The organism is Rhodococcoides sp. S146-33 (assembly GCF_059489205.1).
On sequence record NZ_JCAJWY010000002.1, the window covers coordinates 342,679 to 458,021 of the forward strand.

The 115,343-nt window shown below is 64.7% G+C and carries 63 protein-coding genes (2 of these 63 only partly in view); 49 read left to right on the plus strand and 14 right to left on the minus strand.

Going from position 1 to position 115,343, the window contains the following annotated elements:
- Positions 1-101: the 3' end of a thiamine pyrophosphate-dependent enzyme gene (locus AC5WEY_RS10300; protein WP_495645838.1), read on the plus strand. Its footprint begins 2,047 nt before the window's first position; 101 of the gene's 2,148 nt are visible here — the last part of the coding sequence; its start codon lies beyond the left edge, outside the window; it ends in the stop codon at positions 99-101.
- Position 102: 1 nt separating this feature from the next.
- On the opposite strand, the gene AC5WEY_RS10305 is transcribed toward AC5WEY_RS10300, so the two are convergent.
- Positions 103-1,572, minus strand: a complete 1,470-nt coding sequence (locus AC5WEY_RS10305) for an MDR family MFS transporter (protein ID WP_495645839.1) — start codon at positions 1,570-1,572, stop codon at positions 103-105.
- A 145-nt stretch (positions 1,573-1,717) separates the two neighbouring features.
- On the opposite strand from AC5WEY_RS10305, the gene AC5WEY_RS10310 reads away from it, so the two are divergent.
- Positions 1,718-2,335 carry a TetR/AcrR family transcriptional regulator gene (locus tag AC5WEY_RS10310; RefSeq protein WP_495645840.1) on the plus strand — a complete coding sequence of 206 codons (618 nt, stop codon included), beginning with the start codon at positions 1,718-1,720 and terminating at the stop codon, positions 2,333-2,335.
- Between the two features lie 67 nt (positions 2,336-2,402).
- On the opposite strand, the gene AC5WEY_RS10315 is transcribed toward AC5WEY_RS10310, so the two are convergent.
- Both AC5WEY_RS10315 and AC5WEY_RS10320 read right to left on the minus strand, forming a co-directional pair.
- Positions 2,403-3,548: an NAD(P)/FAD-dependent oxidoreductase gene (locus AC5WEY_RS10315; protein ID WP_495645841.1), complete on the minus strand. Its 1,146-nt coding sequence runs from the start codon at positions 3,546-3,548 to the stop codon at positions 2,403-2,405.
- A complete protein-coding gene (locus tag AC5WEY_RS10320; protein WP_057475730.1) occupies positions 3,545-4,051 on the minus strand; it encodes an Lrp/AsnC family transcriptional regulator in 507 nt (168 codons plus the stop codon). Before AC5WEY_RS10320 ends, AC5WEY_RS10315 begins: the two co-directional genes overlap by 4 nt.
- 170 nt (positions 4,052-4,221) lie before the next feature.
- On the opposite strand from AC5WEY_RS10320, the gene AC5WEY_RS10325 reads away from it, so the two are divergent.
- The 3 genes from AC5WEY_RS10325 to AC5WEY_RS10335 are packed head-to-tail and all read left to right on the plus strand — an operon-like array spanning position 4,222 to position 6,150.
- A complete protein-coding gene (locus AC5WEY_RS10325) occupies positions 4,222-4,794 on the plus strand; it encodes an antibiotic biosynthesis monooxygenase (RefSeq protein WP_495645842.1) in 573 nt (190 codons plus the stop codon).
- 46 nt (positions 4,795-4,840) lie between these two features.
- The gene (locus tag AC5WEY_RS10330; protein ID WP_495645843.1) at positions 4,841-5,608 is read left to right on the plus strand and encodes a tyrosine-protein phosphatase; all 768 of its coding nucleotides are present in this window, start codon (positions 4,841-4,843) and stop codon (positions 5,606-5,608) included.
- Between the two features lie 17 nt (positions 5,609-5,625).
- A complete protein-coding gene (locus tag AC5WEY_RS10335) occupies positions 5,626-6,150 on the plus strand; it encodes a peroxiredoxin (protein WP_057475727.1) in 525 nt (174 codons plus the stop codon).
- 15 nt (positions 6,151-6,165) lie between these two features.
- On the opposite strand, the gene AC5WEY_RS10340 is transcribed toward AC5WEY_RS10335, so the two are convergent.
- On the minus strand, positions 6,166-6,288 hold the full coding sequence (locus AC5WEY_RS10340; RefSeq protein ID WP_495645844.1) for a hypothetical protein: 123 nt from the start codon (positions 6,286-6,288) through the stop codon (positions 6,166-6,168).
- Positions 6,289-6,429: 141 nt separating this feature from the next.
- Here AC5WEY_RS10340 and AC5WEY_RS10345 point away from each other — a divergent pair, with 141 nt between their 5' ends.
- Entirely contained in the window at positions 6,430-7,557 is a 1,128-nt protein-coding gene (locus AC5WEY_RS10345; protein ID WP_495645845.1) for a class I SAM-dependent methyltransferase, read from the plus strand.
- Between the two features lie 3 nt (positions 7,558-7,560).
- Here AC5WEY_RS10345 and AC5WEY_RS10350 read toward each other — a convergent pair whose 3' ends face one another.
- Positions 7,561-7,986 (minus strand): hypothetical protein, encoded by a 426-nt coding sequence (locus AC5WEY_RS10350; RefSeq protein ID WP_057475725.1) that lies wholly within the window; start codon positions 7,984-7,986, stop codon positions 7,561-7,563.
- A gap of 198 nt (positions 7,987-8,184) precedes the next feature.
- Between AC5WEY_RS10350 and AC5WEY_RS10355 the strand changes: the two genes are divergently transcribed.
- The gene (locus tag AC5WEY_RS10355) at positions 8,185-9,033 is read left to right on the plus strand and encodes a Bax inhibitor-1/YccA family protein (protein WP_495645846.1); all 849 of its coding nucleotides are present in this window, start codon (positions 8,185-8,187) and stop codon (positions 9,031-9,033) included.
- Positions 9,034-9,094: 61 nt separating this feature from the next.
- Here AC5WEY_RS10355 and AC5WEY_RS10360 read toward each other — a convergent pair whose 3' ends face one another.
- Both AC5WEY_RS10360 and AC5WEY_RS10365 read right to left on the minus strand, forming a co-directional pair.
- Positions 9,095-10,315 carry an acetyl-CoA C-acetyltransferase gene (locus AC5WEY_RS10360; RefSeq protein ID WP_032376585.1) on the minus strand — a complete coding sequence of 407 codons (1,221 nt, stop codon included), beginning with the start codon at positions 10,313-10,315 and terminating at the stop codon, positions 9,095-9,097.
- A 70-nt stretch (positions 10,316-10,385) separates the two neighbouring features.
- On the minus strand, positions 10,386-11,399 hold the full coding sequence (locus tag AC5WEY_RS10365; protein WP_495645847.1) for an SGNH/GDSL hydrolase family protein: 1,014 nt from the start codon (positions 11,397-11,399) through the stop codon (positions 10,386-10,388).
- A 95-nt stretch (positions 11,400-11,494) separates the two neighbouring features.
- On the opposite strand from AC5WEY_RS10365, the gene AC5WEY_RS10370 reads away from it, so the two are divergent.
- Positions 11,495-12,880: a cystathionine beta-synthase gene (locus tag AC5WEY_RS10370; RefSeq protein WP_495645848.1), complete on the plus strand. Its 1,386-nt coding sequence runs from the start codon at positions 11,495-11,497 to the stop codon at positions 12,878-12,880.
- A gap of 57 nt (positions 12,881-12,937) precedes the next feature.
- Here AC5WEY_RS10370 and AC5WEY_RS10375 read toward each other — a convergent pair whose 3' ends face one another.
- Complete coding sequence (locus AC5WEY_RS10375; RefSeq protein WP_495645849.1) at positions 12,938-14,110, minus strand: acyl-CoA dehydrogenase family protein; 1,173 nt, start codon at positions 14,108-14,110, stop codon at positions 12,938-12,940.
- 81 nt (positions 14,111-14,191) lie between these two features.
- On the opposite strand from AC5WEY_RS10375, the gene AC5WEY_RS10380 reads away from it, so the two are divergent.
- The 10 genes from AC5WEY_RS10380 to AC5WEY_RS10425 all read left to right on the plus strand — a co-directional run bounded on the left by AC5WEY_RS10380 (position 14,192) and on the right by AC5WEY_RS10425 (position 27,835).
- Complete coding sequence (locus tag AC5WEY_RS10380) at positions 14,192-15,364, plus strand: cystathionine gamma-synthase (protein ID WP_495645850.1); 1,173 nt, start codon at positions 14,192-14,194, stop codon at positions 15,362-15,364.
- Positions 15,361-16,137, plus strand: coding sequence for a glutamate racemase (locus tag AC5WEY_RS10385; protein WP_495645851.1), 777 nt, complete (start codon positions 15,361-15,363; stop codon positions 16,135-16,137). Before AC5WEY_RS10380 ends, AC5WEY_RS10385 begins: the two co-directional genes overlap by 4 nt.
- A gap of 75 nt (positions 16,138-16,212) precedes the next feature.
- The gene (locus AC5WEY_RS10390; protein ID WP_495645852.1) at positions 16,213-17,445 is read left to right on the plus strand and encodes an MFS transporter; all 1,233 of its coding nucleotides are present in this window, start codon (positions 16,213-16,215) and stop codon (positions 17,443-17,445) included.
- Positions 17,446-17,642: 197 nt separating this feature from the next.
- A complete protein-coding gene (gene mdo / locus AC5WEY_RS10395) occupies positions 17,643-18,914 on the plus strand; it encodes an NDMA-dependent methanol dehydrogenase (RefSeq protein ID WP_032376592.1) in 1,272 nt (423 codons plus the stop codon).
- 83 nt (positions 18,915-18,997) lie between these two features.
- Positions 18,998-20,035, plus strand: coding sequence for a MadB family AAA-type ATPase (locus AC5WEY_RS10400; RefSeq protein ID WP_495645853.1), 1,038 nt, complete (start codon positions 18,998-19,000; stop codon positions 20,033-20,035).
- A complete protein-coding gene (gene madC / locus AC5WEY_RS10405) occupies positions 20,032-21,549 on the plus strand; it encodes a MadC family VWA domain-containing protein (RefSeq protein ID WP_495645854.1) in 1,518 nt (505 codons plus the stop codon). Before AC5WEY_RS10400 ends, madC begins: the two co-directional genes overlap by 4 nt.
- Before the next feature lie 179 nt (positions 21,550-21,728).
- Positions 21,729-22,916 (plus strand): iron-containing alcohol dehydrogenase, encoded by a 1,188-nt coding sequence (locus AC5WEY_RS10410; RefSeq protein WP_495646528.1) that lies wholly within the window; start codon positions 21,729-21,731, stop codon positions 22,914-22,916.
- Complete coding sequence (locus AC5WEY_RS10415; protein WP_495645855.1) at positions 22,913-24,268, plus strand: MadS family sensor histidine kinase; 1,356 nt, start codon at positions 22,913-22,915, stop codon at positions 24,266-24,268. The genes AC5WEY_RS10410 and AC5WEY_RS10415 overlap by 4 nt, the downstream gene beginning before the upstream one ends.
- The gene (locus AC5WEY_RS10420) at positions 24,265-24,945 is read left to right on the plus strand and encodes a MadR family response regulator transcription factor (RefSeq protein ID WP_495645856.1); all 681 of its coding nucleotides are present in this window, start codon (positions 24,265-24,267) and stop codon (positions 24,943-24,945) included. Before AC5WEY_RS10415 ends, AC5WEY_RS10420 begins: the two co-directional genes overlap by 4 nt.
- Positions 24,946-25,423: 478 nt before the next feature.
- The gene (locus AC5WEY_RS10425) at positions 25,424-27,835 is read left to right on the plus strand and encodes an HNH endonuclease signature motif containing protein (RefSeq protein ID WP_495645857.1); all 2,412 of its coding nucleotides are present in this window, start codon (positions 25,424-25,426) and stop codon (positions 27,833-27,835) included.
- A 35-nt stretch (positions 27,836-27,870) separates the two neighbouring features.
- Here AC5WEY_RS10425 and mftM read toward each other — a convergent pair whose 3' ends face one another.
- Positions 27,871-28,698, minus strand: a complete 828-nt coding sequence (gene mftM / locus AC5WEY_RS10430; protein WP_495645858.1) for a mycofactocin oligosaccharide methyltransferase MftM — start codon at positions 28,696-28,698, stop codon at positions 27,871-27,873.
- 294 nt (positions 28,699-28,992) lie between these two features.
- Here mftM and mftA point away from each other — a divergent pair, with 294 nt between their 5' ends.
- From mftA to mftD (AC5WEY_RS10455), 5 genes are read left to right on the plus strand one after another with little or no spacing between them, the layout of a single operon-like run.
- The gene (gene mftA / locus AC5WEY_RS10435) at positions 28,993-29,106 is read left to right on the plus strand and encodes a mycofactocin precursor MftA (protein ID WP_082520764.1); all 114 of its coding nucleotides are present in this window, start codon (positions 28,993-28,995) and stop codon (positions 29,104-29,106) included.
- Between the two features lie 2 nt (positions 29,107-29,108).
- A complete protein-coding gene (gene mftB / locus AC5WEY_RS10440) occupies positions 29,109-29,393 on the plus strand; it encodes a mycofactocin biosynthesis chaperone MftB (protein ID WP_057475711.1) in 285 nt (94 codons plus the stop codon).
- 34 nt (positions 29,394-29,427) lie between these two features.
- Entirely contained in the window at positions 29,428-30,660 is a 1,233-nt protein-coding gene (gene mftC, locus AC5WEY_RS10445; RefSeq protein ID WP_495645859.1) for a mycofactocin radical SAM maturase, read from the plus strand.
- Positions 30,660-31,838, plus strand: coding sequence for a pre-mycofactocin synthase MftD (mftD, locus tag AC5WEY_RS10450; protein ID WP_495645860.1), 1,179 nt, complete (start codon positions 30,660-30,662; stop codon positions 31,836-31,838). The genes mftC and mftD (AC5WEY_RS10450) overlap by 1 nt, the downstream gene beginning before the upstream one ends.
- A gap of 7 nt (positions 31,839-31,845) precedes the next feature.
- Positions 31,846-33,036, plus strand: a complete 1,191-nt coding sequence (gene mftD, locus AC5WEY_RS10455; RefSeq protein WP_495645861.1) for a pre-mycofactocin synthase MftD — start codon at positions 31,846-31,848, stop codon at positions 33,034-33,036.
- A 13-nt stretch (positions 33,037-33,049) separates the two neighbouring features.
- Here mftD (AC5WEY_RS10455) and AC5WEY_RS10460 read toward each other — a convergent pair whose 3' ends face one another.
- Complete coding sequence (locus AC5WEY_RS10460; protein WP_495645862.1) at positions 33,050-33,376, minus strand: LuxR C-terminal-related transcriptional regulator; 327 nt, start codon at positions 33,374-33,376, stop codon at positions 33,050-33,052.
- A gap of 220 nt (positions 33,377-33,596) precedes the next feature.
- Here AC5WEY_RS10460 and AC5WEY_RS10465 point away from each other — a divergent pair, with 220 nt between their 5' ends.
- Positions 33,597-37,370 (plus strand): nSTAND1 domain-containing NTPase, encoded by a 3,774-nt coding sequence (locus tag AC5WEY_RS10465; RefSeq protein ID WP_495645863.1) that lies wholly within the window; start codon positions 33,597-33,599, stop codon positions 37,368-37,370.
- A gap of 26 nt (positions 37,371-37,396) precedes the next feature.
- Positions 37,397-37,591, plus strand: a complete 195-nt coding sequence (locus AC5WEY_RS10470; RefSeq protein ID WP_495645864.1) for a hypothetical protein — start codon at positions 37,397-37,399, stop codon at positions 37,589-37,591.
- Positions 37,592-37,594: 3 nt separating this feature from the next.
- On the opposite strand, the gene AC5WEY_RS10475 is transcribed toward AC5WEY_RS10470, so the two are convergent.
- The 3 genes from AC5WEY_RS10475 to AC5WEY_RS10485 form a co-directional block, all read right to left on the minus strand.
- Positions 37,595-38,326 (minus strand): aspartate/glutamate racemase family protein, encoded by a 732-nt coding sequence (locus AC5WEY_RS10475; protein ID WP_495645865.1) that lies wholly within the window; start codon positions 38,324-38,326, stop codon positions 37,595-37,597.
- Positions 38,327-38,336: 10 nt separating this feature from the next.
- Positions 38,337-39,890, minus strand: a complete 1,554-nt coding sequence (locus AC5WEY_RS10480) for an NCS1 family nucleobase:cation symporter-1 (RefSeq protein ID WP_094608118.1) — start codon at positions 39,888-39,890, stop codon at positions 38,337-38,339.
- A gap of 103 nt (positions 39,891-39,993) precedes the next feature.
- Positions 39,994-40,719, minus strand: coding sequence for a GntR family transcriptional regulator (locus tag AC5WEY_RS10485; protein WP_495645866.1), 726 nt, complete (start codon positions 40,717-40,719; stop codon positions 39,994-39,996).
- 71 nt (positions 40,720-40,790) lie between these two features.
- Between AC5WEY_RS10485 and mftE the strand changes: the two genes are divergently transcribed.
- From mftE to AC5WEY_RS10550, 13 genes are all read left to right on the plus strand, one after another.
- Positions 40,791-41,477, plus strand: coding sequence for a mycofactocin biosynthesis peptidyl-dipeptidase MftE (gene mftE, locus AC5WEY_RS10490; RefSeq protein WP_495645867.1), 687 nt, complete (start codon positions 40,791-40,793; stop codon positions 41,475-41,477).
- Positions 41,478-41,602: 125 nt separating this feature from the next.
- A complete protein-coding gene (gene mftF, locus AC5WEY_RS10495; RefSeq protein WP_057475803.1) occupies positions 41,603-43,000 on the plus strand; it encodes a mycofactocin biosynthesis glycosyltransferase MftF in 1,398 nt (465 codons plus the stop codon).
- A 32-nt stretch (positions 43,001-43,032) separates the two neighbouring features.
- Positions 43,033-44,526, plus strand: a complete 1,494-nt coding sequence (gene mftG, locus AC5WEY_RS10500) for a mycofactocin dehydrogenase MftG (protein ID WP_495645868.1) — start codon at positions 43,033-43,035, stop codon at positions 44,524-44,526.
- Positions 44,527-44,576: 50 nt separating this feature from the next.
- Positions 44,577-44,714, plus strand: a complete 138-nt coding sequence (locus AC5WEY_RS10505) for a hypothetical protein (protein ID WP_495645869.1) — start codon at positions 44,577-44,579, stop codon at positions 44,712-44,714.
- Positions 44,715-44,822: 108 nt separating this feature from the next.
- A complete protein-coding gene (locus AC5WEY_RS10510; RefSeq protein ID WP_495645870.1) occupies positions 44,823-46,118 on the plus strand; it encodes a sigma-54-dependent transcriptional regulator family protein in 1,296 nt (431 codons plus the stop codon).
- 122 nt (positions 46,119-46,240) lie between these two features.
- Positions 46,241-47,764 carry an acetaldehyde dehydrogenase ExaC gene (exaC, locus tag AC5WEY_RS10515; protein WP_057475701.1) on the plus strand — a complete coding sequence of 508 codons (1,524 nt, stop codon included), beginning with the start codon at positions 46,241-46,243 and terminating at the stop codon, positions 47,762-47,764.
- Positions 47,764-48,303, plus strand: a complete 540-nt coding sequence (locus tag AC5WEY_RS10520; RefSeq protein ID WP_495645871.1) for a DUF779 domain-containing protein — start codon at positions 47,764-47,766, stop codon at positions 48,301-48,303. The genes exaC and AC5WEY_RS10520 overlap by 1 nt, the downstream gene beginning before the upstream one ends.
- A 33-nt stretch (positions 48,304-48,336) precedes the next feature.
- Entirely contained in the window at positions 48,337-49,320 is a 984-nt protein-coding gene (locus AC5WEY_RS10525) for a cation diffusion facilitator family transporter (protein WP_495645872.1), read from the plus strand.
- A 119-nt stretch (positions 49,321-49,439) separates the two neighbouring features.
- A complete protein-coding gene (eat, locus tag AC5WEY_RS10530) occupies positions 49,440-50,894 on the plus strand; it encodes an ethanolamine permease (protein WP_057475699.1) in 1,455 nt (484 codons plus the stop codon).
- Positions 50,891-52,303, plus strand: coding sequence for an ethanolamine ammonia-lyase subunit EutB (locus AC5WEY_RS10535; protein ID WP_495645873.1), 1,413 nt, complete (start codon positions 50,891-50,893; stop codon positions 52,301-52,303). The genes eat and AC5WEY_RS10535 overlap by 4 nt, the downstream gene beginning before the upstream one ends.
- Complete coding sequence (eutC, locus tag AC5WEY_RS10540; RefSeq protein ID WP_495645874.1) at positions 52,300-53,124, plus strand: ethanolamine ammonia-lyase subunit EutC; 825 nt, start codon at positions 52,300-52,302, stop codon at positions 53,122-53,124. Before AC5WEY_RS10535 ends, eutC begins: the two co-directional genes overlap by 4 nt.
- A gap of 54 nt (positions 53,125-53,178) precedes the next feature.
- Complete coding sequence (locus AC5WEY_RS10545; protein WP_495645875.1) at positions 53,179-54,795, plus strand: AMP-binding protein; 1,617 nt, start codon at positions 53,179-53,181, stop codon at positions 54,793-54,795.
- A 31-nt stretch (positions 54,796-54,826) separates the two neighbouring features.
- The gene (locus AC5WEY_RS10550; protein WP_495645876.1) at positions 54,827-56,773 is read left to right on the plus strand and encodes an acetoacetate--CoA ligase; all 1,947 of its coding nucleotides are present in this window, start codon (positions 54,827-54,829) and stop codon (positions 56,771-56,773) included.
- Here AC5WEY_RS10550 and AC5WEY_RS10555 read toward each other — a convergent pair.
- The gene (locus AC5WEY_RS10555) at positions 56,749-57,183 is read right to left on the minus strand and encodes an acyl-CoA thioesterase (RefSeq protein WP_495645877.1); all 435 of its coding nucleotides are present in this window, start codon (positions 57,181-57,183) and stop codon (positions 56,749-56,751) included. The two genes, AC5WEY_RS10550 and AC5WEY_RS10555, sit on opposite strands and share 25 nt — an antisense overlap.
- Before the next feature lie 52 nt (positions 57,184-57,235).
- Between AC5WEY_RS10555 and AC5WEY_RS10560 the strand changes: the two genes are divergently transcribed.
- The 11 genes from AC5WEY_RS10560 to AC5WEY_RS10610 form a co-directional block, all read left to right on the plus strand.
- The gene (locus AC5WEY_RS10560; RefSeq protein ID WP_495645878.1) at positions 57,236-58,690 is read left to right on the plus strand and encodes an amidohydrolase; all 1,455 of its coding nucleotides are present in this window, start codon (positions 57,236-57,238) and stop codon (positions 58,688-58,690) included.
- Between the two features lie 103 nt (positions 58,691-58,793).
- Complete coding sequence (locus AC5WEY_RS10565; RefSeq protein WP_495645879.1) at positions 58,794-59,222, plus strand: hypothetical protein; 429 nt, start codon at positions 58,794-58,796, stop codon at positions 59,220-59,222.
- Positions 59,219-60,709 carry a sensor histidine kinase gene (locus AC5WEY_RS10570; protein ID WP_495645880.1) on the plus strand — a complete coding sequence of 497 codons (1,491 nt, stop codon included), beginning with the start codon at positions 59,219-59,221 and terminating at the stop codon, positions 60,707-60,709. Before AC5WEY_RS10565 ends, AC5WEY_RS10570 begins: the two co-directional genes overlap by 4 nt.
- Before the next feature lie 10 nt (positions 60,710-60,719).
- Complete coding sequence (locus tag AC5WEY_RS10575) at positions 60,720-61,379, plus strand: response regulator transcription factor (RefSeq protein WP_057475691.1); 660 nt, start codon at positions 60,720-60,722, stop codon at positions 61,377-61,379.
- Positions 61,380-61,452: 73 nt separating this feature from the next.
- Positions 61,453-62,952 (plus strand): SLC13 family permease, encoded by a 1,500-nt coding sequence (locus AC5WEY_RS10580; RefSeq protein WP_495645881.1) that lies wholly within the window; start codon positions 61,453-61,455, stop codon positions 62,950-62,952.
- A 30-nt stretch (positions 62,953-62,982) separates the two neighbouring features.
- Positions 62,983-64,176: a glycerate kinase family protein gene (locus tag AC5WEY_RS10585; protein WP_495645882.1), complete on the plus strand. Its 1,194-nt coding sequence runs from the start codon at positions 62,983-62,985 to the stop codon at positions 64,174-64,176.
- Positions 64,177-64,249: 73 nt separating this feature from the next.
- A complete protein-coding gene (locus tag AC5WEY_RS10590) occupies positions 64,250-64,675 on the plus strand; it encodes a PPOX class F420-dependent oxidoreductase (RefSeq protein ID WP_495645883.1) in 426 nt (141 codons plus the stop codon).
- A 283-nt stretch (positions 64,676-64,958) separates the two neighbouring features.
- Entirely contained in the window at positions 64,959-85,868 is a 20,910-nt protein-coding gene (locus tag AC5WEY_RS10595; protein WP_495645884.1) for a non-ribosomal peptide synthase/polyketide synthase, read from the plus strand.
- A gap of 92 nt (positions 85,869-85,960) precedes the next feature.
- Positions 85,961-107,725 (plus strand): non-ribosomal peptide synthase/polyketide synthase, encoded by a 21,765-nt coding sequence (locus AC5WEY_RS10600; protein ID WP_495645885.1) that lies wholly within the window; start codon positions 85,961-85,963, stop codon positions 107,723-107,725.
- 235 nt (positions 107,726-107,960) lie between these two features.
- Positions 107,961-113,705, plus strand: a complete 5,745-nt coding sequence (locus tag AC5WEY_RS10605) for an amino acid adenylation domain-containing protein (protein WP_495645886.1) — start codon at positions 107,961-107,963, stop codon at positions 113,703-113,705.
- Positions 113,706-113,919: 214 nt separating this feature from the next.
- Positions 113,920-115,343: the 5' portion of a non-ribosomal peptide synthetase gene (locus AC5WEY_RS10610; protein WP_495645887.1), read on the plus strand. 12,295 nt of this gene lie beyond the right edge of the window; 1,424 of the gene's 13,719 nt are visible here — the first part of the coding sequence; its start codon is at positions 113,920-113,922; the stop codon falls past the right edge of the window.

Below are 115,343 nucleotides of genomic sequence, written 5' to 3' on the forward strand. Positions count from 1 at the left end.
GCGCGAATTCGTTCGTCCCTCTCGGCGGCGCGGCCGATCTCGTCCTCCTGTCGGAGGACGACATCGTCGCGGCGGCCGTGCGGATGATGGACGTCGGTTGACCTAGTGAACCGATTGTGCGGCGGTGGGCGCATCGCTGTCGCTGCGTGCCGGTGCCCGGATGAAGAACGACGCGGCGACTGCCACCAGTGATACGGCCCCGCCGTAGAGGAATGCGGTGTGGATACCGGCCTCCGAGCCGCCCGCAGTGTTTGCGCCGTCGGCGATTTCGGCTGCCGCCGTGTTGGACATCACGGTGACGAACAGTGCGGTACCGGCAGCACCGGCCAGCTGCTGAACCGTGCTGAAGATGGCACTGCCGTGCGAGTACAGCTGGGTGGGTAGCGATCCCAGCGACGAGGTCATGAGCGGCGTCATGATGAGAGCCAGACCCGCCGAGAGCAACATGTGGATACCGATCACGAGCGGCAATGCAGTCTGCGCGTCCAGGACGGTCATCGACCAGAGCGCGCCGCTCACCACCACTGCACCGGGAATGACCAAGGGACGCGGCCCGATTCGATCGAAGATGCGCCCGACGAACGGTGCGAGCAGCCCCATCAGCAGTCCGCCGGGTAGCAGCATCAGTCCGGTGTCGAGAGTGTCGAGTCCGCGGACGTTCTGCAGATACATCGGTAGCAGGATCAGTGCTCCGAACAAGGCCATCATCGAAATCGCGATCATGCCGAGTCCGATGCTGAAGGTGGGAGTGCGAAATGGTCGCATGTCCAGCAACGCGCCGCCCTGCTCCTGACGCGAGACCTGCCGGAGAACGAACACCACCAGTGCGACGATGCCGACGATCAGCGGCAGCCATACCGGCACCACGGACTCCTCGGCCGAGTGGCCCAGGCTGCTCAACCCGTAGACGATGCCGCCGAAAGCCAACGCGGACAACACGACCGAGGCTGGATCGAACGACGGCCGACTGGTCTCGGTCACGTTTTTCACCAGAGTGGTCCCGATGGCGAACGCGATGAGTGCGATCGGAAGTACGAGCCAGAACATCCAACGCCAGTCCAGCGAATCGAGGATGACTCCCGAGATCGTCGGACCGATCGCGGGTGCCACAGCGATGACGATGGAGATCACGCCCATCATCGCGCCGCGCTTGTGCGCTGGAACCACAGTGAGGACGGTGGTCATCAACAGCGGCAACATGATCGCCGTGCCGCTGGCCTGAGTGATGCGTCCGAGCAGGAGCATTTCGAAGCCCGGCGCTGAAGCAGCGAGCAGAGTGCCGACGGTGAACAGCGTCATTGCCGCTACGAACACCTGACGCAGAGTGAAGCGCTGGAACAGGAAGCCGGTGACGGGGATGACGACCGCCATCGTCAGCAGAAATCCGGTGGTGAGCCACTGCGCCGTCGTCGCTGAGATAGTCAGGTCGACCATCAGGGTGGGCAGCGCCACGCTCATGATCGTTTCGTTGAGGATCATGACGAACGCCGCGATGACAAGGATGCCGATCAGTAACTTGCTGCCCGGAGCGAGTTGCGCGTCGGGTGTCCGGTCGATGTCAGATGTGGTCATGTGGCGAGAACTTTCGGGTTATGGGTGCTAATTGTGGAGCTGACTCTTACCAAGACAGCTTGAACCATTCTGACAGTCACTGTCAACTTGAAAATCACTGGTATGTTGACAGCAGAATGGGCGAGTGACCGATGAACGGAGGACGATGAGCGATCGAGTACCGGATCTGCGAGAGCGACGTCGTCGCGAAACCCTTCTCGAGATCACCCGTGCCGCGCTCGATCTGTTCGAGACGCAGGGCTGCGCTGCGACGACAGTCGACCAGATCGCACGCCGGGCCGGTGTATCGCCGAGCACGTTCTTTCGTAGTTTTGCGTCCAAGGAGGAATCCGTTCTCGGCCTCGCCCCGGAGTTCGAGCTCGACTTCGACGCCTGGCTGGCGTCGACGGCACCGGAAGGCGTCACCCTCACAGCGATCGAAGCACTCTACGAGCGATCCGTCGAACAATTTTCCGCTGCACCCTACGAGGCGAGGGATCGTCTTCTGCGTACTCGGCGGTTGATCGGTCGTGACGACCATCTGCGGGCCGCCGCTTTCGCGGCCGACGCCATGACGCTGTGCCGCGTCACCGATTCTGTGGCCGCCAAGATCGGTGGCCACGAATCACGTTCCTACGCAAGGCTACTGGTCGAGGGGTCCGGGATGGCCATGCGAATCGCATTCGACGACTGGGCCGAGCGCGTCGACGGCGGGCAGGACGCCGACCTGGTGGACATCTATCGAACCACGGTGAACGATCTACGCCGCGTCGTGGCCGGCTGAGCGTGTCGTTGTGAATGGAACTTCGTAGCAGGGGTCGAGTTTTCGTGCACGTGGCGCGCAGCGCCTCTCACCGGAAGCGCTGCGGATCCAGGTCGGCTGCCCGTAGTCCGCGCTCGGTCACATCGACAGGCAGAGGTTCTCGACGAAGCAGTGCAGCCCCCACTCGGGCCAGTGCCGCGCACGTCTGAATTCCGTACCCACCCTGACCGGCACACCAGAAGAAACCCTCGATGTTCGGATCGAATCCGACGACCGGCGTTCGGTCGGGCACGAAGCTGCGCAAGCCGGCCCAGGACGACCGCACGTGCCGCGCCGTCAACGTGGTCGCCTCGGCAATGTCGTCGAACGCCCGGGCGATCTCCAACTCGTCCGGGCGTGCATCGCTCGGTTCGGTGGGCGTCTCGTCCGCAGGCGAGCACAGTAGTTGTGCGCCTTCAGGTTTGATGTAGAACTTCTCGTCGATGTCGCTCAAGGTCGCCAGGTGTGCGGTATCGAGACCGTCCGGTGCAGCCACCATGAACACCGAACGACGCATCGGCACGAGTCCGATGGGCTCGGCACCCGCCATCGCTCCGAGGACATCCGCCCATGCGCCCGCGGCGTCGACGACGAGTGGAGCAGTGTGGACAGACCCGTCGGTGGTGTGCGCGTGCCACAGGCCGTCGATGCGCCTCAGCGACCTCACCTCGGTCCCGGTGTGGACACGCCCACCTCGATCGCGGAGTCCCCGCACGTAGCCCTGATGCAGTGCATGCACGTCGACTTCCATCGAATGCGGCTCGTACAGAGCGCAATCGATCAGTTCGGGGCGCAGCGGCGGAAAGAACGTGCGCGCGTCAGTAGGTGAGACCAGTTGTGCGTCGGGTGTCAATCGGCTGACGTCGGCGTACATCGCCTCGAGCGCGTCGCCTCGTCCGGTGGACGCGAACTGCAGCAGGGGGCGCGGGGCGAGCAGTTCGGATCGAAAGTGCTCCGGCGGATTCTCCAGGAAGTCACGGCTGGCCGTCGTGAGAGCGCGAATCGTGTTGTTGCCGTAGGTTTCCAGAAACAGAGCAGCCGAGCGTCCGGTGGTATGGAAGGCCAGAGTGTCCTCGCGCTCGAGCAGGGTGACTCGGTGATCGATCGCGAGTTCGTATCCGAGCGAGACACCCCCGATTCCGCCGCCGACAACCAGTACATCGGTGGTAGGCGTGTCGTGAGCAGACGTGCTCATCGAGTTCTCCCGTTCTTCGGCTGGTTGATTTTCGGCTCGGAGGTCCATTGAGCGCCGGGGCCGACCGCCTCGTCGAAGATCAGCCAGGTTCGCGTCGACAGTATGCCGTCCAGTCCCTGCAACTTGTCGAGCACCAAATGTCGGAGCGCCGATGTGTCGGGAGCGCGGACCAGAACGAGCGCATCGAAATCACCACCCATCAAGCTGACGTGCTCGACGAACGGATAGGTACTCAGGTCGTCGGCCACGGCACGCCACGAATCCTGCCGAATGGACAGAGCCACATAGGCGGATGCGCCGACTCCGGCCTTCTCGTAGTCGATGCGTGCGGTGAACCCCTCGATGACGCCCTCGTCGAGGAGGCGGTCGACGCGCACATAGGCGTGGGCACGGGAGATGTGGGTTGCCTCGGCCAAGGCGCGCATGGACATTCGGCCGTCGCGGCTCAGTTCGGTGACGATGCGCCGATCCACGTCGTCGAGCTCGTACTCGGTCTCTGCCATCCGTCCACTCCAGGTCGTCCATGGGAGGTCTTCATGGACAGAATGCCATAGGAGGCATGTATATGAGCCATACATCTACATTTGTGTCTCTGATTTGAAAGCTGGTCCACTGACCCGCACTCTGTGTAGAACAGACAAGCCGAGACTAACACGTGCAGAAGGGGTACCGTATGACCACGACGGACACGCTCGATCACGTCACCACCTCGGTCGCGCGGCGCGTTCGCGAGGGATACGAAGCAGATTTCGTCGAATGGACCGATCGCGGTATCGATCTCGTCCGAACTTTCCCCGGCTTCCTCGGTGGTGGCTGGCTGCGCAGTTCCGGCGGATCCAACGACTACCACGTGGTGTACCGGTTCGAGACCCACGACCACCTCGACGTTTGGCTGCACTCGGACTCTCGACGCCGTTGGCTCAGCAGCGGTCGCCCTATCGCCGACGACGTTGCAACACATCGGCTTTCCGGCGTGGAGGGATGGTTCGAGCCGCAGTCCAATCTGACCGACGCAGTTCGAGTGATCGGTGGTCCGCCGCCCCGCTGGAAGCAGGCGATCTCGATCGGTGTGGCGTTCTATGCCGTCAGCTTGTTGGTCAACATCGTCCTGACCCCGCATTTGACGGGGTTGAACGTGGCCCTGCGAACGGCGGTCGTGGTGATGATGTGCACACCGTTGATGGTGTACGTGGTGATGCCGTTCGTCACCTCCCGGCTGCGGAAGTGGCTGGTTCCCCGCGCCTGAGCCCAGCTGCGTTTGTTCGCAGCCTCGGTTCTATACAGTCGAGATCATGCCCGACGCCCGTGTGCACAACCAGTTCGCGCTCGACGGGGCCTGGAACTTTCGAGACCTCGGCGGTGTCCGCACTGTCGACGGCTCGAAGATCCGGCCCGGAAAGTTCTATCGCGCATCGGAATTGAGTGCTCTCACCGAGAGTGGACAACGAGCCGTCCTCGATCTGGGCATACGCACCGTGTTCGACCTTCGCGGTAATTCCGAGATCGTACGAAGTGGTGTCGACAGAGTTCCGGACGGTGTGCAGTCGATCTCGATGCCGTTCCGCGACGACACCGGTGACCGCGCTCCGCACCAGGCCCCTATCCACGACGAACAGAGTCAGGTCGACTACCTGCACCGCTCGTACGCAACGTATCCGGTGTTACCCGGGGCAGCGCACGCGATCAAGCATGTGGTCGAGGCTGTTGCCGCCGGACGGGGCGGGGTTCTGGTGCACTGCGCCGCAGGTAAGGATCGGGGCGGGTGGACGGTCGCGACTGTGCTGCGGGCCGTCGGAGTGAGCGAGGACGAGATCCTCAACGATTACCTCGCCAGCAATGCTGCAGTGGAGCCGTTGCTCGCCCATGTGCGGCGGACGTGGGCGGGTATCGATGACGCCGACGTGCCCGGGACGGCGTTGCTGGGAGTCCGAGCGTCCTACCTGGAGCGCGGAATGCAGGCTGTGACGTCCAATCACGGGTCTTTCGAGGGGTATCTGAGTCACCTGGGTATCGACGAACACCTGCGAGGACGACTTGTCGCCGAATTGGTACAGGACTGAGCGGTACCCTCTGCGTCATGCGAATCGGACAGACGGCACCGGATTTCGAGCTTCCGGATCATTCGGGTGAACACCGTGCTCTCTCCGAGCTGACGGCATCGGGCCCGGTGGTGCTGTTCTTCTATCCGGCGGCCAACAGTCCGATCTGCACCGCCGAGGCCTGCCATTTCCGGGACCTCGGAACAGAATTCAGCAGATTCGGTGCGCAGCGAGTCGGGATCAGCACCGACACCCGCGACAAGAATCAGCATTTCGCTCTGCAGAGATCGTTCGACTTTCCATTGCTGTCCGATTCCGACGGCGGGGTTGCCGAACAGTTCGGAGTGCGGCGAGGTGGGTGGTTCACCCGGCGGCGTCGGCTTCGTGAGCTCGAACGCGGCCGGGCTCATGCGGCCGACCGTGGGTATCTGCGGCAGTTACTGTCCGTGAAGCGGACGACATTCGTCATCGATCGGCACCGTGTGGTGCGGATGGTCGTGCAGAGCGAACGTGGTCACGTGCATGCGACCAAGGCCCTGGAATACCTGCGTTATCTGTCGTGACGCCGAAGGGCGTCGTTACTCGTTGGCACCGCTGAACAGGGCGGTGTAGACGGCAGGCTTGGACGATTCGGCGTGCGCGTCGGTCGAGGCATCGTCGGGATGGCTGAAGAGTGCCTCGTTCTTGTCCTTGTGTTCCATTCCCCGAGCATGCCCCTAGTCGACCGCAATAGCCACTCGCCGCGCGGACAGGGCCGGTCGTGCGCGTTTTGCGTAGCTGTAGGTACGCAAAACGCGCACAAGGAATCAGGGCGCGCCTACGCCGGGTGGGATACTGCTCGGGTGCCCGATGAAACTCTGTTCGACGCCTTGCGCCGTGAGCCCGACGCCGAGGCACCCAACCTCCATGCCGTCGATGCCGCGGACCGCCTTGTACTCGACACCGTCGACGAGCGTGCGGGAGTCGACAGAACGGCACCGATCGCGGTGATCGGCGATCGTTACGGTGCACTCACGTTGGGTGCCGTGGCGCTTGGCTTCACTGATGTGCGGGTCCATCAGGACGCCGTCACCGGCGTTCGGGCGCTCGAACTCAACGCTGCGCGAGTTGCCCTGAGCGGCTCGTACACCCAGCACGAACTCGGTGCCGAACTGCTCGACGGCGTTGGCACAGTGCTGATGCAGCTGCCGCGAGGGCTGGCCGAGCTCACCGAGATCGCCGAGCACATCGCCGCGCACGCCACCACGGACGTGGTGGTGTTGGCAGGTGGGCGAGACAAACACATGACCCCCGCCATGAACGACGTGCTGCGACGGTCCTTCGCGACCGTCACGGCCGGCCGCGGACGGCAGAAAGCGCGAGTGCTCACCGCGACCGGGGCGGTGGCGTCGGGCATGACGTACCCGGTGAGCAAACGTCTCGCGGATATCGACATGACGGTCGTGGCTCATGGCGCTGTGTTTGCGGGGGCGGGCCTGGACATCGGTACCCGGTTTCTGCTCGAGTTCGTCCCGAAGATGCTGCCGCGAGCTCGTACTGCCGTCGATTTGGGTTGCGGCACTGGAATTCTCGCAGCAGAGCTGGCTCGGACGAGGCCCGATCTCGAGGTGATCGCCACCGACCGTTCGGCGGCAGCGATCGCGTCGGCAGCGGCAACGGCGGAGGCGAACGGGACGCAGGTGGCGGTGATCGCGGACGATGCGATGTCCACCTTCGAACCTGATTCGGTCGATCTGGTGGTGTGCAATCCGCCGTTTCACGAGGGTGCCGCGGTGCACACGGGCGGAGCGAGCAAGCTCTTCGCAGCAGCCGGGCGGGTACTCCGGCCGGGCGGGCAGATGTGGACGGTGTTCAACACCCACCTGAACTATCGGCGTGAACTGGCCGATGCGGTGGGGCCGACCGATCTGATGGGACGCAACGGAAAATTCACCGTTGCCCGCTCGGTACGGCCGAGCGAGCAACGGTAGCGATCAGGTGACCGGGCCGCCGTCTTCGGGGGTTCCGTCGATCTGGCCGCGGTTGCGTCCGCGGTCCTCGACGAGAGTGCCTTCGACGATCTCGGCCTGACGCTGGCCTTCCGCATAGTCGATGTCGGGATCCTCGTCGGATTCCTCGATCACGTGATCGACCAGTTCCTCGGTCAACTCGTCGTCGGGGGTCTCGGTGATGGGGCGGTCGAGTTCCTCTTCGACCGCGATGTCGGGTTCTTCCTCGCTGAGCTTGAGGTCCAGGCTCTCGCCCTCGGCGGCCTCACGGGCTGTGGTGCCGAAGCTGTTGGCCTCGCTCCAGTGGTCCGGGGGATCGACCACGGTGTCGCCGTCGTCGTTGCGCACCTCGTCGGAGTCGACGCTTTCACTGGGGTCCAAGGTCTGGTCGGGTCCGTCTTCGATTGCCATTTCCTCATAGTGCCCGTTTCGATTCGGTGTCACACACGCGGTCGTCGCCGCGTGTCGAGGGTGTAGCCGGTAGAGTCCGTTTTGTCCGTCGTAGATGTTCCCCGCTCGGGAACTTTTGTCCGGATGTCAGACGTTCTACTGATGACCGACGGGGAGATCCCCGGATGGGGATCAGAACTTACGAAGGGAAGAGACACGGTGCGCACCTCCAGCAACCCGGTGTTCCGCAACTTGCCCAAGCAGCAGGGCGGCGGCTACGCCACATTCGGATCTGCGACGGCTGGAGCCTCGCAGGCCGCGACCTTCGGCCAGCATCCCGGAACGCAGGCCGATCCGTACACCACGCAGCCCGCACAGCGGGCCATGACGATCGACGACGTCGTCACCAAGACCGGCATCACCCTCGGTGTGCTGAGCGTGACGGCGATCATCTCGTACCTGTACGCATCCGCCAATCCTTCGGCCGCACCGGCTCTGCTGATTGCCGGCGGGCTGATCGGCTTCGGCCTGGTCATGTTCGCCACCTTCGGGCGGAAGATGGACAACAAGTTCATCGTTCTTGCTTACGCCGCCGCCGAAGGTGTGTTCCTCGGTGCGCTGTCGCTGGTGTTCACCGGCGACATCTTCGGTATGAGTGGTGGATCGGGCCTCATCGGCCAGGCCATTCTCGGAACCTTCGGTGTGTTCTTCGGCATGCTGATCGTGTACAAGACCGGCGCGATCCGCGTCACCCCGCGTCTGACCCGCATGATCGTCGGTGCGCTCATCGGTGTCGTCGTTCTCATGCTCGGTAACTTGGTGGCCAGTTTCTTCATGGACGGTGGCTTCGGACTGCGTGACGGTGGACCCATCGCCATCATCTTCAGCCTCGTCTGCATCGGCATCGCGGCATTCAGCTTCCTGCTGGACTTCGACCAGGCCGATCAGCTGATCCGTGCGCAGGCACCGGAGAAGGCAGCGTGGGGCGTCGCCCTGGGTCTGACCATCACCCTGGTCTGGCTGTACGTCGAGATCCTGCGTCTGCTGAGCTACTTCCAGAACGACTAGTACCTACGCGAAAAGCCCCGCCACTCCTTCGAGGAGGGCGGGGCTTTTGCGTTGCCAGGGGTCAGCTCAGGCGTTCCAGCACCATGGCCATGCCCATGCCGCCGCCGACGCACATGGTCTCGACGCCGAACGTCTTGTCCTGTGTGGTCAAGTTGTTCAGCAGCGTGGTGGTGATGCGGGCCCCGGTCATACCGAACGGGTGGCCGATCGCGATGGCACCGCCGGAGACGTTGAGCTTGTCCTCCTCGATGCCGAGGTCGCGGGCCGAGCCGAGGACCTGAACAGCGAAGGCCTCGTTGATCTCGAACAGGTCGATGTCGGAGATCGACATGCCCGCGATCTTCAGCGCCTTGCGGGTGGCCTCGATCGGGCCGAGGCCCATGATCTCGGGGGACGTGCCGGTGACGCCGGTGGAGACGATGCGAGCCAACGGGGTCAGACCCAGCTCCTTGGCCTTGGTATCACTCATGATGACGAGCGCTGCTGCGCCGTCGTTGAGCGGGCACGCGTTACCGGCGGTGATGGTGCCGTTCGGCCGGAATACCGGCTTGAGCTGGCTGATCTTTTCGTAGGTGGTACCGGCGCGAGGGCCGTCGTCGGTGTTGACGACGGTGCCGTCGGGCAGGGTCACCGGGGTGATCTCCCGCTCGAAGAAGCCGGCGTTGATGGCCTCTTCGGCGCGGTTCTGGCTGCGGACGCCCCAGTGGTCCTGATCCTCGCGGGTGATGCCCGTGAGTAGGGCGACGTTCTCGGCGGTCTGTCCCATCGCGATGTATGCGTCGGGGAGTTCGCCGTTCTCACGGGGGTCGGTCCAGCTGTCGGCACCCTCTTCCTGTGCCTTCTTGGTGCGCGCTTCGGCGTCGGCGAAGATCGGGTTGTGGCTCTCGGGCAGCGAGTCGGAGCTGCCGTGGATGAAGCTGGACACGCTCTCGACACCGGCGGAGATGAACACGTCACCCTCGCCTGCCTTGATCGCGTGCAGGGCCATCCGGGTGGTCTGCAGCGAGGAAGAGCAGTAACGCGTGATCGTCGTTCCGGGGAGCGAGTCGTAGCCGAGCTGAACCGCGACGATGCGCGCAAGGTTGTTGCCCTGCATGCCACCGGGCAGACCGCAGCCCAGGAGCAGGTCGTCGATGTCCTTCGGGTCGAGCGAGGGCACCTTGGCCAGCGCAGCGGCGACCATCTGTGCGGTGAGGTCGTCGGGACGAATGTCCTTGAGCGACCCCTTCATCGCCCTGCCGATCGGTGAGCGCGCGGTGGCGACGATGACTGCCTCTGGCATGTGATCTCCTTCTGATCGATACTGCGGAACTACCGTGTACCGCCGGGTAGGCGATGTCTCCCGATCGAACTTACAACCCCGCCGATCCACCGCCGGCACGACGTACGAGATCGTCCGACGCAGTACTGATCTCGGCGTCGAGCTCAGCGGTTCTTCTCCGCAGGAATCGGTCGAGTGCGGCCGTGGCGCGGGGGATGGCCTTACGTGACTCGGCGGCGGCCGAGACCGTCGGAAGCTCGGGCAGAGGACCGCCATGCCACACGCCCAACGCGGACGCGAGTACCGGCAGAATCTGCTGGGCGGCGAGTTCGTAGCCCGCGGCCGAGGGGTGAAAGCGGTCCGCCGAGAACATCGTGTCGGGGGCGGCGAGAAATTCCGGCGCGAGCAGGTCTGCCAGCGCGACGGGATGCCCACCGGCACCGAGCGTCCTGGCCGTCTGGGCGTGTGCCAGGCGGCGACCCCAATTGCGGACGACGGTGCGCAGCGGCTGCGGAATGGCCGTCACGACACCGAGATCGGGGCACGTGCCCACTGCCACCACACAGCCCTTGGCCGTCAACCGCTCGACCGCGTCGCCCAGTCTGGCCGCCGATGCGGGAACGGAGAATTTCTTGGTCACGTCGTTCGCGCCGATGAAGATCACTGCGGCATCGGGCGGTGGGCCTGCCACGAACATGGCGTCGACCTGACCTTCGAGCCCCTTGGAGGTGGCACCCGCAATCGCCTTGGTGCTCAAACGGATTCGTTGTCCCGTTTCCTCGGCCAAGCCGCGTGCCAGCAGAACGCCGGGAACCTCGTCGGCGACGGTGCAGCCGACGCCCGCGGCCGTGGAGTCGCCGAAGATCATCAGGTGAATATCTGCTGAACTTCCCAGTCGCCACCGTTCGGGGGCCGCGCAACCAGCGGTGTAGACCCCGTCGGCCTCGGGCGGCTTGGCTATGTTGCGGCCGATGACGCCGCGTGCCGCAGCGGCCTGCCCCATGAGATGTCGATAGGCCGCCCAGGACGCAGTCCCTGCTCCGGAGCCCGCAAGTACCGTCGCGGCGCTCGCTTTCGCAGCGGTGCGCCATCCGCTCGCCGTCACAGATCGATCCCTCTCGTCGTGCCCTCACACCATCGTATGCGGGTGTCCGTAGCGGTGGCCGAGAGTCGAATAGCTGCATCTGGGAAGATGGTGCAATGCGCATCGCACAGCACATCACCGAACTCATCGGCAACACCCCGTTGGTGAAGTTGTCCTCCGTCATCGGCGACGGGGCAGGCACGGTCGCGGCCAAGATCGAATACCTCAACCCGGGTGGTTCGTCCAAGGACCGCATCGCCGTGAAGATGATCGACGCGGCCGAGGCGTCCGGCGAATTGAAGCCCGGCGGCACCATCGTCGAGCCCACGTCCGGAAACACCGGCGTCGGTCTCGCGCTCGTCGCACAGCAGCGCGGCTACAAGTGTGTGTTCGTGTGCCCCGACAAGGTCGGTGAGGACAAGCGCAACGTGCTGCGCGCCTACGGAGCAGAGGTCGTCGTCTGCCCGACGGCTGTCGCGCCCGAGGACCCCAACAGCTACTACAGCGTCTCCGATCGACTCGTTCGCGAGATCGACGGAGCGTGGAAGCCCAACCAGTACGCCAACCCGGCCGGCCCGGCCAGCCATTACGAGACCACCGGTCCCGAGATCTGGGCCGACACCGACGGCAAGATCACGCACTTCGTCGCAGGCGTCGGCACCGGCGGCACCATTTCCGGCACCGGCAAGTACCTCAAGGAGGTCTCCGGCGGGAAGGTCAAGGTCATCGGCGTCGACCCCGAGGGCTCGGTCTACTCCGGCGGCACGGGTCGTCCGTACCTCGTCGAAGGTGTCGGCGAGGACTTCTGGCCCAGCGCCTACGACCCGTCCATCCCGGACGAGATCATCGCCGTGTCCGACAACGACTCCTTCGACATGACCCGTCGCCTCGCCCGCGAGGAAGGCCTGCTGGTCGGCGGCTCGTGCGGTATGGCCGCCGTTGCCGCAATCCAGGTTGCCGAGCGCGAAGGTCCCGACGCCTTGGTCGTCGTGTTGCTTCCCGACGGTGGCCGCGGCTACCTGGCGAAGATCTTCAACGACTCGTGGATGTCGTCGTACGGATTCCTGCGTTCGCGGTTGGACGGCAAGACCCACGAGACGTCGGTCGGCGAGGTGTTGCGCGGAAAGTCCGGTGCCCTGCCGGATCTGGTGCACACCCACCCGTCCGAGACCGTGCGTGACGCCATCGAGATCCTGCGCGAGTACGGCGTTTCCCAAATGCCGGTCGTCGGAGCCGAGCCGCCCGTCATGGCAGGCGAGGTTGCCGGCAGCGTCACCGAGCGGGATCTGCTCAGCGCCGTCTTCGAGGGTCGCGCCGCGCTGGCCGATCCGGTCGCCAAGCACATGAGTGAGCCGTTCCCCCTGATCGGTGCCGGGGAAACCGTCTCCGACGCCACCAAGGCACTCGGTGAGTCCGATGCGCTGATGGTGGTCGAAGAAGGCAAGCCCGTCGGCGTCATCACTCGCCACGATCTGCTCGGGTTCCTCAGCAAGGGCGCCTGACCGTCGTGCGCGTTTTGCGTACCCAGAAGAATGCAAAACGCGCACGACAATGATGCCTTAGCGGAATGCGTCGATTCCGGTCAATGCCTTTCCGACGATCAATTGGTGGACCTCGGACGTGCCCTCGTAGGTCAGCACGGATTCGAGGTTGTTGGCGTGTCGCAGCGCCGGGTATTCGAGCGTGATTCCGTTGGCTGCCAATATCGTTCGGCATTCACGGGCAATGTCGATGGCTTCGCGGACGTTGTTCAGCTTGCCGATGCTCACCTGCTCGGGCTTCAACTCGCCCGCATCTTTCAACCGGCCGAGGTGGATTGCGAGCAACTCGCCCTTACCGAGTTCCAGCGCCATGTTCGCTATCTTCGCCTGCGTCAGCTGATAACCGGCCAACGGCTTGTCGAAGATGTTTCGGGTCTGCGAGTACTCGACTGCGGCTTCCAGGCAGTCGCGAGCGGCACCCATCGCGCCGAAAATGATGCCGAAGCGTGCCTCGTTGAGGCAGCTCAACGGCCCGCTCAGGCCGCGGGCCTCGGGCAGCATCGCGTCGGCAGGGAGTCGGATGTCGTCGAACACCAACTCGCCCGTGACCGAGGCACGCAGCGAGAGCTTCTTCTTGACCGTGTTGGCGGTGAATCCCGGCGTGTCGGTCGGTACGACGAAACCCCGGACCTTGTCGTCGGTCTGGGCCCATACGACGGCGACGTCGGCGACCGGTCCGTTGGTGATCCACATCTTGCTGCCGTTGAGGATCCAGTCGTCACCGTCGCGCTTGGCACGAGTGAGCATGCCGCCGGGGTTGGACCCGTAGTCGGCCTCGGTGAGTCCGAAGCAGCCGATCAGCGACCCCTCGGCCATTCCCGGGAGCCATTGCTGCTTCTGCTCTTCGGAGCCGTACTTCCAGATGGCGAACATCGCCAACGAGCCCTGCACCGACACCAGTGAACGGATGCCGGAGTCGATGGCTTCGAGTTCGAGGCAGGCCAGGCCGTATGCCGTCGCGGATGTTCCGGCGCAACCGTAGCCCTCGAGGTGCATGCCGAGCAGGCCGAGCGAGCCCAGTTCCTTGGCCAGTTCACGAGCCGGCACCGTGCCCTCTTCGAACCAGTCGGCGATGTGCGGACGGATGCGCTCGTTGCCGAACTTGCGCACGGTGTCCCGGATCTGGCGTTCCTCGTCGTCGAGGAGTGAATCGATCGCGAACAGTTCGTCGACGCTCTGGGAGTTGGCCACGGTGCCTCTTTCCGCTGGGGGTTGTCTTCGCAGGTTACCCACGCCCCCGCCGGGCGCAGCAGGCCGATTAGTGTGGAGGCCATGAGTGAGCAGCGCAGCAAGGCAGACAACACCTCCTGGCAGGGCTTTTCCACCAAGGCGGTCCACGCCGGCTACGAGCCGGATCCGCTGACCGGTGCAGTGAACGTGCCGATCTATGCCAGCTCCACCTTCGCGCAGGACGGCGTCGGCGGCATGCGCAGCGGATTCGAGTACGCACGCACCGGCAACCCGACGCGTCGGCCGCTCGAAGCCAACCTCGCGGCCATCGAATCCGGCACTTACGGCCGCGCATTTTCCTCGGGCATGGCGGCGACGGACTGCCTGCTGCGTTCGGCGCTGCGTCCGGGTGACCATCTCGTCATCCCCAACGATGCCTACGGCGGCACGTATCGCTTGATCGACAAGGTCTTCACCCAGTGGGGCATCGAGTACTCGGTGGCCGCGGTGTCGGACGTCGACGAGGTTCGCGCGGCGATGCGTCCGAACACGAAGCTCGTCTGGGTCGAGACGCCCACCAACCCGTTGCTCAACGTCGGAGACATCGAGGCCCTCGCGGGTGTTGCCCACGAGGGTGGGGCCAAGATCGTCGTCGACAACACGTTCGCCTCGCCCTATCTGCAGCAGCCCCTGTCGCTCGGTGCGGATGTGGTGCTGCATTCGACCACCAAATACATCGGCGGACACTCCGATGTCGTCGGCGGCGCGTTGGTGACCGACAGTGAAGAGCTCGATACGGCATTCGCGTTCCTGCAGAACGGCGCGGGCGGAGTTCCGGGACCGTTCGACGCGTTCCTGACCCTGCGCGGCATCAAGACCCTCGCCCTCCGGATGGAACGGCACAGCGACAACGCCGAGAAGATCGTCGAATTCCTCGACGGGCACCCGGCTGTCTCGCAGGTCATCTACCCCGGACTCGAATCGCACCCGTCTCACGCGGTCGCTGCCAAGCAGATGCGACGCTTCGGCGGGATGGTCTCGGTTCGTCTGGCCGGCGGCAAGCAGGCTGCACTCGACTTCTGCGCGAAGACCGAGATCTTCACCCTCGCCGAGTCTCTGGGTGGCGTGGAATCGTTGATCGAACACCCCGGTGCAATGACTCACGCATCGACTGCCGGTTCGTTGCTCGAGGTGCCCGACGACCTGGTGCGGCTGTCGGTCGGCATCGAGGACGGTGCCGATCTGGTCGGTGACGTCGAGCACGCGCTGGCATGATCGTCGCACTGATCGACTCGGGGCTGGGAATGCTTCCGACGGCTGCGCGGCTGCGCAGCCTGCGTCCCGAGCTCGATCTGGTGCTCATGATGGACCCCGACAACGCCCCGTGGGGGCCGAAGCCGGACAGCTGGGTCATCGATCGGGTGGTCGGTACGGCCCGGCACGCCGTCGACCTCGGTGCCGAGGTTGTGGTGCTGCCGTGCAATACCGCCAGCGTGACGGCACTGAGCCACGTTCGCGCCGCGCTGGGCGATTCCGTGCCGGTGGTGGGGACCGTGCCGGCGATCAAACCCGCTGCGGCGGTAACGGATCGGATTGCGATCTGGGCGACGGCAGCAACGACCGCGAGCGCGTATCAAGCGCGTTTGATCGAGGAGTTCGCCTCGCATCGACGGGTCACGACCGTGGCGTGCCACGGTCTGGCGGACTCGATCGATCGCGGTGACGCGCGTGGGATCGGTGCCGCCATCACCGCCGCCGTGGCAGCCACCCCCGACGACGTCCAATCGGTCGTGCTGGGTTGCACGCACTATCCGCTGGTACTCGACGAGATCGCGGGGCAGTTGCCCTCCGAGGTGACGATGTTCGACAGCGCCGAGGCCGTGGCCAACCAGACCGTCCGACGGGTCGACGAGGTCGGTTCGGCGACTTCCGGAACCGGTCGCGTATCGGTGTGGCTCAGTGGGGTCGAGGGTGAGTTACCCGACAGTGCTCTGCGTTATCGCGAAGGACAGCTGCTGGTCGACGGCGCAGCAGTACACGGATTCTGAGTCCTCGGGAATGCCACACCCTCCTACGCGTTGTCCTTCACTGAAGTAACGATCACTGCGGTGGAGGGACAACACATGGTCGACGTGGACGTGCGCGGTAGTGCCGGAAAGGCTGCGGCAAGGATGCCGCATCGGTACGCCTTCTGGGTTGTCGGCGTTGCCTTCATCGTGCTGATGGCGTCCTCCGCGGCACCGTCCCCGTTGTATCCGGTCTACCAGCAGTCCTGGGGATTCAGCGCGATCACGCTCACGGTCATCTTCGCCGTGTATGCCCTGGCTCTGCTGCTCACGTTGCTCGTCGTCGGCAGCCTGTCGGATCACATCGGGCGCAAGCCGATTCTGGTCGCGTCGCTGCTGTTGCTGGTCGTCAGCCTGGTGCTCTTCATCGTCGCCGACAGCGTGCCGCTCCTCATCGCGGCACGCGTCGTGCAAGGAATCGCAGCAGGGGCGGCGACGGGCGCGATGAGTGCGGCCATCATCGATCTGCAACCCAACGTAGCTACCGGTCCTTTGCTCAACAGCGTTGCCCCGTCGTTCGGCCTGGCGTCCGGGGCGCTCGGTGCCGGGTTGCTGGTGCAGTTGGCACCGGCACCCGAAATCCTCGTGTTCGCCCTGTTGATCGGCGCGGCGCTCGTCCTTGCGGTGGCGCTGTTGTTCGTACCGGAGACGTCTGCGATGCGTGGCTTCGATTCCCGTCGCCACCTCGCGTCGACGCTGCTGCCGCGAGCGTCGATTCCGAAGTCCGTCCGGGCACCGTTTCTCCTCATCGCTCCCGCTCTGTTCGCGACCTGGTCGCTCGGCGGGTTCCATCTCTCGCTCGGTCCGTCGATCATCGGCACCGTCTTCGGCATCGACAATCACATCGTGGGCGGGTTGGAGATCTTCGCACTGTTCGGTTCCGGTTCGATTGCAGCTGCTGTGGTGCGCAACGGGTTTCCTCGCTCGGTGATGATGATCGGGGCGACGGTGCTGGCCGCCGGCGTCGCACTCACTCTGGTGTCGGTACAGATCGGCTCGATCGTGTTGTACTTCGTCGGGGCGGTGATTGCTGGATCGGGCTGGGGAGCAACCTTTCTCGGTGCAATGCGCACACTGGGTGCCCTCGTTCCCGCCGCCCAGCGCGGCGGAGTCTTCGCCACGACCTTCGTCATCAGCTATCTCGCGTTCAGTGTGCCCGCGGTGGTCGCCGGACTGGCAGTCCACCGCTTGGGACTCAGCACGACGGTGGAGGTGTACGGGGCGTTCGTCATCGCGCTCGCGATGATCTCCGTTCTCGGATTCTCGGTGGCTCGGCGTCGAGATCGCTAGTGCAGCAATCTCGGTCGAGCGACCCCTACCGAGGATGAGCGAGCAGCCCTGCCCGATCGGGTAGTTCGCCGGGATCGTTGGCAGGGTTCGAGGTGCTGGGTGTTCCCATCGCGCCGTCGGGGGGACAGTGTGGTCTTCAGTGAGACGCCGATCACAGAGACAGGCGTCTTCGACCCACACTCACCGAGGAGACACCGATGGTTATCGAGCTCAATCAGATCTGGGAATTTCCCATCAAGGAGTTTCACCCGCTACCGCGCGCCAAGCTGGGAGTCGGTGCCCACGACATGATCGGTGTCGAGGCCAAGGAACTCGGGTTCAAGCGATCACTGCTCGTCACGACCGGTCTGCGCGGATCGGGCATCATCGAGGAACTGATCGGCAAGATCGAGTATCAGGGCGTCGAGGTGGTTCTCTACGACAAGGTCGAGTCGAACCCCAAGGACTACAACGTCATGGATGGTGCCGCGCTCTACCAGAAGGAGAAGTGCGACAGCGTCATCTCCGTCGGTGGTGGCTCGAGCCACGACGCAGCCAAGGGTATCCGCGTCGTCGTCGCCCACGACGGCCGCAACATCAACGAGTTCGAGGGCTTCTCCAAGTCGACGAACAAGCAGAACCCACCCCATATCGCCGTATCCACCACTGCCGGAACAGGTTCGGAGACGTCCTGGGCCTACGTCATCACCGACACCTCGGACATGGAAAAGCCGCACAAGTGGCTCGCCTTCGACGAGGCGTCCACCCCCACTCTGGCACTGGACGATCCGCTGCTCTACTACACCTGCCCCCAGCAGTGGACCGCGTTCTGTGGCTTCGACGTCCTCGCGCACGGTGCCGAGCCGTACGTCTCGCGTCTGGACTTCGCACCGTCGCTGGGTAACGCGATCTACTCGATCGGCTTGGTGTCCAAGCATCTTCGTGAGGCCGTGTACGACCCGGGCAACCTGAAGGCCCGCGAGGGCATGATGAACGCCCAGTACATCGCCACGCAGGCATTCAACTCCGGCGGACTCGGTGTCATTCACTCGATCTCGCATGCGATCAGCGCGTTCTACGACAGCGCTCACGGCCTCAACAACGCCATCGCTCTGCCGCGCGTGTGGGAGTACAACCTGCCCTCACGCTACGAGCGCTACGCAGAGATCGCCGTGGCCATGGGCGTCGACACCAAGAACATGACCACCGTTCAGGCCGCCGACGCCGCCGTCGAAGCTGCCATCAGGCTTGCCAAGGACGTCGGCATTCCCGACAACTTCGGGTCGATCCGTTCCGCGACATACGACAAGAACCGGATGAACACCGGCAAGTATGCGGGCAAGGGCGACGTGATCAAGGGCGACGAGAAGTCGGTTCTGAAGATCTCCGAGCACATTCAGGAAGACTGGTGCACCCCGGGCAACCCCCGTGAGGTCACCGTCGAGTCGATGATTCCCGTCGTCTCACACGCGATCAACGAGTCGTACTAACCGCCACCCATGTGAACGGAACTTCGTAGCAGGGTACGAAGTTCCGTTCACATGCGGCGCAGCCGCTCTTCGAAGGGAAACATATGACCTCGCTGTCGACAGTGCGCAACGATGACACAGACACCGTTCGGTTCACCGACGCGGCCGATCTGCAGCGCGCGCTCGGGGAGCAGGACTACATCGCCGACGACGACCTTGCCACCGTGGTGCATCTGGCGACGGCGCTCGATCGCCCGCTTCTGCTCGAAGGCCCTGCGGGCGTGGGCAAGACGGAGCTGGCGAAATCTCTTGCCGCCGCCAGCGGTCGCAAGCTCGTGCGCCTGCAGTGTTACGAGGGTCTCGACGACAACCGCGCCCTGTACGAGTGGGATTACGCCAAGCAGCTGCTGCACGTGCAGATGCTGCGCGAACACATCGGTGCGCTCACCCAGCACGTCACCGATATCGACGACGCCTCGAAGATGCTCGCTGCCAAAGACTTCGGTCTGTATTCCGAACCGTTCCTGTCGGTGCGACCCCTGCTCGAGTCGGTGCTGTCCGAGGAACCGGTGGTTCTGCTCGTCGACGAGGTCGATCGCACCGAGGAGTCCATGGAGGCCCTGCTGCTCGAAGTGCTCGCCGAAAAGCAGGTGACCATTCCCGAGGTCGGCACGTTCACCGCGCGTAGCGATCCGTGGGTGATATTGACCTCCAACGATACTCGTGAACTGTCGTCGGCTTTGAAGCGTCGCTGCGTGCACTTTCACCTCGACTACCCGACGGCTGCGCGTGAACGAGAGATCGTGACCGCTCGCGCTCCCGAGGTGCCCGCGCAGATCGTCGCGGAGATCGTCGAGTTGGCCACAGAATTGCGTGAGTTGCCACTTCGCAAGAGCCCGTCGATCTCGGAAGTGATCGACGCGGCTCGTATCGCATCGGTACTCGGCCACACAGACGAGACGCGCAAATACTTGCTCGCCGCCTTGGTCAAATACTCGTCGGACATGAAAATAGCGATGGCGGGACCGGCAGTGGAGACGTCCTCGGCAGCAACGTCGCTGGGCGCGACAGTCAACACGACCGCGACGGCATTTCGTGGGCATGGTGGACGTGACAAGGGCGGCATCGGGATTCGGCGATGACTGCCGTCGAGCCGTTCACGCCGTCGATACTGCTCGACGTGTTGGCGGCGGTGTTCGGGCGAATCCTGCGGCGCTACGGCGTTGCCGCGTCGCCGGCCGAGGTCATCGAAGTACGACGCGTCCTCGGGCTTCTAGGCGCACGTGACCTGACGGTTCTGCGCGCGGCTCTACGCGCGACGTGTGCGAAGTACGACCACGAACAGCACGGTTTCGAGCGGGCGTTCGAGTCGATGTTCATGATCGCAGCCGAAGATGTTGTGGACGAGAGTCGTTCGATGCTCGGTGCCCAGGTTGCGGGCGGACTGCCGACCGACTTGGACGTGGGCGCAGATCAGGAGGCGGCGAAGTACGCCGAGTACAACGAGCGTGCCGTCGAGATCGGCGATCTGCTCGACGCTCCCGAGGCAGACAAGGGCTTCAACCCGCACAAGGACGACGACGACATCAGTCTCTCGTCCGAGGATCACGACCTGTCGATCGACACCGACGGCGATATGGCCCGACGTGGCGTGACTTACACAGTGGACCTCGAACGTTCCGGCTCGACGGCCGCCGGGGAGCTGGCGTCGAGCACCAGTGGAGCGGTTGCAGGACAGCTCAATTGGGAAGATCCGGCCGGAATTCTGGCATGGTTCGACGCGTACGACCCACTTAGTGTCTACGGTGACGGCGGTGATTCCGGCGAGCTGAGTGCCGCAATGCTGGATCGAATCACCGATGCCGTCGAGGCATTCGTGGCGGCACTGGGTGATGTGACCGGGACGATGTCGTCGCCGATGCCCGTCGACGGCGCGGTGCAGTCGATCGGCCACCATGCCGAGATCGAGCGCGCGAGCCACGAAGTGTTGCGGCATATGCGGGGTACTCCGCGGCCGCGGCCACGCGAGCATTCCCGTGGCCCGCTCGACATGCGACGTACTGTCCGGTCGAGTCTGCGTACCGACGGGATTCCCTTCCGTCTGGTGACAAGAACGCCGGTACCCGACAAGGTCCGACTGCTCGTACTGGCTGATGTTTCGCTCTCGGTTCGGCCGATCACTGCATTCACGCTCAGACTCGCGCAGGCCATGCATTCGCGCGCGCATCGGTGCACGGTGATGGGCTTCGTGGATGCGCCCGTGGACGTGACGACCATCTTGCTCGGTAGTACGGGCGACGGCGCACTGGCTGCCGTACTCGCGGACGCGCGACTGGATCTCGAAGCCAGCAGCGATTACGGCAAGACCTTCACCGACCTCCTGGATTCGCACGGGGATGTGCTGAACAAGCGCACTGCCGTGATCATCGTGGGGGACGGTCGATGCAACGGCCGGCCGGCCGGACTCGACGCGTTGGAGAAAATTCGTTCGAAGGTGCACCGCATCGCCTGGATCACTCCCGAGGCCCGGCGTTACTGGGCACAGGCCGCGTGCTCGATGGCGGACTACGAGCAGATCTGCGACCGCGTGGTGGTCGCGCGGGACGGAGACCAGTTGACGGCGCAGGCGGCCGAACTGGGACATGCGCTGTCCTGACCTCATCGCGCTGGTTACCTACCCGATCGGGTAGGTCGGAACCTAGCCCGGCGCTGGTGGGATCGAACCTTCTGCGCTCGTAAGGTTGTAACCTGAATCACAGGTCCGGATCGTGTGGACCGAAGACAGTGAGGGTGTGAACGGTGGACCAGGCAGCTACGGCAAATGTCGGTAATGCGCTGCACGACCTCGATGCGCAGCGCAGCAGAGCCGAGACGCCACGAGTTCTCAAGTTCCACGCACCCGAAATCGTGTTCGGTCCGGATTCGCTGGGTGAGGTCGCGCACGCGACGCGCCGGCTCGGTGGGGTACGGCCGATGCTCGTCACGGACTTGGGGTTGATCGAGAGTGGCTGGGCCGGGCAGCTGGTCGACCTTCTGGTTGCAGAGGGACTGGAGCCCCAGATCTGGAGTGCGTTGACCCCCAATCCCAAAGATATCGAGATAGAGGCCGGGCACGAGTACTACTCGAATTTCGGCTGCGATGTGCTGGTGGCCATCGGCGGGGGATCGGTCATGGACGCGGCCAAGGGGATCGCCGTTCTCGCCGGCAACGGCGGCAAGATCCTCGATTACGAGGGCGTCGATCAGGCCACCCGGCCCATCCCACCGCTGGTGATGGTGCCGACGACATCCGGTACCGGAGCAGACGTCTCGCAGTTCTGCATCGTCACCGATACCGCGCGCTCGACCAAGATCACCATCCTCGGCCGGGCGCTCGTTCCGGACATCACCGTGATCGATCCGATGTTGCTGACCACGATGCCCGAATGGCTCAACGCTGCAACCGGTTTGGATGCCCTGACGCACGGGATCGAGGCATTCGTCTCGCTGGGTCACAACCAGCTCACCGACCATCATGCTCTTCGAGCGATCACCATGGTGATGTCACAGTTGGCTCGGACCATCGACGAGCCCACCGACATGACGGCGCGCGGGTCGATGGCGCAGGCAAGCCTGGAAGCGGGCCTGGCATTCACGAACGCGATACTCGGTGCCACTCATGCCATGAGTCATCAGGTGGGAGGGTTGCTCGACCTCCCGCACGGGGTGATCAACGGAGTGCTGCTGCCACACGTCATTCGCTTCAACGCTGCAGAGGATCCGCTGCCGTACGTGGCCATTGCCACGAGCCTCGGACTGCCCGAGGGGAGGGCCAGGCCGGAGGAGGCCGCTATGGCCGTGGCCGACCGCGTCGACCGCCTCGCGCGTCAGGTCGGTGTTCCTGCGGGTCTGGCAGAGATCGGTGTGAGCGAATCCGATCTGGATGTGTTGGCAACCAATGCATTACGTGATGCGTGCATGTCCACGAATCCGCGTTCGGCCACACACCGCGAGATGGTCGACCTGTTCAGGATCGCGCTGTGAGTTCCGGACCCGACCTGTCTCTGTTGACGGGACTCCGATCGGGCAAGAACACCTTCTATCCGCAGTATCGCGGCGCCGCAGAACGTTTGGAACGAGTGGTCTACGCCCTGGAACTCATCTCACGAGCGCTGGTGCGCACGGTCGACGGTCCGGAAACGCTGGTGTGCGCCGTGGCCGAGGCGGCTCGCGCTCATCTGAGTGCCCGCTGGGTGGTCTTCGCTCTCGCCGATGGTGCCTTGCCGGACGCGGGGCCTCGTCGGCTGGTGCTTGGTCCCGACGCCACACCGTTTCTGGTGGACAACGTCGAGGGGCCACCGCTGCCCGACGACGTGGTCGACTGCCTCGAGTCGATTCGGACGTCCACCTGCGGCGACGGGCTGACCCCGGTGATCTCCGCTCACCATGCATTCGTACCGATCGCGTTCGACGGCCGCGTTGTCGGTGCGTTCGCGGCGTGGACGGGAGAGCAACGGGTACTCGACGCCACCGACGCCGCGGTGTTGAGCATTCTTGCCAGCCAAACTGCGGTGGCACTGCAGAATTCGGCTCTGTTCCAGAGCCGACGGCAATTGCTCGAACGCACCGAGAGTGCCTATGCCGAGGCGAACCGAACAGCGGCAGATCTCGCGGCCCGCAATGCCGAACTGTTGCTGACACAACGTCAACTGGGTGCCGCGCATCGCCATCAGGTGCTCGACGACGAACGTCACCGCATCGCTCGTGAACTGCACGACAGCGTGACCCAGGCCGTGTTGTCCGCGGGAATGCAGATCGAAGTGTGTCGCAGCGAGATCTCGGCCGAAGAACGTAGCGACAGGTTGGATCTGGCCAAGGATCTGACGCGTCGAGCGGTGGATCAGCTGCGGTCGGCGATCTACGCGCTCAATCACCCGCAGGATGCCGATCGCACGTCGCTTCCCGAAATGCTCGAACAGCTTTCCGTGGTCCACATGCCCGACGAGCTACAGGTGTCGCTGCGGGTCGAGGGAACTCCCGTCGAGCTGAGCAGCGAGCGTGAGCACGCACTGCTTCGCATAGCCGGAGAAGCACTGTTCAACACCGCGGTCCATGCACACGCGTCGCGGGCAATACTGCGACTGACCTATTCGCCCGATCAGGTGCAGCTGTCCATTGCGGACGACGGTGACGGCGATCCGGCCCACTTGCGCATGATGCTGCACCTGGCCGAGTCCACCGATGTCGACGGCCGTCACCGCGGACTGGCGAACATGGCGGCTCGTACCCGCGAACACGGCGGGGTCCTCGAGATCCGTCGAGCCCGAACCGGTGGAGTGCGAGTTGCAGTGCGCATTCCGTTCCAGAACCAATCCGAGAAGGGCGAAACACAGTGAGCGTTCCGACGGTTCGCACAGGCGCGGGGCAGGTTTCGGCACCCACGGTCCGCATCGTGCTGGTCGACGATCACGCAATTCTTCGGGACGGGCTTCGCTCGGTACTCGAACGCGAGTCGGATCTGACGATCGTGGGGGAGGCGTCCACCCGGGAGGAGGGTTTGGCCGTCGTTGCGCGGGTCGAGCCCGATATCGTGCTGATGGATCTGAAGCTCTCGGCCAGTTCGGACTACGAGGGCCTCGCTTTGTGTGCGCAGCTGGCCAAGGCGCACAATGGAATCGGTCTGTTGGTGTTGACGACGTTCCTCGACGACCGGCTCGTGGTGGAGGCCGTGCACGCAGGTGCACGAGGATATGTGGTCAAGGACGTCGACACCACCGAGTTGGTTCGTGCGATACGGGCCGTCTCGCGCGGGGAGAGCGCCTTCGATTCGCGCAGCGCCTCGGCTGTCGTCCGTTCTCTGAACGGCACACCGAGCAGCATCGAGCGCCTCACCGAGCGCGAGCTCGAAGTGCTCCGCCTGCTGGCAACGGGTCTGTCCAACAACATGATCGGAACCAGACTCTTCATCTCGGCGACAACCGTCAAGTTTCACGTCAGCAACATCATGCGCAAACTTGCAGTGTCTCGGCGTGCCGAGGCGGTGTACGCGGCGAGTAAGCAGGGGCTGATCTGACGTTGCGGACCTGTCGAGATCATCGTTACTCGACAAGCCTGGTAGTGGCTGCACGAGGAGACCGCTCGATGTGCGGCGGGCTGTACTCAGCCCGCCGATGTCGTGAGCGTCGGTCGCAGCGACGCGATCGCCTTCGACATCGTCCATTCGGATCGATTTCGAGAGCGAGTTCGGCTGCACGATCCAGAGGCCCGAACAATAGTGTTCTCGGTCGACTTTCGGGTGACCACGGATCCTGACGTAATGCGGCTCGTTCTGCAGGTATCGAGTACAGGCCAGCCTGGTCGAGGCGGCCCTCGAGTCGGTCTTCAGCTGTTCGATTGACACGGCACGAGTCCGATCTCGGCTAATCGGTCCTGGTCGGACTCGTCAATTCGGCCTATCGAGCCTGTACTTCCGTTTGTGTCGGTGGGTCGGGTTACTGTTCATCTTGTTCGAACATGCGTTCTTGTTTTGGGTCACCGGGGGGTGAATGGGGATGGCTGTACCGATCGTGTCGTTGGAGGCGTTGACCGCCGCTGCGCAGGCAGAAAACCAGCATGCGTTCCGCAAGATCGCCGCCTGCTACGACGTTCATCGGACCTGGATCACCCACGATTCCAAGTTCAAGCATTACAGCCGGTACGGGCGCACCGAGATGGCGGCCGCGTTGGGCTGCTCGGCGACGGTCGCCGAATCGTACATCTCCGTCGGTGTTGCCCTGCACACGCGACTACCCCTGGTACGGACAGCATTCGAGGCCGGGGAGATCGATCTTCCGCGAGTGCGGACGGTGTGCCGGATCCTCGACAACCTCTCCGACGAGATCGTGCGCATGGTCGAGGACGAGATCGTCGAAGTTGCCCGCCGCACTCCGCCCGGTCCACTCGAGACGGAGATCTGGGACATCTTGCTGCGAGTCGCACCGGAGGAAGCGGCAGCACTACGGGAGTTCGCGAAACGATTCCGCCATGTTTCCTACAGCCCGGCCGGTGAGTTGGCGCGGATCCGGGCGGAATTGACTGCCCCCGAAGCTGCGGCGGCGTGGCAGCTGCTCGAGGAGATGGCCGACACGCTCTGTCCGAAAGACCCCCGCGGTAAACAAGATCGATTGTGTGATGCGTTCATGGCCCGCATGCACGGTGAACCCCGCCTGGCGTGCCTGTGCCAACGCGAGGACTGCCCGAAAAAAGATGCGGGGTTGCCGGATCGCCGGTTGCCGTTGACGATGATCACGGTCGATATCGCCACCCTCATCGGATTGATTGCGAACCCTGCTTATCTCGCCGGGCATGGCTCGATCGATCCGGATCTGGCGCGGGAGTTGGCGCGCAACAGTCAGTGGCAGGTCCTGCTCACCGAGGCGGTCACTCTCGCGGAGAAGCTCGGTCTGGCGGTGCAGAACCCGGAGACCGGGGAATGGGAACGACGCAGTTGCGGCGAGACAGACAGGGCTGCAACGGGATCCGGTGCGGGAACGATGACCGATGAGGACACAGGCACGCACGCAGACGCCGACGTAAACGCAGACGCAGACGCAGACTCGGATGCAAGTGCAGATGCGAATGATGACTCGGCAGATGCTGCTGATGATGTGGAAGGCGGGTCGGCGACGGATTCGGAGGCGAAGGCTGGTCCCTCGACCTCATCGACTTCGGCCAGTGCACCCGCATCTGAACGTGCGCCGGAAAACACGTCGGCACCGGAGACGCCCGCAGATGAGTCACCGGCAGATGCGGTCGACGAGACGAACGAGACCGGCGTGTCCGATGAGAACGGCGAAACTGGCGAGATCGAGGAGACCGGCGGCTCCGAGGAGGACGGTGAGTTCACACCCGTACCTGCAACCGACCCGTCGGCAACGCCCGAACCAGGTGCCGCCGAGCCTGTTCGTGATCACGCTGCAACACGTGCGGGGGCACAATCGACCGACCAGCAAGCGGACGCACCGTCGGTCACCGGCTCTGACGTAGCTCCTTCGTCCGAAGCCGCGTCAGCTTCAGGATCGCCTACGGAACAGACATCGCCAACACCGGATGTTGTACCGAACTGTGCGCAATCACGTTCGTCTGCAACACCATCCGGCCCCGCACCATACGGGGCAGCATCATCCGGCTCAACAACATCCGGTCCGATGTCAGCCGCCGAAGGCCCGGCACCAGGAACTGCCCCCGCTGCCACTGCCGCCAGCACCGACAAACGTCAGCGTCGCTTGGGATCACTGACCTCCGCTGCGGCCCTGTTCTGCACCCACACACCCGTCGGCAAGGGCACACGGCACAGCTCTGCCCTCGACTTTCCCACCGCATCACGGCTCAACGACCGAACGACTCGAGCAGCAGGCCGCACACCCTCAGGTATCTACCTTGGCAACGCCTCCCTCGCCGCTGCTCTCGAAGCAGCGATCACCGCCGACCCCACCCTCGGAAAGTCCGTCGCACGGGATCCACTGACCGACCGGGCGCTGGTCTACCGACCCGATGCCCTGACCACCGCGGCCGTCCGGCTCCGCGACCGCCACTGCCGCTTCCCCGGCTGCCAGCGTCCAGCAGACCGCTGCCAACTCGATCACTTGATCCCGTTCGATCACGCCGACCCACTGGGCGGCGGCTGGACGACGGTCAACAACCTGCAATGTCTCTGCGAGTTCCACCACACCGTCAAAACCGCCGGCTACTGGAGCGCCGTCATGCTCCCGGGCGGCGCGATCCTCTGGCGATCCACCTCGAAGACCACCCGAATCACACTGCCCGCCAACGGCACAGCCGTACCCATCCTCGACAACGACCTGCGCCCACACATCCCCACCAAACCCAGACGATCCGGCATCATCGCCTACCCCCAGCAACCGGACAACCACGAGCAGGAATCAGAACCAACGATCGAGGATGCCGATGAGCCGCCGTTCTAGGTGCGTCGGTGAGGTACCCCGGGTGCGAAACCTGTTCAGGTCAACTGTGGTGCAGCGGCTTTGTCGACCACGAGCCATCCACCGTGATGCTCCGACGTCTGGAATCTCGCACCTGTCGACCGACCGAGCTCGATCAGCGCCGCCCTGTCGAACGTGCGAACGTGCCCGTGGCAGGTGGTGGTCTCGGTTTCGTAGGGCACGGCTACGACCACGCGTATGCGGGCGATGCGGAGTGCTTCGGTCATGATTCGAGAGCCCGTCTCGGCATCGACATGTTCCAGCAGATGCAATGCCGTCACTGTGTCGACACTGCTGCTTGCAACGGGAACGTCGGCGGCGTCGCACACAATGGTGTCGAGCGTGACTCCGAGACGCGGAGCGACAGTGGCGAGCAGACGCATCGTGCCGGCGGACAGATCGGTGGCTGTCACCGAGTGGCCTTTCATGGCCAGCCTCAGTGGGAAGAAGCCGAAGCACGAACCCAAGTCGAGCACCGAACCGACGATCGAAGTCTCTGCGCGCTCATGGACCGAAGCAAAATCGGCTGTGCCGGAGTTCAGCTCGCGCAGTGAATTTCGATAGTACGTAGTCCACGCGTCGACCGGATCGGAGATGGTGGAGCGGACGACTCCGACCAGCACCAGCTCGAATTCGCGCTGCGAAAGTCCTACATGCCGGGCTTGTGCGGTGATCATCGGAATCAAGCGCTCTCCGATCTCGGCCGACGTCAGGCCATGACAGACCTGAACTGTCGTCCCCGTCCGGACAGCGTCCAACTCGAGACCGTGGAGGTGTCGGACCACCACGTTCTCGTGAGCCCACACCCCGTCGGGGCTCGGTGCCAGTGCGTCCACTTCGGTCATCGGAGTCATTTCTGTTCGTCGTAGGTCGGCCGCTCGGTAGGGCTGTCCCATCGGTGAGGTCGAGCGTTTCATACCCATCGGGTGATGTCGCGGGTGTCATGCAGGTCGGCCCGCCCGGGCACCGTCGTCCCCGCGCGCCGGACGGGCCGGTACCTACCCGATCGGACGGTTGATCGCGACGGTCGACCAGTTCCGACCGTCATGCCGGTTCAGGGGCGATGTGGGCCGTTAGCGTGGTGATCCGAGACACAACCAATTGGATTGTGACCGAGCAAATTTCGCAGGAGGTTTCCGATGTCGAAGAAGAACGAGAACGCTGTGGTCGATACGGCTGTCGTCGAATCCGATCTGGTCGAAGAGTCGTTGGTCGAGGAAGTGTCGATCGACGGCATGTGCGGCGTGTACTGATCATGACTGCTGCAGTGCAGGATGCACTCGATCTGGATGTGCGGTGGGTGTTGCATCCGCAGGTGGCGTTGCGTCCGGAGTCGTTCGGGGCGCTGCTGTACCACTTCGGAACTCGCAAGCTCTCCTTCCTGAAGAATCGCACGATCGTGGCGATCATCCAATCGTTCCCCGATCATCCCGATATGCGTTCGGCGATCGCCGCCGCGGGGATCACCGACTCCAGTTCTGCTCCGTACGTGAAAGCGCTCGCGACTCTGGCCCACTCGAAGATGATCACTCGACCGTAAGCCTTGACCCATTCGTAGAAGAGGACTTCCGCCCATGACCTCCACCCTCGAAAGACCAGCTCCTGTAGGAAAACTGGTCGATCAATTCGAACTCGGGCTCGACGCACCGATCTGCCTGACGTGGGAGTTGACCTACGCCTGCAATCTGTCGTGCGTGCACTGTCTGAGCTCCTCGGGTCGCCGTGATCCACGCGAACTCAGTACCGATCAGTGCAAGTCGATCATCGACGAGTTGCAGAAGATGCAGGTGTTCTACGTCAATATCGGTGGTGGTGAGCCGACGGTGCGGTCGGATTTCTGGGAGCTCGTCGATTATGCGACGGCGCATCAGGTGGGGGTGAAGTTCTCCACCAACGGGGTCAAGATCGACAAGAAGGTGGCGGCGCGGTTGGCGGCGTCGGACTATGTCGATGTGCAGATCTCCATCGATGGTGCGACGGCGGAGGTCAACGACGCGGTCCGCGGTCCGGGTTCGTTCGACATGGCCTGCCGCGCTCTGGAAAATCTGAAGGAGGCCGGGTTCCGGGACGCGAAGATCTCCGTCGTCGTCACCCGCCACAATGTGAGTCAGCTCGACGACTTCAAGGCCCTCGCCGACAAATATGCTGCGACACTGCGGATCACGCGTCTGCGGCCGTCGGGACGCGGCGCGGATGTCTGGGACGATCTGCACCCGACGGCCGGTCAGCAGCGCGAGCTCTACAACTGGCTCGTCGCGAACGGCGAGGGTGTGTTGACGGGGGATTCGTTCTTCCACCTCTCGGCATTCGGGGACGCTCTGCCGGGTCTGAACCTGTGCGGCGCGGGACGGGTGGTGTGTCTGATCGACCCGATCGGCGATGTGTACGCGTGCCCGTTCGCGATCCACGAGAACTTCCTCGCCGGCAACATCGTCCGCGATGCGAAAGACGGCATGGGCGGTTTCCAATCGGTGTGGCAGACCTCGGAGTTGTTCCAGGAGTTGCGCTCACCGCAAACTTCGGGCGCGTGCACCAAATGCGCTCATTTCGATTCGTGCCGCGGTGGATGTATGGCAGCGAAGTTCTTCACGGGCCTGCCGATGGATGGTCCGGATCCCGAATGCGTGATCGGTAACGGCGAGATGGCGTTGGCGGCGGCGGGGGAGATCCCGAAGTCCAGTGTCGATCATTCGCGGACCGGGCAGCGTAAGACCCCTCGTAAGTCGGTGCCATTGACGTTGATGATGCGTCCGCCGGCGAAGATCTGCGACGAGAACCCGCTCGCGGGAATGGAACAGGAAAGCTGATGGCGAAGAGTGCGTGGTTCGAGACCGTTGCCGAAGCGCAGCGGCGTGCAAAGAAACGTCTGCCGAAGTCGGTGTACGCCGCGCTGGTAGCCGGGTCCGAACGTGGGTTGACGATCGACGACAACATGGCAGCATTCGGCGAACTCGGCTTCGCCCCGCACGTGGCAGGGCTGTCGGACAAGCGGGATCTGTCGACGACGGTGATGGGGCAACCACTGTCGTTCCCGGTCATGATCTCTCCGACGGGTGTGCAGGCCGTCCACCCCGACGGTGAGGTCGCTGTGGCGAGAGCTGCTGCGGCGCGGGGTATTCCGATCGGACTGTCCTCGTTCGCCAGCAAGTCCGTCGAGGAGGTTGCGGCCGCCAACCCGCAGACGTTCTTCCAGATGTACTGGGTGGGGTCACGCGAGATCTTGTTGCAGCGGATGGAGCGGGCCCGCGCAGCCGGTGCGGTCGGGTTGATCATGACCCTGGACTGGTCGTTCTCGAACGGCCGCGATTGGGGTAGCCCGTCGATCCCGGAGAAGATGGACCTCAAAGCTATGGTGCAATTTGCTCCCGAGGGCATCATGCGACCGAAGTGGTTGTGGGAGTTCGCCAAGACCGGGAAGATCCCCGATCTGACGACCCCGAATCTGACCCCGCCGACGGGTGGTCCGGCTCCGACGTTCTTCGGGGCGTACGGGGAGTGGATGGGGACTCCGTTGCCGACGTGGGAGGACGTGGCGTGGCTGCGTGAGCAGTGGGGCGGGCCGTTCATGCTCAAGGGCGTCATGCGCGTCGACGATGCTAAACGGGCTGTCGATGCCGGCTGCACGGCGATCTCGGTCTCCAATCACGGAGGCAACAATCTCGACGGCACTCCGGCTCCGATCCGGGCTCTGCCGGCAATCGCGGAGGCGGTGGGTGATCAGATCGAGATCACCCTCGACGGTGGTATCCGGCGCGGCAGTGATGTGGTGAAAGCGCTCGCGTTGGGTGCGCGTGCGGTGTTGATCGGGCGGGCGTATCTGTGGGGTCTGTCCGCCGGTGGGCAGGCGGGTGTGGAGAATGTGCTCGACATCCTGCGCGGCGGAGTCGATTCCGCGGTCCTGGGGCTCGGGCACACCTCGGTGCATGACCTGTCACCGTCGGATGTGGTGATGCCGGCCGGATTCGACCGCAGGCTCGGCGTCTGAGCGGAGGATGTCGAGCAAGAACGACTGGTTCGAAACTGTCGCCGAGGCGCAGCGCCGAGCGAGCAAACGACTCCCGAAGTCCGTGTACTCCGCGTTGGTGGCGGGTTCGGAGCGGGGTCTGACTGCGTCGGACAATACCGCTGCGTTCGGTGAACTCGGTTTCGCGCCGCGCGTGGCGGGGTTGTCGGACACGCGTGAGTTGTCGACGACGCTGATGGGGCAACCGTTGTCGTTTCCGGTGATGGTTTCTCCGACGGGGGTGCAGGCGGTACATCCGGACGGTGAGGTGGCGGTCGCGAGAGCTGCAGCGGCGCGTGGTGTGTCGATGGGTTTGTCGTTGTTCGCGAGCAAACCCATCGAGGAGGTCGTCGCGGCGAACCCGCAGACGTTCTTTCAGCTCCATTGGGTGGGTTCGCGGGAGTTGTTGGGGCACATGCTCGATCGTGCACGTGCCGCGGGTGCGGTCGGGTTGATCGTGACGATGGACTGGTCGTTCTCGGAGGGCCGTGATTGGGGGAGTCCGGTGATACCCGAACGTCTCGACGCCAGGGCGATGCTGCGGCTGGCACCGGAAGTACTCGCCCGTCCGCGGTGGCTCGCGCAGTGGGCTCGCTCGGGTACGTATCCGGATCTGACGGCACCGAATCTCGCTCCGCCCGGTGGGCCTGCGCCGACGTTCTTCGCGGCGTACCGGGAGTGGAGGTCCACGCCGTTGCCGTCGTGGGAGGACATCGAGTGGTTACGTGGGCAGTGGCAGGGTCCGTTCATGCTCAAAGGGATTTCACGGGTCGACGACGCGCTGCGGGCCGTGGACGCGGGTGTCACCGCGATCTCCGTGTCCAACCATGGGGGCAACAATCTCGACGGTGCGCCGGCGTCGATTCGAACGCTGCCGAGCATCGCCGAGGCGGTGGGCGATCAGGTCGAGATCACCCTCGATGGTGGCATCAGGCGGGGAAGTGACGTGGCGAAGGCACTCGCTCTCGGTGCGCGGGCGGTGTTGATCGGGCGGGCGTATCTGTGGGGTCTGGCGGCGAACGGTCAGGCCGGGGTGGAGAACGTCCTCGACATTCTGCGCGGCGGCCTGGACTCCGCGGTCCTCGGACTCGGACATGCATCGGTGCACACTCTCGGACCCAACGACGTCGTCGTGGCGCCAGGGTTCGCACGCTCGACTCAGCCCGCCCTGCGTCAGTGATACGAACCGACAGTCACCATTCGGACAGGTGAGTGTGACCGTCCTGGAGCGCACGTGCGAACAGGGCGGCCTTCGTGGGAGCGCTGCGTCCGACCGCCGCATATTTTTGCCGGATACGAGTGATGTGCGTGTTGATCGTGCCGACCGAGATGTACACGGTCCGAGCTGCGACCGTCTTGGAGTCCGAGGCAAACCAGGCAAGCATGACCTCGATCTCGCGAGCACTCAGCGAAGGTGTACGGCGAAGAGGGGCGAGCCGCCTCGAGTGCGTGACGAGTGCCGGTTGTACGGGCGTCCGAAACGGGTGATGTGCCGCCGACGTCAGCATCTGTTCGAGCATGAATTTCCCCCTCGACTATCGACCGATCTTGTATCGCAGCGTCAATCGTCGAAGAAGATCGGCGACCGATCCAGCGCTGCACGGAAGTCCATACAGGGTCAATACGACCGACTTCGCATTCGGCGCAACCGTCATTCAAATGAAGTAAATTGCTGTTTCAGCTGGTCAGCCGAGCATCTGCGCGCGGCCGCAGGCTATTTTCCAGCTCTATAGTGCGCTCATGACCACTGATCGCCCGGATCCCTCGTCGATCTCGGACCGCACCGAATTCGCGGCGGCATTGCGTGCGATCCGGACCGAGGCGGGTGCAACAGTCCGGGAAATCGTCGAGCGTTCCGGTGGTCTGCACGGCACCATCAGCGGCTGGTTCTCCGGTCACCATGTTCCGACCAAAGCTAGCGCCGAGATGTTCTCGGCTGTCCTCGTCGCATGCGGAGTCGAGGACGAGGACGAGCGCGCCTTGTGGTGGGACGCGGTGTCCAGGGTGCGGTCGATCTCGGGGAGGCGGACTGTCGATCCGATGAAGGGCGCCGCTCCGTACAAGGGCTTGGAAGCGTTCGAGTCCGCCGACGCAGAGTGGTTTTTCGGGCGAGACGATCTGATCGAGCGACTCGGGATGCGCGTCCGTGATGCCCTCGACTCCGGCGGAGGCATTGTTTTCGTCGTCGGTGCTTCGGGTTCGGGTAAGTCTTCGCTCCTGCGTGCTGGACTGGCATCGAGGTTTCCCGGTGCGGTAGTCCGTTCCGGCATCGGTGATATCCGGGCATTCCCCGAGCGAACGGAAGCGTTCGCGCCGGGTTCTGTACTCGTTCTGGATCAAGCCGAGGAGTTGTGGACACTCGCGTCAGTGGATGAGCGCGAGAGCTTTCTCCGAGCGGCATCGGTGCTGCCACAGTCCGATTCGGTCCTCGTGATCGGCCTGCGGGCCGACTTCTATCAGAACGCAGTGTCAGAAGATGCGCTGCTTGCGGGACTTTCGGACAACCCGGTTGTCGTCGGACGTCTCGACGAAATGCAGCTGCGCGACGTCATTGTGGCACCAGCCGCGAAGGCGGGCGTCACCGTCGACGATGCCCTCGTGCAGGTGTTGCTCGGCGAATTGGGTCCGCGTGGATCGCAATTCGCTCACGATTCCGGTGCCTTGCCGTTGCTCTCGCATGCGCTGCTGACGACGTGGCAGGTATCGAAAGGTAGGACCCTGACAGTCGCGGACTATCTCGCGACCGGAGGGATCGGCGGTGCGGTGGGCCAGAGCGCCGAGGAAGTGTTCTCGGCTCTCACCGACGAACAGCAACGCGAAGCACGACGCATCTTCATGCGCCTGGTCAATCTCGACGACGACGTGGTGACTCGTCGTCGCGTCGATCGTGTCGGGCTGTTCTACGGAGACGAGAACACAGACGTCGTCAGTGACGTCGATGTCGTGGTCGAGCGGTTCGCCGCGCGCAGACTGCTGACCGTCGAAGAAGAGACGGTCCCGGTCACCCACGAGGCGTTGCTCGCGGCGTGGCCGCGGCTCGGTGAGTGGCTCGACAACGATCGTCAGTGGCTCGTCGAACACCGTCGACTCACCCAGGCGGCAGAACTGTGGAAGAACAACGATCGGGACGACGGTTCGCTGTTGTCTGCGTCGAGACTGGCGCTCGTGCAGGAATCCATCGGTCCGGTACGCCGGAGAGATCTCAATGTCATCGAAAATCTGTACCTCGAAGCAAGCGCGAATCGAGTCGAGGAACAGAACCGAAACGACATACGTCGTCGACGCACCCTCGAGACGCTTGTCGCAGCACTCGCGCTTCTGACCGTACTGGCCGTGACACTGGCGGTCACCGCGTTCGTTGCCCGATCGGATGCGAACAGCCGCCGGGTCGATGCCGAACTCGCCGAGGCCGAGGCTGTCTCTCGTCAGATCGCCGGTGTCGCAGTTCGATTGAGGGACCGAGATCCCGGTTTGGCGGCATACTTCGCGTTGGCCTCGTACGAGGTGGACCGAACGACGGAGGCACGATCGGCCTTGCTCGATTCGTCCGCGGTCCACACTCCGGTGCGGTTACTCGGTGCTGAGGGCGAGGCAGTGAGCGCAGTCGACCCTCGCGGAAGCATCGTGGCAACAGCCGGTTCCGACGGTCGCGTGCGGATGTGGTCCCTCGCCGACGGACACGCGAAACTCGGCGAGATCGCCTCCCGTGACGTGTCGGCGTTGGCCTTCGATCCGCGGGCCGGCATTCTCGCCGTCGGAGGGTTCTCCGGCGTAGAACTGTGGGATGTGTCGGACTCGACGGCACCGACAATGTTGTCGCACAACGTTATCAACGAGGTGCGGAGCCTGTCCTACTCTCCCGATGGCCGATTGCTTCTCGTCGGTAACGGGTCCGAGTCGTTGCCGCTCCTCGACGTCGCCGATCCCGCCCGGCCGACCATGGCGGCCGAAGTGGCTCAACCCGGTTCGCCGACAGCGACGGAATTCAGTCCGGACGGCCGCTACCTGGTGACGGTCGGTCCCGGGCGCGCGATGAGGTTGTGGGACGCCAGCAGACTGACCGCGTCTCCCGCAGCCCCAGTCGCTCCGCTGATCGACGTGCCCTCGGACGGATCGACGTACACCGCGCAACAGTTGGCCTTCTCTCCCGACGGCACCACGCTGATCGCGGGTACTACCGGTCGCGAGGTTCTGCGGTGGGCTGTCGGCAACGGCCGCCTGTCGCCACTGCCTGCATTGACAGGGTTCACCAGCTATGTCAACGATGTGGCGTTCAGTGGTGACGGGACTCTGATCGCTGCGGCGAGTTCGGACAATTCCTCGAAAGTGTGGGACTCGGAGTCGGGAGCAGCGCAGCTGACGCTGCCGGGTCCTTCCGAGGTGAGTTCGCTCGTGTTCACGCCGGATCGCTCGTCGATCGTCACTGCCAGCGGCGATGGCATCACCCGGATCTGGCCGCTCCCCGGACCGGCTCTCGCCGATGCCGGCGACACGATATATCAGAACCCCATCGGTGCGACGGGCACGCGGCTGCTCGTCGGTGCAGGCACCCGAGCCTCCGCCACGATGGTCTGGGACGTCTCGGACGTGGACCATCCGGTGGCGTCGAAGCCGTTGGTCATCGGTGACGGCATAGCCCAAACGGGTGCGGTGGCGCTCACCGCCGACGGCAACCGGGCTGCGGTCGGTACAACGACCGGTGGCTTTCAGGTTTGGGACACAACCGATCTCGCCGACCCGGTGGCGCTAGGTACCGTGCGAACGGCAACCAGCAGCTTGACTGCGGTGTTGGTCTTCGACCGCGCCGGAACCGTGTTGTTCGCGTCCGGCCAGAACTCGAACGACGTGTCGTTGTGGTCGCTGACCGACCCCGCAACACCACGAGCATTGTCGACCCTGGAGGCGGGGAACTACCCCGCGGGAATGGCGCTGTCGCCCGACGGTTCGGTACTCGCCATCGCCAGTGTGGGGGGCGTGGTCGAGCTGTGGGATGTCGGCGACCCGACCGATCCGCGCCGGAAGGCCGTGCTCGGCGGTTTCGGGAGTGGCGTCCAGGCCGTGGCCATCTCACCGGATGGGCGAACTCTTGCCGCGGGCAGTGCGGATCGCTCGATTCGATTGTGGGACATGGAGAACTCTGGCGAGCCGCAGCACCTTGCTCGTATCGTCGGGCCGTCCAGCCCGATCTCCTCGCTGGCATTCGATCGGTCCGGTATGCGGTTGGCCGCCGGTGACGGGGGATCGACGCTGTGGTTGTGGAACGTGGCGGACCGCACCGCACCCGAGCAGTACGCCGCCCTCTCCGCGTACGGTGAGCGAGTCAACGATGCTGTCTTCGCGTCGGACGGCCAGGTGGTGTTCGGCGGTGGTACGGCCCGTGACGTTCGCATCTGGCGCACCGAGCCGGAGGAGGTGCGTAGTCGCCTGTGCGGATCCGGAGCATCGGTGGTCACGGAGGCCGAATGGGCCCAGTATCTGCCTGGCGTTCCCTACCGAGAGTTGTGTGGCAGCTGACCGACCGGTGATGGTGTACTTGCGCAATGACCGACAAGTTTCCTGGACGCGCCGGCGTATCTGCTCTCGTCGCGATCGTGGCGTCCTGTGTCGTGATCTACGTCGGCTTGCTCGACGACTCGACGTCCACCACCGTGCAGGTTGTGCTGCTGCTCGCCGGCGTCCTGGTTGCCGGCGCAGCAATCGGTTACACCGTCGCCACGCTCGGTCGGTCCAGGTAATCCTCAGGGCCTACTGAATCCCTCGAGCATTCCCGTGTATACCTTGGGCGGCGGGGCGGCGAATTCACCGTGCTTTCCAGTCCGCAGTCCGAGGCTCACCAGGGACTGTACGAACAACGTTCCCGCGGCCACACCGTCGACAACAGGCACCCCGATCTCGGCCGAAATGTGTTGGCAGAGATCGGCCATGCCCGCGCAGCCGAGAACCACAGAATCGCTGCCGTCCGTCTCGACGGCGACGCGGCACGCCTCGGTGACGATCTTGCGGGCATCGGGGTCGGTCTCGAGATCGAGGACCGGCATATCGCACGCATGGATACTGAGGCAGTGGCGGCCGAAGCCGTAATGGTTCGCCAGATCCTGCGCTCGCCCGACGGTGCGCCCGAGTGTCGTGACGACGCTGAACCCACGGCCCAGGAAACTCGCGGCATGCATCGCAGCCTCGGCGATACCGATGACCGGACCGGACGCCAGTTCTCGGGCCGCGTCGATACCCGGATCGCCGAAACAAGCGACGACGTAACCATCGACCCCCGCAGCTTCGCCACTGGCGATCTCGGCGAGAATGCCGGGGACACTGAGGGCTTCGTCGACATGACTTTCGATGGATACCGGCCCCATCGAGGGACTGACCGCATCGATGACGGTGCCCGGGCCTACTACGGCCCGGGCACAATCACCGATCGTTGCGGTCATCGAACCGGTGGTGTTCGGATTGATGACCTTGATGAGCACGTACGAAATCCTATGCCTTGGCTGGAACGTCGAAGTTGGTGACAGCGAGCTTGGTTTTCGTCGCCAGATAGAAGTACATGACGAAGCCGATGCCGCAGCCGATGAACCAACTGTACTTCGAGGCCGTCGACATACCGGCGATCTCCATGCCGTCGATCGCGCCGTTGAAGAGCACGGTGAACATGGCTACGAGCGCGCCGACGACGGTGGAGTACACCGCTGCCGGGTTGTATCCCTTCGAGTACCAGTACAGCCCGGTCGGCGACATCGAGAACAGTTCGTCGACAACGACTTTCTGCTTGCGGACCAGGTAGTAGTCGGCGATCAGGATGCCGAACAACGGTCCGATGAATGCGCCCAGAGTTTCCAACGTCAGGTGAATGACCTCGGGATTGTTGTACAGGTTCCACGGGGTGATGAGCACCGAGCCGATGGCGGCGATCATGCCGCCGGCACGCCAGCTGATCTTCTGGGGGCTGACGTTGGAGAAGTCGAATGCGGGCGAGATGAAGTTGGCGACGATGTTGATGCCGATGGTGGCGATCGTGAAGGTCAGGGCACCGAGGACGATCGCGAACGTGCTGTCGATTCGGGCAACGGTCTCGACCGGGTCGGTGATCAGCTCACCGAATACCGGCAGCGTCAGGGACGCGGTGACGACGACAAGAATCGAGAACACCAGGAAGTTCACCGGCAGGCCGAGGAAATTACCCTTCTTCACTGCGGCATAGGACTTTCCGTAGCGCGAGAAGTCGCCGAAGTTGAGCATCGGACCGGAGAAGTACGAGACCACGAGCGCGATGGCACCGAGCATCACCGGGATCGAGCTCAGACCCGTGTGTTCGACCTCGCCGAGGTTGAGATCGATCGCGCCCCAGCCGGCTTTCCAGATCAGGTAGCCGCACAGCATGAACATCACGACGTAGACCGCGGGGCCGCAGAAGTCGATGAACTTACGAATGGACTCCATACCGCGCCAGAACACCGCGGCCTGGACGACCCAGAGGAACAGGAAGCTCGCCCAGCCGAGCAGGGAGAGTCCGACGAAACCGTAGTCGGCGGTCACAGCGTACGGAGCCAGCGACGGGAACAACTTGATCAGCACGATGTCGAGTGCGGCCGAGGCCAGGAACGTCTGAATGCCGTACCAGGCCACCGCGATCAGACCGCGGATGATGGCCGGAATGTTGGCACCGAGGACCCCGAAAACACTGCGGCAGATGACCGGATACGGGACGCCTGACACCTGGCTCGGTTTGGCGACGAGATTGCAGAAGAAGTAGACGATCGTGATGCCGACGAGGAGTGCGATCAGCACCTGCCAGCTGGCCAACCCGAGCGCGAACAGGCTGCCTGCGGTCACGTACCCACCGACCGAGTGCACGTCCGACATCCAGAAGGCGAACAGGTTGTAGGAGGTCCAGGTCTGCTTCTTCAGCGGAGCCAGATCCTCGTTGGTCAGTCGCGGGTCGTAACTGTCCTTGATCAGACCACCACCGACGGGGTGCCCCGCGGCTTCCACAAGATCTCCCGTTTGGGCGGGACCGTGCGCTGTATCTGTCATCGATGCTCCTGACGGCATGGCATATGAGGTGAGCGAATGAAGAAAAGTTAGCGGCGAAGTGTTGCGTGCTCGTGACGAAACCGATATATCTTCGGCGGAATCTTTATCGTGTCTGGTCACGCTCTGGATCGGCGAACAATCCGTGGTCGTTCGACAGTGTCGAAATGACCGAATTGAGACGCGTGTGATGGTGCTGCGCTGCGCGCATCAAGCCCGTGGCATCGCCAGCAAGAAAGGCCGTGAGCATATCTGCGTGATCGGTGTGCAGTGATGCTCGGTCCGATCCGGCCACATGGACCATCGGCTGGATGGGTTCGGTTATGTTCCAGGCGGATTCGAGCATGTGAAGCAACCGATGCATACGGGACGGGCGGGTCAGGGACAGGTGGAATTCGCGCGAGAGCCGGTGGTATTCACGCGAGTCGTCCTGGGTGAGCGAGGCCTCGAGTAGGCGATTGACCTCGATGAGATGGGCGCGGTCGTCCTCGGTGGCGAGATCGACCGCCACCGGAAGGGCGGCAGTCTCGAGAACCTCTCGGACGATGTACATTTCGCGGAGCTCGGCCGCTGTCAGCTGAGCCACCGTGTACCCGAGGTTAGGTCGATGATCGACCAATCCCTCACCGATAAGGGTCTTGAGGGATTCGCGCACCGGGATTCTGCTCACCCCGAAAAGTTCCGCTACTTCGTTGAGCGGAATCGGGGTATTCGGTGGCGCATCGCCGGCCAGAATTACTCGGCGCAGCTCCCGAAGAATTGTCGGTTGTGGACCACCCGGCGTCGTTATCGACAATTGCGAGAGAAATATCGACCGGCGACGAGGTGGCACTCAGCGAACGTTAGCGGCGCAGTGTTTCCGCGGCGTGACGTTCTCGTTCCATACCGATAGCATCGGCACCCATGGCCACGGACCCCCTCGGTACGCAGTACTGGCCGGACGTCGATGGGTCCAGGACCCTCGTGGTGCCGGTCGGCTCGATCGAGCAACACGGACCGCACCTGCCGCTCGATACCGACACCCGTATCGCCACCGCCGTTGCGCACACCATCGACAACGCGCTCGTGGCTCCCGCGATCGCGTACGGGTCGAGCGGCGAGCACGAAGGCTTTCCCGGCACCGTGTCGATCGGCGCTGCAGCACTCGAGACCGTATTGGTGGAATACGGGCGCTCCGCGTGCCGGTGGGCGGAGCGGGTGGTGTTCGTCAACGGGCACGGCGGCAACGGGCCGGCACTGCGATCTGCAGTGCTGCTGCTGCGCTACGAGGGGCGTGACGTCGTCTGGTTCCCGTGCGCCGTGCCCGGAGCAGATGCTCACGCTGGCCGCACCGAAACGTCGATGCTGCTGCACCTTTCGCCCGAGGTAGTGGACATGAGCAAGGCCGAGGTGGGCAATACGACCGACATTGCCGCCCTACTTCCTGCGCTGCGCGCCGACGGCGTCGCAGCGATCGCCGCAAACGGTGTCCTCGGCGACCCCTCCGGAGCCGATCCGGAAGAGGGGCGTCGAGCGTTCGAGCTGCTTCGTACCCGCGCCGGCGATGCCGTGCGGAAATGGAGTCCCTCCGAGCACGGAGTGATCGCGTGACCGACCTGGGCGGAACGCCTGTTCAGAGACCCGCGAGCGATTCCGAAGAAACGGGCAGCAGGTATGTTCCGTCCGATTTCACGGGTGGCCGACACACCGGAGGCTTGTCCGCTTACGATCTCCTGATGGGTGAAGGTCGGTTGCCTGATGGCTTCGGGGTGAGAGTCGATCCACGCGTACGCACATTCTCCGAGGGACGCGTCCTGATCGGTGGATCGCCGACCCGGATGCTCACCCTCGCACCGACGGCGGCAGCGATGATCGGCGACGGTTTCATCGAAGTGACCGACTCGCAGTCCGCACTCGTCGCACGCAAACTTCTGGACTCGGGAGTCGGCAACCCGCGCCCGATGTCGATCCCGTCGCCGTCCGACGTCACCGTCGTGGTGCCGCTCAAGAACAACGAGGCCGGGCTCGAGCGTCTGATCACGGCGTTGCACGGGCTGCACGTCATCATCGTCGACGACGGGTCCGACACCCCGGTCGCGGTACCGCGGATGGCGTCCGCCGTGGGCAGTGTGACGGTGCTCCGGCACGAGCGCTCGCGTGGACCGGCGGCAGCGAGAAACACGGGATTACGGTGCGCTACAACGGATTTTGTTGCGTTCCTGGATTCTGACGTCGTACCGCGCAAGGGTTGGCTCGAGGTCATGCTCGGCCATTTCTCGGATCCGGCTGTTGCGTTGGTGGCACCTCGCATCGTCGCGCTCGAGCCCGAGGGCAGTGCGCTGGCCCGATACGAGCACGCACGGTCGTCGCTCGATCTCGGTCGCAGAGAAGCGGCAGTGCGGGCCGGCAGCTCGGTGTCCTACGTGCCCAGTGCCGCGATGTTGCTGCGCCGGTCCGTGGCGATGGACTGCGAGGGATTCGACGAGTCGATGCACGTGGCCGAAGACGTGGACCTGTGCTGGCGCCTGCAGGAGGCAGGGTGGCGGTTGCGCTACGAGCCCGTCGCGCACGTTGCACACGAGCACCGCGTCACCTTCGTCGAATGGTTCACTCGCAAGTTGTTCTACGGAACCGGTGCCACACCGCTGTCCGCTCGTCATCCGGGAATGGTGCCGCCGATCGCGATGTCTCCGTGGACGCTCATCGCCTGCCTGCTCGCTGCGAGCCTGACGCGGATCGGACTCGTCGGCGCAGCTGCGACACTCGGTGTGACGGTCGTTCGACTTCGCAAGATGTTCGTCGGCTTGGACCAGCCCACTCGTATCGCGGCGATTCTTGCCGCAGAAGGTTTTGTGGCGGGGTTGTGGCAACTCGCGTCGGCGTTGTGCCGACATTATTGGCCTATCACTCTTCTCGCCGTTGTGCTGTCCAGTCGAATACGAAAGATTGCGCTCGGATTGGCTGTGGCAGAGGCATTCTCGGATTGGAGTAAGCACCGCGAGCTCGGCGGTCTCGATCCGGTGCGCTATGCCTTCTACAAACGAGCCGACGATATTGCCTACGGTGCGGGGTTGTGGAAAGGCGCTCTGTCCGCGCGAAGCATCGACGCGCTCAAGCCACGCTTGGACGGTTGACCGGTGCAAGTCCGGCCCGATCCGTGGATGGTGTGAACCGGATCGAATACGCAGACGTCATCGTCGTCGGCGGTGGCTCCTGCGGCTGTGTCCTCGCCTCTCGGTTGAGTGAAGATCCCGATCGGTCGGTGCTGTTGCTCGAAGCGGGACACGCCTTCTCGGCCGTCGCCGACGTCCCGGCCGACCTGACCGACGCATCGATGCTTCCCATCGGGCCCGGCAGTCGCTGGGTGGGAACGTATTCGGCCGAACTCACGCCCGGCGTCGGCCGAACGATTGCTCGCGGCCGAGTTCTGGGCGGCTCGGGCGCAGTGAACGGTGGCTACTTCGTTCGCGCCACGCCCACGGACTTCGACGCCTGGCCGCAGTCGCTGTGGTCTTTCGATCAGGTGCTGCCGTTCTACCTCGGCTCCGAAACGGATCTCGATGCCGGGATGCAGAGGCAGTGGCACGGATCTCACGGACCGATGCCGATCGCGCGCACCCCGGTACACGCTCGACATCCGATCACGACGGCATTCGTCGATTCTGCGGTGAATGCGGGATTTTCGGTACACCAGGACCTGAACGCTCCCGGGGCGTCCACCGGGGGAGTCGGTGCCGTGCCGTTGAACATCCGCAACGGCACCCGCGTAAGTGCAGCTCTCGCATACCTTTTGCCGATCCTGACGCGGCAGAACGTACGGGTGCAAGGATATGCGACGGTGACGTCGTTGATGCTCGAAGGTAACAGGGTGATCGGCGTCGAGACCGTCGTCGGCGGAGTTCACCGTATCGTGAGGTCCGACAACGTGATTCTGTCGGCCGGTGCGGTGCACACCCCGGCACTGTTGCTTCGATCCGGCATCGGTCCCGCTGATGATCTTGTCGCGCTGGGTATTTCGGTCGAGGTCGACAGTCCGGGTGTGGGTCGAGGTTTCAGTGACCATCCCGAGGTGGCCGTTCCCGTCGTTGCGAAGAACGAAGTCCTGGCGAAATCATCTGTGCTGGAGGCAGTTCTACATGCCGGCGCTGTAGAGGTCAGGCCGTACACCAGAAGGTTCGACCGACTGATCTCCGGTCTCGAGCCCGGGCCGCATGTAGTCGGCGTCGGTCTCATGCGATCGACCAGTCGAGGGAGCGTTGCGCTGCGCAGTACGGACCCGTTCGAGGCTCCGGACGTGCAGTATCACTATCTCGAATCGGAGGTCGACCGACGCGCGATGCGCGAGGGCGTCGAACTCGCGCGCGATCTGCTGGCGTCGCCGATCATGTCGGAGACCGTGACTGTGCCTACGATCGACAATCCTCTCGCGGCGCTCGGCACATCACTGCACCTGTCCGGTAGTGCCAGGATGGGGCCCGAGTCGGATTCGAGTTCGGTACTCGACGATCACTGCCGGGTGCGCGGCGTCGACGGACTCTTCGTCGTCGATACCTCGGCATTCCCGGTGGTGCCCAGTCGTGGGCCACATGCGACGGCGATCATGTTCGCCGAACGCGCTGCTTCGTTGTTTGTCGGCCGGAACGGGTGCGGGGGAGCGTAGCGTTCGTGGTCTGGGGACCGTTCAGGTTCCCCAATAGATGGGTTACTGCCATGTCGGAGAAATCGCCCCGCAACACGATGACCAAGAAGACCGGCAAATCTCTCAAGGACAAGCGCGCAGACAAGAGAGCGAAGTCGAGTGGTGACACCAGCAACGACATCATCACCTCGGCCGTCAAGAAGAAGTAGGCACTCGCGGTCGACGTGACCGGGCCAACCGCTCGCGTCGGCCGCGGCTGTATCCTTGCTTGTGAGCTGGGTTACAGCAATGTGGACAGGTCACGGAGGAAGCGTCGAATGGCAAGCCGATCGGACAGTGGCGGCAACCCCTGGGTCGCAGTGCGCCCGGGTGAGGATGTCGCTGTGCTGGCGCGCCAAATGTCCAGCGCCCATCAGTCTTTCGTCGACGATACCCGTACCCAGGGATCGACCGTCCGGTCCGTCGTACTCGATTCGTGGATGCGCAGTCGCATCAAAGGAGTCGATCCCGACGGTGGCAACGAAACCCCGGTCCTGACCGGGCCGGATCTCGAGCGCTACCGCAACGGTCACCCGATGGCCATCATCCGTCCTGTCATTCGCAAGCTGTTGGTCGAGGACGCATCGGATACGGGATTGCTCGTTGCAATTTCGGATGCGGAAGGACGCCTGCTGTGGGTCGAGGGTGATTCTGCGGCGAAGGATCGAGCGCTTGCGATGGACTTCGCCGAGGGTGTCGACTGGAGTGAGGAGAGCAAGGGCACCAATGCTCCCGGTACTGCGCTCGCGGTCGACCACAGTGTGCAGATCTTCGCGTCCGAGCATTTCTCTCGGTCGGTGCACGAGTGGAGCTGCTCGGCGGCACCGGTGCACCACCCCACCAGCGGTCACATCTTGGGAGCCATCGATATCACCGGTGGCCCGCGAGTGGCGGTGCCAGAGGTGTTGTCGCTCGTACGTGCCACTGTCGCCGCGGCCGAATCCGAGTTGCGTCTGCACCTGATGAACTCGCCGAAATCGCTGGGGGACACGGCTCCTCGACTCGAAGTTCTGGGGTCCGGCCGGCCGGGAGTGGTTCGAGGATCCGGCCGGGTACCGATCTCGCAGCGACACGCCGAGATCTTGCTGCTGTTGGGGGAGCATCCGGAGGGGCTGAGCTCGGACCATCTTGCGGTGCTCCTCGACGAGCACGAACTCGATTCCGTCACCATTCGCGCCGAGATGTCGAGACTGCGCAAGACCTTCGGCACTGCGGGTCTGGCATCGCGGCCCTACCGTCTGGTCGGCGAATTGACCTCCGACGTCGGCGACATCCGACGCGCCCTCGACCGCGGCGACGTCGACGCCGCTCTGCGTATCTATTCCGGCCCGGTGCTCCCGGGGTCGTCCGCGCCCGGCATCGAGAGCATCCGCGAGGAACTGCGGTCTCGAATGCAGGCCGCGTTGCTCCGGCTCGGCGATCCCGTGCTCTTGGCGCAGTGGACCGCGTCCATCCACGGGCGCACGGACGTCATCGCGTGGGAGGCCTACCGGGCCACTCTGAGCAGGGATTCTGCGCTCTACGGTCAGGTGAGCGCGCGAATCGATCTACTCGATCGCGAACTCGGAATCTGACGAACGCGTCACGCCCCGCTTGTCTGCCAGATCGGCAACGTACTTGCAACGTTGCACGGCCTAGTGTCCTGAATCACACACCGCATCAACTGTGAAGCACGTGTCGATCAGGAGGATTTTCAATGTCCGTCTACGCCCGTCCAGGTACCGCCGATTCCGTCATGTCGTTCCAGTCGCGCTACGACAATTGGATCGGCGGCGAGTGGGTACCGCCTGTCAAGGGCCAGTACTTCGAGAACCCGACTCCCGTCACCGGTGAGAACTTCTGCGAGGTCGCCCGCTCCACGTCCGAGGACATCGAACTCGCACTCGACGCGGCACACGCCGCAGCTCCCGCGTGGGGCAAGACGTCTGCCGCGGAGCGCGCGGTGATCCTGAACAAGATCGCCGATCGCATCGCCGAGAATCTCGAGTCCATCGCGCTGGCGGAGTCCTGGGACAACGGCAAGCCGATCCGAGAAACCCTCAACGCCGATATCCCGCTGGCCATCGATCATTTCCGGTACTTTGCCGGCTGCATCCGCGCACAGGAGGGCTCGCTCTCCGAAATCGACAGCGACACAGTGGCTTACCACTTCCACGAGCCGCTCGGAGTCGTGGGGCAGATCATTCCGTGGAACTTCCCGATCCTCATGGCGGTCTGGAAGCTCGCCCCGGCGCTCGCGGCCGGTAATGCCGTGGTGCTCAAGCCCGCAGAGCAGACTCCCGCATCGATCCTGCACCTGATCTCGATCATCGGCGATCTGCTGCCCGCCGGTGTGCTGAACATCGTCAACGGATTCGGCGTCGAGGCAGGCAAGCCCCTGGCATCGAGCCCGCGTATTTCCAAGATCGCGTTCACCGGCGAGACCACCACCGGCCGCCTGATCATGCAGTACGCATCGCAGAACCTGATTCCGGTGACTCTCGAGCTCGGCGGCAAGAGCCCCAACGTCTTCTTCTCCGACGTGCTGCAGGCCAACGACGACTACCAGGACAAGGCCCTCGAGGGCTTCACGATGTTCGCCCTCAATCAGGGTGAAGTCTGCACCTGCCCGTCGCGATCGTTGATCCAGGCGGACATCTTCGACGAGTTCCTCGCCCTCGCTGCCATCCGTACCAAGGCTGTGCGACAGGGAGATCCGCTGGACACCGAGACCATGATCGGTGCCCAGGCTTCCAACGACCAGCTCGAGAAGATCCTCTCGTACATCGAGATCGGCAAAAGTGAGGGCGCACAGGTCGTGACCGGCGGCGAGCGCGCACAGCTCGGCGGCGACCTCAACGGCGGCTACTACATGCAGCCCACCATCTTCACCGGCAAGAACAACATGCGCATCTTCCAGGAAGAGATCTTCGGGCCGGTCGTGTCGGTCACGTCGTTCACCGATTACGACAACGCCATCGAGATCGCCAACGACACCCTGTACGGGCTCGGCGCAGGCGTCTGGTCTCGCGACGGCGGTATCGCCTACCGCGCAGGCCGCGACATTCAGGCCGGTCGCGTGTGGACCAACACCTATCACCAGTACCCGGCGCACGCCGCGTTCGGTGGTTACAAGCAGTCCGGTATCGGCCGCGAGAACCACAAGATGATGCTCGATCACTACCAGCAGACCAAGAACCTGTTGGTGAGTTACGCGCAGAAGGCACAGGGATTCTTCTGATGAATGCCCCTCGGCCGCCTGCGCGGCTGAAGACCACCGTCGAGGCGATGGACCTGCTCCGTCGCCTCGGCGGTATCCACGGGGAACTGATGATGCATCAGTCCGGTGGATGCTGCGACGGCTCGTCGCCGATGTGTTATCCCGCAGGCGAATTCATCGTGGGTGACCGCGACGTCCTGCTGGGGTACATCGACCTTCGGCTCGGCGTCGGTGAGGTCCCACTGGAGCTGCCGACCGGGAGCGACGGTGTGCCGGTGTGGATCTCGGGATCACAATTCCAGGCGTGGAAGCACACGCAGCTCGTGCTCGACGTGGTTCCCGGCCGCGGCGGTGGATTCTCGCTCGAATCGCCCGAGGGAGTGCGCTTCCTCAGCCGAGGCCGGGCGTACACCGCCGCAGAGAACGACATCCTTGCCGAGCATCCACCACTGGTGGGCGTCGACTGGGAAGAAGGTCGACGACCCGAGGTTCCCGATGATCCGCTCGTGGTCGCCGAGGCCGTCGACGCCTGTCCCGTGCCCGGGATGCTCCAGGGCTGAGTGCGGCTGCGCGCAGCGCATACAGTGCGAACGATGAAAAGCTCATCGAAATCAGACGCGGCCGAGGGCGGCGAGAGCCTGCGCACAGTGGTGATTGCGTTCGTCGCCAACCTCGGCGTCGCGATCGCCAAGACGTTCGCGGCCGTCTTCACCGGATCGGCGTCGATGGTCGCCGAAGCTGCGCATTCGTGGGCCGACACCGGGAACGAGATCTTTCTGCTCGTGGCCAATCGTCGGGGTTCACGCGGGCCGGACGACCGTCGTCCGCTCGGCTACGGACGCGAGACGTACTTCTGGTCGACTCTCGCGGCCATCGGGCTCTTCGTCGCCGGTGCCGCAGTATCGGTGTGGCACGGCATCACCTCGCTGCTTGCCGGCGAATCGAGCAGTGAGAACTACCTCGTCGCCTATGTGGTCCTCGCGGTTGCATTTCTGCTCGAGGGAATCTCGTTCCTGCAGTCGGTTCGGCAGATTCGCGGTGAAGCAGCCGAGTACGACAAGGACTTCCTCGACTACGCACTCGAGACCTCGGACCCGACTCTGCGTGCGGTGTTCGCGGAGGACAGTGCCGCGTTGATCGGCATCGTGATCGCCGGTGCAGGAATCGGTTTGCACCAACTGACCGGATCCGCGGCGTTCGACGCGATCGGGTCGATTCTGGTGGGCGTGTTGCTCGGTATCGTGGCCTTCGTCCTGATCGATCGAAACCGCCGATTCCTCACCGGGGAACCAGGTTCGAGAGCATTATGGAACGCGGTGGTGCAGCGCATCGAGCAACTGTCCGAGGTGGCATCGGTCCGATTCGTGCGCATCGAGTTCGTCGGTCCCAAACAGATCTATGTGGTGGCGAGTGTCGATCTCGTCGGTGATTTCGCAGAATCACGCATTGCGCACACGCTCCGGCGGCTGGAGCGTGAGCTGGAAACCAACAGAGCCGTAGTGGACGCAGTACTGACAGTCGCCGAACCGGACGAGGGAGACATCGGTGACGTCAATGCGGTTGCACAGCAGCCGTAATTCGCCCGTCATTCATCGATGATACCCCGATCACATCATCGACCTACTGTGAACCGGTTCGCGCGCCCCGCACCCGATGGAGCGTCCCCTCGCGAGTGACCTGGTACGAGAGGCTTGCAATGTCCGTGAAAGATCCACAGTCGCCTCATCCGAAGGCCAGTTCCCACGACAGTACTCAGGCTCATGTCGAGGGCGGTGACTACCTGGCCAAACGCACCCTGAAGAAGGGGACAGCGGGCTGGGTACTGCTGGCCGGCCTGGGAGTCAGCTACGTCATCTCCGGCGACTACTCGGGGTGGAACCTCGGTCTCGCCGAGGGCGGTTTCGGTGGGCTGCTCATCGCAGCGATCATCATCGCGGGTATGTACCTCGCCATGGTCCTCGGCATGGCCGAGATGTCCTCGGCTCTGCCCGCGGCAGGCGGCGGCTACACCTTCGCCCGCCGCGCCATGGGACCGTGGGGCGGATTCGCCACCGGCACAGCCATTCTCATCGAGTACGCCATTGCGCCGGCAGCGATCGCGACCTTCATCGGTGCGTACGTCGAATCGCTCGGGCTGTTCGGGATCACCGACGGGTGGTGGGTCTACCTGGTGGTGTACGCGGTGTTCATCGGGATCCACCTCTCGGGTGCCGGCGAGGCACTGAAGATCATGTTCGTCATCACCGGCATCGCCTTGGTCGGACTCGTCGTGTTCGCCATCGCAGCCATCGGGCAGTTCGACGCGAGCAACCTGACCGATATCGCACCCACCGACGCGGCCGGAGCCTCGGGATTCCTGCCGTTCGGCTACCTCGGCATCTGGGCGGCCGTGCCGTTCGCCATCTGGTTCTTTCTCGCCATCGAGGGTGTGCCTCTGGCCGCGGAGGAGGCCAAGGATCCGACCAAGAACGTCCCGCGCGGCATCATCGCCGCGATGGGTGTTCTGCTCGTCACCGGTGCTGTCGTTCTGTTCCTGGTGACCGGAGCGGGCGGAGCCGACGCAGTCAAGGAATCGGGAAACCCGTTGGTCGAAGCCCTCGGTGACGGGACGGCGAGCAAGATAGTCAACTACATCGGCCTGGCCGGATTGGTCGCGTCGTTCTTCTCGATCATGTACGCGTACTCGCGCCAGCTCTTTGCACTCTCGCGTGCAGGCTACCTGCCGAAGACGCTGTCCATCACCAACTCTCGCAAGGCTCCGACGCTCGCACTGATCGTGCCGGGTGTCATCGGATTCTTGCTCTCCCTGACCGGGCAGGGTGGAATGTTGCTCAACATGGCCGTGTTCGGCGCGGCTCTGAGCTACGTTCTCATGATGGTCAGCCACATCGTGCTCCGGCGCAACGAGCCGAATATGGAACGGCCGTACCGAACCCCGGGGGGCGTCGTCACCACCGGATTCGCGTTGATCATCGCGGCACTCGCTGTCGTCGCCACCTTCGTCGTCGATTCCACTGCGGCACTGTGGTGTCTGGCCGTGTTCGTGGCGTTCATGGCGTACTTCGGCATCTACAGCAGGCATCACCTCGTCGCGAATTCGCCGGACGAGGAATTCGCCGCACTGGCCGAGGCCGAGGCCGAACTGGAATGACGATCTACACCCAACAGGTCTCGGGCACCACCTACACGTTCGACGGTCTGGTGGACCTGATGGCCAAGGCGACCCCGCTGCGGTCGGGCGACGAACTGGCCGGGTGCGCAGCCGAATCGGATGCCGAGCGCGCCGCGGCGCAGTGGGCTCTGTCGGAGGTTTCACTCGATGTGTTCCTGCACGATCTGCTCGTTCCGTACGAGAGCGACGAGGTCACCCGGCTCATCATCGACTCGCACGATCGCATCGCGTTCGGGGCCGTTTCGCACCTGACCGTGGGAGGTCTGCGGGACTGGCTGCTGCAGGTGACCGCTGGGCCGGACGCGGCATCGACACTGCGTTCGGTCGCGGCCGGATTGACGCCCGAGATGGTCGCTGCCGTCAGCAAGATCATGCGAAATCAGGATCTGATCGCAGTGTCTCGGGCGGCGCAGGTGACGTCGGCGTTCCGGACGACGATAGGTCTACCCGGAACCCTCACCACGCGTTTGCAACCCAATCACCCGACGGACGATCCGCGTGGAATCGCGGCGGCCACGCTCGACGGCTTGCTGCTCGGATCGGGAGATGCGGTCATCGGGATCAATCCCGCGACCGACTCACCTCAGGCCACAGCCGACCTGCTGCATCTGCTCGACGAGATTCGGCAGCGCTTCGAGATTCCCACGCAATCGTGCGTGCTTTCGCACGTGACGACGACGATGGAGCTGATCGACAAGGGAGTTCCCGTCGATCTGGTGTTCCAGTCCATTGCAGGCACCGAGGGAGCCAATTCGAGCTTCGGCGTGAACATTCCGCTGCTTCGGCAGGCCAACGAGGCCGGTCGATCGCTGCACCGCGGAACCGTCGGGAACAACGTCATGTATCTCGAAACGGGCCAGGGCTCTGCGTTGTCTGCGGGCGCGCACATCGGCACCGGTGACCGACCGGTCGACCAACAGACCTTGGAGACGAGGGCGTACGCAGTGGCCCGCGATCTCGAGCCGCTGCTGATCAACACCGTTGTGGGATTCATCGGGCCCGAGTACCTGTACGACGGCAAGCAGATCATCAGGGCGGGGCTCGAGGATCATTTCTGCGGCAAGTTGTTGGGGCTGCCCATGGGCGTCGACGTCTGCTACACCAACCATGCCGAGGCCGATCAGGACGACATGGACACGTTGCTCACTTTGCTGGGTGCGGCCGGGGTTGCCTTCGTCATCGCGGTGCCGGGAGCCGACGACGTCATGCTCGGGTACCAGTCGCTGAGCTTTCACGATGTGCTCTACGTCCGACAGGTTCTCGGCCTGCGGCCTGCACCGGAGTTCGAGTCGTGGCTCTCGCGTTTGGGCATGGTGGACGCCGACGGTCGAGTTCTGGACATCGATGCTGCGGGATCGCCGCTGCGGGCCTTGATGAGTGCGCGATGACAGATACATCAGGAGTAGTGCCTGCGGAACGATCGGATTCAGGAGTGGAGCCTGCGGAACGACCCGACGACCACGAATTCTGGGGTGAGCTGCGGGCGATGACGCAGGCCCGAATCGGGCTCGGGCGTATCGGTGATTCGTTGCCGACCACCCGGGTACTGGAGTTTCGCTCGGCGCACGCTGCCGCCAGGGATGCGGTGCACATGCCGCTCGACGTCGAAGAATTCGTGAGCCGGGTGGAGCAGGTCGGTCTCGGTGCGCCGGCCGTGGTGACGTCGTTGGCGACCAGTCGTGCGGAGTACCTACGACGACCCGACCTCGGTCGGCAACCGGAGGATCTGTCGGCGGTGGTGAACTCCGAGGACGAAATCGGAATCGTGTTGAGCGACGGGTTGTCCCCACGCGCGCTGGCCGATCACGGAGTGCCGATGCTCGAGGCATTGAAAGCCGAACTGGCCGATCGATATTCGATTGCGCCTCCAGTCATTGCGACCGAGGCGCGGGTGGCGCTGGGTGATCACATCGCCGCGGCGATGGGTGTGCGGACGGTACTGGTTCTGATCGGGGAGCGTCCGGGCCTGTCGGTTGCGGACAGTCTCGGCATCTACCTGACGCATCTGCCGAAGCCTGGCTGCACCGACGCCGACCGCAACTGCATCTCCAATATTCATCCGCCCGAGGGGCAGGGCTACGCGCAGTCTGCGCGAATAGCAGCGGGCCTTCTGGCTGGGGCAAGGAAGCTCGGACGGTCCGGAGTGGCGCTCAAGGACACCTCTCGAGCGGATGTGCTCGAGGCGACGGAGGCACTCACGCTGGAATGACATCCCCCTATTCGGGGGTGGCTGCGCGTGACGGCGGTCACTACCGTGGGGTGCATGGACAGTTATTCTTCCGGTGCGTCGGACATTGCGGTTCTCGACGAGACCATCGGCGCGAATCTGGATCGAACCGCGGCGACGTTCTCCGAGCGTGACGCGTTGATCGACGTACCCTCCGGACGACGTTGGACCTACTCGGAGTTCGTCGCCGACGTCGATCTGTTGGCGGCTGGACTACTGGTGGCCGGTGTCGCGGTCGGTGATCGAGTGGGAATATGGGCACCCAACTGTCCCGAATGGGTTCTGGCGCAGTATGCGACAGCGAAGATCGGGGCGGTGCTGGTCAACATCAACCCGGCGTATCGGTCACACGAGCTGCAATTCGTCCTGAAACAGGCCGCTGTCTCGGTGTTGTTGTCGGCCAGCGAGTTCAAGGGCTCGGACTACGCCGCGATGATCGAGAACGCGCGACCCGAGGTGCCGTCGCTGCGAGAGGTTCTGTTCATCGGGAGCATCCAGTGGGAAGCTATGACCGATCGTGGGCACCGTGCCTTGGCGAAGACTCCCAGGATGATCTCCGACGTGTCCGAGCAGCTTCGGGCCGATGACGCGATCAACATTCAATACACTTCGGGGACAACGGGTTTCCCGAAGGGTGCGACGCTGAGTCACCGGAACATCCTCAACAACGGATTCTTCGTCGGCGAGCTCTGCCACTACACCGCCGAGGACCGGGTGTGTATCCCGGTGCCGTTCTATCACTGCTTCGGCATGGTGATGGGCAATCTGGCGTCTACCTCGCACGGCTCGGCGATGGTCATTCCAGGACCCTCCTTCGATCCGGTCGCGACACTGACCGCCGTGGAATCGGAGAAATGCACGTCGCTCTACGGCGTCCCGACGATGTTCATCGCCGAGCTGGCATTGGAGAACTTCGACGCCTTCGATCTGAGCAGTCTGCGGACCGGAATCATGGCCGGATCACCGTGCCCCACCGAGGTGATGAAGCAGGTGATCGAGCGCATGGGGATGACGGAGGTGTCGATCTGCTATGGCATGACCGAGACGTCCCCGGTGTCGCTGCAGACTCGAAGCGACGACTCCATCGAACAGCGAGTGTCCACCGTGGGTCGGGTGGGTCCGCATCTCGAAGTGAAGATCGTGGACCCGATGGACGGCAGCACCTTGCCACGTGGTCAGGCGGGCGAACTGTGCACGCGCGGCTACTCGGTGATGCTGGGCTACTGGGAGCAGCCGGAGAAGACCGCCGAAGCCATCGACACCGAGGGGTGGATGCACACCGGCGACATCGGGGTGATGGACGAGGACGGCTACGTGGCCATCACCGGACGGATCAAGGACATGGTGATTCGCGGCGGTGAGAACATCTATCCCCGCGAAGTCGAGGAGTTTCTCTACACCCATCCCGACATTCTCGACGCCCAGGTGATCGGTGTTCCCGACCAGAAGTACGGCGAGGAGCTCATGGTGTGGATCAGGATGAGAGACGATGCCCCGCCGCTCGATTCGGACTCGGTGCGGGCGTTCTGCGATGGCCGGCTCGCGCACTACAAGATTCCGCGGTACGTGCACGTCGTCGACGAGTTCCCGATGACGGTCACCGGCAAGGTACGCAAGGTGGAAATGCGTGAGCGGTCGCTCGGATTGATCTGACGGCGATCGCTCGGCTGACATACTCACGTACATGGACAGTGCGCTGTGGACGCCGACGGAATCCGATCTCGCCGAGGCGCGGGTGACCGAGTTCGCGCGGTTCGTCGAGCAACGCCACGATGTGCTCCTACCGGACTACTCGGCGCTGTGGCGATGGTCGACGAACGAGCTCGAGCTGTTCTGGCGAGCAGTCTGGGACTTCTTCGAGATCCCCTCGGCCGACGAGCCGACCGTCGTGATCGGGGAACGCGGAATGCCGGGTGCGCAGTGGTTTCCGGGAACCGAGTTGAACTACGTGGACCAGGTGATCAGGCACGCTCGACCCGATCGCGAGGCCATCGTCCATGCTCGTGAGGATGGTTCGACGCGGACCGTGAACTGGGCCGAGATGATCGAGCAGGCGGGCGCGCTCGCGGGGACACTCGCAGACAAGGGGGTTCGGCGCGGCGATCGTGTCGTCGGCTATCTCCCGAACGTGCCGGAAGCAGTGATCGCCTTTCTGGCGACCGCGAGTCTGGGCGCGGTGTGGGCCGCCTGTGGGCAGGACTATTCGGCCTCGGCGGCTCTCGATCGTCTGGGACAACTCGAACCCACGGCACTGATCACCGCGGCCGGGTACACCTACGGAGGGAAGTTCCGAGACAAGGCCGCCGATGTGGATGTTCTCGTCGAAGGCCTTCCGACGCTGCGGGCGGTGGTGGTGATCGGCACACCGTCGGGAACGGCGCAGAGTTGGTCCGACGCCACCGCCGTGAGTCGCAAACTCGTGCCGGTGGCCGTCCCGTTCGATCACCCACTGTGGGTAGTGTTCTCGTCCGGCACCACAGGTCTCCCCAAGGGCATCGTGCACGGTCACGGCGGTGTGGTGCTCGAGCACCTCAAATCTGTTGCCCTGCAATCAAATCTGGGATCCGAAGATGTCTTCTTCTGGTACACCAGCCCGAGCTGGATGATGTGGAACTTCCAGATCGCCGGCCTGCTGACCGGTGCCACCATCGTGTGCGCCGACGGAAATCCGTCGTTCCCCACGCCGGATGCGCTGTGGGACATCGCAGCAAGGCTGGGCGTGACGTACCTCGGTACCAGCCCCGGCTACGTGCTCTCGTGCATCAAGACCGACACCCATCCCGGCACCGATCACGACCTGTCGGCTCTGCGAGCGGTCGGGATCACCGGGTCCGCGATGCCGGCATCCTCGTCGATCTGGTTGTCGGAGAGCATCGGTGCGCGGATACCGGTCTTCTCCATCTCGGGTGGTACCGACGTCGTATCGGCGTTTGCCGGGGGAGTGCGAACCGCCCCGGTATGGGCCGGAGAGCTGTCCGTGCCGTTCCTGGGTGTTGCGCTCGACGCCTTCGACGAGGCCGGCAACTCGGTGCGCGGGACGGTGGGCGAATTGGTCGTCACCGAGCCCATGCCGTCGATGCCGCTGTACTTCTGGAACGACGCCGACGGAACTCGCTATCGCGATGCCTATTTCGATACCTACCCAGGGATCTGGCGTCACGGCGATTGGATCACCATCACCGATCATGGCAGTGTTCTCGTGCACGGTCGGTCCGATTCGACCCTGAACCGCAACGGCATCCGAATGGGAAGCGCCGACATCTACCAGGCCGTGGAGTCACTGGATGAGATCACCGAGGCGCTCGTTCTCGGCATAGAGCTGACGGACGGTGGTTACTGGATGCCCTTGTTCGTGGTCGTTCCGGACGGTCTCACCGATGAACTTCGCGGCCGCATCGAATCGGTCATCAGAACGCAGGCGTCGCCGCGACACGTTCCCGACGACGTCATCGCGGTGCAGGCAATCCCGCATACGCGTACCGGGAAGAAGCTCGAGGTGCCACTCAAGCGACTCTTCCAAGGAGCTACGGCAACAAGCACTCTCGAATCCAGCGCGGTCGACGATCCGGCTGCCCTGGCGTGGTTCGTCGACCGGGCGGCCGAGTATCAGCGAGTCCAGCGGGCGAGATAGGCCTTCTCTTCCGGCGCGATGCGGCGCAAGGTTTCGGCACCGACGTCGACCATCGCCATCCGGGTGGTCGCCACCACCGCCGGTGGCGAATCCGGTGCCGCGCCGGCTGCCCGCACCTCGTACCCGATGGTGAAGTCGACGGCGCGCACCTTCTCGAACCAGAGTGTGACGTCGAGCGGACCGTCCGAGTGCCGGAGCGGTTTCTTGTATGCGATGGTCACATTCGCGATCAACGCACTCTTGATCAAGCTCTCGTTCGCCTCGCCCTCACTGAGCAGCCATTCGATACGCGCCTCTTCGAGCAAGGTGACCATGCGGGCGTGATTGATGTGCGCAAATGCGTCCATGTCCGACCAGCGCACTGTAACGGTCGCGTGATACCCGACGGGATCGGTCGGCTCTGTTTTCATTGCTAGAGGATGGCATGCGCGCCGACGATGGCGACGCTCTAGAGTCCCAGGGGTGATTATCGCCAACGTCGCACTGGATGGTTCCGGCGTGCTCTTCGACATCGAACTCGTCGGCTCGGTCATCGCGTCGATCGTCCCGGCAGGCAGTCAGCGCAGTACCGGTGTCGAGGTGCTCGACGGGGGAGGTGGCGTTGCCCTGCCCGGGTTCGTGGACAGCCACGTACACCTGACTCAATGGGCGGCGGCGCGTCGGCGTATCGACGTCGGGCCGGCCATGTCGGCGGCCGATGCCGTCGCACTGGTGTATCCCTATGCGCGAACAGCAGGCGATTCTGTGGTGCGCGCCAATGGCTTTCGTGACGCGCAGTGGCCCGAGGAACCGCACAAGGACCTGCTTGAGAGTGCACTGCCCGGTGCCCGCGTCGCCATGACGAGCATGGACCTGCACACGCTGTGGCTGAGCCCGGCGTTACTCGCAGATCTGGGAATCGATCACCCCACCGGAGTGCTGCGCGATGTCGACGGTCTCGAAGCGGTCATGGCACTCGAGGAACAGGAAGATCCGGCGGAACTCGATCGGGCCGTGCTCGACGCCACGGCAGCGCTGGCGGTCCGCGGAGTCACCGGTGTTGTCGATTTCGAGTTCGCGGACAACAGGACGGTCTGGGATCGACGTCTGTCGGCCGGTTCTCCCGCGGTACGCGTCGATACGACGGTGTGGCCGCAGTGGCTCGACGAAGCAATCGAGCGCGGCGAGCGGACAGGCGACGTCTCGGCGCTCTCGGATCTGATCAGGCGCGGACCACTCAAGGTGATGCTCGACGGTTCACTCAACACCAGAACGGCCTGCTGCCACGACCGTTACCCGGGCGTCGACGGCGACGACGCCTACGGTCTGTTGCTCGAGACCCAGGACAGTCTCTTCGAGCTCGTGTCGCGGGCGTCGCGCAATGGCATCGTGCCGGCGATCCATGCAATCGGCGACCGCGCCAACAGCATCGCACTCGACGCGTTCGAGCGGGCCGGCTGCGGGGGACGAATCGAGCATGCGCAGCAGATCCTTCCAGAGGACATCGGACGTTTCGCCGAACTGGGTGTCGCGGCCTCGGTGCAGCCGCAGCACGCCATGTCCGATCGCGAGATCGCGGAGAATCTGTGGTCCGGCCGGCGCTCGGTGGCGTACGGCTACGGAACGCTCCATCGCAGCGGTGCGAGGCTGCTCTTCGGCTCCGACGCCCCGGTCAGTCCGCCCGAGCCGTTGGCCGGGGTCGCTGCGGCGGTATTTCGAACCGACGACGACCGACCGGCGTGGTTTCCCGAGGAGGCTGTGCCCCTGGACGTCGCGCTGCAGGCCGCCTGCGGTGGTCGTGGGGCCCTCGGAGTGGGGGACGCGGCAGACATCGTCGTACTCGTCGAGCATCCTGAGCACCGGACGGTTCGCGATCTCGTGGATACGGAGATCAGGGCCACGATCTGTGCAGGCGCGCTGACCCACGCAGCGGTCTAGTTACCAGGATCCGGCGGCTCGAGAGGTCGGCCTCGGGGCGAACATGAAAATCTACTCATGTTGCCTTCATCGTCGTCTCACACATCGAAGCGAATGTGGTGATGTGAAGTTCGCACCCAAGATCGCAGTCCTGGCGGCCGTGGTGATCGTGCCGGTCGGCGTAGCGCTCGCGAGTACCGTGCTCGCCGACACCCCACAGCCGCCGAGCTTCGAGCCGCGAGTCACAGTCGGGGTCGCGGCGTCGAGCGCTGCACCGTCGACTACCGCAGCCTCGCCGACTACCGGAGCCCCACCGAATACCACGGCCCCACCGAATACCACGGCCCCACCGGCCACCGCGGGCCCTTCTGTCGACACGGGTTCTGCAGGAGGGACGGCCCCTGCTGCAGCGGACCCTCCGGCTGTACCGCAGTCCATCGTCGTGCCGGCCCCGCCGCCCGTGGAAGTTCTGCCGGACAGGGATGATGATGACGACGTCGGCAACCAGGACGATATGGGCGGCGACGACGATGCGGAAGATGACGACGGGTGAACTCGACCGAAAAAATGATCGACGGCAGTGACGCCCGCACCGAGGTGCTCGCGCCGAAGGTGCCGGAGCCCGAGCCTGCGCTTCGTCGCCCCCGGGTAGGAACGCGTATTCCTGCGCGAGTGCGGATCCTGGGCTGGCTGTTGTTCGTGATGGCACTGGCCATGCTGGCCGTGGGCGTTGCAGTGCGAACAATTCTTCTCGCCGACGTCGAGCGAGATACTGCAGTAGCGCTCGAGCAGGAGATCGGCGAGTTCAGTGAGTTCGCTGCGACCGGCCGCGACCCGGACGATGGGTTGCCGTTCACCAACGTCGCCGATCTGCTCCAGTTGCACCTGCAGCGTCAATACCCGGACGATGACGAGATCCTGTTCGGCTACACCGACCGACTCCTGCGTCAGGAACGCAGCGGTCCGGGCGATCTGGTCAGCGATACGGCCGTCGTATCTGCCATTGTCGACTCACCCGACAGCGTGGGCTTCACACAGACTTCTGAAGGAGAAGTCGCCTGGGCCAAGCAGGTGGCAGAACCTTCGGGCGGGGGCCAGGCCGGGACGTTCGCGATCGGAATCCTCGTCGACCGCGAGCGCGCAGACGTATCCAACACCGTTCGCGTGGTTGTCGGGGTATCACTGATGGCACTGGTGTTCACCGGCGGTATCGCTTGGGTGGTGGCCGGGCAGATTCTTGCGCCCGTACGCCTCGTTCGCCGGACCGCAGCCCAGATCACCACGGACGATCTGTCCAGGCGGATCGAGGTGGAGGGCCGCGACGATGTCGCCGAACTCGCCGACACGTTCAACGACATGCTCGATCGGCTGGAGTCCGCGTTTGCCGCGCAACGACAATTCGTGGACGACGCGAGCCATGAGCTACGGACGCCGATCACGATCGTTCGTGGACATCTCGAACTGATGGGTGATGATCCACGCGAGCGTGAAGAAACGGTTCGGCTCGTTACCGACGAACTGGACCGAATGAACCGGATCGTGGAGGACTTGTTGATTCTTGCCAAAGCCGAGCGGCCGGATTTCGTTCACAGACAACCTGTGGACCTCGAGATCCTCACGCGCGACATCGACGCGAAGGTGCGGGCGCTCGCCGACCGCGACTGGATACTGGGGCACGTGGGCAGGGGCTCGGTGCGGGTCGATCCGCAGCGAGTCACGCAGGCAGTGCTTCAGCTGGCGCAGAATGCGGTATCGCACACCAGGCCCGGCGACAGGATCACCGTGGGCTCGGAGCTCGTCGAAGACCGAGTTCGATTGTGGGTGAACGACACCGGTCCCGGTGTGTCCAGCGAGGATGCGACAGCCATCTTCGAACGGTTTGCCCGCGGAAGTAATGGCTCGAGCCGATCGGACAGTGGGGGTGCAGGTCTGGGACTGAGCATCGTGCGAGCAATCGCCGATGGGCATCGCGGTGCCGCGACGCTCGACAGTCGACCCGGCGCGGGTGCGACATTCGGACTGGACCTGCCGGCCCGATGAGAGACGAACGATGAGCCGAATATTGATCGCCGAGGACAACGAGCGCATCTCGTCCTTCATCGAGAAGGGATTGCGGGCCAACGGTTTCACCACGACCACTGTTGCCGACGGTATCACCGCGATCGACTATGCGACGACCGGAGATTTCGACCTCGTCGTGCTTGATCTGGGCCTGCCCGGCAAAGACGGGTTCGAGGTGATCGCAGCACTGCGCGGTGCCGGTGTCGGTGTTCCCGTGATCATCCTGACTGCCCGTGACTCGGTGCACGACACCGTGACCGGACTCGAAGGCGGAGCGGACGACTACATGACCAAGCCGTTCCGGTTCGAGGAGCTCCTTGCACGTATTCGATTGCGTCTGCGCGGCGGTGACCGAGAGCCCTCGGTCTCCGTTCTGGAATCCGGCTCTCTGGCTGTGGATCTGCTCACCAGGCGTGCCGTGGTGAACGGTGTGGTGGTGTCGCTGACCGCGCGCGAGTTCGTTCTGCTCGAGATGTTTCTCCGTCACCCACGGCAGGTGCTCGCGCGTGAGCAGATCCTCAGTCACGTATGGGGGTACGATTTCGACCCCGGTTCCAATGTCGTCGATGTGTACGTTCGTATGTTGCGCAAGAAGATCGGTTCCGACCGAATCGAGACGGTGCGCGGGATGGGGTATCGACTGGCCTGAGCCGAGCAGCTCATGAAAGAACGCTCATGGACTGTTCATCGCCGTTTCATCGGTCGGTCCGAGACTGGTCGTTATGAACACGGTCAGCTTCAGAACGCAGCCACCTCCTCTTCCACAGCCGATGCTGGCGTGGCGCTTTCGCGATCTGATGACTCGTCGGGTGATTCAAATCATCATGAGTTCGGTTGCGCTGCTTGCGCTTCTGGCTGTGCTCTCCGGAGCGGCAGAAGGGTTGCCCAGCGCGGGACGGACGACGCTCGTCGTGTTCACTGCAGCTGTTGCACTCTGGGTGTTCACCAAGATCGACGACACCTACGTCGCTCTCGGCGCCGCGCTGGCTCTGGTGCTGACCGGTGTGGTGAGTACGGACGCACTGTTCGATACCCTCGGCGAGGAGACCATCTGGCTTCTCATCGCGGCATTCATCATCGCCGCTGGAGTTCGTGAGTCCGGTTTGGCAACGCGCGCAGCAGTGTTCATCGTCAGCGGTGCGGGGACTGTGCGTCAGCTCGCTCATCTGGTGACGGCCGCACTCATCGTGACAGCATTCGCAATTCCGGCGACCTCGGGCCGTGCTGCTCTTGCGCTGCCGGTGTTCTTGGCGTTGGCGCAGGCGCTTACCGAGCGCAGGCGAGTGGTGCGGGCGTTGGCAATTCTGTTTCCTACCGTAATTTTGCTGTCCGCTGTGGCGACCCTCATCGGTGCAGGCGCGCACCTGATCACCAGCCAGGTACTGGAGAGTGCGACGGGCACCGGTATCAGCTTCACCGCGTGGTTGCTGCTCGGTGTACCGCTGGCCGTGGTCAGCAGCCATTGCGCAGCGGAACTCGTGCTCGTGCTGTTCACCGATCGTGAGGATCGCCGAATCCCACTGACGGTGAACGTATCCGACATGGCGTCGCGGCTTCCGACGCCGGTGACCGGACCGCTGACCATCGCGGAGAATCGGGCCGCGACGCTGCTGGCCGTGGTCATCGTACTGTGGTGCTCGGAACCGCTGCACGGCGTGCACCCGGCCATCACCGCCCTGCTCGGTGCGTTGATCTCCACCTCTCCGCGTTTCGGTACCACCGACTTCGGAAAGGCTCTCTCGACCGTGCCGTGGTCGCTGCTGCTGTTCATGGCGGCGACACTGGCCCTCGGGACCGCGCTGACGACGTCCGGCGCGGCAGGGTGGCTCTCGGACGGGTTGTTCGCGGTGGTACCGATCGGATCGGCACCGGCCTGGGTGTTCATTGCGGTGGTGATCGTGGTGTCCGTGGCGTCCCATCTGCTCATTCAATCTCGCTCGGCGCGTTCGTCCGTCCTCGTTCCGCTCGTCGTGACCACAGCTTTGGCGCTCGGCGTCGATCCAGTGGCCGCGGCCTTCGCCTCTACGGCTGCAGCGGGCTTCTGTCATACCATGCCGTCCTCGGCGAAGCCGGTGGCAATATTCGCCAAAATTCAAGGTGTGCCGACATATTCACCGAAGGACCTACTGCGGCTGTCCGCATTTCTCGCGCCGTTGACCGCGGTGACAGTGCTGTTCTTCGCCGTGGCCGTGTGGCCTCTGCTCGGCACCCCCATCTCCTGATCTCCCACACTCGACAAGGAACCGATCACCATGCCCTCTTCTACTCCTCTCCGCTTCGTCGTCGCCCCGTCCGGGTTCAAGGAATCTCTCGGTGCCGACGAGGTCGCATCGGCCATCGCTGCGGGTATTCGCCGGGTGGTGCCCGGCGCCATCGTCAGCTCGGTTCCCCTGGTGGACGGGGGTGAAGGGTCCGCCCGTGCACTTGCCGGTGCCACGCTGGGGAAGGTGATCGATGCCGTCGTGACCGGACCGGTAGGCGCGCCGGTCGCTTCCCATTTCGCTTTACTGGGAACCGACGGGCCGGTCACCGCGGTCGTGGAAATGGCGGCGGCTGCCGGCCTGTCGCTGGTTCCGCGAGACATGCGAGACCCGACGGTCACCACGAGTCGGGGAGTCGGTGAGCTCATCCGCGCTGCCCTCGACTACGGTGCCGAGCGAATACTGTTGGGATGCGGCGATTCCGGTACTTCGGACGGCGGCGCGGGACTGCTCCAGGCGCTCGGTGTGAGACTGCTCGATGCGGACGGCCTCGAGTTGGGCGATGGCGGAGGCCAGTTGGTCCGTCTCGATCACATCGATGTGTCCGGCCTCGATCCACGTCTGGCTCCGGGAAGCGGTGTGGAGATCAGGGTTGCGTGCAATCCGCACAACATCCTGTGTGGACCCGGGGGAGTGGCCCGAATCTTCGCGCCGCAAAAGGGAGCTACACCAGAGCAAGTGGAGGTGCTGTCGGCAGCAATGGACCGCTGGGCCGAGGTGTTGGAGCGTGATGTCTCGACACGGCCTGAAGGCCTGAACCTGCGCACCGGGCCCGGGACGGGGGCGTCGGGCGGGATGGGTGCCGGCGTGGCGGCGGTCCTGCGAGCGGAGCTCCTACCGCGCTTCGAGGTGATGCTCGATCATGTCGACCTCGACAGCCTCATATCGACGGCAGATCTGGTGTTGACCGCCGAGGGGTCGATCGACAAGCAGACGCCGAAGGGAAAGATCCCCACGGAGGTCGCCCGCCGAGCAAAGCTCCACGGCAAACCTGTGGTCGCGCTCGCGGGCACCATCGGTCTCGACGCCCGGGCCAACTACGACTCGGGTATCGACGCCTTTGCCGGCATTCTGCCCTCGCCGGTCGAATTGGTCGAAGCGCTCGAACGAGGTGCCGAGTTTCTGACCGATGCCACGGAGCGGGCGATGAGATTGATTTTGATCGGAGCGACCCTGGGCCGCTGAGTCGGGTCGTGCAGACCTGCCGAAGTACGCGAGATCGCAGATCCTGTCGGCCCGGCCGCGTAGCGTATCTGCGATGACGTCGATCACCGATCCGCGTGTGCGTGAGTTCCTCTCCGTGGGAACCCGCACCGGCAAGCTCGGGTACTTGGCCTCCGACGGCAGGCCGCTGGTAGCACCCATCTGGTTCCTCGTCGAGGGCGACGAGATCGTGTTCAACACGGGTGCGGACACGGCCAAGGGCAAGTCCATCCGCCGAGACCCCCGTGTGGTCCTGACCGTCGATCTCGAGCAGCCACCGTACGGTTTCGTCCAGGTGCAGGGAATTGCATCGGTCGACGAGGACCCGGCCGAGCTGGTTCGCACCGCAACCGAGATCGCAGCCCGGTACATGGGCCGCGAGCGTGCCGAGGAGTTCGGCACCAGGAACGGTGTTCCGGGCGAATTGATCGTTCGGGTGACCCCGAACAAGGTCATCGCCGCTTTCGACATGACGGCATGACGACCGACGATCTCTCCGCACTGGGCACTGTAGATTGACCGGGTGCCGAATCGAGTCGGAGTGTGTCGGGTGAACCCGAAACGGGTACCGGCATGTAACGGTCTTGTACATACGTACGGATATGTACTGAAAGGTAACTTCGAGTTGTCACCGGTGAGAAAATAGAGAACGAAGTAAGCAACTTGCTCGACGTGTTCGGTGCCCACCGATCGCTGCTGGTTCAGCAGTCGGTGGGGGCGCGTGTGATTGTGGGAAAGAGAGGCTTCGATTGGACCCGCTAGGTGTGGAAGATGCTGGACACGACGACGGAGTCGGTAGTCCTGAGCATTCGTCGTTCCCCCTGTCACCGGCCCAATTGGGAATGTGGTTCGCGCAGCATGTGGACCCGGCGGTACCCGCGAACATCGCCCAGTACATCGAACTGCACGGTGACCTCGATGTGGAGCTTCTTCGCCGGGCCTCGTCCCAGGCTGCGCTGGAGCTGCAGTCCGGATTCGTGCGCCTCCTCGAAATCGATGCCGAGCCTCGGCAGATCGTCGACCCCACGCTCGACGACTCCCTGAACTGCTTGGACCTGCGCGGTGAAGCCGATCCGCGCGCTGCCGCTCTGAAGTGGATGCACGACGACTACAGCGCGCCCATCGACGTCCTTCGGGACCGGTTGATCGCCGCTACCGTGCTGCGTCTGGACGACGATGTGTGGTTCTGGTACGAGCGCGTGCACCACGTGGTCCTCGACGGTTTCGGTGCCGTCACCTTCATGAATCGCGCTGCGGAGCTCTACACGGCAGCAGTCGAGGGCATCGAGCCGACCAAGAATCTGGCGTCGGACCTGACCAAGGTCTACGACATCGACGTGGCCTACCGAGACTCGAGCCGCTTCGAGGCGGACCGCGAATACTGGGCGTCGCGCATCGACGGCATCGACGGAGTCACCACCCTCGCCGGTCACACGGCCCCGCCCGCGGCGAAGAGTCAGATCGACACCACGGCTCTGTCCGCGGAGACCATGGAACAGCTCGAGGCCCTGCGCACCCGGACCGACACGACGATGGCCACCATCGTCATCGGTGCATTCGCTGCCTACCTCGCCCAGATGACCGGTCGCGAGGACGTCGTGCTCTCGCTGCCGGTGACCGCGCGCACCACCGCGGTGCTTCGCCGTTCCGGCGGAATGGTCTCCAACGTCGTGCCTCTGCGGCTCGACGTCGCAGGCGACACCACCGTCGAAACGCTTCTCGCGCGCGTCAACGCCGAGGTCTCCGGAGCCCTACGGCACCAGCGGTATCGGCACGAGGACATTCGCCGTGACGCGGGCGGTGCCAGCGGTCAGGCATCGTTCTTCGGCCCATGGGTCAACATCATGCTGTTCTTCGGCGAGGTACGCCTCGGCTCGATGGTCGGCGGTATCAACATCCTCTCCACCGGCCTGATCGAGGACTTCGGGCTCAACCTCTACACGAGCGTCGCCGGTTCTTCGACCCACATCGACTTCGAGTCCAACCCCAACTTGTACGGGCCGGAGCAGTCCGGGCGAAATCATGAACGGTTCGTCGACTTCATCGGCCGGTTCGTGGCCTCGGCTCCGGACGATCGGGTGTGGGATCTCGCGCTCACCGACGGTGACGAGCGTGAGCTGGTCGTCGAGAGGTGGAACGCAACCGGGCACGAGACGAGTCCGCGTACGCTGCTGTCTGCCTTCGAGGCAGCAGCGGCGGCGCACCCCGACTCGACTGCGTTGGTGTACGAGGGGGAGAAGCTCACTTACGGTGAGCTCGCCGGTCGAGTCAACGGCCTCGCTCGTCAGCTGATCGACATGGGCGTCGGCCCCGAGACCCTCGTAGGCCTCTCGATCCGTCGTTCGTTCGACCTCGTAGTCGGCATGTACGCCATCGTGGCGGCAGGCGGTGCCTGGGTCCCGATCGATCCCGATCATCCCGCCGATCGCACGGCGTACATCCTCGATTCCGCTCGGCCACGGTGTGTGCTGATCTCCTCCCGCGACGATGTGACGTTGCCGAAGGGAACCGAAACGGTTGCAGTGGATCTCGTCGACCACTCGTCGGTGTCCTCGGACCCGATCCGAGATGCCGAACGCACTGAAGCACTGTCTCTTTCGAACACCGCGTACGTCATCTACACGTCGGGTTCGACCGGTCGCCCGAAGGGTGTGGCCGTCGAGCATCGGGCAATCCACAACCAGATGGAGTGGATGCTCGCGGAGTATCCGATGGACGCGTCCGACGTCTATCTGCAGAAGACGGCCACCACATTCGACGTCTCGCTCTGGGGGTTCTTCCTTCCGCTGCGGGTCGGTGCGACGATGGTGCTCGCGACGCCCGACGGGCATCGCGACTCGGTGTACGTGGCCAACAAGATCGCCGAACACCGGGTCACCGTCACCGATTTCGTGCCGTCCATGTTGACGGTGTTCGTCGCCAATGCGCCGGCGCACACGTGCAGCTCACTGCGGCACGTGTTCGTGATCGGTGAGGCGCTGCCGGTCGAGACCGCTGCGTCGTTCCGGGCGATCTCCACTGCTGGACTGCACAATCTCTACGGACCCACCGAGGCTGCCGTCTCGGTGACGTACTACCCCAGCGGCCCGCAGGACAGCCGAACAGTTCCGATCGGTGTGCCCGAATGGAACACCAAGGCGTTCGTGCTCGACAGCCGCTTGCGGCCCACACCGATCGGTGAGTCGGGTGAGCTCTACCTCGCCGGAGTTCAGCTCGCACGCGGATACGTGGGCCGACCCGATCTGAGCTCGGATCGCTTCGTGGCCAACCCGTTCGGCGTCGGCGGCGACCGGATGTACCGCACCGGCGACCTCGTGCGTTGGCGCAGCGACGGAGTGCTGGATTACATCGGACGGACCGATTTCCAGGTCAAGTTCCGCGGCCAGCGCATCGAGCTCGGCGAGATCGAGACGGTTCTGCTCTCCCACGAATCCATCTCGCAGGCAGTGACCCTCGTGGTGCAGACGGTCACCGGCGACCAGTTGGTGGCGTACGTCGTCGCGGCTCCGGGACGATCGATCGAATCCGCAGCGGCAATCGAATTCGCCGGACACGCGCTGCCGTCGTACATGGTTCCGGCCGCGGTGGTCGTTCTCGATGCACTACCGCTGAACACCAGCGGCAAGCTGGATCGAAAAGCGTTGCCGGAACCCGTGTTCAGCAGCGCGAAGAAGTATCGGGCACCGAAGAGCCGCGCGGACTACGTGGTGGCGGGCATCTACGAGGATCTGCTCGGGGCCTCCAAGGTCGGCTTGGACGAGGATTTCTTCGAGCTCGGCGGCAACTCGCTGATCGCTACCCAGTTGGTGACCCGCGTGGGCAGTGCACTGGGAGTGCGGCTCGGCGTTCGAGAGCTGTTCGAGGCACCCACCGTCGGAGCGCTCGCGGCCAGGGCGGAATCGGCCGCCCGGCTCGGAGCGGACGTACCGGTGTTGGAGGCCAAGGAACGGCCCGAGCGCATCCCGCTTTCGCCTGCGCAGCAACGGATGTGGTTCCTCAACCGTTTCGACCCCACCACCGCGGTATACAACCTGCCCTTTTCCGTCAGTCTGACCGGACCCCTCGACGTGGTCGCCCTGTCGGCTGCATTCGCCGACGTCGTCGATCGACACGAGACACTGCGGACCGTGTACCCCGAGGTGGACGGTTCACCCGAGCAGGTCGTGCTGGAGGCGGCTCGAACCCCGGCGACCATTCAGCCGGTGCGCATCGACAGGCGTGATCTGGGCGGTCACTTGCACGAATTGGTCGGAAAGGGATTCGACGTCACGGTCGACACACCCTTCCGAATCGCGCTCTTCGAGATCTCACCGACCGAACACGAACTCGCCATGGTGCTGCATCACATTGCCGCTGATGGCGCGTCGTTCGGTCCGCTCGCACGGGACGTGCTCGTGGCCTACGCGAGCCGGATCAACGGGCGCGCACCGGAATGGACGCCGCTCGAGGTCCAGTACGCGGACTATGCGTTGTGGCAGCGGGCTGTGCTCGGTCCCGAGACCGATCCGCTGTCGATGGCATCCCGCGAAATCGCGTACTGGAGCGCGACTCTCGAGGATCTGCCGGACCAGCTGTCCTTGCCGTCGAGCAGGCCCCGCCCCGCGGTGTCCTCGAACGCGGGCAGCAAGCTGCGCGTCGACGTTCCGGCGAACCTGCACGCCTCGCTGACGCAGCTGGCGCGCGCGAACAACGCCTCGCTGTTCATGGTGATGCAGGCGGCGTACGCGCTGTTACTCGCCCGACTGAGCGGTACCACCGACATTGCCATCGGAGCGCCGGTGGCGGGTCGCGGTGAGCCCGCGCTCGACGATCTGGTCGGCATGTTCGTCAACACCCTGGTACTGCGCACCGATGTCGATCCAGGGTTGACGTTCGAGGAACTCCTGGAACGAGTCCGCGACACCGACCTGTCTGCGTTCGCCCATGCGGATGTTCCGTTCGAGCGACTCGTCGAGGTCCTCAACCCGGTCCGCTCGACGTCCAGGCATCCGTTGTTCCAGGTTGCGATCTCGTTGGAATCGGCGATGTCGCGGGAGCTCACGGTCGGCGGACTCCGCGCGGTGGCTGCCGAATTCGACGTCCCCATCGCCAAATTCGACGTACAGCTGTGGCTGACCGAGCATCTGGACGACGGTGTGCCGGCGGGCATCGACGCGGTGTTCGAGTACGCGACGGATCTGTTCGACGCAGAACTCGTGGACAGTTTCGCCCGTCGGTTCCTCGACATTCTGGGTGCCGTCACCGATGACCCGACGGTTCCGGTCGGTGACGTCGACATCGTCGATGCCGCGGAGTACGAGCGCGTGGCATCGCAGTGGAACGTGTCGGGAGTCGACGTCTCCCGAGAGGTGACGCTGGTCGACCTTCTGGACGCAGCGGCTTCCGAGAACCCGAACGGAGTCGCAGTTCGCTTCGATGGCACGTCGATGACGTACGCCGAGTTCGATGCACGTACCAATCGTCTTGCGCGAGTGCTGATTTCCAGCGGAGTCGGTCCCGAGAGCCTGGTCGCGGTCGCTCTGCCCAGGTCGGCAGAGCTCATCGTCGCTCTCGTTGCGGTGGTCAAGGCCGGTGGCGGGTACCTACCGGTGGACCCGAGCTACCCGCTCGACCGCGTCGAGTACATGCTCGACGACGCACGACCCACGTCGATTCTGTTCTCCGGTGCGAACCGGGTAGAGCTGCCTTCGGACGTCGAATCTCGTATCGGTACAGAGCTGCTCGATCTCGACACGATCGACCTCTCGGCGGAATCGAATGCGCGTGTCACCGACGAGGATCGGTTGCGTCCGCTGCGGCCCGACAACGTCGCCTACGTCATCTACACCTCGGGCTCGACCGGTCGCCCCAAAGGCGTGATGGTGCCGCACCGCAACGTGGTTCGGCTGCTCGCCAACACCGATTCGGTCTACGGCTTCGGTGCCGACGACGTGTGGACCATGTTCCACTCCTACGCATTCGACTTCTCGGTGTGGGAGTTGTGGGGCCCGTTGCTCTACGGCGGCACGCTGGTGGTCGTGGATTACTTCACCTCGCGATCGCCGGAGGCATTCCACCGGTTGCTCGTCGACGAGCGAGTGACCGTGCTCAACCAGACGCCTTCGGCGTTCTATCAGCTCTCCGAGGCCGATCGCGTCGCGGCAACGGACGGCGGCGAGCTGTCGCTTCGGTACGTGATCTTCGGCGGTGAAGCACTCGAACAGCGCCGGCTCAGCGGGTGGTTCGAGCGGCACGGGGACACCGCGCCGCGCTTGATCAACATGTACGGCATCACCGAGACCACTGTCCACGTGTCCTACCGACAGCTCGGTTCTGCGTCCCTCGGGAACAGTGCGTCGGTGGTCGGCAAGCCGATCGCGGGTCTGCGCGTGTTCGTGCTCGACACCCGACTACATCCGGTCCCGGTGGGTGTTCCCGGCGAAATGTACGTCGGTGGTGGACAACTCGCTCGCGGCTACCTGGGTCGCCGAGACCTGACGTCGACTCGTTTCGTGGCGAACCCGTTCGCCTCGGGGTCCGAGGACGGCTCGCTCCTGTACCGAACGGGTGACCTGGCGCAATGGAATGCCGGGGGTGAGCTCGAATACCTCGGACGCTCGGACGATCAGGTCAAGGTGCGCGGATTCCGCATCGAGCTCGGCGAGGTCGAGGCTGCGGTGACGGCCCAGCCGACGGTCACTCAGGCTGCCGTCGTCGTCCGTGAGGATTCGCCGGGTGCGGCGCGTCTTGTCGCATACGTGGTCTCCGCTGCGGTCGAGGGTCGACCGATCGTGGACATCGAGGACCTCAGGTCCGGTATCGCGACAGCCCTTCCGGAATACATGGTGCCGTCGGCATTCGTTGTGCTGGACGCGATTCCGCTGACGGTCAACGGTAAGCTCGATCGCCGGGCACTGCCGGCTCCGGTGTTCGAGGTGCGCGAGTTCCGCGCTCCCACGACACCGATCGAGGAGATCGTCGCCGACGTGTTCGCAGACGTTCTCGGCGTGGAACGTGTGGGTCTCGACGACGACTTCTTCGAACTCGGCGGTAATTCGCTGATTGCCACGCAGGTGGTCTCGCGCCTGGGAGTCGCTCTCGATGCGACCGTACCGGTGCGCATGCTGTTCGAGGCCTCGACGGTTGCCCTGCTGGCCGTGCGCGTCGAGCAGGCCGCAGGGGAAGGTGGACGCACCGCGCTCGTCGCGACAGTGCGCCCGGAGCGTATTCCGCTGTCGCTGGCGCAGCAGCGAATGTGGTTCCTCAACCGGTTCGACGCCGATTCCACCGCATACAACATTCCGTTCGCATTGAAGTTGACCGGCGAACTCGATGTCGCGGCGCTCCAGGTTGCGATCATGGACGTGATCGACCGGCACGAGTCGCTGCGCACGGTGTATCCGGATACCGCCCACGGCCCGCAGCAGTCCATTCTCGACGCCGCTCAGACGGTGCCGAACCTGATGCCGATTCCGACGTCCGCGGCCGATATCCAGCGGCAGGTTTTCACGTTGGCGTCGACGACGTTCGACGTGACCGTCAATGTCCCGATTCAGGCCCGACTCTTCGAGATCGGCCCTCGCGAACACGTCATTGCCATGGTGGTGCACCATATTTCGGCCGACGGATGGTCGATGGGTCCGCTGGCGCGCGACATCATGATCGCGTATGCCTCACGCACTGCCTGGGAGAACCCGGCATGGATGCCGTTGGAGGTCCAGTACGCCGACTACAGCCTGTGGCAGCGCTCGGTCCTCGGGTCGGAGGACGATCCGCAATCGCTCATCTCCGGCCAGGTCGACTACTGGGCTCGGATGCTGGCAGGGTTGCCGGATCAGCTCGATCTGCCGACCGATCGGCCTCGCCCGAATCGTCAGTCCTACCAGGGTTCGTCGATCAGGTTCGAGGTGCCGGCCGAGGTCCATCGTGGCCTCTCTGCGCTGGCCCACACGCACAACGCGTCACTGTTCATGGTCGTACACGCCGCACTGGCAGTCCTGCTCGCACGACTCTCGGGCACCGAGGACATTGCGATCGGTACCCCGGTCGCCGGTCGCGGCGACGCAGCCCTGGACGACGTGGTCGGCATGTTCGTCAACACCCTGGTACTGCGTACCGACATCGAAGCGGGTCGCACGTTCTCGGAGCAGATCGGGCGCGCGAGGGAAGTGGCGCTCGGCGCGTTCGGGCACGCCGATCTTCCGTTCGAGCGGCTGGTCGAGGTGCTGAATCCGTCTCGTTCGCAAGCACGGCATCCGCTCTTCCAGGTGATGCTCTCGTTCGAGAACCTCACCCGTACGCATGTGGACCTCCCAGGTCTGTCGGTGGACAGCGTCGCGCTCGACGCCGAGGTGGCGAAGTTCGATCTCCAGTTGACCGTCACCGAGTCCATCGGAGTGGACGGACGCGGACAGGGCATGGCCGCCGAGTTGACGTACGCGACCGACCTGTTCGATGCCGAGACGGTACGCGGCTTCTCCGATCGTTTCGTGCGGATGCTGACCGCTGTGGTGGCCGATCCTTCGGTGTCGGTGGGCGACATCGATCTTCTCGACGACGGTGAGCGCGAGAGAGTCGTGACCGCGTGGAACCACACTGCACACGATGTGCCCGAGCACGTGACGCTCGTCGACCTGTTCGACCGTCAGGTCGTCGCGACTCCCGACGCGCAGGCACTGGTGTTCGAGGGTGAGCAGTTGACGTACGCGGAGTTCGCTGCGCGTGCGAATCGTCTTGCGCGGCATCTGGTGTCGTTGGGTGTGGGCCCCGACTCGCTCGTCGGGCTCGCTGTCGGTCGTAGCCTCGATCTGTTCGTCGGTATGTATGCGATCGTCGAGGCGGGGGCGGGCTACGTCCCGATCGACCCCAAGCAGCCGGCCGACCGCAACGAGTACATCGTAGCCACGGCTGCGCCGGTACGGGTGTTGTCCACGTCGCGAGATCATGTCGAATTCGCAGGCGTCGAGACGATCGACATCGATACGCTCGACGTGTCGACGCTGTCCTCGGCTCCGCTGACCGATGCCGATCGAATCTCTCCGCTACGACCCACGAATACGGCATATGTGATCTTCACGTCGGGATCCACAGGCCGCCCCAAGGGTGTCGGGGTCTCACACGATGCGATCGTCAATCGACTGTTGTGGATGCAGGACGAGTACCCACTGACCGCCGAGGACGTGGTGCTGCAGAAGACACCGTCGACCTTCGATGTGTCGGTGTGGGAGTTCTTCTGGGCGTTGCAGAACGGTGCTTCGGTGGCCATCGCGGTTCCCGACGGCCACCGTGATGCGCTGTATCTACTGGATGTCATTGCACGCGAGCATGTTTCGGTGGTGCACTTCGTGCCGTCGATGATGTCGGTGTTCGTCCCCGAAGTGGAGCGCCGCCGCGCGTCGGGTGCGTCGTTGCGCTTGGTCTTCGCCTCCGGCGAAGCCCTGCCTCCCACTACTGCCCTCGCGCTGCGCCGTGCGGTGAAGGGCGTAGGGCTGCACAACCTGTACGGACCCACCGAGGCTGCCGTTGATGTCACGTACCACGCAGTGACGGACGAAGACTCGGATGTCATGCCGATCGGTGCTCCGGTGTGGAACACCGCGGTCTATGTGCTGGATTCACGGTTGAACCCCACTCCTGTCGGTGTTGCGGGTGAGCTGTACCTCGCGGGTGCACAGTTGGCTCGGGGCTACGTCGGGCGACCGGACCTGACCGCGGATCGATTCGTGGCGCATCCGTTCGCGACGGCCGGCGCGCGCCTCTATCGCACCGGCGACGTCGTGCGCTGGAACCGGCACGGCGAACTGGAATACGTCGGACGCTCCGACTTCCAGGTCAAGCTTCGCGGCCTGCGCATCGAACTCGGCGAGATCGAGTCGGCGCTGCTGGCGCAACGTTCGATCTCTCAGGCGGTCGTCGTCGTGCGTCGCGAGCAACTGGTCGGGTACGTCGTGCCGTCCGGTGCCTCGGTGGACACCGGAGCCGTCCTGGCGTCGCTGCGGGCTCGGCTCGCGGAATACATGGTGCCGTCGACCCTGATCGTGCTCGCGGAGTTCCCACTGGGCGCGAGCGGAAAGCTCGATCGAAAGAGCCTGCCCGATCCCGCCTTCGAGGTGACCGAGTATCGGGAGCCCACGAACGACATCGAACGTGTCGTCGCCGACGTTTTCGCGCAGGTGCTCGGTATCGAGCGGGTCGGTCTCGACGACGACTTCTTCGATCTCGGCGGTAACTCGCTCATCGCAACACAGTTGGTGTCTCGGCTGGGTGTCGCACTGGATACTCGCATCGCGGTGCGAGAGCTCTTCGACACGTCGACCGTGACCGACCTTGCTGCTCGGTTGGGCACGCTGGTCGCCACCGGTAGTCGCCCGCCACTGGTTCCGCAGGAGCGTCCGGAACACATACCGCTCTCGTTGGCCCAGCAGCGCATGTGGTTCCTGAACAAGTTCGACGTGGAATCGGCCGCCAACAACATCCCGATCGCCGTACGTCTGTCCGGTCTGCTCGACCGCCGCGCGATGCAGATCGCCGTGTCCGATGTCGTTGCTCGGCACGAGTCTCTGCGCACGGTGTTCCCAGAGACCGATGGCACCGCTCATCAGGTCATCGTCGACGCGCAGTCGGCCACCCCCGACCTGACGCCTGTCGACATAGCCGCACACGACGTGGCGGACGCGATGCGTGAATTGGCCACCACCGGCTTCGACCTGTCCAAGGATCTCCCGTTCCGGACGAGGCTGTTCGAGGTCAGTCCTACCGAGCACCTGTTGGTATTCGTAGTCCATCACATCGCGGCCGACGGATTCTCGTTGGGCCCGCTGACTCGTGACGTGATGAATGCGTATGCAGCGCGGTCGATGAGCCAGGAGCCGTACTGGTCTCCGCTGCCCGTCGATTACGCCGATTACAGCCTCTGGCAGCGCGAGGTGCTCGGGTCCGAGAACGATCCCACTTCCATCGTCTCGCAGCAGATCCATTACTGGACAACGGCACTGGCCGGTCTACCCGACCAGTTGGACGTGCCTTCGGATCGACCGCGACCCGCCGTCGCCTCGAACAATGGTGCGCTGGTGCGATTCTCCATCGACGAGGATCTGCATCGCGGCCTGATCGACGCCGCGAGAGCCGAGAACGCCTCGCTGTTCATGGTGGTCCACACCTCGCTGGCCGTGCTGCTGTCGCGATTGTCCGGTGAAGCCGACATCGCGATCGGAACTCCGGTCGCCGGTCGCGGCGAGGCCGCACTCGACGACCTGATCGGTATGTTCGTCAACACTCTCGTCCTCCGAACCGAGATCGATACCGCCCGCCGGTTCGACCAGGTGCTGGCCGATGCTCGCGAGACCGATCTGTCGGCGCTGGCACATGTCGACGTTCCGTTCGAGCGGCTCGTCGAGATCCTGAATCCTGCCCGTTCGACGGCGCGTCACCCCCTTGTGCAGGTGGTTCTCGCGTTCCAGAACCTGGGTCAGAAAGATCTGGAACTGCCGGGATTGTCGGTGTCCACCGTCGACTTCGAAACCGTGGTCTCGTTGTTCGATCTCCAATTCACGTTCGTGGAAAAGATCGGTCCGGCCGGTGCCCCGCAGGGCATGGTCGTCGACGTCACCTACGCGACCGATCTGTTCGACGAGGACACCGTCCTCGTCCTGTGCGAGCGACTCGTCACCGTTCTGGGTTCGGTAGCCGAGAATCCCACGGCCGTGGTCGGCGAGATCGAGCTTCTCGACGACAGCGAACGCACTCGAGTTCTCCGTGAGTGGAACGACACCGAACACCCCGTCGACCGCTCGCAGACCTTGGTGTCGTTGCTCGAGGCCCAGGTCGAGAAGACGCCGGGCGCAACGGCTCTGGTGTTCGAGGGTGAGTCACTGACGTACGCGGAGTTCTCGAGTCGCGTCAACCGACTCGCTCGCGTGCTGATCGCTCGCGGAGTCGGGCCGGAGACATCGGTTGCCGTCGCCGCTCGCCGGTCGATAGAGCTGCTGGTCGCCATTCATGCCATCGTGACGGCCGGCGGTGCCTACGTCCCCATCGATCCGGATCAGCCTGCCGAACGTACCGGCCACATTCTCGATACTGCGGCACCCGTGTGCATTCTGACGACCGGCCGCGACGGGTTCTCCTTCGACGCGAGTGTTCCCGCCCTGGACATCGCCGAGAATTCCGCCGAGAACCTCGACGTGTCGGACGCTCCGATCCTCGACGCGGATCGACGCGCCCCACTGCTGCCGTCGAATGCGGCTTACGTCATCTTCACCTCGGGCTCCACCGGAGTCCCCAAGGGCGTTGCCGTGGCACACATGTCCATCGTCAACCGCCTGTTGTGGATGCGAGAGCATTTCCCTCTGACCGCCGACGACGTGATGCTGCAGAAGACTCCGGTGACATTCGACGTGTCCGTACCGGAGCTGTTCTTCCCGCTGCAGATCGGTGCGACGTTGGTGATCGCGAAACCGGACGGTCACCGCGACCCGACGTATCTCGTCGACCTCATCGTCGAACGATCCATCACCGCTGCTCATTTCGTGCCTGCACTGCTCGAGGTGTTCGTCGGCGAGGACGGTGTTTCGCGCGCCGAGTCGCTGCGGATGGTGTTCGCGTCCGGTGAGGCCCTCTCCGCAGGGGTGGGCGCTCGGCTCCGGGCCGTCTTGCCGAACACCACGCTGCACAATCTGTACGGTCCGACCGAGGCTGCGGTCGAGGTGACGTCGTACGACGTGACCGAGGCCGACCTCGACGTGGTGCCGATCGGTGCCCCGGTGTGGAACACCCGGACGTACGTGTTGGATTCACGCTTGCGGCCGGTGGCTCCCGGAGTCGCAGGCGAGCTCTATCTCGCGGGCGTGCAGTTGGCGCGCGGATATCTGGACCGTTCCGACCTGACCGCCGACCGATTCGTCGCCGACCCGTACGGCGGGCGCGGCGAGAGAATGTATCGCACCGGCGACCTGGTGCGTTGGCGTGACGAGAACCGTTCTGGTGCAGCCGGATCGGGTGGGGTGATCGAATACCTCGGCCGCACCGACTTCCAGGTCAAGCTCCGTGGACTTCGTATCGAACTCGGCGAGATCGAAACTGTGTTGCGGCGCCATCCCGGTGTCGGATCGGCTGTGGTGCTCGTTCGTTCAAGCGAGGTCACCGGCGACCAGCTCGTCGCTTATGTCGTACCCACTCCGGGGTCGACCCTGGACCCGGCCGAGCTGACCGCGACGGCCGCACGTTCGCTCATCTCGTACATGGTCCCGGCGGCGTTCGTCGTACTCGATTCCCTGCCTCTCACACCGAGCGGCAAGCTCGATCGTCGATCGCTACCGGATCCCGAGATCGTTCAGCGCGAGTTCCGAGCACCGAGCACCGCCACGGAAATCGTCGTGTCCGATGTGTTCCGCGAGATTCTGAGCGTCGACAGTGTGGGTGCGGACGACGAGTTCTTCGCACTCGGTGGAAACTCGCTGGTGGCGACGAGAGTGGCGTCGCGTATCGGCGTCGCACTCGACACCACAGTGTCGGTTCGCGCAATTTTCGAGGCCGCCACGGTGTCTGCGCTCGCAGCCCGGCTGGACGAGCAGTCCGGTTCGCGTGCACGAAAGTCGTTGGTACGCAGCGAATTGCCCGATACGGTCCCGCTGTCGCTCGCACAACGCCGCATGTGGTTCCTGAACCAGTTCGACGTCGACGCCGCAACGAACAACCTCCCGGTCGCTATCGAGCTGACCGGAACGCTCGACGTCGATGCCTTGGCTGCTGCCGTCGCCGACGTCGTCGAGCGGCACGAGTCGTTGCGTACGGTGTATCCCGAGGTCGACGGTGTTGCGTCACAGGTCATCGTCGACGCCGCGCAGGTGGTACCGGAACTTCGCGCCCGTCCGGTCACCGAGGCCGAGATCGTCGGTGCGCTCACCGATCTGTTCATGGGCGGATTCGACGTCGCCACGGCACCGCCGCTGCGGGCAGCGCTGCTGCGGATCGAACAGGACCGTCATGTCCTGGCGTTCGTGACCCACCACATCGCTGCCGACGGCTACTCGATGGGACCGTTGACTCGTGATCTGATGATCGCCTACGGGGCCAGGTCTTCCGGAGTGGCACCGAACTGGGAACCGCTGCCGGTTCGCTACGTGGACTACACCCTGTGGCAGCTCGCGGAGCTCGGTTCCGAGGACGATTCGCAGTCGCCGATCTCGACGCAGATTCGGCACTGGTCGCGCACGCTGTCCGGACTACCCGACGAAATCACGTTCCCCGGCGATCGGCCTCGCCCGGACACCGCGTCGTATCGCGGTGGAAACGTCGTCCTCACTGTCGGTGCTGCAACCCGGGCGAGCTTGGAGGATCTGGCCCGCGACCATCGGTCGTCTCTGTTCATGGTGCTGCACACCGCACTCGCCGTACTGCTCGCGCGACTGTCTGGTGAGCGGGACATCGCGATCGGTACACCGGTCGCAGGCCGCGGCGACGCGGCACTGGACGATGTGATCGGCATGTTCGTCAACACCCTGGTGTTGCGCACGGACGTCGCGTTGGATTCGTCGTTCGTCGCTGCGCTGGAACATGTCCGGGATACGGATCTGTCGGCCTTCGGCCACGCGGACGTTCCGTTCGAGCGTCTCGTCGAGGCTCTCGATCCGGCTCGTTCGGCAGCGCGACATCCGTTGATCCAGGTGATGCTGACGGTGCAGAACATGGAGCAGACCGAACTCGAGTTGCCCGGACTGCACGTTCGCGGACTCGACCTCGACATCGTGACGGCCAAGTTCGACCTGCAGTTCACATTCACCGACAACGCCGACGGCAGCACGCGACTCGATGTCACCTATGCGCGTGACCTCTACGACGAGGACACCGCTCGCAGTTTCGGTACCCGGTTGCTGCGCATCCTCGACACGGTCGCCGAGAACTACGGCGCTCCGGTGGGAACCATCGAGTTGATGGACACCGCCGAGCGGGATCGCGTTCTGGCGCTTGCCCGTACGGCACCGGCCGTCGCGGATACGCCCGATACGCTGGTGGACCTGTTCGCCGCTCGCGCCGCCGAGGCACCCGAATCGGTGGCCGTGGTGTTCGGCGATCGCAGCTCGACCTACCGGCAGATCGACGAGGCATCCAATGCACTGGCCCGCCGTCTGTCGGCGGTCGGAGTGGGGCCGGAAAGCCTTGTCGCCGTGGTTCTTCCGCGGTCCACCGACCTCGTCGTCGGATTGCTCGGCGTGCTCAAAGCAGGTGGCGGCTACGTCCCGATCGATCCGTCCTACCCGGCCGATCGCATCGAGTTCGTGCTGACCGACTCGCGTCCTACCGCCCTGTTGACCTGGTCCGGGGTCGAGGTGGATCTACCGACGACATTGCCGCGCGTGGAGATCGACTCGTCCGACGAGGCGGTCGACACTGCGCCGTTGGAACCGACCGAACTGCGTTCACCGCGCTCCGACGCACACGTCGCCTACGTGATCTACACGTCGGGGTCCACCGGTAAGCCCAAGGGCGTGGTGATTCCGCATCGCAATGTCGTTCGCCTGCTTGCGAACACGCAGAGCGAGTTCGACTTCGGTCCCGAGGACGTGTGGACGCTGTTCCATTCCTTCGCTTTCGACTTCTCGGTCTGGGAGCTGTGGGGACCGCTCACCACCGGCGGCACCGTGGTCGTCGTGGACTACTACACCTCACGGTCGCCGGAGGCTCTGCGGGATTTGCTGGTTTCCGAGCGTGTCACCGTGCTCAACCAGACACCGTCTGCCTTCTACCAGTTGGACGAGGCCGATCGAACTGCAGCCACGACAGCCGATTACGCGCTGCGGTTCGTGATCTTCGGCGGCGAGGCACTCGAGCTGCGCAGGCTGTCGGGCTGGTTCGCCCGGCACGAAGACAGCAGTCCGCGACTGGTCAACATGTACGGAATCACCGAGACCACGGTGCATGTGTCGCACCGCGAGCTCGATGTGACCTCGGCCGCGTCCGCCTCGGGATCTCTGGTGGGACGGGCGATTTCAGGACTCGCGGTCTACGTACTCGACTCCCGGCTCGGGCTTCTGCCGGTCGGAGTTCCCGGCGAGATGTACGTCTCGGGCGGCCAGGTCGCGCGCGGATATCTCGGACGAGCAGGATTGAGCGCCACCCGTTTCGTGGCCGATCCGTTCGCTGCGGACGGATCGGTGCTGTACCGCACCGGCGATGTCGCACGGTGGTCCGCTTCGGGTGAACTGGAGTTCGTCGGGCGAGCCGACGATCAAGTCAAGATCCGCGGATTCCGGATCGAGCTGGGCGAGGTCGAATCCGCTGTCGCCGCCGCGGCGACGGTGGGCCAGGCAGCCGTGATCGCTCGCGAGGACGCTCCAGGCTCGGCGCGACTGGTTGCATACGTGGTGCCCGCTGCGGGTTCTGTCGTGGACGTCGACATCGTGCGTTCGTCGGTCGCCGAGAACCTCCCCGACTACATGGTGCCGTCCGCGTTCGTCGTACTCGACACCATTCCGTTGACGGTCAACGGAAAGCTCGACCGGCGCGCGCTTCCCGCGCCCGCAGCTCAGCTTCGGCAGTTCCGTTCGCCGTCCACTCCGATCGAGGAGATTGTCGCCGGTGTCTTCGCCGCTGTGCTGGGAGTGGATCGCGTCGGACTCGACGACGACTTCTTCGAGCTGGGTGGAAACTCGCTCGTCGCAACCCAGGTGGTCTCTCGGATCGGTGCCGCCCTCGGCCGAAACGTGCCGGTGCGGACGCTGTTCGAGGCATCGACGGTCGAGTCGCTGGCGAACCGTGTCGAACGAAGCTCCGGGCCCGAGCGACCAGCGCTGGTGCCGCGGCCGCGACCGGACTTCGTCCCGCTGTCGCTGGCGCAGCAGCGCATGTGGTTCCTCAACCGGTTCGACAACTCGTCGACGGCCTACAACATCCCGTTCGCGATGCGGTTGAGCGGCAACCTCGACGTCGACGCGCTCGAGCAGTCCGTCCTCGACGTCATCGAACGACACGAGACCTTGCGTTCGGTGTACCCGGACTCGCCGGACGGACCACATCAGGTGATCGTGCCGATGTCCGAGGTGCGCACAGCACTGACCGTCGTGGACACCGATGCCGAATCCGTCGCCACCCGCGTCGGTGAACTGTTGGCGACGACGTTCGACGTCACCGCGTCGATCCCGTTGAAAGCGGTGCTCTTTCGGGTGTCCGACACCGAGTTCGTACTCGGAATGGTCATCCACCACATCAGTGCCGACGGGTTGTCCACCGTTCCCCTCTCGACCGACGTGATGACGGCGTACGCCGCGCGCTCCCGCCGGTCCGATCCGCAGTGGTCTCCGTTGGCCGTCCAGTACGCCGATTACGCGCTGTGGCAGCGGGAGGTACTCGGCGACGACAGCGATGCCGACTCGATCGCAGCGCAACAGATTCGGTACTGGACGGACGCGTTGGCCGACCTTCCCGAGCAACTGGATCTGCCGTTGGATCACCCACGGCCTGCCGAGCAGACTTTCCGCGGCAGCCGCATAGATTTCCACATCGATGCCGAGATTCGGGACGCCTTGGTTGCGCTCGCACGTACCCACAACGCAACGGTGTTCATGGCCGTGCACGCAGCATTCGCGACACTGCTGGCCCGCATCTCCGGATCGCAGGACATCGTGGTCGGCACCCCGATCGCCGGCCGCGGCGAAGCGGAGATCGAGAACCTCGTCGGCATGTTCGTCAACACGCTGGTCTTGCGTCTCGACGCGCGCGCCGATGCCAGCTTCGAAGATCTTCTGACAGCGGCTCGCGAGACCGACCTGCAGGCGTTCGCGCACGCGGACATTCCGTTCGAGCGTCTGGTCGAGGTGGTGAATCCGACACGTTCGACGGCTCGGCATCCGCTGTTCCAGGTGGGCTTCTCCTTCCAGAACTTCGTGCGCCGCAGCTTCGAGTTGGACGGTCTCGACATCTCGGCACTCGACACCGACTCGACGACGTCTCAGTTCGATCTGCACCTGATCGTCACCGATGCGCCCGGATCGAGCGACCCACAAAGCAGTGAGCCCGGCGGATTCGGGGCGATGTTGACCTACGCCACAGATCTGTTCGACGAGCGAACTGCCCGGACTTTGGTCGATCGGTTCCAGCAACTGTTGGCCGCGATAGTCGCATCGCCTGCGACCGCCATCGGCGATCTGGATCTCTTGCTCGGCGACGAGCGCGAGACCATCGTCGCTCGCTGGAACGACACGCATCGCAGCATCGCCGAGAGCACGCTGACCGACCTCTTCGCTGCATCGGCCGCGCGAGATCGCAGCGCCGTGGCTCTGATCCACGACGCCGGAACACTCACTTACGGTGAATTCTCCGATCGCGTTGCACGGCTGGCGCGGCATCTGATCTCTGTGGGGGTCGGACCCGAAGTACGTGTGGGCCTTGCGATTCGGCGCTCCGTCGATCTACTCGTCGGCATGTACGCGATCTCGGCCGCGGGCGGTGCCTATGTTCCGCTCGACCCGGATCAGCCTTTCGAACGCAACTCGTTCGTCCTCGAGACGGCCGAACCCTTGTGTGTGCTCGTCGCCGCGAGCGGTGCGGACGAGGACGGGATCGCCTCGATCGCGGCGGCCGTCGACATCACGCAACTGGACCTGTCCGGCTATTCCGCCGAGCCGGTGACTCCGCACGAGCGGTCGTCGGTACTGCGCCCGGAGAACACCGCGTACGTCATCTTCACCTCGGGCTCGACCGGGCGACCCAAGGGCGTCGCAGTGAGCCACGGTGCCATCGTCAACCAACTCGAGTGGATGCGGGAGGAGTACGGCCTCGGCAGCGAGGACGCGTCGCTGCTGAAGACGGCGGCAACGTTCGACCTCTCGGTGTGGGAGTTCTGGTCTCAGCCGACGTCGGGCGGACGAGTCGTCATCGCGGCTACCGACGCGCATCGTGATCCGGATTACCTCCTGGCGGCAATCCGCGAGCACGAGGTGACGACGCTGCATCTGGTGCCCTCGACGTTGACGATGCTGACCACTGTCGCCGGCGGTTCCCTCGGACCCTCCTTGCGTCGTGTGCTGGCCATCGGCGAAGCACTTCCGGCTGCTCTGGCGCAGGACTTCCGGCGTCGGAACACCGCCGAGCTGTACAACCTCTACGGGCCGACCGAGGCCGCTGTATCGGTGACGGCTCACCCGGTGACCGATGCCGACACGGTTGTCGTCCCCATCGGTGTGCCGGAAGCGAACACTGCTGTCCACGTTCTCGATTCGCGTCTGCACCCAGTTCCGGCGGGAATCACGGGCGAGCTGTACCTCGCCGGTGATCAGCTCGCACGCGGATACTTCGGCCGCGAGGATCTCACTGCGGAACGGTTCGTTGCGAACCCGTTCTCGGCGGACGGCGAGCGGATGTACCGCACCGGAGACCTGGTGCGGTGGCGTCGGTCGGACGGCGATTCCGTGGGTGCCGAACGGGCACGACTCGAGTACGTCGACCGAGTCGACTTCCAGGTCAAGATCCGGGGATTCCGGATCGAGCTCGGCGAGATCGAAGCCGCAGTGCGCACACTGCCGCAGATCGCCGAAACCGCCGTCGTGGTCCACCGGGACTCGGTGGTCGGTCAGCAGTTGGTCGCGTACCTGGTGGGTGTCGACGGATCGGCTCCCGATACGGCGGCAGCCGAGAAGGATCTCGCGCGCGTCCTGCCGTCGTACATGATCCCGGCCGCGTTCGTCGTGCTCGAACGGCTTCCGCTCAACGCCAACGGCAAGCTCGATCGCGCGGCACTTCCGAACCCGGAGTTCGCGACAGCCGAGTTCCGGGCACCGGTGGGGCCCGTCGAGGAGATCGTCGCGCAGACCGTCGTCGATCTGCTCGGCCTCGACCGCGCCGGACGAGACGACGATTTCTTCGCGCTCGGCGGCAACTCGTTGATCGCAACGCAGTTGGTCTCTCGTCTCGGACAGGCGCTCGATGCGCAGGTTCCGGTGCGCGCAGTGTTCACCGCCTCGACGGTCGAGGGCCTCGCGGCACACATCGCGCCCCTCGTCGGCGGGGGAGCGCGTCGGGAGCTGACCTCGGTCGCGCGGCCCGAGGTTCTGCCGCTCTCGGTGGCACAGGACCGAATGTGGACGATCAACCGAGTCGATCCGGAGTCCGCCGCGTACAACATCCCGGTGGCGGTCCGACTGACCGGCGAACTCGATGTAGCTGCTCTCGCGGCGGCGTTCGACGACGTGGTGGCCCGACACGAGATTCTGCGGACCCGGTATCCGGAGGGCGCGGACGGTCCGATGCAACTCATCGGATCGGTCGCCGACGTCGGGGTCGACCTGACCCCGGAGAAGGTCGACCGAGACGCGATGCCTGCCCGCCTGATGGAAGTCCTGGGGACAGGTTTCGACGTCACGAGCGAAGTGCCGGTACGTGCAGCTCTGCTCGAGGTCGGTGCGGACGAACACATACTGGCCGTTGTCGCGCACCATATTTCCGCCGACGGTTTCTCCATGGGCCCGCTCATCCGTGACGTGATGGTGGCCTACACGGCACGCGTCGACGGAGGCATGCCCACGTGGGAGCCGCTCGACGTCCAGTACGCCGACTTCGCGATGTGGCAGCGCGAGGTACTCGGCAGCGAGGCCGACCCGGACAGCGCGCTCGCCCGACAGCTGTCCTACTGGACCGAACGACTGTCCGGAGCTCCGGAAGTGCTGGAACTACCGACCGATTCACCGCGTCCGGCCCGGCCGTCGATGCACGGCGCTGCCTATCGGTTCACCATCGGTCGGGATGTCGCCGGTCGCATCGAGGAGATCGCGCGGGAGCACGCGGCCACCACGTTCATGGTGATCCACAGCGCGTTCGCCGTCCTGCTCTCGCGGCTGAGCAACTCCACCGACATCAGCATCGGCACGCCGAGCGCCGGCCGCGGTGAGCAGAAACTGGACGACCTGGTCGGCATGTTCGTCAACACTCTGGTTCTGCGTACCCGCGTGCAGCGCGCCGATTCGTTCCTGGATCTGTTGCAGCAGGCCAAGGAGACCGATCTCGCCGCGTTCGGCAACGCGGACGTGCCGTTCGAGCGTCTCGTCGATGCGCTCGGTCGGGCCAGGTCCACTGCATACACGCCGTTGTTCCAGGTGATGCTGACGTTCCAGAACCACACCACCGGAACGTTCGAGCTGCCAGGACTGCGCATCGAGGCGCTCGACGCCGGCGACGACCAGGCGAAGTTCGACCTGCAGTTGACCGCGGTCGAGTCGTTCGACGAGGCGGGATCACTCGCTGCGATCGAGGCGACGTTCACCTATGCGACGGAGCTGTTCACCGAGACAAGTGTGGCGATCTTCGCCGAGCGCTTCGGAAAGATCCTCGAGGCGGTCACGGCCGATCCGATGGTGGCCGTGGGCTCCATCGACGTTCTCACCGACGACGAGAAGGCCGAGTTCGCACCCAAGGCCACTCCGAAGACGATCGACGACCTGCCCGAGTTGGTGGCGCAGGCAGCGGCCGTCGCACCGGACGAGATTGCGTTCGAGCACGAGTCGACACGGGTGACGTTCGCCGCCATGAACGACAAGGTGACGCAGACGTCGGCGACGATGGGCGGTGCCATGAAGCCGCAGGCACTCATGACGGTGACATTGTCCGCTCTGGTGCCCGGCATACTTCCGGCCCTCGGTGCACAAGGGCTCACCACGGCTCTGGCATCGTTGATCGAACGTGCGGAGTCGGTGATCGCGTCATCGTGAGCGGTGCCGATCCCGGCAGTACGTATCCCCGCCGACCGGGCGGGGCCAACGAGAACGACACGGCACGGTTTTCGATCAGGAGGAATGGATAGATGGCGTCAGGCGGCCTCGGCGGTAGCTCTTCGACTATCGAGGACCTGCCTCGGCTGGTTCGGAGCGTCGGTGCGCTCGAACCGGATCGGGTGGCGCTGACGCACCTCGGTGTGGAGCTGACCTACGTCGGTCTGGATGCGGAGATCACCGCCCTCGATACGGCGATGGGCGGCGCCCTCGGACCCGACGCTCTGGTGCCCGTGGTGCTGTCCACCGCTGTCCCCGGTCTGATCGAGGCAACCGAGGGTGGCCTCGACGCCGTCGTCGCGGGTCTCATCGGCGACGCGGTGTCGGTGTTGGGACACGACACGACAGCCGCTTCGTCCACGGCAGCCGGGCCCCAGAGTTCGGCCGAGGCCGACACGCTCTATCGGCGTTTCGTCGAGCAGGTCGAGCAGACCCCGGACGCACCTGCCCTGACGTTCGCCGGCGAGACGCTGACGTACTCGCAGTTCGCGGATTCGGTGAACAGGTTGGCCCGACACCTGATCGAGCGCGGTGTCGGCCCGGACGCCCGAGTCGGCCTGTCGATTCGTCGATCGATGGACCTGCTGATCGGCATGTACGCGATCACCGCCGCCGGTGGTGCGTACGTTCCTCTCGACCCGGATCATCCGTCCGATCGGTTGGGGTACGTCCTCGATATAGCCGAGCCGGTGGTGGTGGTCACGACCTCCACCGATCACCCCGACGTGCCGGCGTCCACCGAGACCGTGTCGGTGGATACGGTCGATCTGTCCGGGTACTCCGCCGGCCCGGTGACCGACGAAGACCGCCGCGCACCACTCACGTCCAGCGATCTCGCGTACGTCATCTTCACTTCGGGGTCGACCGGTCGGCCCAAAGGCGTCGCGGTGGGGCACAGCGCGATCGTGGCCAACATCGCGTGGCGGCAGCGCGAATACGTCATGACTGCCACGGACGTCGTGCTGCAGAAGACGCCGTTCACCTTCGACGTGTCGGTGTGGGAGTTCTTCTGGCCGTTGCAGATCGGTGCCCGGCTGGTGATCGCCGAGCCCGACGGTCATCGGGATCCCGCGTACCTGGCCCGGATCATCGGTGAGCAGAGCGTCACGATTACCCACTTCGTGCCGTCGATGCTCTCGGTGTACGTCGCCGAACCCGCTGCAGCACAGGTGACGTCGCTGACGACAGTGTTCGCATCGGGTGAAGCCCTGCCGGCACGCACCGTCAATGCCTTCCACCGGATCTCTGCCGCGTCACTGCACAACCTGTACGGCCCCACCGAAGCCGCAGTCGACGTCACGTACTACCGCACGCAGGATGTCGAGGAGGCTGCTGTCCCGATCGGTGCCGCGGTGGCCGACACCGAGCTCTACGTTCTGGACGAGTCGCTGCACCGGGTGCCCAGAGGCGTCGAGGGCGAGCTGTATCTCGCCGGTGTGCAGCTCGCGCGCGGCTATCTGCGCCGAGGCGACCTCACCGCGGATCGTTTCGTCGCCGACCCGTTCGGCGGGCCAGGCGATCGGATGTACCGCACCGGCGACCTGGTGCGCAGGCGCTCCGACGGGCTGATCGACTACATCGGCCGCACCGATTTCCAGGTGAAGCTGCGCGGACTCCGCATCGAACTCGGTGAGATCGAATCGGCTCTGCTCGCCGAGCCGAACGTGAGTCAGGCTGCGGTGCTGGTGCATTCCGACGAGGCCCACGCGGAGCTGGGTGAGCATCTGGTCGGTTACGTCGTCTCGTCCGACCCCGAGATCGACCACAGTGATCTGGCAGCCGCGGTACGGCGTCGTACACCGGACTACATGGTGCCGTCGTTGTTCGTCGTGCTCGACGAGTTCCCGCTCAATTCGAGTGGCAAGCTCGACCGTAAGGCGTTGCCGGCTCCCGACTTCGGGTCGCTCGTCCGTGAATATCGAGCTCCGGACACCGAGACCGAGTCCGCGCTCGTCGAGATCTTCCAGAACGTCCTCGGTATGGACCGCGTCGGCATCGACGACGACTTCTTCGCGGTCGGGGGAAACTCTCTCAACGCCACCCGAGTCGTCGCGCGCGTCAACGCCGAACGCGGTGTGTCCGTGGACGTTCGCGCGTTCTTCGATGCTCCCACCGTGGCCGAGCTCGCCGCTGTCGTCGATGCGGCGGAGACATCGAGTGCGGCACCCCGTGCGGCCCTCACCGCGCAGCCGCGGCCGGAGCGCGTTCCGTTGTCGTTGGCTCAGCAGCGGATGTGGTTCCTGAACCGGTTCGAGCCCGAATCGGCCGTCAACAACATCCCGGTCGCCATCTCGCTGTCCGGCGATCTCGATCTCGATGCGCTGCGCGCGGCAGTCTCGGACGTGTTGGGCAGGCACGAGTCCCTGCGGACGATCTATCCGGATCACGCCGGAGTGGGGTACCAGCAGGTGCTCGAACCCGACTCCGCCACAGTGGACGTGGAGTTCTCGGGCGTCGAGGAGGCCCGGCTGCCGGAGACGTTGCTCGAGTTCGCTCTTCGGCCGTTCGACGTCTCGACCGGCTTGCCCGTGCGCGCAGCCGTACTGGCGCTGTCTTCGACCGAACACATCCTGGCCCTCGTGGTCCATCACATCGCGGCCGACGGTTTCTCGATGGCACCGTTGACGCGAGACGTGGTGACCGCGTACGTGGCCCGCAGTTCCGGACAGGAGCCGGCGTGGACGCCGTTGCCGGTCCAGTACGCCGACTACACGCTCTGGCAGCGGTCGGTACTCGGAAACGAGAACGATCCGACCTCGCTGATCGCCGCACAGGAGGCCTACTGGCGCTCCCAATTGGCCGGCGCGCCCGAACAGCTCGACCTACCGACGGATCGACCGAGGCCGGCGGTGGCGACCACCCACGGCGGTACACATCTGTTCGAGATCGATGCGGACCTCGTCGCGGCGGTCGAACAACTCGGGCGCACCCACGGGGCCACGACCTTCATGGTGGTCCACTCGGCGCTGGCCGTTCTGCTGGCGACGTTGTCCGGTACCGACGACGTCACGATCGGAACACCGGTCGCCGGTCGCGGAGACGCCGTCCTCGACGACGTCGTCGGCATGTTCGTCAACACGCTCGTGCTGCGCACCACGATCGACCCCGCAGCCGGTTTCGCGGATCTGCTCGGCCGAGTCCGCGAGACCGATCTCGCCGCGTTCTCGCACGCCGAGGTTCCGTTCGAGCGACTGGTCGAGGTTCTCGCGCCCACTCGCTCGACAGCTCGTCATCCGCTGTTCCAGGTCATGCTGACGTTCCAGAACCTGGACGCCACGTCCGTGGAGATCCCCGGTCTTCGGGTGAGCGCGCTCGATTACGAGGCGAATCTCGCGAAGTTCGATCTGCAAGTGACCCTGTGGAACTCGGTGGCCGAGGGCACCGATCCGGCCGGATTGACCGTAGCGCTGACGTACTCGGCCGATCTGTTCGACGCGTCGACGATGGCCGCCTTCGGCGAGCGGTTCCTGCGGGTCCTCGAATCGGTGACCCGTGCGCCTGCCGCACCCATCGCCGAGATCGATGTGCTCGATGCCGAGGAACGGTTCCAGGTGCTTCGAGCATGGAACGCGACCGGTCACGACATGTCGTCCGACCGAACACTGGTCGAGATGTTCCGAGCCCAAGTCGAGGCCACGCCCGATGCGCAGGCGCTGGTGTTCGAGGGCGAACGGTTGACCTATGCCGAGTTCGCCGCCCGGGTCAATCGTGTTGCACGAGAACTCGTCTCGCGTGGTGTCGGTCCGGACACGTTGGTCGCTCTCGCGATGGACCGCAGCATCGAGCTGTTCGTGGGCATGTACGCGGTCGTCACGGCGGGTGGGGCCTACGTGCCCGTCGATCCGAGCCAGCCGCGCGAGCGCAACGACTACATCGCCGAAACGGCAAATCCGGTTCTGGTGTTGTCCTCTACCCGTGATCACCTCGAACTCGACGGATTCGACACTGTCGACATCGACGCGCTGGACGTCTCGACACATTCGGCCGAACCCCTCGACGACGCCGATCGCCGGGGAGCGTTGCGCCCGCACAACCTCGCGTACGTCATCTTCACGTCCGGCTCCACCGGCCGCCCCAAGGGCGTCGGCGTCTCGCACGAATCGATCGTCAACCGATTGTCGTGGATGCAGCACGAGTATCCACTGACCGCCTCCGACGTGGTGCTGCAGAAGACGCCCGCGACGTTCGACGTCTCGGTCTGGGAGTTCTTCTGGGCTCTGCAGAACGGTGCCTCGGTGGCCGTCGCTGTACCGGACGGCCATCGCGACCCCGTATATATCCTCGATGTCATTGCGCGCGAACACGTTTCGGTGGTTCACTTCGTTCCATCGATGATGTCGGTGTTCGTTCCCGAGGTCGCTGCGCGCGCCGAGTCCGCAGCAACCCTGCGGCTGGTGTTCGCCTCCGGTGAGGCGTTGGCACCGACGACTGCGCAGGCGCTGCGCCGGGCGCTGACGGCCATCGAGATCCACAACCTCTACGGCCCGACCGAAGCCGCGGTGGACGTGACGTACCACCGAGTCACCGACGACGACACCGCCGTCGTACCGATCGGTGCGCCGGTCTGGAACACGGCCGTGTACGTACTGGACTCCGCTCTGCGACCGGTGCCGGTCGGAGTGCACGGAGAGCTCTACCTCGCCGGAACGCAGCTTGCTCGGGGCTACGTCGGGCGAGCGGATCTGACGGCGGATCGCTTCCTGCCCAACCCGTTCGCCGAAGACGGAGCCCGGATGTATCGCACGGGCGACGTGGTGCGTTGGCTGCCGGGCGGTGAACTCGACTACGTCGGGCGTTCGGACTTCCAGGTCAAGCTTCGCGGTCTACGGATCGAACTGGGTGAGATCGAAGCGGCCCTGCTCGAGCAGCCGTCGGTGAGCCAGGCAGTGACCGTGGTCCGGGCCGATCGGTTGGTGGCCTACTTGGTGGGCACCGGGAGCGTGGACACGCAGTCTCTGCGTGATGCGTTGAGCGAGCGCCTCGCCTCGTACATGGTGCCCGCCGTGATCGTCGTTCTCGACGCTCTGCCCCTCGGCGCAAGCGGCAAGCTGGACCGCAAGGCCCTGCCGGATCCCGAGATCGAGGAAGTCGAGTATCGCGCACCGTCGAATCCCGTCGAGGAGATCGTCGCTCGGGTGTTCGCGGACGTTCTCGGAGTCGACCGCATCGGCGTCGACGACGATTTCTTCGCTCTGGGTGGCAACTCTCTCGTCGCCACCCAGGTGGTCTCGCGGTTGGGTAGCGAACTGGATGCGACGGTCCCGGTTCGTGCACTGTTCGAGGCCAGTACGGTTGCGGCACTGGCGGTTCGGGTGGAGAGTCACCTGGGTGGTGGGGCCGCGGCACCGTTGGTTCCGCAGAATCGGCCGGAGACGGTTCCGCTGTCGATGGCGCAGCAACGGATGTGGTTCCTGAACCGATTCGATCCCGAGTCGGCCGTGAACAACATTCCGGTAGCCATCCGGCTGCGTGGTTCGTTGGACGTCGCCGCACTGCGCGCTGCGGTGTCGGACGTCCTCGAGCGCCACGAATCCCTGCGCACGGTGTACCCGAGTGTGGACGGCTCGGGACACCAACTCGTGCTTCCCACTCGGACCGTCGTCCCGAATCTCCAGCCGGTCGCGGCAACGTCCGATTCGATCGTGGCCGACGTGACCGCCTTCGTGGCCGCAGGCTTCGACGTCACTGCTGCAGTTCCGTTGCGAGTGAGACTGTTCGAGGTCTCCGAGCAGGAACATGTCCTGGTGTTCGTGGTGCATCACATCAGCGCCGACGGTTGGTCCATGGGTCCGCTGACCCGCGATGTGATGACCGCCTACCTCGCACGAGTGGCGGGCGAGTCGCCATCCTGGCAGCCACTGGCGGTGCAGTACATCGACTTCACGCTGTGGCAGCGTTCGGTACTCGGTAGCGAGGCGGATTCGGCGAGCCTGATCTCCCGGCAGGCAACTTTCTGGCGCGAGACGCTGGCGGAGATGCCGGCTGAGCTCGCTCTTCCGCACGATCGGCCACGTCCGGCCGAGTCCTCGGGGGCCGGCGGCCGAGTCGAATTCGAGATCGCCCCCGATGTCCATGCCGGTCTCACTGCACTGGCGAGGGAGAGCGGCACCACGCCGTTCATGGTGCTGCATACCGCCCTTGCGGTATTCCTTGCGCGCATGTCGAATTCGACGGACATCGCCGTCGGCACGGCCATCGCCGGACGCGGAGATGCCGCACTCGACGACGTGATCGGCATGTTCGTCAACACCCTGGTCCTGCGGACCGCGGTGCACCCGGACAAGGGATTCGACGGCATGCTCGCCGATGTCCGCGAGGTGGATCTCGCGGCCTTTGCACACGCCGATATCCCGTTCGAGCGTCTTGTCGATCTTCTCGACCCCGAACGCTCCGCTTCGCGACACCCCCTGTTCCAAGTGGCGATCGCCTTCGAGAACCTTCCGCCGAGTACCTTCGCTCTGCCCGGGTTGGAGGTCTCGGCCGTCGATCTCGACATCGAGACGGCCAAGTTCGATCTGTCGCTGACGTTGCGTGAGTCCGACGGCGGCGGTATGTCCGCGGCGTGGCTCTACTCGCGAGATCTGTTCGACGAGGCGACCATCGTGGGCTTCGCCGACCGCTTCCGACGTCTTCTCGACGGTGTGGTGGCGAATCCGAGTACTCCGGTGGGCGACCTGGGGATTCTCTACGACGACGAATACGACCGCTTGACCCACGTGCATGGCGACGAGGTGTTGGCGGGTGGCACTCTCGCCGAGATCTTCGCTGCCGGAGCCGCTCTCGATCCGCAGGCGATCGCCATCCGCTACCGCGATCGCTCCATCACGTACGCCGAACTCGACAGCACGTCGTCCCAGCTCGCCCGTCTGCTCATCTCCAGGGGAGTGGGGCCGGAGACCGTCGTCGCGCTCGGGTTCCAGCGCTCCTACGAGATGGTGCTCGGGGTCTGGGCAGTGGCCAAGGCCGGCGGTGCCCACCTCCCGGTCGACCCGACATACCCGAGCGACCGCATTGCCCACATGGTCGGTGATTCCGGGGCGGTGCTCGGCCTGACCGCGGCGGCACACCTGGCGTCGGTGCAGGGATCCGGCGGCGGGCCGGAATGGATCCGTCTCGACGACGACGACGTGGTGGCGGCGGTGCGCGATCACTCCGCCGATCCGATCACCGATGCGGATCGGTTGCGGCCGTCGGTGTTCCAGAATCCGGCGTACGTCATCTACACCTCGGGCTCGACCGGTAAGCCCAAGGGCGTCGTGGTGACGCACGCCGGGCTCGGGGGCGTGCTCGACGCCGCCGGCGATCTGTACCACCTGACACCGTCTGCGCGATTCCTGCATGTCTGCTCGCCGAACTTCGATCCGTCCGTCCTCGAATGGATGGCGGCGTTCTCGGTAGGTGCAACTCTGGTGATCGTGCCTGCCGAGATCCTGGGCGGTACCGAGTTGTCCGAGCTGCTGAAGGCCGAGCGGGTCAGCCATTCGATCATCACTCCCGCGGTGCTCGGCACGATGGATCCGGCAGGTCTCGAAGCGCTCGAAGTGCTCTCGGTCGGCGGCGACGTCACCACACCGGAACTGCTCGCGCGATGGGCCCCCGGCCGCAAGTACTTCAACGGCTACGGACCGACCGAGACCACGATCATCTCGAGCTTCGCAGTCCTGACCCCCGGCGAACCGATCACCGTCGGAAGGCCGATTCACGGAATGTCGGCACTCATCCTCGACGATCGATTGCGTCCGGTGCCGTCCGGAGTGGCGGGAGAGCTCTATCTGGCCGGCGGCGCTCTCGCGCGCGGTTATCTCGGTCGCCCCATGCTGTCCTCCGAGCGCTTCGTTGCCAACCCCTACGGTATGGGCGGCGGCCGGATGTATCGCACCGGAGACGTGGTGCGCTGGACCGAGGATCTTCAACTCCAGTTCGTGGGCCGCACCGATTTCCAGGTGAAGGTGCGCGGGTTCCGTATCGAACTCGGCGAGATCGACTCGGCACTGACCGCGTACCCGAGTGTCGAGTTCGCCGTGACACTCGGACACCGGTTGCCCTCGGGCGTCACCACGCTGGTCTCGTACGTACTCCCCGTCCGCGACGCATCGGTCGACGTGGAGGATCTGACGACGTTCGTTGGAAAAGCGTTGCCCAACTACATGATTCCGGCATCGATAATGGTGCTCGACGCGGTGCCGCTGACATCGGTCGGCAAGCTCGATCGGGCCGCCCTTCCTGCTCCGGCGTTCGAGGCACGCGAGTTCGTCGCGCCGGCCACCGCGGTGGAACAGAGCGTCGCCACCGTGTTCGCGGAGGTGCTGGAAGTCGATCGGGTGGGTGCCCAGGACGACTTCTTCGAGCTCGGTGGCAACTCGCTCATCGCGACGCAGGTGGTCTCGCGTCTCGGTGCGATTCTGGACACCACCGTGCCCGTGCGCATGCTGTTCGAGGTGTCCACCGTCGCAGCGCTGGCGGATCGCCTCGAGTCCGGCGTCGGTTCGGGCTCGCGTGCGCCGCTCGTGGCCGGACCTCGGCCCGAGCGTCCACCACTGTCGCTGGCACAGCAGCGCTACTGGTTCCTCAACCAGTTCGACACCTCGTCGGCCGTGGACAACATTCCGTTCGCGGTACGTCTGACCGGTGCGCTCGACACGGCGGCATTGGCTGCCGCCGTCGGCGATGTGGTGGAGCGCCACGAATCGCTGCGCTCGCTCTACCCGGACTCCGAACACGGACCGTTCCAACGGGTACTTCCGGCTGACGAGGCCACCTTGGATCTGTCGGTACGGACAGTCGCAGCGGCCGACGTACTGGAGACGGTGAGCAGCTTCTTCCTGCGCGGCTTCGACGTGACCCGCGAGGTTCCGGTGGACGCGATGCTGGTGCGAATCGACGGGGAGGACGCCGAGCACGTCCTTGCATTCGTCGTCCATCACGTCTCCGCCGACGGTGCCTCGATGGGACCGCTGGCAACGGATGTGATGACCGCGTACACCGCGCGCGCAGCCGGCTTGGCTCCGGACTGGGAGCCCCTGCCGGTGCAGTACGCGGATTACGCGCTGTGGCAGCGCACCGTTCTCGGCTCCGACGACGACGAGAATTCTGTTGCGTCGCAACAGGTTCGGTACTGGAAGGAAGCACTGGCCGATCTGCCCGATCAGCTCGTACTGCCCACCGACCGACCTCGCCCCCCGACCCAGAGCTTCCGGGGCGAAACGGTGCGCTTCACCGTCGACGCCGCGGTGCACGCCGCGGTCGCAGATCTCGCACGATCACGTCAGGCCAGTGTCTTCATGGTCGTCCACTCGGCCTTCGCCGCGTTCCTGGCACGTGTGGCGGGAACCGAGGACGTCGCCATCGGAACGCCCATCGCCGGCCGCGGCGAGAGCGCGCTCGATCCCATGATCGGCATGTTCGTCAACACGTTGGTGTTCCGGTCCACGGTGCACCCGTCCATGACCTTCGAGGAGTTGCTGGCGCAGGCGCGCGAGCGCGACCTGTCGGCATTCGCTCACGCGGACATCCCGTTCGAGCGTCTGGTCGAGGTACTCAACCCGGTGCGCTCCACCGCGCGAAACCCGCTGTTCCAGATCGGCTTGTCGTTCCAGAATCTGGCCGATCTGAGCTTCGAGTTGCCGGGGCTGACCGTCCGCGGTGTCGACGCCGAGTCGACCCTCGCCAAGACCGACCTCCAACTGACGGTGTCCGATCGCTACGCCGCCGACGGCACGCCCATGGACATGGACGCCGAATTCACCTTCGCCACCGACCTGTTCGACAGGTCGACGGTCGAGGCCTTCGCCCGTAGATTCGTCGCGGTGCTGGCCGCGGTGGCTGCGGATCCGAGTGCAGTCGTCGGAGATCTGGACCTGCTCGACGAGACAGAGCGAACGACGATCCTGGACACCTGGAACGACACCGATCACGATGTCGATCTTTCGCAGACCCTCGTGTCGCTGTTCGACGCTCAGGTCGACGCCCGTCCCGACGCACCGGCGCTCAGGTACGCCGGCCGGACACTGACCTACCGCGAGTTCGACGGTCGGATCAACCGTCTGGCGCGGCGGTTGATCGCCGCTGGAGTGGCCCCGCAGGTGACGGTGGCACTCGCGCTCGGGCGTTCGGTCGAGCTGCTCGTCGCGATGTACGCGGTGAGCAAGGCCGGCGGAATCTATGTGCCACTCGATCCGGATCAGCCGGCTGCCCGCATCGCCGACATCGTCGACGACGCATCGCCACTGTTGATCCTGAGCTCGACCCGTGACGGGTTCTCGGCTCCCGAGGACAATGGTCGGTCCGTGCCCGTCGTCCTGATCGACGCGGATTCGGACGGGTACGCAGACATCTCCGATGCCCCGATCACCGACGACGAACGACGTGCGCCGCTGCGTGCCGCGAACACGGCGTACGTGATCTTCACGTCCGGCTCGACCGGTCGACCCAAGGGGGTCGCCGTCAGTCATCGCGCCATTGTCAACCAGTTGCTCTGGGCGCGTGCCGAATACGGCATCGGCGTCGACGACGCGGTGTTGCTCAAGACCGCGGCGACGTTCGATCTGTCGGTGTGGGAATTCTGGACGGCGTCGATCTCCGGCGGCTGCACCGTGGTCGCCGAGGCCGGTGGACACCGCGATCCGAGCTACCTGCTGGAACTGATGGCAGAGGCGAACGTGACGACACTGCACACGGTGCCGTCGATGCTCGACGCGTTGATCGCGGCGTCCGGCGGCACGCTGCCATCGGCGCTGCGTCGAATCCTGGCCATCGGCGAGACACTGCCGCCTGCCACCGCTCAGCGTGCGCTCCGCGCGACGCGAGCACGCCTGGACAATCTGTACGGTCCCACCGAGGCAGCGGTGTCGGTCACCGCGCACCGGGTGCACGATTCCGGGACGGGGCCGGTTCCCATCGGCGCTCCCGAGTGGAACACCCGTGTCTACGTACTGGATTCACGTCTGTCGCCGGTTCCGGTCGGTGTCACGGGAGAGCTCTATCTCGCGGGCAGTCAGCTGGCCGACGGCTATGTCGGGCGGCCCGATCTGACTGCGGAGCGGTTCGTGGCCGATCCGTTCTCGCCGGGCGGACGGCTGTATCGCACAGGCGATCTCGCAGCATGGCGCGGCGACGGTGAACTGGAGTACGTGGGTCGTTCGGACTTCCAGGTCAAGATCCGCGGCTTCCGCATCGAGCTCGGTGACATCGACGCCGCGCTCCGCTTGATCGAATCGGTACGCGATGCGGCCGTGGTCGCCTCGAACGACGAGCGCCTCGGGGATCGACTGATCGCCTACGTGGTGCCCGTCGACGGCGTATCGGTCGATCCCGAGACCGTACGTGCGTCGATGGCGTCGTCGGTGCCGTCCTACATGGTGCCGTCCGCCTTTGTGATCCTCGACGTCCTGCCACTCAACGCCAACGGCAAGCTGGACCGAAAGGCCCTGCCGGAACCGGTGTTCGAGGCCGCAGAGTTCCGGGCACCGACCGATCTCGTCGAAGTGACGGTCGCCGGTGTGTTCGCGGACATCCTCGGTGTCGAGCGCGTGGGTCTGGACGACGACTTCTTCGCGCTCGGCGGAAACTCGCTGATCGCCACCCAGGTGGTCTCGCGTCTGGGCTCGGCTCTCGACACCGTTGTTCCGGTGCGGGCCATCTTCGAGTCGCCGACGGTGCTGGGACTTGCCCGCGCCATCGAATCCACCGTCGGTGCCGGTGCGCGCCGTGCTCTGGTGCAGCGCAGGCGGCCCGAGCAGATCCCGCTGTCGCTGGCACAGCAGCGGATGTGGTTCCTGAGCCAGTTCGATCCCACCTCGGCGGTGAACAACATCCCGGTGGCGATCCGACTGTCCGGCGATCTGGACGTGCCTGCACTGGTGCGAGCGGTGACGGATGTGGTCTCGCGGCACGAGATTCTGCGCACCGTGTACCCCGAGGTCGACGGGCGAGGCAGTCAGGTCGTCCTCGGCCTCGCCGAGGGCGCACCGTCCGTCGACGTCATCGACACGGCAGCCGCCGCTGTGCCCGAGACGTTGCGGCGGTTCGTCTCCGAGGGCTTCGACGTCACCAGCGCCGTTCCGGTGCGGGTGGCGATCCTGCGGATCGACGAGCGTGAGCACGTCCTGGCATTCGTGGCCCACCACATCGCCGCCGACGGATTCTCCATGGGACCGTTGACCCGCGACATCATGGTCGCCTACACCGCACGTGCGGCGGGCGACGATCCGCAATGGGCACCGTTGCCCGTCCAGTACGCAGATTTCACCCTGTGGCAGCGCGAGTTGCTCGGCACCGAGGGCGATCCGGAATCGCCCATGGCTCAGCAGCTCGGCTACTGGCGTTCGGTACTGCGCGGCGCGCCTGCACAACTCGATCTGGCGACCGATCGACCGCGACCGGCGGTGGCGACGAACAGAGGTGCGGCATACAACTTCTCGCTCGACGCCGAACTGCACGAGAGCATCGCGCGGGCGTCTCGGGAGAACAACGCGACGGTGTTCATGACCGCGCACACCGCTCTCGCAGTGCTGTTGGCTGCGTTGGCGGGAACCGACGACGTGGTGATCGGGACCCCGGTGGCCGGGCGCGGAGACTCCAACCTCGACGACCTCGTCGGTATGTTCGTCAACACCCTCGCACTGCGCACGTCCGTCGAGCCGGGCACGACGTTGCGCGATCAGCTCGCTCTGGTGCGAGAGGTGGACCTCGGGGCGTTCTCGCACTCCGACATACCGTTCGAGCGACTCGTCGACGCGATCGCGCCGGAACGGTCGCAGGCCAGGCACCCGATCTTCCAGGTGATGCTCACGTTCCAGAACCTCGGCGAACAGTCGTTCGCGCTTCCCGGTCTCGACATCGACGGTGTCGATCTGTCGAGTGCGATCGCGAAGTTCGATCTACAGGTGACACTGTGGGAGAAGTTCGACTCCGCAGGCGCGCCCGATGGCGTCGACGTCCAATTCGATTACGCCACAGATCTGTTCGACGAATCGTCGATGGTCGCCTTCGCGCGCAGGCTCGTCCGGGTTCTCGAGTCGATGACGGCCGAGATCGACCTGCCCGTCGGCGACGTCGATCTCCTCGAGCCTGCCGAGCGCACCGCCGTCCTCGAACAGTGGAACGCAACCGACCACGAGATCGACGATCGGCACACCCTGATCTCCCTGTTCGCCGAGCGGGTAGCCGCAGCGCCGAACAACGTGGCTCTCGGCTTCGGCGACGAGCAGATCGACTACGCGGAGTTCTCCGGACGGGTGAATTCGCTTGCCCGAGTACTCATCGGGGAGGGGGTGGGCCCCGAGACGGTGGTCGCGATCGCGATGCGTCGTTCGCCGGACATGCTCGTCGGCATCTACGCGGTCCTCGCAGCAGGCGGTGCCTACGTGCCGGTCGACCCGGACCAGCCGTCCGATCGGATCGAGTACATCCTCGAGACGGCAGCACCGGTCGCGGTGCTGACCACCACTCGCGACGGGGGCGTCGCCGGCTCGTCCGTTCGGCAGATCCTGCTGGACACCGTGGACACCGATGCGTACGCGACCCGACCGGTCGCGGATTCGGAGCGACTGGCACCACTGAGGCCGTCGGACACCGCCTACGTCATCTTCACCTCGGGCTCGACGGGCAAGCCCAAGGGTGTCGCCGTCACGCACGCCGCCATCGTCAACCGTCTGCTGTGGATGCAGCACGAGTACGAGCTCACCGTCGACGATGTGGTGCTGCAGAAGACCCCTGTGACGTTCGACGTCTCGGTGTGGGAGTTGTTCTGGCCGTTGCAGATCGGTGCGCAGCTCTACATCGCCGAGCCGGACGGTCATCGGGACCCCGCATATCTGGTGGAGACGATCGAACGCCGCGGTGTCACCACCGCACACTTCGTTCCCTCGTTGCTCGCCGTGTTCGCTGCCACCGACGGCATCGGGCGATGCAGCGCTCTGCGGATGCTGTTCGCATCGGGTGAGGCCCTACCGGTTTCGGTAGCAGCCGGCATCCGCCGGGCACTGCCCGCCGTGGAACTGCACAACCTGTACGGGCCGACCGAGGCCGCCGTGGACGTGACGTTCCATCGGGTCACCGACGCAGACACAGTGTCGGTGCCTATCGGCATGCCGGTATGGAACACCAGGGTCACCGTGCTCGATGCTCGTCTGCACCCGGTGCCGATCGGCGTGCCGGGCGAGCTGTACCTGGCCGGAACCCAGCTGGCCCGAGGCTATCTGGGACGACCCGACCTGACAGCCGACCGATTCGTCGCAGATCCGCACGGACCAGTCGGGAGTCGGATGTACCGCACCGGCGACCTCGTGCGCTGGAACACCGGGGGAGAGCTGGAGTACCTGGGGCGCACCGACTTCCAGGTCAAGCTCCGCGGCCTTCGCATCGAGCTCGGTGAGATCGAGTCGGCCCTCATCGCCGACCCGACCGTCGATCAGGCCGTCGTGCTCGTGCGGCAGACGCCGTCGGCGGGCGAAATTCTGGTGGGCTACGTGGTACCCGCCTCCGGCGCGGTCGTCGATCCGGCGGCCCTGACGGCGGTCGCGGCGCGGACGGTGCCCGAATACATGGTTCCGGCGTCGGTGGTGGTTCTCGAATCACTTCCGCTCGGACCGAACGGCAAGCTGGACCGACGTGGACTACCGGATCCCGAGTTCGGTAGCGACGCCGAGTTCCGCACTGCGAGCACCGATACCGAGCGCATCATCGCCGACGTGTTCGCCGACGTCCTGGGACTCGAGACGGTGGGCGTCGACGACTCCTTCTTCGCGCTCGGTGGCGACAGCATCGTGTCCATTCAGTTGGTCTCGCGCGCCAAGGCAAGAGGAATCCAGTTCGGTCCACGAGATGTGTTCGAGCGCAAGACCGTTGCCGGGCTGGCAGAGGTGGCCGTCATCGTCGGCGAGGGTGCGGACACGGTCGTCCTCGACGAACTCGACGGCGGTGGAGTCGGTTGGCTGCCGCTGCCACCGTTCGGTGCAGCTCTGCTGCAGCGCGGCGGTGGGTACCGTCGCTTCCATCAGGCGCTCACACTCGAGCTCCCGGCAGGCATCGACCGCGACGGTGTCGTGGCCACGCTCACTGCTGTCGTCGACCACCACGACGTTCTTCGGTCCACCCTCGTGCACGACGATCGTGGCTGGGGCCTCGAGGTGGGCGAGTCCGGTTCGGTGGACGTCGACGAGCTGCTGACGACCGCGTCGGCGGACGGTGGAGCCGCCGCGGTGGATGCGGCGGTCGGATCGCTCGATCCGGAGAACGGGCGCATGCTCGCGTTCGTGTGGGTCGACAGCGCGCCGAACACACTGACGGTCGTCGCGCATCACCTCGTCGTCGACGGCGTGTCGTGGCGAATTCTGGTGCCGGACTTCGTGTCCGCGTGGGCGCAGATCGCCGGCGGCACCACCCCGGTTTTGCCGGATGTCGGTACTTCGATGCGGCGCTGGACACACGCACTCGTGGAGGAAGCCGCGCGCCGGACGCACGAGTTGCCGGAGTGGCGCCGCATCGCCCGGACCCCGGACCCGGTACTGGGGGAGCGGGACTTCGAGCCGGCCGTCGACGTCGTGGACACCCTCGAGCGAGTCGAGATGTCCCTGTCGTCGGATACCACGCGTACGTTGCTGACCACGGTTCCCGAGATCTACCACGGCGGAGTCGCGGACGGACTGCTCGCCGCACTAGCTCTGGCAGTCACCGCGCTGCGCAGGGAACAGGGAATCGATGCCCCGGCGACACTGCTTCAGCTCGAAGGTCACGGCCGCGAGGAGTCCGTGGTCCCAGGAGCAGATCTCGGCCGGACCGTCGGCTGGTTCACCAGCCTCTTCCCGGTTCGGCTCGACCTGACCGGAATCGACGTCGACGACGCCCTCGGCGGAGGCTCTGCCCTCGGCGACGCCGTGAAGGCCGTCAAGGAGCAGATGCTGGCGTTGTCCGACCGAGGAATGGGCTGGGGGCTGCTGCGCTACCTCGATCCCGCGAGCGAGACGGAGCTGGCGGCGCTGTCCACCGGGCAGATCAGCTTCAACTATCTCGGTCGGGTCGGTACCGGTGAGGTACCGGAGGACATGAAGTCTCTCGGCTGGTTGCCTGCCGAGGAGACCGCAGGTCTGTCTGCAGCCGGTGATCCGGACATGGCCGCGAACAAGACGATCGACATCAACGCCATCGTGGTGGACACCGACGACGGCAGCGCCCTGAGTGCGTCGCTGGCGTTCCCGCGGGGCGCGATCTCCGAGGCGACCGTGGCGCGTCTGGCGCAACTGTGGTCGGAGCTGCTCGACTCGCTCGCGGCCCACGCACGTACACCCGGTGCCGGTGGCCTCACTCCGTCGGACCTTCCGTTGGCGCGTGTGAGTCAGACCGACATTCTCGGCTTCGAGCAGCGGTATCCGGCACTGACCGACGTGTGGCCGCTGGCACCATTGCAGCAGGGCTTGCTGTTCCATGCCCTGTTCGCCGACACCTCGCTGGACGTCTACACGATGCAGGTCGTGCTCGACCTGGCAGGCGAGGTCGATCAGGAGCGTCTGCGTGATGCCGCGCAGGCCCTGCTGGATCGGTACGAGAACCTCCGCGCCGTGTTCGCGGTGACCGCGGACGGCGACAGCGTGCAGATTGTTCAGCAAGGTGTGCGGTTGCCTTGGCGCACTGTCGATCTCAGCGATGTCGAGGAGAACGCGCGCGGCGCCGCGGTCGCGGCTGCACTGGACGAGGATCAGCGGGAGCATTTCGACATCACCACCGCCCCGTTGTTGCGGTTCTTGCTGATTCGCCTCGGGCCCACGACGTACCGACTGGCGATGACCAACCATCACGTGCTGCTGGACGGCTGGTCGCTGCCGCTGGTGATGAAGGAGCTGCTCTACCTCTACGCCGTCCGTAGCGACACCTCGTCGATGCCGCGTCCGCGCTCGTATCGCTCGTTCCTGCAGTGGCTCGGTCAGCGAGACCCGGAGACCTCCCGGCAGGCGTGGGCCCGTTCGCTCGACGGCGTCGACGAACCGACACTGCTGACTCCACCGACCCTGGGCCGCGAGATCTCGACCCGATCGGCGGAGACCGAGGTACGGATCGACGGCGAGGCCACCGCAGCGTTGATCGCGCTCGGTGGACGCCTCGGCGTCACCGTGAACACGTTGGTACAGGCCGCGTACGGAATGCTGTTGGCTCAGATGACGGGCCGCGACGACGTGGTCTTCGGGGCCACGGTCTCGGGTCGGCCCGCGGACCTGCCCGGAGTCGAGTCGATGATCGGCTTGTTCATCAACACCATTCCGGTACGGGTTCGCCTCGATGCACACGACACCGTGGAGCAGTACCTCACGCGGCTCCAAGGTGAGCAGGCCGATCTGCTCGATCACCACCACGTGGGATTGGCGGACATCCAGCGGGATGCTGGGCTGGGCAACCTGTTCGACACGCTGACGGTGTTCGAGTCGTACCCGGTGAACGAGGCCGAGTTGGCGCAGCAGGCCGCATCGATCGACGGCATGACCGTCGAGGGTGTCGGCTCCAACGACAACACCCACTACCCGCTGACCCTGCTGGTGGTGGCGAACGAGGAAGTGACGCTGACGGCGAAATACATCAGCGACCTGTTCGACACCCGTGCGGTCGAGTCGATCCTGGCGCGCGTCGTCTCGCTTCTCGCTACGTTCGCGGCGGACCCCACGCGCCGGGTTGTCGACATCGACCTGCTCGACACCGCGGAGCGCACACGAATACTCGACGAGTGGAACGACACTGCCCGCGAGATCGATTCCGCGGCAACGCTCGTGTCGATGTTCGAGGGTCGGGTGGTGCAGTCTCCGGACCGGATCGCGGTCTCCTTCGAGGACGATCGAGTGACGTACGCGGAATTCGCGGGTCGAGTGAACGCGCTTGCGCGACTGCTGATCCGCGAGGGCGTCGGCCCGGAAACGATGGTCGCCATCGCCATGCGGAGATCGGTGGACATGCTCGTCGGTGTCTACGCGGTGCTGACCGCGGGCGGGGCGTACGTCCCGATCGATCCCGACCAGCCGGCGGAGCGCGTCGAGTACATCCTGGCGACGGCCGATCCCGTTGCGATTCTGACGACGGCGGCGGATTCGTCTGCCGTGGAATCGGTCTCGTCCGCCGCACCGCGAATCGTGGTCGATTCCGTCGATCTCACCGGATTCGCCACCGATGCGGTTCGCGCCGACGAGCGCCGCGCCGCGCTGCTCCCCGACGACGTCGCGTACGTCATCTTCACCTCGGGCTCCACGGGCAAGCCCAAGGGTGTAGCCGTGACGCACGCCGCCATCGTCAACCGGCTCGTGTGGATGCAGGACGAGTACGGTCTGACCGTCGACGATGTGGTGCTGCAGAAGACTCCGGTGACGTTCGACGTGTCGGTGTGGGAGTTGTTCTGGCCGTTGCACATCGGTGCCGAATTGGCGATAGCGAAACCGGACGGGCATCGCGACCCGGCCTATCTGGTCGAGATCGTCACCGAGCGGTCGGTCACCGTCGCACACTTCGTGCCGTCGATGCTGGCCGTGTTCGCGGCAGCGGACGGAGTCTCGCGGTGCGGGGGCCTGCGCATGTTGTTCGCGTCGGGTGAGGCGCTGCCGGTATCGGTTGCCTCGGCAATCGCTACGGCACTGCCGAACACAGAACTGCACAACCTGTACGGGCCCACCGAGGCTGCGGTGGACGTGACCTACCACCGCGTCACCGCCGCCGACGTCGCCGGCGTACCGATCGGTGTGCCGGTGGCCAACACCCGAGTGACCGTGCTCGACGCGCGGCTGCGACCGGTGCCGGTCGGCGTCGCGGGTGAGCTCTACCTCGCGGGAGTCCAACTGGCCCGCGGCTACCTCGGGCGAGTGGATCTGACCGCAGACCGGTTCGTTGCCGATCCGTACGGTGCACCGGGTACTCGGATGTACCGGACCGGCGACCTGGTCCGGTGGAACGTCGACGGCGAGCTCGACTACATCGGCCGCACCGACTTCCAGGTGAAACTGCGCGGCCTGCGCATCGAGCTCGGTGAGATCGAGGCGGCGTTGACCGCACACCCCGACGTCGACCGATCGACCGTCCTGGTGACGTCGACGGCGTCGGGCGAAATTCTGGTCGGCTACGCCGTTCCTCGTGCCGGTGCGTCGGTGGACGTGAGCGAGCTGACCTCGTTCGCAGGCAGCCGACTTCCCGGCTACATGGTGCCGACCCAGATCATGGTGCTCGCCGAGTTCCCCCTGAACGCCAGCGGCAAGCTCGATCGAAAAGCGTTGCCGGAGCCGGTGTTCGAGGCGCGTGAGTTCCGTGCACCGGTGACCGTGACCGAGATCGCCATCGCCGACGTCTTCGCCGACGTGCTCGGTGTCGATCAGGTGGGAACGGACGACGACTTCTTCGCGCTCGGCGGAAATTCGCTCGCGGCCACCCGTGCAGCAGCGCGCATCACCGCTGCTCTGGGCAAGCAGGTGGGTGTGCGCGAGCTGTTCGAGAACTCGACAGTCGCGGCGCTCGCAGCGCGCACGGACCTCCAGGGAACGGTGCATCGCGTGCCGCTTCGACCCAGGACGGGCGACGAGCGGGTACCGCTCTCGCTCGCGCAGCAGCGAATGTGGGTACTGAATCGACTCGACCCCGGGTCGGGCGCGTACAACATGCCGCTCGCTCTGCGGCTCACCGGTGACCTGGACGTGGCCGCACTTCAGGCGGCCGCGACGTGGGCGATCGAGCGGCACGAGACGCTGCGAACTCGCTATCCCGAGGATGCCGACGGCACTGCGTTTCAGGAAGTCCTCGACGCCCGTGCCACCACTCTCGACCTCGATCCGATCGACGCCACGGGCGAAGCCGACATCGCCGATCGGGTGCGTCGACTGGTGTACGACGGATTCGATGTCACCGCTGCGCCTCCGGTACGTGGGGCACTGTTCCGACTCGTCGGAACGGAGGACGGCGAACTCCAGTACGTGTTCGTCATCGTGATGCACCACATCAGCGGCGACGGAGCGTCGATGGCACCGTTGGCTCGTGACGTGATGACCGCGTATCTCGCCGCGACAGCCGGCACGGTTCCGACGGTGGCACCGCTGTCGATCCAGTACGCCGACTACACGCTGTGGCAGCGTGAAGTGCTGGGTTCGACGAACGATCCGGGTTCCGCAGCGAATCGGCAGGTCGACTTCTGGCGCACCGAGCTGAGCGGTATCACCCCGGTCATCGCCCTGCCGTGGGACAGGCCGAGAGCGGCAGAGCCCTCGCTACACGGTGGAAGTGTCCGCGCACATCTCGACGCGCAGACCCACGAGGCGTTCCTCGATATCGCACGATCGAACAACGCGACTCTGTTCATGGTGTTGCACAGCGTCCTCGCGGTAGTGCTGGCGAGAACCAGCGGTGCACGGGATTTCGCCATCGGAACTCCGATTGCCGGTAGGGGAGACGAACAACTCGACGACATCGTCGGAATGTTCGTCAACACGCTGGCGCTTCGTACCAGCGTCGATCCGGACGCGACGTTCGAGGATCTCGTGCGCAGTATTCGAGAGAACGACCTGAGGGCATTCGGGAACGCAGACGTGCCGTTCGAGCACGTCGTCGACGTCATCGGGCAGGACCGAACCCCCGGAATCAGCCCGCTGTTCCAGACCGTGTTGTCGGTCGAACCATTGGGTGAGGCTCGCTTCGAACTGCCTGCCCTGACCGTCGAGCCCGTCGAGGGATTCGAGCCGACCGCCAAGTTCGATCTTCAGGTGACGGTGCAAACTCGGCCCGCGGTCGATGCTGACGGCGAACCGGACCTGGCTGTCGAGTTCGCCTACGCCGCAGACCTGTTCGACGAATCGACCGTATCGGCGATGGTAGATCGCTTCGTCAGGATCGCCGACGCCGTGGCGGCGGATCCGGGACTCGAAATCGGTGCGATCGACGATCTCGGCGACGACGAGCGGGCAGCGTTGACTGCATCCCCGACTCCGAACGCGGTGGGCGCGGTGGCCGGTCGAACTTTGCCTCAGTTGCTCGCTGCGACCGTGGAGGCGGATCCGGAGGCCCCTGCGTTGTCTTCTGCAGGCGAGGAGACCACCTACCTCGAGCTCGACCGACGTTCGTCACGCCTGGCCCGTGAACTGATCGACCGCAACGTCGGGCCCGACGTGACTGTTGCCGTCGCCGTCGACGACGCAGTCGAATCCGTCGTGGCCCGGTGGGCGGTGGTCAAGGCGGGTGGTGCTCTGGCCCTGGTGAACGACGTCGACGGTGCCGTCGGAGTGGGCGCGAACGTCGTCGTCATCGACACCGGTGCGGCGCAGCACTGGGATCGAGTCTCCACGGTCGTCGATCTCGGTGACGCGGCGATGTCGAGGTCGGTGACCGACCGATCGCCTCGTCCGATCACGTACACCGACCGTATCGCCGTGCTCTCCGCAGACAGCCCGGCTCTGGTGGTGGACGTGTCGACCGGCGCTACGGTGAGCCACGGTGCCCTTGCTGCCGCGGCCGTTCGGGCGGTCGAAGAGTACGGGATCGACTACGAGTCGCGGCTCGGCGTGCCCACCGCGATCACCTCTCCGTCGGCCTGGTTCGCCGCTGTGCTGGCTGCCTCGGTCGGTGCTGTGTTGGTGATCGATCGGGCCGAGTCGCCCGAAGATTCGGCCGATCTCGTCGTCGCCGAGTGGATGACGCACGTGTTCGTGACTGCGGTGGAAGCCACGGCGGTCGCGGAATTGGAGTCGGACGATCTCGAGGACCTGGTGGCTCTGGTGATCGTCGACGGCGATGCGGACGAGGCCGAACGACCGGTCGGTGTGTCGATACACGGCGCGCCACAGTTCGGCTGAACCCGTTCGGGTCGATAGACTTCGGCCCTGAACAACAACCGTCCGTAGAGACGGTGAGCGTTCTCGACACGCGTCACCGAGGCGGTTGTGTCGGAGCGCCGCCGATGAGGAGTGTTCAGTGAGTTCGGATTGGTCGGGGACCAGTACGTCGGGTAAGGCAAAGCGACCGAATGGTCGTGTCAAGCGTCCGAAACCGGGCCGTAGCCGACCCTCGCGGGTTCCTACCCTGCCGGCATTGCTCTCGGCAGCGGTTGAGAAGAATCCGACGGGTACCGCGCTCGTTTTCGGCGAAACGTCGGTTACTTACGAAGAACTCGACGGGCAGTCGTCGAAGTTGGCTCGGCTGTTGATCTCTCACGGCGTCGGACCGGACCATCTGGTGGCGATCGCTCTCGACCGATCCATCGATTCGGTGGCCTCGGTCTGGGCGGTCGCGAAGTCCGGCGGAGCCTTCCTGCCGATCGATCTGCGGTATCCACCCAGGCGGATTGAGCACATGGTGACCGACTCCGGTGTTCGATGGGGACTGACGACGTCCGACCGACTGGCCGAGTTGCCCGACGGAGTGTCGTGGATCGCACTGGACGGGACCGACGAACAGCGGCAACTCGAGCAGTTGTCTGCCGAGCCGATCGCACCGCAGGACCGTCTGGCTCAGCCGGTTCCCGCCAATCTGGCCTATGTGATCTACACGTCCGGGTCGACCGGAAGGCCGAAGGGTGTCGCGGTCACACACGCCGGACTTGCCCCGCTCGCCGCTACCGTCTCCGACACATTCGAGACCTCCGGTGCTTCTCGCACCATGCATTTCGCCTCACCCAGTTTCGACGCCTCCGTGTTGGAACTGCTGATCACCATCGTGAACGGGTCGATGATGGTGATCATTCCGTCCAGCGTCTACGGCGGCACGGAATTGGCCGAGATCATGGCGAAGCATCGGGTCACTCATGCGATCATCACGCCTGCCGCGCTGACGACCATGGATTCCGGAGACCTTCCCGAACTTCGCGCGCTCGCCGTCGGTGGGGAGACCTTCACCGCGGAGCTGATGGGACGGTGGGCCCGCGGTCGACAGTTCCACAATGCCTACGGTCCCACCGAAACGACCGTTATCTGCAGCTTGTCTGCCCCGCTCGTCTCCGGCGGAGCGGTCGACATCGGCTCGCCCACACAGAGCATGGCCAGTCACGTGCTCGACGATCGACTCCGGCCGGTTCCAGTGGGTGTGGTGGGGGAGTTGTACATGAGTGGGGCGGGACTGGCTCGGGGCTATCTCGAGCGCACGGGGCTCACTGCGCAACGGTTCGTGGCCAATCCCTTTGCGGCAGAGGGAGATGCGGCGCACTCACGGATGTACCGAACCGGCGACCTGGTTCGGTGGCGACAGGGCGAGAGCGGACTCGCAGTGGAGTACGTCGGACGCAACGACGCCCAGATTCAGCTTCGCGGCTTTCGAATCGAACTCGGGGAGATCGACGCAGTCCTCGCGGCCGTGGATGGCGTCGATTTCGCCGTGACCGTCGGGTACCGACGCGATTCCGGTGCAACCGAACTGGTCGGCTACGTCCTGCCGAACACGGGAGTGGATCTCGACGTCGATGAGGTTCTGGACGCAGCCAAAAGGTACTTGCCTGCGCACATGGTGCCGACGACGCTGACGATACTCGAGTCGATTCCTCTGACACCGGCGGGCAAGCTCGATCGAAGTGCGCTACCGGAACCGGTGTTCGCCGTGCGCGAGTTCAGCGCTCCGACGACTCCGACCGAGATCGCCGTGGCCGATGTCTTCGCCGACCTGCTCGGTGTGGACGAGGTGGGGTCCAACGACGAGTTCTTCTCACTGGGTGGCAACTCGCTCCTCGCGACGCAGGCTGCTGCGCGCATCGGCGCAGCCCTCGGGCGTCGAGTGCGACCGCGGGCGCTGTTCGACAACGCAACCGTCGAGGCATTGGCCGCGTCGATCGATACGGCCGAGGCCGACGCGCTGACCGTACTGGACTCGTCCAGGCCGCGTCCGCATCATGTTCCGCTTTCTCCGGCGCAGCAGCGCATGTGGTTTCTCAACCGGTTCGACACCGCATCGGCAATGAACAACGTGCCGGTGGCTCTGGCTCTGACCGGCGCTCTCGACGTCGATGCGATGCGTGCGGCGATAGACGATGTGATCGCTCGGCACGAGTCGCTGCGCACCGTGTATCCCGAGCTGGACGGAACGGGCTTCCAGCAGATTCTCGACATGTCCGGTGTCGACGTCGACTTGAAGGTCGTTCCGGCGTCACGGGAGTCTGCACCCGAGGCGGTGGGTGAGTTCCTGTCGAGGGGATTCGACGTGACGACAGAGATTCCGTTTCGAGTGCGACTTTTCGAAATCACCGACCTGGAGAGTTCCGAGCCGGAATTCGTGTTGGCCTTCGTCGCTCATCACATCTCCGCCGACGGGTTGTCCATGGGCCCGCTCTCACGAGACGTCATGACTGCCTACATCGCTCGTGCAGCGGGAGATGCACCGAACTGGCCTCCTCTGGCCGTTCAGTACGCCGACTACACACTGTGGCAGCACGAGATGCTCGGTTCGGAGGACGATCCGAATTCGTTGGTGTCCAGGCAAATCGCTTTCTGGAAAACTGCATTGGCAGGAACCCCGGAGCAACTGCAGTTGCCGTGGGCTCGACCACGTCCTCGGGTGGCGTCCGGTCGAGGTGGACTGACACAGTTCGCTGTCGAGCCCGAAACGTACGAGCGCGTGGTCGAACTCGCGCACAGGCATGACGCGACTCCGTTCATGGTGGTGCACGCGGCTCTGGCGGTTCTGCTTGCGAGACTGTCCGGTTCGCCCGACGTTGCCATCGGTGCACCGGTCGGTGGCCGCGGCGATGCCGGTCTCGACGATCTGGTCGGAATGTTCGTCAACACGGTGATCCTGCGTACGCGGATCGACGGAGATCGATCGATCGAGCAGCTTCTCGACCAGGTGCGGGCCTCCGACATGGATGCCTTCGAGAACGCAGATGTGCCGTTCGAGCGTCTGGTCGAGGTGCTCGACCCGGTGCGATCGCAGAACCGACATCCTCTTGTTCAGGTTGCACTGTTCTTTCAGAATTTCTCCGAGGGGACGTTCGAGCTTCCAGGGTTGACGGTCTCGCGATTCGGGTCCGGAGCGTTCTCGGCCAAGTTCGATCTGCAGGTGACGGTCACGGAGTCAGCGGGTGGGCTCGCCGGCGAACTGCTCTACGCGACCGACCTGTTCGACGAGGGCACCGTCGTCGCCTTCGGGGAGCGGTTGGTTGCGCTGCTCGACTCTGTCACCGAGAACCCACACGTGGCGTCCGGTGACGTCGATATCGTATCGGAGCCCGAGCGGGACCGGGTTCTGTTGCAGTGGAACGATACTCGGAATTCGAGTGTGCCGCGAGAAGAACTACTGCTCGACGGATTCGATCGACAGGTCGCCGCGGCGCCGGATGCCGTAGCCGTTGTCTTCGAAGACGAGGTACTCACCTACGCCCAGTTCTCGGCTCGCGTGGATGCCGTCGCGCAGCGGTTGCATCAGGACGGCTCCGGTCCCGGCGCTCTCATCGGGTTGGCCATGAGGCGGTCCATCGAGCTGGTCGTCGGGATGTACGCGGTGTTGCGCACCGGTGCTGCCTATGTTCCCCTCGACCCCGATCAACCGTCCGAGAGAAACGATCACATTCTCTCCACGGCAGACCCGATGGTCGTACTGTCCACCAGCAGAGACGCATTCGCGACGGCCAGTGATGTGCCGGTCCTGTTCATCGACGGGGTGGAGCGCATCGATGCTGTGCCCACGTTCGGTCGTCCCCACTCGGCCGATCTGGCGTACGTGCTGTTCACGTCGGGTTCGACGGGCACGCCCAAAGGCGTCGCCGTCGAGCATCGGGCCATCGTCAACCAGATGGTCTGGATGGCCGAGGAGTACGGACTCGACGAATCGGACGTGTATCTGCAGAAGACGGCGACGACGTTCGATGTGTCACTGTGGGGCTTCTTTCTTCCTCTACGGACCGGCGGTCAGTTGATCATCGCTCCGCCGGGCGCGCAGCGCGAGGTCGATGTGATCGGCGGCCTGATCTCCCGCCACCGAGTGACCGTGACCGATTTCGTACCGTCGATGTTGACAGTCTTCGCGGAATCCGTTGCTGCGGAATCGATAGCTACGCTGCGGCAGATGTTCGTCATCGGAGAGGCTCTGCCCGCTCGGACAGTGGCGGCCTGCCGCGGCGTGTCGAACGCACGAGTGCACAATCTCTACGGTCCCACCGAGGCTGCGGTGTCGGTGACCTATCGTGATGTCTCCGATGACACACTCGACATCGGTTCCGCGTCCGGTGACGGTTCGGTGTCGATCGGCGTTCCCGAGTGGAATACTGTTGTGCGAGTTTTGGATTCGCGATTGAAGCCGGTGCCTGCCGGTGTGCCCGGTGAGCTGTATCTGGCGGGTGTGCAGTTGGCCCGCGGTTACGTCGCGCGACCGGACCTGACGTCCGAACGGTTCGTGGCCGATGCGTTCGGCAGCGCCGGTGACCGCATGTACCGAACGGGCGATCTCGTGCGATGGTCGATGCTCGGCGACGGCCGGATCGAGTACATCGGCCGAACCGACTTCCAGGTGAAGTTCCGTGGTCAGCGAATCGAGTTGGGGGAGATCGAAACCGCGCTGACAGGTTTGCCGGGAATAGGTCAGGCAGTGGTGGTGGTGTCCGATTCGGCCGCCGGTGACCTTCTGGCTGCATACCTCGTACCGGTAGCCGATGCTGTTCTCGATACCGAGGATATTCGGACGAGGCTCGACTCGCTGGTGCCGTCGTACATGGTGCCGTCGGCTTTCGTTGTTCTGCAATCACTTCCGCTGAATCCGGCGGGTAAGCTCGATCGCCGAGCGTTGCCGGATCCGGTGTTCGAGGCACGCGAGTTCCGTGCTCCTGCCACTGAAGTGGAAGTGGCGGTAGCGTCGGTGTTCGCCGACGTGCTCGGCGTCGAGCGGGTAGGTGCGGACGACGACTTCTTTTCCCTGGGTGGGAACTCGTTGTTGGCGATGAAGCTCGTGTCCCGATTGGGCCGCTCCCTAGGGGATGTGACGGTGCCGGTGTCGTGGCTGTTCTCCGACTCCTCGGTTACGGCCCTGGCGTCGCGGATCGATGCGGCGCGCAGTTCCGACACTCCGATTGCCGGAGGGACCGGACTGGACATCGTCGTCGAACTGCGTAAGGGAAGCGGCACACCACTGTTCTGCGTGCATCCGATCGTGGGACTGTCCTGGGCGTTCGGCGGATTGGCCCCGTACGTCGACAGCACCCGGCCCCTCTACGGTCTGCAATCTCCGGTGCTTGCCGGCGACCCGATGCCCGCCTCGATCGACGAGTGGGCATCGATCTTCGTCGATCGCATCCGCGAGATTCAGCCCAGCGGGCCCTACCACCTGCTGGGGTGGTCGATGGGCGGCGTCATCGCCCATGCGGTCGCCGTGCAGTTGCGGGGGCACGGCGAGACGGTGTCGACGCTGGCAATGATGGATTCGTTCGTGCTGTCCAGAACCACGCATCTCGTGGAACGGACAGTGACTGCGGGGGAGGTGCTCGGCGGGTTGGGTATCGACTCCGAACACGACTCGGACGTGTCCGAACTGTCCGTCGATTCCGCCATGGCGCTGATGCGCACGATGCCCGCTCCGTTCGATGCCCTGTCCAGAGAGCGGGTACAGGGCATCGTCGACGGAATCGAACGGTCGGCCGCGATGTTGCAGGCCCATGAGCCCGAGCGGTTCGACGGTGAGCTGCTCTATTTCGCGTCCGTCGTCGACGACCCGACAGGTGTTGCCGGTGCATCGACGTGGACAGAGTTCGTCGACGGGAAGCCGACCGTGACTCCAGTTCATTCGACGCACTGGCAGATGGCGTCGGCATCGGCGCTCGCCGAGATCGGACCAGTCCTCGACGACTGGATATCTCGCCGACCGTGAGCGGCACTGCTCGGAGTCGAATCGCCGGGCAGTTCACACATGAACGCCGGGCAGCTCACACGTGAACGCAAGGTCAGTTCGCGGGTAACGAATCCAGCGAAGTACCCGATATCTGGAGTGATGCGTACCGTCGGACGTCATTGGTGCGCCGGGGTTCGATCGGGTGAGTGGCGGACGGCCGACTGCCGTTCGAAGGTGAGGAGCACGACAGTTCATGGGTACCGAGACGTCGGGCACAGCAGGAGCGACGGGCGGCGGTAACCCGGTGGAGAACGGTTCGCGGGAGCGGGGCCGGGAAGCTCGAACCCGGGAGCGGCCTGCGCGACGTGAGCGCCCCGCGCGCCGTAGACGCGCGCGCACTCCACTCCTGCCTCAGCTACTGGCCTCGGCCGTCGAACTCGGACCCGACTCGGATGCCCTCGTGTTCGATGGTCGAACGTGGACCTACGCCGAGCTGGATGCTCGATCGGCTGCGCTGGCCCGGGTACTGATCGAGCGCGGCGTCGGTCCCGAGGATTTTGTGGCGCTGTCGATCCCGCGCTCCGATCTATCCGTCATGGCTTTGTGGGCGGTGGCCAAGACCGGCGCGGCATTCGTGCCGATCGATCCGACCTACCCGGCCGACCGGGTACGGCACATGGTGTCCGACTCCGGCGTGCTGCTGGGGTTGTCCGTCGGCGCGGTGAACGAGGATCTGCCCGCGGAGGTCGAATGGCTGGTCATCGACGACAGTGACATGACTCGGCGTCTCGATGAACTGTCCGGCGAGCCCGTCACCTCGGAGGATCGGGTACGGGCCCTCGAGCCGACGCACCCGGCATACATGATCTACACCTCCGGATCGACCGGTCTGCCGAAGGGCGTCGTCGTCACCCACGCCGGACTGAGCAACTTCTGCGAGGAGCAGATCGATCGCTACTCGCTCACCGAGCAGTCGCGAGTGCTGCACTTCGCGTCACCGAGCTTCGACGCGTCCGTCCTCGAACTCCTGATGAGCATCGGGCGGGGCTCGACGATGGTCGTCGCCTCTCCGAAGGTTCTCGGCGGAGACGATCTGGCTGCGCTCATCCGCGCGCAGAACGTGAGCCACGCATTCATCACCCCAGCGGCGCTGGCGTCGGTCGATCCGGCCGACACCGATACCCTGCACACCGTTGTTGTCGGCGGCGAGGCCTGCCCGCCCGAGCTGGCAAATCGATGGGCACCGGGCCGGCGTTTCTTCAACGGGTACGGGCCCACCGAGACCACGATCATGACCAATATCGGCGGACCGATCGCCGAGAACGAGCGGGTGACGATCGGCGGGCCCATCCGCGGTGTCAGCGCGTATGTGCTCGACGCATCGTTGAAACCGGTTCCCGACGGGGTGGCGGGCGAGCTGTACCTGGCCGGACCGGGACTTGCCCGCGGCTATCACCAGCGACGTGGCCTGACCTCGGACCGCTTCCTTGCCTGTCCGTTCGGCGAGGACGGTGCGCGGATGTACCGCACCGGAGACGTCGTGCGCTGGCGAGTGGTCGAGGGCGAGCGCGTGGTCGAATACATCGGCCGCAACGACTTTCAGGTCAAGATTCGTGGCTTCCGCGTCGAGCTCGGTGAGATCGACGCCGTTCTGACCGCCGAGGAGAGCGTCGAGTT

Bases quoted from the DNA above. Each gene is read 5' to 3' on its own strand.
- AC5WEY_RS10305 (WP_495645839.1), bottom strand. From the start codon at position 1,572: ATGACCACATCTGACATCGACCGGACACCCGACGCGCAACTCGCTCCG.
- eutC (WP_495645874.1), top strand. From the start codon at position 52,300: ATGACAGATACATCAGGAGTAGTGCCTGCGGAACGATCGGATTCAGGA.
- AC5WEY_RS10370 (WP_495645848.1), top strand. From the start codon at position 11,495: ATGCGCATCGCACAGCACATCACCGAACTCATCGGCAACACCCCGTTG.
- mftF (WP_057475803.1), top strand. From the start codon at position 41,603: ATGGGTGAAGGTCGGTTGCCTGATGGCTTCGGGGTGAGAGTCGATCCA.
- AC5WEY_RS10590 (WP_495645883.1), top strand. From the start codon at position 64,250: ATGACGTCGATCACCGATCCGCGTGTGCGTGAGTTCCTCTCCGTGGGA.
- AC5WEY_RS10525 (WP_495645872.1), top strand. From the start codon at position 48,337: ATGAAAAGCTCATCGAAATCAGACGCGGCCGAGGGCGGCGAGAGCCTG.
- AC5WEY_RS10480 (WP_094608118.1), bottom strand. From the start codon at position 39,890: ATGACAGATACAGCGCACGGTCCCGCCCAAACGGGAGATCTTGTGGAA.
- AC5WEY_RS10555 (WP_495645877.1), bottom strand. From the start codon at position 57,183: ATGAAAACAGAGCCGACCGATCCCGTCGGGTATCACGCGACCGTTACA.
- AC5WEY_RS10400 (WP_495645853.1), top strand. From the start codon at position 18,998: ATGACCTCGCTGTCGACAGTGCGCAACGATGACACAGACACCGTTCGG.
- AC5WEY_RS10360 (WP_032376585.1), bottom strand. From the start codon at position 10,315: ATGCCAGAGGCAGTCATCGTCGCCACCGCGCGCTCACCGATCGGCAGG.
- AC5WEY_RS10580 (WP_495645881.1), top strand. From the start codon at position 61,453: ATGAACACGGTCAGCTTCAGAACGCAGCCACCTCCTCTTCCACAGCCG.
- AC5WEY_RS10330 (WP_495645843.1), top strand. From the start codon at position 4,841: ATGCCCGACGCCCGTGTGCACAACCAGTTCGCGCTCGACGGGGCCTGG.
- AC5WEY_RS10350 (WP_057475725.1), bottom strand. From the start codon at position 7,986: ATGGCAATCGAAGACGGACCCGACCAGACCTTGGACCCCAGTGAAAGC.
- AC5WEY_RS10470 (WP_495645864.1), top strand. From the start codon at position 37,397: ATGACCGACAAGTTTCCTGGACGCGCCGGCGTATCTGCTCTCGTCGCG.
- AC5WEY_RS10600 (WP_495645885.1), top strand. From the start codon at position 85,961: ATGGCGTCAGGCGGCCTCGGCGGTAGCTCTTCGACTATCGAGGACCTG.
- mdo (WP_032376592.1), top strand. From the start codon at position 17,643: ATGGTTATCGAGCTCAATCAGATCTGGGAATTTCCCATCAAGGAGTTT.
- madC (WP_495645854.1), top strand. From the start codon at position 20,032: ATGACTGCCGTCGAGCCGTTCACGCCGTCGATACTGCTCGACGTGTTG.
- AC5WEY_RS10575 (WP_057475691.1), top strand. From the start codon at position 60,720: ATGAGCCGAATATTGATCGCCGAGGACAACGAGCGCATCTCGTCCTTC.
- AC5WEY_RS10325 (WP_495645842.1), top strand. From the start codon at position 4,222: ATGACCACGACGGACACGCTCGATCACGTCACCACCTCGGTCGCGCGG.
- AC5WEY_RS10340 (WP_495645844.1), bottom strand. From the start codon at position 6,288: ATGGAACACAAGGACAAGAACGAGGCACTCTTCAGCCATCCCGACGAT.
- AC5WEY_RS10520 (WP_495645871.1), top strand. From the start codon at position 47,764: ATGAATGCCCCTCGGCCGCCTGCGCGGCTGAAGACCACCGTCGAGGCG.
- AC5WEY_RS10535 (WP_495645873.1), top strand. From the start codon at position 50,891: ATGACGATCTACACCCAACAGGTCTCGGGCACCACCTACACGTTCGAC.
- AC5WEY_RS10315 (WP_495645841.1), bottom strand. From the start codon at position 3,548: ATGAGCACGTCTGCTCACGACACGCCTACCACCGATGTACTGGTTGTC.
- AC5WEY_RS10390 (WP_495645852.1), top strand. From the start codon at position 16,213: ATGGTCGACGTGGACGTGCGCGGTAGTGCCGGAAAGGCTGCGGCAAGG.
- AC5WEY_RS10505 (WP_495645869.1), top strand. From the start codon at position 44,577: ATGTCGGAGAAATCGCCCCGCAACACGATGACCAAGAAGACCGGCAAA.
- mftM (WP_495645858.1), bottom strand. From the start codon at position 28,698: ATGACCGAAGTGGACGCACTGGCACCGAGCCCCGACGGGGTGTGGGCT.
- AC5WEY_RS10460 (WP_495645862.1), bottom strand. From the start codon at position 33,376: ATGCTCGAACAGATGCTGACGTCGGCGGCACATCACCCGTTTCGGACG.
- eat (WP_057475699.1), top strand. From the start codon at position 49,440: ATGTCCGTGAAAGATCCACAGTCGCCTCATCCGAAGGCCAGTTCCCAC.
- AC5WEY_RS10510 (WP_495645870.1), top strand. From the start codon at position 44,823: ATGGCAAGCCGATCGGACAGTGGCGGCAACCCCTGGGTCGCAGTGCGC.
- AC5WEY_RS10550 (WP_495645876.1), top strand. From the start codon at position 54,827: ATGGACAGTGCGCTGTGGACGCCGACGGAATCCGATCTCGCCGAGGCG.
- exaC (WP_057475701.1), top strand. From the start codon at position 46,241: ATGTCCGTCTACGCCCGTCCAGGTACCGCCGATTCCGTCATGTCGTTC.
- AC5WEY_RS10425 (WP_495645857.1), top strand. From the start codon at position 25,424: ATGGCTGTACCGATCGTGTCGTTGGAGGCGTTGACCGCCGCTGCGCAG.
- AC5WEY_RS10335 (WP_057475727.1), top strand. From the start codon at position 5,626: ATGCGAATCGGACAGACGGCACCGGATTTCGAGCTTCCGGATCATTCG.
- mftB (WP_057475711.1), top strand. From the start codon at position 29,109: ATGACTGCTGCAGTGCAGGATGCACTCGATCTGGATGTGCGGTGGGTG.
- mftD (WP_495645861.1), top strand. From the start codon at position 31,846: ATGTCGAGCAAGAACGACTGGTTCGAAACTGTCGCCGAGGCGCAGCGC.
- mftA (WP_082520764.1), top strand. From the start codon at position 28,993: ATGTCGAAGAAGAACGAGAACGCTGTGGTCGATACGGCTGTCGTCGAA.
- mftE (WP_495645867.1), top strand. From the start codon at position 40,791: ATGGCCACGGACCCCCTCGGTACGCAGTACTGGCCGGACGTCGATGGG.
- mftC (WP_495645859.1), top strand. From the start codon at position 29,428: ATGACCTCCACCCTCGAAAGACCAGCTCCTGTAGGAAAACTGGTCGAT.
- AC5WEY_RS10545 (WP_495645875.1), top strand. From the start codon at position 53,179: ATGGACAGTTATTCTTCCGGTGCGTCGGACATTGCGGTTCTCGACGAG.
- AC5WEY_RS10380 (WP_495645850.1), top strand. From the start codon at position 14,192: ATGAGTGAGCAGCGCAGCAAGGCAGACAACACCTCCTGGCAGGGCTTT.
- AC5WEY_RS10310 (WP_495645840.1), top strand. From the start codon at position 1,718: ATGAGCGATCGAGTACCGGATCTGCGAGAGCGACGTCGTCGCGAAACC.
- AC5WEY_RS10465 (WP_495645863.1), top strand. From the start codon at position 33,597: ATGACCACTGATCGCCCGGATCCCTCGTCGATCTCGGACCGCACCGAA.
- AC5WEY_RS10385 (WP_495645851.1), top strand. From the start codon at position 15,361: ATGATCGTCGCACTGATCGACTCGGGGCTGGGAATGCTTCCGACGGCT.
- mftD (WP_495645860.1), top strand. From the start codon at position 30,660: ATGGCGAAGAGTGCGTGGTTCGAGACCGTTGCCGAAGCGCAGCGGCGT.
- AC5WEY_RS10320 (WP_057475730.1), bottom strand. From the start codon at position 4,051: ATGGCAGAGACCGAGTACGAGCTCGACGACGTGGATCGGCGCATCGTC.
- AC5WEY_RS10585 (WP_495645882.1), top strand. From the start codon at position 62,983: ATGCCCTCTTCTACTCCTCTCCGCTTCGTCGTCGCCCCGTCCGGGTTC.